The 111,584-nt window shown below is 68.8% G+C and carries 102 protein-coding genes; 49 read left to right on the top strand and 53 right to left on the bottom strand.

All coding sequences use genetic code 11. The features are described from left to right. Window positions 1-60 precede the first annotated feature (60 nt). Entirely contained in the window at window positions 61-1,131 is a 1,071-nt protein-coding gene (locus CEG14_RS02310; RefSeq protein ID WP_094824730.1) for a porin, read from the top strand. An 87-nt stretch (window positions 1,132-1,218) separates the two neighbouring features. Here the strand turns inward: CEG14_RS02310 and CEG14_RS02315 are convergent, their stop codons facing one another. Then, entirely contained in the window at window positions 1,219-2,088 is an 870-nt protein-coding gene (locus CEG14_RS02315; RefSeq protein WP_094824731.1) for a universal stress protein, read from the bottom strand. 166 nt (window positions 2,089-2,254) lie between these two features. On the opposite strand from CEG14_RS02315, the gene CEG14_RS02320 reads away from it, so the two are divergent. After that, window positions 2,255-2,893 (top strand): trimeric intracellular cation channel family protein, encoded by a 639-nt coding sequence (locus CEG14_RS02320; RefSeq protein ID WP_094824732.1) that lies wholly within the window; start codon window positions 2,255-2,257, stop codon window positions 2,891-2,893. Between the two features lie 40 nt (window positions 2,894-2,933). On the opposite strand, the gene gdhA is transcribed toward CEG14_RS02320, so the two are convergent. Together gdhA and CEG14_RS02330 are read right to left on the bottom strand one after the other, a co-directional pair. Further along, window positions 2,934-4,277: an NADP-specific glutamate dehydrogenase gene (gdhA, locus tag CEG14_RS02325; RefSeq protein ID WP_256985562.1), complete on the bottom strand. Its 1,344-nt coding sequence runs from the start codon at window positions 4,275-4,277 to the stop codon at window positions 2,934-2,936. A 387-nt stretch (window positions 4,278-4,664) separates the two neighbouring features. Continuing rightward, window positions 4,665-5,462 carry an exodeoxyribonuclease III gene (locus tag CEG14_RS02330; protein WP_094824734.1) on the bottom strand — a complete coding sequence of 266 codons (798 nt, stop codon included), beginning with the start codon at window positions 5,460-5,462 and terminating at the stop codon, window positions 4,665-4,667. Window positions 5,463-5,686: 224 nt separating this feature from the next. On the opposite strand from CEG14_RS02330, the gene pyrE reads away from it, so the two are divergent. Continuing rightward, window positions 5,687-6,361, top strand: coding sequence for an orotate phosphoribosyltransferase (pyrE, locus tag CEG14_RS02335; protein ID WP_094824735.1), 675 nt, complete (start codon window positions 5,687-5,689; stop codon window positions 6,359-6,361). A gap of 81 nt (window positions 6,362-6,442) precedes the next feature. Here the strand turns inward: pyrE and gatB are convergent, their stop codons facing one another. The 3 genes from gatB to gatC are packed head-to-tail and all read right to left on the bottom strand — an operon-like array spanning window position 6,443 to window position 9,750. Continuing rightward, complete coding sequence (gene gatB / locus CEG14_RS02340; protein WP_094824736.1) at window positions 6,443-7,900, bottom strand: Asp-tRNA(Asn)/Glu-tRNA(Gln) amidotransferase subunit GatB; 1,458 nt, start codon at window positions 7,898-7,900, stop codon at window positions 6,443-6,445. A 2-nt stretch (window positions 7,901-7,902) separates the two neighbouring features. Next, a complete protein-coding gene (gene gatA, locus CEG14_RS02345) occupies window positions 7,903-9,438 on the bottom strand; it encodes an Asp-tRNA(Asn)/Glu-tRNA(Gln) amidotransferase subunit GatA (RefSeq protein WP_094824737.1) in 1,536 nt (511 codons plus the stop codon). Between the two features lie 3 nt (window positions 9,439-9,441). After that, on the bottom strand, window positions 9,442-9,750 hold the full coding sequence (gene gatC, locus CEG14_RS02350; protein WP_094824738.1) for an Asp-tRNA(Asn)/Glu-tRNA(Gln) amidotransferase subunit GatC: 309 nt from the start codon (window positions 9,748-9,750) through the stop codon (window positions 9,442-9,444). 228 nt (window positions 9,751-9,978) lie between these two features. Here gatC and CEG14_RS02355 point away from each other — a divergent pair, with 228 nt between their 5' ends. From CEG14_RS02355 to rodA, 5 genes are all read left to right on the top strand, one after another. Continuing rightward, window positions 9,979-11,022, top strand: coding sequence for a rod shape-determining protein (locus tag CEG14_RS02355; protein WP_094798445.1), 1,044 nt, complete (start codon window positions 9,979-9,981; stop codon window positions 11,020-11,022). An 86-nt stretch (window positions 11,023-11,108) separates the two neighbouring features. Then, on the top strand, window positions 11,109-11,990 hold the full coding sequence (mreC, locus tag CEG14_RS02360; protein WP_094824739.1) for a rod shape-determining protein MreC: 882 nt from the start codon (window positions 11,109-11,111) through the stop codon (window positions 11,988-11,990). A 37-nt stretch (window positions 11,991-12,027) separates the two neighbouring features. Continuing rightward, the gene (gene mreD / locus CEG14_RS02365) at window positions 12,028-12,546 is read left to right on the top strand and encodes a rod shape-determining protein MreD (RefSeq protein WP_306437022.1); all 519 of its coding nucleotides are present in this window, start codon (window positions 12,028-12,030) and stop codon (window positions 12,544-12,546) included. Between the two features lie 10 nt (window positions 12,547-12,556). After that, the gene (gene mrdA / locus CEG14_RS02370) at window positions 12,557-14,461 is read left to right on the top strand and encodes a penicillin-binding protein 2 (RefSeq protein WP_094824741.1); all 1,905 of its coding nucleotides are present in this window, start codon (window positions 12,557-12,559) and stop codon (window positions 14,459-14,461) included. Next, the gene (gene rodA, locus CEG14_RS02375; RefSeq protein ID WP_094824742.1) at window positions 14,458-15,594 is read left to right on the top strand and encodes a rod shape-determining protein RodA; all 1,137 of its coding nucleotides are present in this window, start codon (window positions 14,458-14,460) and stop codon (window positions 15,592-15,594) included. Before mrdA ends, rodA begins: the two co-directional genes overlap by 4 nt. A gap of 85 nt (window positions 15,595-15,679) precedes the next feature. On the opposite strand, the gene CEG14_RS02380 is transcribed toward rodA, so the two are convergent. The 5 genes from CEG14_RS02380 to argB all read right to left on the bottom strand — a co-directional run bounded on the left by CEG14_RS02380 (window position 15,680) and on the right by argB (window position 20,796). After that, window positions 15,680-16,735 carry an Ldh family oxidoreductase gene (locus CEG14_RS02380; RefSeq protein ID WP_094824743.1) on the bottom strand — a complete coding sequence of 352 codons (1,056 nt, stop codon included), beginning with the start codon at window positions 16,733-16,735 and terminating at the stop codon, window positions 15,680-15,682. Between the two features lie 9 nt (window positions 16,736-16,744). Then, entirely contained in the window at window positions 16,745-18,235 is a 1,491-nt protein-coding gene (locus CEG14_RS02385) for a DASS family sodium-coupled anion symporter (RefSeq protein WP_094824744.1), read from the bottom strand. Window positions 18,236-18,507: 272 nt separating this feature from the next. Continuing rightward, complete coding sequence (slmA, locus tag CEG14_RS02390; protein ID WP_094824745.1) at window positions 18,508-19,080, bottom strand: nucleoid occlusion factor SlmA; 573 nt, start codon at window positions 19,078-19,080, stop codon at window positions 18,508-18,510. A gap of 37 nt (window positions 19,081-19,117) precedes the next feature. Then, a complete protein-coding gene (locus tag CEG14_RS02395) occupies window positions 19,118-19,894 on the bottom strand; it encodes a pyrimidine 5'-nucleotidase (protein ID WP_094824746.1) in 777 nt (258 codons plus the stop codon). Beyond that, window positions 19,894-20,796: an acetylglutamate kinase gene (gene argB, locus CEG14_RS02400; protein ID WP_094824747.1), complete on the bottom strand. Its 903-nt coding sequence runs from the start codon at window positions 20,794-20,796 to the stop codon at window positions 19,894-19,896. Before argB ends, CEG14_RS02395 begins: the two co-directional genes overlap by 1 nt. A gap of 260 nt (window positions 20,797-21,056) precedes the next feature. Here argB and CEG14_RS02405 point away from each other — a divergent pair, with 260 nt between their 5' ends. Next, the gene (locus tag CEG14_RS02405) at window positions 21,057-21,845 is read left to right on the top strand and encodes a MetQ/NlpA family ABC transporter substrate-binding protein (RefSeq protein ID WP_094824748.1); all 789 of its coding nucleotides are present in this window, start codon (window positions 21,057-21,059) and stop codon (window positions 21,843-21,845) included. 106 nt (window positions 21,846-21,951) lie between these two features. On the opposite strand, the gene CEG14_RS02410 is transcribed toward CEG14_RS02405, so the two are convergent. The 4 genes from CEG14_RS02410 to CEG14_RS02425 all read right to left on the bottom strand — a co-directional run bounded on the left by CEG14_RS02410 (window position 21,952) and on the right by CEG14_RS02425 (window position 24,381). Beyond that, a complete protein-coding gene (locus CEG14_RS02410; RefSeq protein WP_094824749.1) occupies window positions 21,952-22,446 on the bottom strand; it encodes a peroxiredoxin family protein in 495 nt (164 codons plus the stop codon). Beyond that, window positions 22,443-23,180, bottom strand: coding sequence for a BON domain-containing protein (locus CEG14_RS02415; protein ID WP_094825257.1), 738 nt, complete (start codon window positions 23,178-23,180; stop codon window positions 22,443-22,445). Before CEG14_RS02415 ends, CEG14_RS02410 begins: the two co-directional genes overlap by 4 nt. After that, entirely contained in the window at window positions 23,180-23,773 is a 594-nt protein-coding gene (locus CEG14_RS02420) for a phosphoheptose isomerase (RefSeq protein WP_176461352.1), read from the bottom strand. Before CEG14_RS02420 ends, CEG14_RS02415 begins: the two co-directional genes overlap by 1 nt. A gap of 134 nt (window positions 23,774-23,907) precedes the next feature. Continuing rightward, window positions 23,908-24,381 (bottom strand): YraN family protein, encoded by a 474-nt coding sequence (locus CEG14_RS02425; RefSeq protein WP_094824750.1) that lies wholly within the window; start codon window positions 24,379-24,381, stop codon window positions 23,908-23,910. Window positions 24,382-24,424: 43 nt separating this feature from the next. On the opposite strand from CEG14_RS02425, the gene rsmI reads away from it, so the two are divergent. Together rsmI and CEG14_RS02435 are read left to right on the top strand one after the other, a co-directional pair. Next, entirely contained in the window at window positions 24,425-25,360 is a 936-nt protein-coding gene (rsmI, locus tag CEG14_RS02430) for a 16S rRNA (cytidine(1402)-2'-O)-methyltransferase (protein WP_094824751.1), read from the top strand. After that, window positions 25,357-25,995, top strand: a complete 639-nt coding sequence (locus CEG14_RS02435) for a methylated-DNA--[protein]-cysteine S-methyltransferase (RefSeq protein ID WP_094824752.1) — start codon at window positions 25,357-25,359, stop codon at window positions 25,993-25,995. Before rsmI ends, CEG14_RS02435 begins: the two co-directional genes overlap by 4 nt. A gap of 130 nt (window positions 25,996-26,125) precedes the next feature. Here the strand turns inward: CEG14_RS02435 and CEG14_RS02440 are convergent, their stop codons facing one another. Both CEG14_RS02440 and rapZ read right to left on the bottom strand, forming a co-directional pair. Next, entirely contained in the window at window positions 26,126-27,070 is a 945-nt protein-coding gene (locus CEG14_RS02440; protein WP_094824753.1) for a septal ring lytic transglycosylase RlpA family protein, read from the bottom strand. A 10-nt stretch (window positions 27,071-27,080) separates the two neighbouring features. Further along, entirely contained in the window at window positions 27,081-27,953 is an 873-nt protein-coding gene (gene rapZ, locus CEG14_RS02445) for an RNase adapter RapZ (protein ID WP_094824754.1), read from the bottom strand. Window positions 27,954-28,118: 165 nt separating this feature from the next. On the opposite strand from rapZ, the gene CEG14_RS02450 reads away from it, so the two are divergent. Further along, the gene (locus CEG14_RS02450; protein WP_094825259.1) at window positions 28,119-28,862 is read left to right on the top strand and encodes a c-type cytochrome; all 744 of its coding nucleotides are present in this window, start codon (window positions 28,119-28,121) and stop codon (window positions 28,860-28,862) included. After that, window positions 28,859-30,136, top strand: a complete 1,278-nt coding sequence (locus CEG14_RS02455) for a cytochrome c (RefSeq protein ID WP_094824755.1) — start codon at window positions 28,859-28,861, stop codon at window positions 30,134-30,136. Before CEG14_RS02450 ends, CEG14_RS02455 begins: the two co-directional genes overlap by 4 nt. Window positions 30,137-30,296: 160 nt before the next feature. Here CEG14_RS02455 and hprK read toward each other — a convergent pair whose 3' ends face one another. From hprK to CEG14_RS02495, 8 genes are all read right to left on the bottom strand, one after another. Then, window positions 30,297-31,223, bottom strand: coding sequence for an HPr(Ser) kinase/phosphatase (hprK, locus tag CEG14_RS02460; protein ID WP_094824756.1), 927 nt, complete (start codon window positions 31,221-31,223; stop codon window positions 30,297-30,299). Between the two features lie 18 nt (window positions 31,224-31,241). Beyond that, window positions 31,242-31,697 (bottom strand): PTS sugar transporter subunit IIA, encoded by a 456-nt coding sequence (locus tag CEG14_RS02465; RefSeq protein WP_176461353.1) that lies wholly within the window; start codon window positions 31,695-31,697, stop codon window positions 31,242-31,244. A gap of 278 nt (window positions 31,698-31,975) precedes the next feature. Continuing rightward, the gene (hpf, locus tag CEG14_RS02470; protein ID WP_094824758.1) at window positions 31,976-32,308 is read right to left on the bottom strand and encodes a ribosome hibernation-promoting factor, HPF/YfiA family; all 333 of its coding nucleotides are present in this window, start codon (window positions 32,306-32,308) and stop codon (window positions 31,976-31,978) included. Window positions 32,309-32,709: 401 nt separating this feature from the next. After that, window positions 32,710-33,504 (bottom strand): LPS export ABC transporter ATP-binding protein, encoded by a 795-nt coding sequence (lptB, locus tag CEG14_RS02475; protein ID WP_094824759.1) that lies wholly within the window; start codon window positions 33,502-33,504, stop codon window positions 32,710-32,712. A 17-nt stretch (window positions 33,505-33,521) separates the two neighbouring features. Next, window positions 33,522-34,151 (bottom strand): lipopolysaccharide transport periplasmic protein LptA, encoded by a 630-nt coding sequence (gene lptA / locus CEG14_RS02480; RefSeq protein ID WP_094824760.1) that lies wholly within the window; start codon window positions 34,149-34,151, stop codon window positions 33,522-33,524. After that, window positions 34,148-34,777, bottom strand: coding sequence for an LPS export ABC transporter periplasmic protein LptC (lptC, locus tag CEG14_RS02485; protein ID WP_094824761.1), 630 nt, complete (start codon window positions 34,775-34,777; stop codon window positions 34,148-34,150). Before lptC ends, lptA begins: the two co-directional genes overlap by 4 nt. Before the next feature lie 33 nt (window positions 34,778-34,810). Then, on the bottom strand, window positions 34,811-35,419 hold the full coding sequence (locus CEG14_RS02490; protein WP_179280525.1) for a KdsC family phosphatase: 609 nt from the start codon (window positions 35,417-35,419) through the stop codon (window positions 34,811-34,813). Continuing rightward, window positions 35,416-36,402, bottom strand: a complete 987-nt coding sequence (locus CEG14_RS02495; protein ID WP_094824762.1) for a KpsF/GutQ family sugar-phosphate isomerase — start codon at window positions 36,400-36,402, stop codon at window positions 35,416-35,418. Before CEG14_RS02495 ends, CEG14_RS02490 begins: the two co-directional genes overlap by 4 nt. 185 nt (window positions 36,403-36,587) lie before the next feature. Here CEG14_RS02495 and purT point away from each other — a divergent pair, with 185 nt between their 5' ends. The 8 genes from purT (at window position 36,588) to CEG14_RS02535 (ending at window position 45,661) form a co-directional block, all read left to right on the top strand. Continuing rightward, a complete protein-coding gene (purT, locus tag CEG14_RS02500; RefSeq protein WP_094824763.1) occupies window positions 36,588-37,805 on the top strand; it encodes a formate-dependent phosphoribosylglycinamide formyltransferase in 1,218 nt (405 codons plus the stop codon). A 270-nt stretch (window positions 37,806-38,075) separates the two neighbouring features. Then, window positions 38,076-38,621 carry a GbsR/MarR family transcriptional regulator gene (locus tag CEG14_RS02505; RefSeq protein WP_094824764.1) on the top strand — a complete coding sequence of 182 codons (546 nt, stop codon included), beginning with the start codon at window positions 38,076-38,078 and terminating at the stop codon, window positions 38,619-38,621. A gap of 127 nt (window positions 38,622-38,748) precedes the next feature. Further along, a complete protein-coding gene (locus CEG14_RS02510; protein ID WP_094824765.1) occupies window positions 38,749-40,326 on the top strand; it encodes a cytochrome ubiquinol oxidase subunit I in 1,578 nt (525 codons plus the stop codon). Window positions 40,327-40,341: 15 nt separating this feature from the next. Beyond that, window positions 40,342-41,493, top strand: a complete 1,152-nt coding sequence (gene cydB / locus CEG14_RS02515; RefSeq protein ID WP_094824766.1) for a cytochrome d ubiquinol oxidase subunit II — start codon at window positions 40,342-40,344, stop codon at window positions 41,491-41,493. Window positions 41,494-41,508: 15 nt separating this feature from the next. After that, window positions 41,509-41,634, top strand: coding sequence for a cytochrome bd-I oxidase subunit CydX (gene cydX, locus CEG14_RS02520; RefSeq protein ID WP_094824767.1), 126 nt, complete (start codon window positions 41,509-41,511; stop codon window positions 41,632-41,634). Beyond that, window positions 41,631-43,370, top strand: coding sequence for a thiol reductant ABC exporter subunit CydD (cydD, locus tag CEG14_RS02525; RefSeq protein WP_094824768.1), 1,740 nt, complete (start codon window positions 41,631-41,633; stop codon window positions 43,368-43,370). Before cydX ends, cydD begins: the two co-directional genes overlap by 4 nt. After that, a complete protein-coding gene (cydC, locus tag CEG14_RS02530; RefSeq protein WP_094824769.1) occupies window positions 43,367-45,058 on the top strand; it encodes a thiol reductant ABC exporter subunit CydC in 1,692 nt (563 codons plus the stop codon). Before cydD ends, cydC begins: the two co-directional genes overlap by 4 nt. A gap of 54 nt (window positions 45,059-45,112) precedes the next feature. After that, window positions 45,113-45,661 (top strand): adenine phosphoribosyltransferase, encoded by a 549-nt coding sequence (locus CEG14_RS02535; RefSeq protein ID WP_094824770.1) that lies wholly within the window; start codon window positions 45,113-45,115, stop codon window positions 45,659-45,661. A 63-nt stretch (window positions 45,662-45,724) separates the two neighbouring features. On the opposite strand, the gene CEG14_RS02540 is transcribed toward CEG14_RS02535, so the two are convergent. Continuing rightward, the gene (locus tag CEG14_RS02540) at window positions 45,725-46,624 is read right to left on the bottom strand and encodes a LysR family transcriptional regulator (RefSeq protein ID WP_094824771.1); all 900 of its coding nucleotides are present in this window, start codon (window positions 46,622-46,624) and stop codon (window positions 45,725-45,727) included. A 383-nt stretch (window positions 46,625-47,007) separates the two neighbouring features. Here CEG14_RS02540 and CEG14_RS02545 point away from each other — a divergent pair, with 383 nt between their 5' ends. Then, window positions 47,008-47,364: a DUF4148 domain-containing protein gene (locus tag CEG14_RS02545; RefSeq protein ID WP_094824772.1), complete on the top strand. Its 357-nt coding sequence runs from the start codon at window positions 47,008-47,010 to the stop codon at window positions 47,362-47,364. 266 nt (window positions 47,365-47,630) lie between these two features. Then, window positions 47,631-48,740 (top strand): porin, encoded by a 1,110-nt coding sequence (locus tag CEG14_RS02550; RefSeq protein ID WP_094824773.1) that lies wholly within the window; start codon window positions 47,631-47,633, stop codon window positions 48,738-48,740. Between the two features lie 181 nt (window positions 48,741-48,921). On the opposite strand, the gene ilvA is transcribed toward CEG14_RS02550, so the two are convergent. Further along, window positions 48,922-50,430 (bottom strand): threonine ammonia-lyase, biosynthetic, encoded by a 1,509-nt coding sequence (gene ilvA / locus CEG14_RS02555; protein ID WP_094824774.1) that lies wholly within the window; start codon window positions 50,428-50,430, stop codon window positions 48,922-48,924. A gap of 97 nt (window positions 50,431-50,527) precedes the next feature. Between ilvA and CEG14_RS02560 the strand changes: the two genes are divergently transcribed. From CEG14_RS02560 to CEG14_RS02570, 3 genes are all read left to right on the top strand, one after another. Beyond that, the gene (locus CEG14_RS02560; RefSeq protein WP_094824775.1) at window positions 50,528-51,085 is read left to right on the top strand and encodes a YqaA family protein; all 558 of its coding nucleotides are present in this window, start codon (window positions 50,528-50,530) and stop codon (window positions 51,083-51,085) included. A 260-nt stretch (window positions 51,086-51,345) separates the two neighbouring features. Beyond that, the gene (locus CEG14_RS02565) at window positions 51,346-55,305 is read left to right on the top strand and encodes a DUF3683 domain-containing protein (protein WP_094824776.1); all 3,960 of its coding nucleotides are present in this window, start codon (window positions 51,346-51,348) and stop codon (window positions 55,303-55,305) included. 252 nt (window positions 55,306-55,557) lie between these two features. After that, window positions 55,558-56,262, top strand: coding sequence for a GntR family transcriptional regulator (locus CEG14_RS02570; RefSeq protein WP_094824777.1), 705 nt, complete (start codon window positions 55,558-55,560; stop codon window positions 56,260-56,262). 156 nt (window positions 56,263-56,418) lie between these two features. On the opposite strand, the gene CEG14_RS02575 is transcribed toward CEG14_RS02570, so the two are convergent. The 4 genes from CEG14_RS02575 to CEG14_RS02590 are packed head-to-tail and all read right to left on the bottom strand — an operon-like array spanning window position 56,419 to window position 59,415. Next, window positions 56,419-57,201 carry a 5-oxoprolinase subunit PxpA gene (locus CEG14_RS02575; protein ID WP_094824778.1) on the bottom strand — a complete coding sequence of 261 codons (783 nt, stop codon included), beginning with the start codon at window positions 57,199-57,201 and terminating at the stop codon, window positions 56,419-56,421. Beyond that, window positions 57,198-58,223 (bottom strand): biotin-dependent carboxyltransferase family protein, encoded by a 1,026-nt coding sequence (locus CEG14_RS02580; RefSeq protein ID WP_094824779.1) that lies wholly within the window; start codon window positions 58,221-58,223, stop codon window positions 57,198-57,200. The genes CEG14_RS02575 and CEG14_RS02580 overlap by 4 nt, the downstream gene beginning before the upstream one ends. Next, window positions 58,220-58,960: a 5-oxoprolinase subunit PxpB gene (gene pxpB / locus CEG14_RS02585; RefSeq protein ID WP_094824780.1), complete on the bottom strand. Its 741-nt coding sequence runs from the start codon at window positions 58,958-58,960 to the stop codon at window positions 58,220-58,222. Before pxpB ends, CEG14_RS02580 begins: the two co-directional genes overlap by 4 nt. 23 nt (window positions 58,961-58,983) lie before the next feature. Further along, window positions 58,984-59,415, bottom strand: coding sequence for a VOC family protein (locus CEG14_RS02590; RefSeq protein ID WP_094824781.1), 432 nt, complete (start codon window positions 59,413-59,415; stop codon window positions 58,984-58,986). A gap of 124 nt (window positions 59,416-59,539) precedes the next feature. Between CEG14_RS02590 and CEG14_RS02595 the strand changes: the two genes are divergently transcribed. Continuing rightward, window positions 59,540-60,403 carry a LysR family transcriptional regulator gene (locus CEG14_RS02595; protein ID WP_094824782.1) on the top strand — a complete coding sequence of 288 codons (864 nt, stop codon included), beginning with the start codon at window positions 59,540-59,542 and terminating at the stop codon, window positions 60,401-60,403. A gap of 21 nt (window positions 60,404-60,424) precedes the next feature. Here the strand turns inward: CEG14_RS02595 and serA are convergent, their stop codons facing one another. The 8 genes from serA to phoB all read right to left on the bottom strand — a co-directional run bounded on the left by serA (window position 60,425) and on the right by phoB (window position 69,492). Next, window positions 60,425-61,624, bottom strand: coding sequence for a phosphoglycerate dehydrogenase (serA, locus tag CEG14_RS02600; protein ID WP_094824783.1), 1,200 nt, complete (start codon window positions 61,622-61,624; stop codon window positions 60,425-60,427). Window positions 61,625-61,831: 207 nt separating this feature from the next. Further along, a complete protein-coding gene (locus tag CEG14_RS02605; protein WP_094824784.1) occupies window positions 61,832-62,347 on the bottom strand; it encodes a DUF411 domain-containing protein in 516 nt (171 codons plus the stop codon). A gap of 32 nt (window positions 62,348-62,379) precedes the next feature. Continuing rightward, window positions 62,380-63,315: a copper resistance protein B gene (locus tag CEG14_RS02610; RefSeq protein WP_256985563.1), complete on the bottom strand. Its 936-nt coding sequence runs from the start codon at window positions 63,313-63,315 to the stop codon at window positions 62,380-62,382. Between the two features lie 4 nt (window positions 63,316-63,319). Next, a complete protein-coding gene (locus tag CEG14_RS02615) occupies window positions 63,320-65,209 on the bottom strand; it encodes a copper resistance system multicopper oxidase (protein WP_094824785.1) in 1,890 nt (629 codons plus the stop codon). A 134-nt stretch (window positions 65,210-65,343) separates the two neighbouring features. Beyond that, the gene (locus CEG14_RS02620; protein ID WP_094824786.1) at window positions 65,344-66,723 is read right to left on the bottom strand and encodes a heavy metal sensor histidine kinase; all 1,380 of its coding nucleotides are present in this window, start codon (window positions 66,721-66,723) and stop codon (window positions 65,344-65,346) included. Continuing rightward, on the bottom strand, window positions 66,720-67,394 hold the full coding sequence (locus tag CEG14_RS02625; RefSeq protein WP_094824787.1) for a heavy metal response regulator transcription factor: 675 nt from the start codon (window positions 67,392-67,394) through the stop codon (window positions 66,720-66,722). The genes CEG14_RS02620 and CEG14_RS02625 overlap by 4 nt, the downstream gene beginning before the upstream one ends. A gap of 76 nt (window positions 67,395-67,470) precedes the next feature. Continuing rightward, window positions 67,471-68,781 carry a phosphate regulon sensor histidine kinase PhoR gene (gene phoR, locus CEG14_RS02630; RefSeq protein ID WP_094824788.1) on the bottom strand — a complete coding sequence of 437 codons (1,311 nt, stop codon included), beginning with the start codon at window positions 68,779-68,781 and terminating at the stop codon, window positions 67,471-67,473. A gap of 12 nt (window positions 68,782-68,793) precedes the next feature. After that, entirely contained in the window at window positions 68,794-69,492 is a 699-nt protein-coding gene (gene phoB / locus CEG14_RS02635) for a phosphate regulon transcriptional regulator PhoB (RefSeq protein ID WP_094824789.1), read from the bottom strand. A gap of 221 nt (window positions 69,493-69,713) precedes the next feature. Between phoB and ubiE the strand changes: the two genes are divergently transcribed. The 6 genes from ubiE (at window position 69,714) to rfaE2 (ending at window position 75,737) form a co-directional block, all read left to right on the top strand. Beyond that, window positions 69,714-70,487 carry a bifunctional demethylmenaquinone methyltransferase/2-methoxy-6-polyprenyl-1,4-benzoquinol methylase UbiE gene (gene ubiE / locus CEG14_RS02640; RefSeq protein WP_094824790.1) on the top strand — a complete coding sequence of 258 codons (774 nt, stop codon included), beginning with the start codon at window positions 69,714-69,716 and terminating at the stop codon, window positions 70,485-70,487. Window positions 70,488-70,715: 228 nt separating this feature from the next. After that, window positions 70,716-71,756: a Tim44 domain-containing protein gene (locus CEG14_RS02645; protein WP_094824791.1), complete on the top strand. Its 1,041-nt coding sequence runs from the start codon at window positions 70,716-70,718 to the stop codon at window positions 71,754-71,756. Between the two features lie 191 nt (window positions 71,757-71,947). Further along, window positions 71,948-72,601, top strand: coding sequence for a ubiquinone biosynthesis accessory factor UbiJ (locus CEG14_RS02650; protein WP_094824792.1), 654 nt, complete (start codon window positions 71,948-71,950; stop codon window positions 72,599-72,601). Then, the gene (gene ubiB / locus CEG14_RS02655; protein ID WP_094824793.1) at window positions 72,598-74,151 is read left to right on the top strand and encodes a ubiquinone biosynthesis regulatory protein kinase UbiB; all 1,554 of its coding nucleotides are present in this window, start codon (window positions 72,598-72,600) and stop codon (window positions 74,149-74,151) included. Before CEG14_RS02650 ends, ubiB begins: the two co-directional genes overlap by 4 nt. Before the next feature lie 166 nt (window positions 74,152-74,317). Beyond that, entirely contained in the window at window positions 74,318-75,199 is an 882-nt protein-coding gene (locus CEG14_RS02660) for a ferritin (RefSeq protein WP_094824794.1), read from the top strand. Window positions 75,200-75,248: 49 nt separating this feature from the next. Further along, window positions 75,249-75,737 (top strand): D-glycero-beta-D-manno-heptose 1-phosphate adenylyltransferase, encoded by a 489-nt coding sequence (rfaE2, locus tag CEG14_RS02665; protein WP_094824795.1) that lies wholly within the window; start codon window positions 75,249-75,251, stop codon window positions 75,735-75,737. Window positions 75,738-75,743: 6 nt separating this feature from the next. On the opposite strand, the gene CEG14_RS02670 is transcribed toward rfaE2, so the two are convergent. From CEG14_RS02670 to CEG14_RS02695, 6 genes are all read right to left on the bottom strand, one after another. Then, the gene (locus CEG14_RS02670) at window positions 75,744-77,072 is read right to left on the bottom strand and encodes a TolC family outer membrane protein (protein WP_094824796.1); all 1,329 of its coding nucleotides are present in this window, start codon (window positions 77,070-77,072) and stop codon (window positions 75,744-75,746) included. Between the two features lie 4 nt (window positions 77,073-77,076). Beyond that, on the bottom strand, window positions 77,077-77,757 hold the full coding sequence (locus tag CEG14_RS02675) for a protein-L-isoaspartate O-methyltransferase family protein (protein ID WP_094824797.1): 681 nt from the start codon (window positions 77,755-77,757) through the stop codon (window positions 77,077-77,079). A gap of 107 nt (window positions 77,758-77,864) precedes the next feature. Beyond that, complete coding sequence (thiD, locus tag CEG14_RS02680; protein WP_094824798.1) at window positions 77,865-78,689, bottom strand: bifunctional hydroxymethylpyrimidine kinase/phosphomethylpyrimidine kinase; 825 nt, start codon at window positions 78,687-78,689, stop codon at window positions 77,865-77,867. Beyond that, window positions 78,686-79,483: a thiazole synthase gene (locus CEG14_RS02685; RefSeq protein WP_094824799.1), complete on the bottom strand. Its 798-nt coding sequence runs from the start codon at window positions 79,481-79,483 to the stop codon at window positions 78,686-78,688. The genes thiD and CEG14_RS02685 overlap by 4 nt, the downstream gene beginning before the upstream one ends. 136 nt (window positions 79,484-79,619) lie before the next feature. Next, window positions 79,620-80,522, bottom strand: a complete 903-nt coding sequence (locus CEG14_RS02690) for a cobalamin-binding protein (RefSeq protein ID WP_094824800.1) — start codon at window positions 80,520-80,522, stop codon at window positions 79,620-79,622. A gap of 64 nt (window positions 80,523-80,586) precedes the next feature. Next, window positions 80,587-82,635: a TonB-dependent receptor gene (locus tag CEG14_RS02695; RefSeq protein WP_094824801.1), complete on the bottom strand. Its 2,049-nt coding sequence runs from the start codon at window positions 82,633-82,635 to the stop codon at window positions 80,587-80,589. 399 nt (window positions 82,636-83,034) lie between these two features. Between CEG14_RS02695 and metH the strand changes: the two genes are divergently transcribed. Next, a complete protein-coding gene (metH, locus tag CEG14_RS02700) occupies window positions 83,035-86,808 on the top strand; it encodes a methionine synthase (RefSeq protein WP_094824802.1) in 3,774 nt (1,257 codons plus the stop codon). Between the two features lie 63 nt (window positions 86,809-86,871). Here metH and CEG14_RS02705 read toward each other — a convergent pair whose 3' ends face one another. Beyond that, window positions 86,872-87,642 carry a class I SAM-dependent methyltransferase gene (locus CEG14_RS02705; protein ID WP_094824803.1) on the bottom strand — a complete coding sequence of 257 codons (771 nt, stop codon included), beginning with the start codon at window positions 87,640-87,642 and terminating at the stop codon, window positions 86,872-86,874. Between the two features lie 92 nt (window positions 87,643-87,734). On the opposite strand from CEG14_RS02705, the gene CEG14_RS02710 reads away from it, so the two are divergent. Then, complete coding sequence (locus CEG14_RS02710) at window positions 87,735-88,562, top strand: helix-turn-helix transcriptional regulator (RefSeq protein WP_094824804.1); 828 nt, start codon at window positions 87,735-87,737, stop codon at window positions 88,560-88,562. A gap of 22 nt (window positions 88,563-88,584) precedes the next feature. Here the strand turns inward: CEG14_RS02710 and mutY are convergent, their stop codons facing one another. Next, window positions 88,585-89,664 (bottom strand): A/G-specific adenine glycosylase, encoded by a 1,080-nt coding sequence (mutY, locus tag CEG14_RS02715; RefSeq protein ID WP_373454165.1) that lies wholly within the window; start codon window positions 89,662-89,664, stop codon window positions 88,585-88,587. Between the two features lie 159 nt (window positions 89,665-89,823). On the opposite strand from mutY, the gene CEG14_RS02720 reads away from it, so the two are divergent. After that, window positions 89,824-93,435 (top strand): indolepyruvate ferredoxin oxidoreductase family protein, encoded by a 3,612-nt coding sequence (locus CEG14_RS02720; RefSeq protein ID WP_094824806.1) that lies wholly within the window; start codon window positions 89,824-89,826, stop codon window positions 93,433-93,435. 65 nt (window positions 93,436-93,500) lie between these two features. Here CEG14_RS02720 and cheD read toward each other — a convergent pair whose 3' ends face one another. The 3 genes from cheD to CEG14_RS02735 form a co-directional block, all read right to left on the bottom strand. Continuing rightward, window positions 93,501-94,184: a chemoreceptor glutamine deamidase CheD gene (gene cheD, locus CEG14_RS02725; RefSeq protein ID WP_094824807.1), complete on the bottom strand. Its 684-nt coding sequence runs from the start codon at window positions 94,182-94,184 to the stop codon at window positions 93,501-93,503. 298 nt (window positions 94,185-94,482) lie between these two features. Further along, window positions 94,483-95,391 (bottom strand): cell division protein FtsX, encoded by a 909-nt coding sequence (locus CEG14_RS02730; protein ID WP_094824808.1) that lies wholly within the window; start codon window positions 95,389-95,391, stop codon window positions 94,483-94,485. Further along, the gene (locus tag CEG14_RS02735; protein WP_094824809.1) at window positions 95,388-96,068 is read right to left on the bottom strand and encodes a cell division ATP-binding protein FtsE; all 681 of its coding nucleotides are present in this window, start codon (window positions 96,066-96,068) and stop codon (window positions 95,388-95,390) included. The genes CEG14_RS02730 and CEG14_RS02735 overlap by 4 nt, the downstream gene beginning before the upstream one ends. A 283-nt stretch (window positions 96,069-96,351) precedes the next feature. Here CEG14_RS02735 and CEG14_RS02740 point away from each other — a divergent pair, with 283 nt between their 5' ends. The 6 genes from CEG14_RS02740 to CEG14_RS02765 all read left to right on the top strand — a co-directional run bounded on the left by CEG14_RS02740 (window position 96,352) and on the right by CEG14_RS02765 (window position 102,368). Beyond that, window positions 96,352-97,368 (top strand): amino acid ABC transporter substrate-binding protein, encoded by a 1,017-nt coding sequence (locus CEG14_RS02740; RefSeq protein ID WP_094824810.1) that lies wholly within the window; start codon window positions 96,352-96,354, stop codon window positions 97,366-97,368. A gap of 124 nt (window positions 97,369-97,492) precedes the next feature. Beyond that, the gene (locus CEG14_RS02745; protein WP_094824811.1) at window positions 97,493-98,683 is read left to right on the top strand and encodes an amino acid ABC transporter permease; all 1,191 of its coding nucleotides are present in this window, start codon (window positions 97,493-97,495) and stop codon (window positions 98,681-98,683) included. 1 nt (window position 98,684) lies between these two features. Then, the gene (locus CEG14_RS02750; RefSeq protein WP_094824812.1) at window positions 98,685-99,788 is read left to right on the top strand and encodes an amino acid ABC transporter permease; all 1,104 of its coding nucleotides are present in this window, start codon (window positions 98,685-98,687) and stop codon (window positions 99,786-99,788) included. Window positions 99,789-99,847: 59 nt separating this feature from the next. Next, window positions 99,848-100,588: an amino acid ABC transporter ATP-binding protein gene (locus CEG14_RS02755; protein WP_094824813.1), complete on the top strand. Its 741-nt coding sequence runs from the start codon at window positions 99,848-99,850 to the stop codon at window positions 100,586-100,588. A gap of 258 nt (window positions 100,589-100,846) precedes the next feature. Next, window positions 100,847-101,863, top strand: a complete 1,017-nt coding sequence (locus CEG14_RS02760; protein ID WP_094824814.1) for a Bug family tripartite tricarboxylate transporter substrate binding protein — start codon at window positions 100,847-100,849, stop codon at window positions 101,861-101,863. Between the two features lie 64 nt (window positions 101,864-101,927). Then, window positions 101,928-102,368: a CopD family protein gene (locus tag CEG14_RS02765; protein ID WP_094824815.1), complete on the top strand. Its 441-nt coding sequence runs from the start codon at window positions 101,928-101,930 to the stop codon at window positions 102,366-102,368. Window positions 102,369-102,375: 7 nt separating this feature from the next. Here the strand turns inward: CEG14_RS02765 and glpK are convergent, their stop codons facing one another. Both glpK and CEG14_RS02775 read right to left on the bottom strand, forming a co-directional pair. Further along, window positions 102,376-103,896, bottom strand: a complete 1,521-nt coding sequence (gene glpK / locus CEG14_RS02770) for a glycerol kinase GlpK (protein ID WP_094824816.1) — start codon at window positions 103,894-103,896, stop codon at window positions 102,376-102,378. After that, on the bottom strand, window positions 103,886-105,343 hold the full coding sequence (locus CEG14_RS02775) for a DHA2 family efflux MFS transporter permease subunit (RefSeq protein WP_094824817.1): 1,458 nt from the start codon (window positions 105,341-105,343) through the stop codon (window positions 103,886-103,888). The genes glpK and CEG14_RS02775 overlap by 11 nt, the downstream gene beginning before the upstream one ends. Before the next feature lie 161 nt (window positions 105,344-105,504). On the opposite strand from CEG14_RS02775, the gene CEG14_RS02780 reads away from it, so the two are divergent. The 4 genes from CEG14_RS02780 (at window position 105,505) to CEG14_RS26740 (ending at window position 108,207) form a co-directional block, all read left to right on the top strand. Beyond that, the gene (locus CEG14_RS02780; protein ID WP_094824818.1) at window positions 105,505-105,693 is read left to right on the top strand and encodes a DUF3460 family protein; all 189 of its coding nucleotides are present in this window, start codon (window positions 105,505-105,507) and stop codon (window positions 105,691-105,693) included. A 31-nt stretch (window positions 105,694-105,724) separates the two neighbouring features. Beyond that, window positions 105,725-106,615: a segregation and condensation protein A gene (locus CEG14_RS02785; RefSeq protein WP_094824819.1), complete on the top strand. Its 891-nt coding sequence runs from the start codon at window positions 105,725-105,727 to the stop codon at window positions 106,613-106,615. Between the two features lie 55 nt (window positions 106,616-106,670). Beyond that, window positions 106,671-107,513, top strand: a complete 843-nt coding sequence (panC, locus tag CEG14_RS02790; protein ID WP_094824820.1) for a pantoate--beta-alanine ligase — start codon at window positions 106,671-106,673, stop codon at window positions 107,511-107,513. Between the two features lie 154 nt (window positions 107,514-107,667). Beyond that, window positions 107,668-108,207, top strand: coding sequence for a response regulator transcription factor (locus CEG14_RS26740; protein WP_094824821.1), 540 nt, complete (start codon window positions 107,668-107,670; stop codon window positions 108,205-108,207). A 38-nt stretch (window positions 108,208-108,245) separates the two neighbouring features. Here the strand turns inward: CEG14_RS26740 and CEG14_RS02800 are convergent, their stop codons facing one another. Next, the gene (locus CEG14_RS02800; RefSeq protein ID WP_094824822.1) at window positions 108,246-108,995 is read right to left on the bottom strand and encodes a copper resistance protein NlpE N-terminal domain-containing protein; all 750 of its coding nucleotides are present in this window, start codon (window positions 108,993-108,995) and stop codon (window positions 108,246-108,248) included. Window positions 108,996-109,213: 218 nt separating this feature from the next. Between CEG14_RS02800 and CEG14_RS02805 the strand changes: the two genes are divergently transcribed. From CEG14_RS02805 to zapD, 3 genes are all read left to right on the top strand, one after another. Next, window positions 109,214-110,032: a prepilin peptidase gene (locus CEG14_RS02805; protein ID WP_176461355.1), complete on the top strand. Its 819-nt coding sequence runs from the start codon at window positions 109,214-109,216 to the stop codon at window positions 110,030-110,032. 25 nt (window positions 110,033-110,057) lie between these two features. After that, window positions 110,058-110,681 (top strand): dephospho-CoA kinase, encoded by a 624-nt coding sequence (gene coaE, locus CEG14_RS02810; RefSeq protein ID WP_094824823.1) that lies wholly within the window; start codon window positions 110,058-110,060, stop codon window positions 110,679-110,681. Between the two features lie 113 nt (window positions 110,682-110,794). Then, complete coding sequence (gene zapD, locus CEG14_RS02815) at window positions 110,795-111,547, top strand: cell division protein ZapD (RefSeq protein ID WP_094824824.1); 753 nt, start codon at window positions 110,795-110,797, stop codon at window positions 111,545-111,547. Window positions 111,548-111,584: the final 37 nt, after the last annotated feature.

The raw sequence follows: 111,584 nt of genomic DNA on the forward strand, positions 1-111,584 counted from the left end.
GGGCCGGTATAACGACACAGCGCGCGCCATCCATGCGCGCGCACCGAGGAGAAGAATCACATGAAGCGACTCGCATCCGCGTTCGCCCTGGCAGGCCTGTGCGCCGCCACGGGAGCCCAGGCGGCCGAATCCAGCGTCACCCTCTACGGCATCGCCGACATCAGCCTGCGCTATCTCAGCACCGGCAACGGCCCCAACAACGACAACAGCCGCGTCAGCCTCGAAAACGGTGCGATCTCGAACAGCCGTTTCGGCCTGCGCGGTGTCGAAGACCTCGGCAACGGCTACTCCACGTTCTTCCGCCTCGAGGGCGGCTTCAACGTGCAGAACGGCCAGCGCTCGGATCCCGATTCGTTCTTCAACCGCCACGCCTACGTCGGTATCGACGGCAAGCAGTGGGGTGCGATCTCGCTGGGCCGCCAGGACACGCCGATGTTCACGATCCTGGCCGATCAATACGATCCGCTCACGGTCGGCAACTACGTGCAGAACTCCTGGCTGCCGGTGGCCATGTCGCGCGCGCGCAGCTCCAACTCGGTGCGCTACCGCAACAACCAGCTGGCCGGCTTCGACGTGATCCTGTCGTACGCCTTCTCCGACAGCTTCGAAGACCACAAGCTCGGCCGCCAGTACGGCGGCACGCTGTCGTACACCACCGGCCCGTTCTCGATCGGCGGCGGCTACCAGCTCACCAACTCCGCCGCGGACTCCGACCTGGAGCAACGCGTCTGGAACGTGAACGCCAGCTACAACTTCGATCCGGTCAAGGTGTTCGCCGGCTACTTCAACGGCCGCGACGAAACCGGCTGGGTCAACGCCGTGATGGGCAGCGAGCTGCCCACCAACGGCCTGCAGCGCAAGGACAACGGCTATTTCCTGGGCGCGACCTGGCAGGCCACGCCGCGCTGGGCCATCACCGGCGCCGGTTACTACGACCGCTCGGAAAACGTCCAGGAAGACGGCGACAAGGGCAAGCGCTACGCCTTCGTCGTGGTCGCCGAATACGCGCTGTCCAAGCGCACGCAGCTGTACGGCACCGTCGACTACAACAAGGTCAAGGACGCCGCCAGCGAAGAGATCTCGCGCGGCAGCCAGGTCGGCGCCGGCGTGGGCATCCGCCACATCTTCTGATGCGGGGCGCGCGGCCTTGCGCCGCGCACAGCAAAACGGCCGTGCTGTCCGCAGCACGGCCGTTTTTTCATGGGGCGCAGGCCGCTGTCAGGCGCGCGCCGCGCCGTGCTGGCGCACGATCAGCACGTCGCAGGGCAGGGCCTCCAGCAGCTTCTCGGCCACGCTGCCGATGGCGGTGCGCAGGATGCCGGTCAGGCCGTGCGTGCCGGTCACGACCAGGTCGCAGCGGCGCTCGAACACGAAGGGCGAGAGCAGGGTCTCGGGCTGGCCGGCCTGGATCACGATCTCCGGGCGCGCGTGCCCGGCCAGCTCGGGCGTGTCGCGGACGAACGACTCGGCCTTCAGCAGCGCGTCCCTGCGCAGGTGTTCGGCGATGACTTCGGCCGGCAGCGCATCGGCCTCGGGCGGCACGGCATAGGCGTGGAACAGCGTCAGGCGGGCGCCCGGCGCCACCGCCAGCGCCGCGCGCAGCGCCTGGCGCGAGCCTTCCGAGAAGTCGGTGGCGATGACCACGTCCTGGTAGGGCTTGCGCGGGCGCGCCTTCACCACCAGCACCGGCTGGCGCGCGACGCGGGCCAGCCGCTCCACCGTGGTGCCCAGCAGCAGCCGGCCGAGCGTGGTTTCGCGCGCGATGCCGGTCACGATGAGGCTGGCGGATTCGCGCGTGGCGGTATCGAGGATCGCATCGACCGGATGGCCCCTGACCACCAGGGCCTGCGTGGGCACGCCGGCCTCGGCCAGGTCGTCGGCCAGGCGCTGTTCGGCCAGCGCCTTGTGATCGGGCGTGAGGCGCTTCCAGGCGGGCGTGGTGAGCGCGGTGGCCGGGGGCGGCTCCATCACGTGGAGCGCGACCAGCCGGGTCTGGTGCTGGCGGGCCAGCAGGAGCGCGCGGTCGAGCGCGCGGTCGCTGCGCGCGCTCAGGTCGGTGGCAAGCAAGAGGGTCCCGAGATGGTTCATCTGTTTCTCCTTTTTGGGGCGCCGCGGCATCCTGACGGACGTGGCGCGATGATTCCATTCTGGGCCGGCGCGACGCGGCGTGCCTTGACCGGCGTCAACGCCGGCGCACGCACCCGGCGGCTCACCTAGAATACGGACTTCTCATGCCGTCCCGGTGCCGTTTGCCATGCCCGTCGAAGCCTCCACCCTGCTGCTGCACGCGCTCTATCTGGTGGCCATCGTGGCCGAAGCCATGACGGCCGCGCTCGCCGCGGGGCGGCGCGACATGGATTGGTTCGGGGTTTGCGTGATCGCCTGCGTCACCGCGCTGGGCGGCGGCTCGCTGCGCGACGTGCTGCTGGGCCACTATCCGCTGACCTGGGTGGCGCACCCCGAGTACCTCGGCATGACCGCGGGCGCGGCGCTGCTGACCGCGCTGTGCGCCCGGGCGCTGCGGCATCTGCGCAGCCTGTTCCTGCTGCTCGACGCGCTCGGCCTGGTGGCGTTCACGGTGATCGGCTGCAAGGTGGCGCAGTCGATGGACCTGCCGCTGACGATCGTGCTGGTGAGCGGGATGATCACCGGCTGCGCCGGCGGGGTGCTGCGCGACGTGCTGTGCAACGACATCCCGCTGCTGTTCCGCAGCGAGCTGTATGCCAGCGTGTCGCTCCTGACCGGGGTTCTGTACCTGGTGCTGGACCAGTATCTTGGCCTGGTGTCCCTGGCCGTGCCGGTGGCCCTGGTGGTGGGCCTCGCGTTCCGCCTGCTGGCGTTGCGCTTCAACTGGCAGATGCCGAAGTTCGTCTATCGCGACGACTGGCATTGAAGGGCGGGCGGCCGCGCGGCCGCACCGCCTTCGGGGCAGATCAGTACAGGCCCTGATGACGCATGGCGTCGGCCACCTTGACGAAGCCGGCGATGTTGGCGCCGTCCACGTAGTTGACGTAGCCCTCGGCCGCATGGCCGTGGCGCACGCAGTTTTCGTGGATGTCGCGCATGATCGCGTGTAGACGGGTGTCCACTTCCTCGCGGGTCCACGACAGGCGCGCCGCGTTCTGGCTCATTTCCAGGCCCGACACGGCCACGCCGCCGGCGTTGCTGGCCTTGCCCGGCGCGTACAGCACGCGCGCGTCGATGAAGGCGCGGGCCGCGGCCAGCGTGGCGGGCATGTTGGCGCCCTCGGCCACGCACTTCACGCCGTTCTTGATCAGCACGCGCGCGTCCTCGATGTCGAGCTCGTTCTGGGTGGCGCAGGGCAGGGCCACGTCCACCGGCACGTGCCAGGGGTTCTTGCCGGGCGCGAAGCTCAGGCCGAACTTGCGGGCGTAGTCTTCGATGCGACCGCGCTGCTCGTTCTTCACCTGCATCAGCGCGGCCAGCTTTTCCTTGGTGAAGCCGGCCTCGTCGACCACGGTGCCGCTCGAATCCGAGGCGGTCACGACGCGCGCGCCCAGCGCCATGGCCTTCTCGATGGCGTACTGGGCCACGTTGCCCGAGCCCGAGACCGACACGCGCAGGCCGTCGAACGAGGTGCTGATACGGCGCAGCATCTCCTCGGCGAAGTACACGGTGCCGTAGCCGGTGGCTTCGGGGCGGATCAGGCTGCCGCCGAAGGCCAGGCCCTTGCCGGTGAACACGCTGGCCGCCGAGTTCGACAGCTTCTTCATCATGCCGGCCATGAAGCCCACTTCACGGGCGCCCACGCCCATGTCGCCGGCCGGCACGTCGGTGTCGGGGCCGAGGTGGCGATAGAGTTCGATCATCAGGGCCTGGCAGAAGCGCATCACTTCGGCGTCGGACTTGCCCTTGGGGTCGAAGTCGGAGCCGCCCTTGCCGCCGCCCATGGGCAGCGTGGTCAGGGCATTCTTGAAGGTCTGCTCGAAGCCCAGGAACTTCAGCACCGACAGGTTCACGGTGGGGTGAAAGCGCATGCCGCCCTTGAACGGGCCGATGGCCGAGCTGTGCTGCACGCGGAAGGCGCGGTTGACGCGGGCGCGGCCCTGGTCATCGGTCCAGCAGACGCGGAACTGGATCACGCGTTCCGGCTCGACCAGGCGTTCGAGGATCGCCTGTTCGGCGTACTGCGGGTGCTTTTCGAGGAACGGCCAGAGGCTGATCATCACCTCCTCGACCGCCTGCATGAACTCGGGTTGATGGGGGTCGCGGGCGGCCACGCCCTTCAAGAAGTCATCCAGGCCCTGCAGTTTCACGGTGTTCTCCGATGCCGCAAAAGCGTGCGGCAATGTTCCTGATTGGTGCATAAACAGAACCAAGTCGGTGCGCGTGTGTCTGATCGCACTGCTTTGGTGCGCGGCGATTGTGGAGGAAATCCGAGGCCGCTGCAAAGCCCGCGCCCGCGCGAAAGACGGGGGCGGATGGGCCAGAAATATAGGGGACGCATTGAAAAGCCGACGCGACGATATCGCGTTGGCCGCGGCTCGGAAAGGCCGCTATTTCAGAGACAAATATCTATATGTCCCTAAATTATTAGGGACCGGACCGGGTGGCACTTCCGAGGGTTCATACAGGGAAAAGCCGCGCCCACGGACCGCAGGGAGAGCGGCGAAAAAATATTTTCGCCGTAATATGTCCCCGTATTATTCGGGCTTCAGTTTGAAGTCGTAGTCGATGGTCAGCGGGGCGTGATCCGAGAAGCGCTCGTCCTTGTAGATCGCGGCCGATTTTGCCCGGGCGGCGATGCCGGGCGTGGCGATCTGGTAGTCGATGCGCCACCCGACGTTCTTGGCCCAGGCCTGGCCGCGATTGCTCCACCAGGTGTACTGGTCGGCCCGGTCATCGACCTGGCGGAACACGTCGACGAAGCCGCGCTGGTCGAACACCTCGGTCAGCCAGGCACGCTCTTCCGGCAGGAAGCCCGAGTTCTTCAGGTTGCCCTTCCAGTTCTTCAGGTCGATTTCCTTGTGGGCGATGTTCCAGTCGCCGCAGATCACGAATTCGCGGCCGGTCTTGCGGTGCTCGTCCATCAGGCCGTCGAGCCAGGGCGCGAAGGCGGCCAGGAAGCGGTACTTCGCCAGCTGGCGCTCGTCGCCGCTCGAGCCCGAGGGCAGGTAGGCACTGATCACGCTCAGGTCTTTCCAGTCGGCGCGGATGATGCGGCCTTCCAGGTCGAATTCCTCGCATTCGAAGCCGCTCACCACGCGCTCGGCCGGGTTGCGCAGGTAGATGCCCACGCCGCTGTAGCCCTTCTTCTCGGCATGGTGGAAGTGGCCGGTGTAGCCGGGCGGATGACGCAGCTCGTCGGTCAGGTCGCCGTCGGCGATCTTGATCTCCTGCAGGCAGAGGATGTCGGCGGCGTGGGTTTCCATCCACGGTTGCAGGCCCTTGCGGAAGGCCGAGCGGATGCCGTTGAGGTTGAGCGAGGTGATGCGCAGCAAAACATGACTCCTGAATTCGGGGGCGGGCCCTTTGGCCGGCGGGCGTCGGACGGATACGCGTCGACGCGGTCAGGCCTGAACTTTAACCGACCCGGGGGACGGCGGGCGGCGGCCCGCGCGGCCGGGCCCGCTCGCCGGGGCGCGGCGCGTGCGACCAGGCAGAAAACAGCCGGATCGCGGATAATGGCGGGGTTTGTCAACCTTTACGCCTGGGAACGATCCGCATGTCCGCCGCCGCCTCCACCGCCCTTCAGTTCGTCCGTTTCGCACTCGATGAGAGCGTGCTGCGCTTCGGCAGCTTCAAGGTCAAGTCGGGCCGCACCAGCCCGTATTTCTTCAACGCCGGCCTGTTCAACAGCGGCCGTTCGGTGGGCAAGCTGGCCCAGTTCTACGCCCAGGCGCTGCTGGATTCGGGCGTCGAATTCGACATGCTGTTCGGCCCCGCCTACAAGGGCATCCCGCTCGCCACCGCCACGTCGGTGGCGCTGGCCGGCCACGCCCAGGCGCAGGGCCGCGACTTTCCGTTCGCCTACAACCGCAAGGAAGCCAAGGACCACGGCGAGGGCGGCACGCTGGTCGGCGCGCCGCTGGCCGGCCGCGTGGTCATCATCGACGACGTGATCACGGCCGGCACCTCGGTGCGCGAATCGGTCGAGATCATCCGCGCCGCGGGCGCCACGCCGGCCGCCGTGCTGATCGCCATGGACCGCATGGAGCGCGCCGGCGCCGACGATGCGCTGTCGCCCCATTCGGCCGTGCAGGACGTGGCCCGCACCTACGGCATCCCGGTGGTCAGCATCGCGTCGCTGGCCGACATCATGGCGCTGCTGCAGGACGACGCCCAGTTCGCCGAGCACCGCGACGCCGTCCAGGCCTACCGCAGCAAATACGGCGTATAAGCCGCCGCGCCCCGCGCGCATGAAAAAAGCCGCCGCCCGGTGACAACCCCGGGCGGCGGCTTTTTCGTGGGCGCTTCGGGCTCAGGCGTCGAGCTTTTCCTTGAGCAGGTCGTTGACCTGCTGCGGGTTGGCCTTGCCGCGGGCGGCCTTCATGATCTGGCCCACCAGCGAGTTGAACGCCTTCTGCTTGCCGGCGCGGTACTCGGCCACGATGGCCGGGTTGGCCGCCAGCACCTCGTCGATCATGGCGCCGATGGCGCCCGTGTCGCTGATCTGCTTCCAGCCGTTGGCCGCGATGATCGCGTCGGCGTCGCCGCCTTCCTCGCCCGCCCACATCTTGGCGAACACGTCGCGCGCGATCTTGTTGGAGATCGTGCCGTCGATGATGCGGTTGATGAGCTGGGCCAGCGCGGGCGCCTGCACCGGGGCGTCGGCGACGTCCTTCTCTTCGCGGTTGAGGGTGGCCGAGAGCTCGCCCATGACCCAGTTGGCCGCCAGCTTGGCCTGGCCGGCCGGCAGGGCGGCCGCCACCGCTTCGAAGTAGGCCGCGAGGCCGCGGCTGGTGGTGAGCTGGGCGGCGTCGTAGGGCGTGAGGCCGAAGTCGGCCTCGAAGCGCGCGCGCAGCGCGGCCGGCAGCTCGGGCATGGTCGCGCGGACCTGCTCGATCCAGTCGGCGCCGATCACCAGCGGCGGCAGGTCGGGGTCGGGGAAGTAGCGGTAGTCGTGCGCGTCTTCCTTGCTGCGCATGCTGCGGGTCTCGTCGGCATCGGCGTCGTACAGGCGGGTTTCCTGGACCACCTTGCCGCCGTCCTCGATCAGCTCGATCTGGCGCCGCGCCTCGAACAGGATGGCGCGTTCCAGGAAGCGGAACGAGTTGACGTTCTTGATCTCCGTGCGGGTGCCGAACTCGGCCTGGCCGACCGGGCGCACCGACACGTTGGCGTCGCAGCGGAACGAGCCTTCCTGCATGTTGCCGTCGCAGATGCCGAGCCACACCACCAGGCTGTGCAGCGCACGGGCGTAGGCCACGGCCTCGGCGGCCGAGCGCATCACGGGTTCGGTCACGATCTCGAGCAGCGGCGTGCCGGCGCGGTTGAGGTCGATGCCGCTGGCCGGGCGGCCGTTGGGCAGGTTGAACTCATCGTGCAGCGACTTGCCGGCGTCTTCCTCGAGGTGGGCACGGGTGAGCTGCACCGTGTGCTCCTGCTCGCCGACGAAGAACGAGATCGAGCCGCCCACGACCACCGGCAGCTCGTACTGGCTGATCTGGTAGCCCTTGGGCAGGTCGGGGTAGAAGTAGTTTTTGCGGGCGAACACCGAGCGCGGCGCGATCTCCGCGCCCACCGCCAGGCCGAAGCGGATCGCGCGTTCGGCGGCGCCGCGGTTCATCACGGGCAGGCTGCCGGGCAGGGCCAGGTCGACCACGTTGGCCTGGGTGTTGGGCGCAGCGCCGAAGCGGGTGCTGCTGCCGGAGAAGATCTTGGAGTCGGTGGAAAGCTGCGTGTGCGTTTCCAGGCCGATGACGATTTCCCAGTTCATGGTCAGGCGTCCTGCGTAGCCGGCGTGCGTTGATGCCAGTCGGTTTCTTGTTGATAGCGGTCGGCGAGGGCGAGCAAGCGGCCTTCGTCGAAGTAGTTGCCGATGATCTGCAGGCCCACCGGACGGCGGCCGTCGGCGCCGAAGCCGCACGGCACCGACATGGCGGGCAGGCCGGCCAGGCTCACGCCCAGCGTGTAGATGTCGGCCAGCCAGTCGGCGGTCGGGTCGTCGCGGTTGTCGCCGATGTTCTTGGCCACGGTCGGGGTGACCGGGCCCATGATCACGTCGCACTTGCCCGCGAAGGCGGCCTGGAAGTCCTGCGCGATCATGCGGCGCAGGCGCTGGGCCTGGAGGTAGTAGGCGTCGTAGTAGCCATGCGACAGCACGTAGGCGCCGATCAGGATGCGGCGCTTGACCTCGGCGCCGAAGCCTTCGGCGCGCGAGCGGCTGATCATCTCTTCGAGACCGTCGTAGTTGGCGGTGCGGTGGCCGTAGCGCACGCCGTCGTAGCGCGACAGGTTGCTCGAGGCCTCGGCCGGGGCGATCACGTAATAGGCCGGGATGGCCAGCTCGGTGCGGGGCAGCGAGATCGCGACGCGCTCGGCGCCGAGCTGCTCGAACTGCTTGAGCGCGGCCTCGACCGCGGCGGCCACGTCGGGCGCGAGGCCCGCGCCGAAGTATTCGGCCGGCACGCCGATGCGCAGGCCCTTGAGGGGCTGGCTGCCGGCGGCCTGGTAGCCCTGGGCGGCGGCGTCGAAGGCGGCGCGCACGCGGCCCGGTGCGTTGGTCACGCCGTCGCAGGTCTCGAGGCTGGTGGCGTCGAGCGGATCGAAGCCGCTCATCGGATCGAGCAGTTCGACGAGGTCGCGCGCGCTGGGGGCGAGCGGGCCGGCCTGGTCGAGGCTGGAGCCGAACGCGACCATGCCGTAGCGCGACACGGTGCCGTAGGTGGGCTTGATGCCGCTCACGCCGCACAGGGCGGCGGGCTGGCGCACCGAGCCGCCGGTGTCGGTGCCGGTGGAGGCCGCGATCAGGCGAGCGGCCACCGCGGCGGCCGAGCCGCCCGAGGAGCCGCCGGGCACGGCCTGGGTGTCCCAGGGGTTGCGGACCGCGCCGTAGGCGGAGTTTTCGTTGCCCGAGCCCATGGCGAATTCGTCGCAATTCAGCTTGCCGAGCGACACGGCGCCGGCCGCCTGCAGGCGCTCGACCACGGTGGCGTCGAACGGGCTGACGTAGCCTTCGAGCATGCGGCTGCCGGCGGTGGTGCGCCAGTCGCGCGTGACGAACGCATCCTTGTGCGCGATCGGGACGCCGGCCAGCGGGCCGGCATTGCCCTGCGCCAGGGCGGCGTCGGCCGCGCGGGCCTGGGCCAGCGTCAGGTCGGCGTCGACGTGCAGGAAGGCGTTGAGCGGGGCGGCCGACTCGATCGCCGCCAGGGCGCTCTGGGCCAGCTCGACGGCGCTCACCTTGCGCGCGGCCAGGGCGGCGCGCAACGCGGCGATGTCGCCGATTTCGGTATGCAGTGCGGGTTTAGCCATGACTTACTCGATAACCTTGGGAACCAGGAACAGACCTTCGGCCTGGGCCGGGGCATTGGCCAGCAATTCGGCGCGGCGTTCCGGGGTCGACGGCTCGATGGGTTTGTCGTCGCGCAGGCGCAGCACCACGTCTTCGTGGGCCGACAAGGGGTGGGCCAGCGGCTCCACGCCCGTGGTGTCGACGGCCTGCAGCTTTTCGATCAGGTCCAGGATGCCGTTCAGTTCGGTCTGAGCGGTATCCTGCTGTTCGGGGGTCAGTTCGATGCGGGCCAGCCGGGCAATGCGGGCCACGTCTTGTGCGGTGAGCGCCATGGAAAGAAGACCAAAGGATGGGGAGGCGTAGCGGGGGGTGTAGGACCGGCAGTATGCACAGCCCGAACCCGTTACAAAGCTTGAATAGCCTGCATTTAAGCGCTATTTCCGGTGAAATTATAAGTTATGATTCACGGTTTAATCGCTGCAGTCAGGCGGAGCCGGTGTCGTAGCCCGGGCCGCCGCGTCTCGCGTCACCCCCTAATTCCTGAATCTAGCTGAGCTCCCATGTTCGGATTCCTCCGCAGTTACTTTTCCAGCGATATGGCGATCGACCTCGGTACCGCCAATACGCTGATCTACGTCCGGGGCAAGGGCATCGTGCTGGACGAACCGTCGGTGGTCGCCATTCGTCACGAAGGCGGCCCCAACGGCAAGAAAATCATCCAGGCCGTCGGCCAGGAAGCCAAGCAGATGCTGGGCCGCGTGCCCGGCAACATCGAAGCCATCCGCCCCATGAAAGACGGCGTCATCGCCGACTTCACCGTGACGGAGCAGATGCTCAAGCAGTTCATCCGCATGGTGCACCCCCGCAACATGCTGGCCCCGAGCCCGCGCATCATCGTGTGCGTGCCCTGCGGCTCGACCCAGGTCGAGCGCCGTGCCATCCGTGAATCGGCCCTGGGCGCCGGCGCCTCCCACGTCTACCTGATCGAAGAGCCGATGGCTGCCGCGATCGGCGCAGGCCTGGCGGTGTCCGATGCCAGCGGCTCGATGGTGGTCGACATCGGCGGCGGCACCACCGAGGTGGCCGTGATCTCGCTGGGCGGCATGGTCTACAAGGGCTCCGTGCGGGTCGGCGGCGACAAGTTCGACGAAGCCATCGTCAACTACATCCGCCGCAACTACGGCATGCTGATCGGCGAGCCCACCGCCGAACTCATCAAGAAGGAAATCGGCTCGGCGTTCCCGGGTTCCGAGGTCCGCGAGATCGAGGTCAAGGGCCGCAACCTGGCCGAAGGCGTGCCGCGCAGCTTCACGGTGTCGTCCAACGAGATCCTCGAATCGCTGACCGACCCGCTCAACCAGATCGTGTCGGCGGTGAAGATCGCCCTCGAACAGACCCCGCCCGAACTCGGTGCCGACATCACCGACAAGGGCATCGCCCTGACCGGCGGTGGCGCGCTGCTGCGCGACCTGGATCGCCTGCTCCAGGAAGAAACCGGCCTGCCGGTGGTGGTCGCCGACGACCCCCTGACCTGCGTGGTGCGTGGTTGCGGCGAAGCGCTCGAACACCTTGAAAAGCTCGGCGCGATTTTCATCAACGACTAAGCCCGTGCGGCTGACCGGCGTCCGCCCCATGCGAGGCGCCGGCTGGCAAGGCAGCACCGGGTTGCAACGCCCGGGCTGAGTAATTAATGCAACGACAAGGGACCCCACCGCTATTTCGCCGCGGCCCGCCGGCCGAGGTGCGTCTGGTCGTCCTGGTTTTGCTGGCCCTCATTCTCATGGGGGTCGATTCGCAGTTGCGCATCCTCGAGCCGGTGCGGCGCACCGTCTCGATGGCCCTGTATCCGTTCCAGCGCGCCGTGATGGCGCCGCGCGATCTCGTGCAGCAGATCGACGAGTGGGTCAACGCGGCCAACATGATCCGCAGCGAAAACGAAGCCCTGCAGCGCCAGCGCATCGAGCTGGCCCAGGTCGCCACGCACGCGGCCCAGCTCGCCGCCGAAAACGCCCAGTTGCGGCGCCTGCTCGGCGTGACCGACACCGTGGCCCAGTCGGCCGTGGTGGTCGAGGTGCTCTACGAGCCGCCCAACGCCTTCCATCAACGCCTGGTCTTCAACAAGGGCAGCCGCGCCGGCCTGGAGCCGGGCATGCCCGTGATCGACGAAGGCGGCGTGGTCGGCCAGATCGTGCGCACCACCCCCATGACCGCCGAGGCCGCGCTGGTCACCGACGAGCGCGTCTCGATCCCGGTGCAGGTGCTGCGCAACGGCCTGCGCCTGATCGCGTTCGGCAGCAACACGCCGGGCGTGATCGAGGTACGCTATCTGGCGGCCAACGCCGACATCAAGGCCGGCGATACCATGGTCACCAGCGGCGTGGGCGGCCTGTTCCCCGCCGGCCTGCCGGTGGCCAAGGTCGTATCGGTCGAACGCGACACCGCGTCGGGCTTCGCCCGCGCGCTGTGCGAACCGCTGGCCCATCCCGAGCGCTATCGCCACTTCCTGGTCCTCCAGGTCGACGTGGCCCGCGCCGAATCCAACCGCCAGGAGGCCGATGGTGCCGGCAAATAATCAAGGCGACGGCCTGCGACGCAATCGCAAGCTCGGCATGCCCAGCAACGTCGAACCGGAACGCCTCGCGCATCCGGCGCACGGCGCGTTCGTCTGGGGCACGCTGCTGCTGGTCTGGCTGCTCTCGCTGCTGCCGTGGCGCCAGTGGCCCGGCGCGCCCGACGTGCTCGCGCTGGTCATCGCCTTCTGGTGCGCCCACGAGCCGCGCCGCGTCGGCATGGTGGCCGCCTTCGTGTTCGGGCTGCTGCTCGACGTGCACGACGCCGGCCTGCTCGGCGGCCACGCGCTCACCTACACGCTGGTCGCCTACGGCGCGCTGGCCCTGCACCGCCGGCTCCAGCGCTTCGACCTCTGGAGCCAGGCCATGCACATGCTGCCCGTCTTCTTCGTCGCCCAGCTGGTGAGCCAGCTCATCATGGCGTGGCTGGCCGGCGCCTGGCCGGGCTGGCAGTGGGCGCTGGGCGCGTTGCTGACGGCGGCCATCTGGCCGCTGGGCGGCTGGGTCCTGCACCTGCCGCAACGACGTTACGACGACGTCGAATCGTCGGCCGTCTGAGGCGCACCGGATGTTCGAGTTCAAGAAGACCGGCCAGCAGCAGAAGCAACGCTTCAAGCTGCGTGCCTGGGTGGGCGGGCTGTTTGCCCTGGCCTGCTTCGGCATCCTGACCGCGCGCTTCTGGTTCCTGCAGGTCGAGCGCTTCGAGGGCTATTCCGAGCGCGCCGACCGCAACCGCATCGCGGTGCAGCCGATCCCGCCGCGCCGCGGCGAGATCCTCGACCGCAACGGCGTCGTGCTGGCGCGCAATTACCGCACCTACACCATCGAGGTCGTGCCGGCCAACACCGGCGGCACCATCGACGATCTGTTCGAGCGCCTCACCCCGGTGCTGTACGTGTCGCCCGCCGACCAGCGCCGCTTCAAGCGCCGCGTGCAGGAGTCGAGCCGCTACGCCAGCCTGGTCCTGCGCAACAACCTCAACGAAACCGAGGCCGCCTGGTTCTCGGCCCACGCCTTCGAGTTTCCGGGCGTGGAGCTGCGGGCGCGCTGGGTGCGCGAGTATCCGCAGGGCGAGGCCGCCGGCCACGTGGTGGGCTACATCGGCCGCATCTCCGAGGGCGACCAGGACGAGCTCGAGAAGGCCGGCCGCTCCGGCAACTATCGCGGCACCGAGGTCATCGGCAAGAAGGGCATCGAAAAGACCTGGGAAGAAACGCTGCACGGCCGCACCGGCCTCGAAGAGGTCGAGGTGACGGCGGGCGGGCGCCCGGTGCGCACCCTGCGCCGCATCGATCCGGTGCCCGGCTCCGACATCATGCTGTCGATCGACCTGAACCTGCAGCGCATCGCCGAGAAGGCCTTCGACGGCCGCCGCGGCGCGCTGGTGGCGATCGATCCCGACACGGGCGAGGTGCTGGCCTTCGTGTCGCAGCCTTCGTTCGATCCCAATCTGTTCGTCGACGGCATCGACGTGGAAAACTGGCGCCGCCTGAACGAGTCGCCCGACCATCCGCTGATCAACCGGCCGCTCTACGGCACCTATCCGATCGGCTCGACCTACAAGCCCTTCGTCGCGCTGGCCGCGCTCGAGCTGGGCAAGCGCCGCGCCACCGACCGCTTCCCCGATCCGGGCTATTTCGAATTCGGCGGCCAGAAGTTCCGCAATGCCGCGGGCGCCGTGTTCGGCATGACCGACATGCACAAGGCCATCGTGGTGTCCTCCGACACCTACTTCTATTCGCTCGGCCCCGAGATCGGCGTGAACGCGCTGCACGATTTCTCCAAGCAGTTCGGCTTCGGCCAGATCACCGGCATCGACCTCGAAGGCGAGAAGGCCGGCGTGCTGCCGTCCACCGACTGGAAGCGCCGCGCCTACAAGGATCGCGAGCGCCAGCGCTGGTATGCCGGCGAAACCATCTCGGTGGCGGTGGGGCAGGGCTACAACTCGTTCACGCTGCTGCAGCTGGCGCAGGCCACCTCGACCCTGGCCAACAACGGCCTGTATCGCCGCCCGCACCTGGTGCACGCCGTGCGCGACCCGCGCTCGCTGATGATCACCGCCACGCCGTCCACACCCGACTATCGCATCCCGCTCAAGCAGGCCAATATCGACGTGATCAAGTCGGCCATGGCCGACGTGATCCGCGCCGGCACCGCGCGCCGCGCCTTCGCCAACGCGCCCTACCAGGCGGCCGGCAAGACCGGCACGGCGCAGGTGTTCAGCCTGCGCGGCGGCCAGTACCGCGCCAACGCCATCGACGAACGCCTGCGCGATCACGCGCTGTTCATGGGCTTCGCGCCGGTCGACCACCCGCGCATCGCGGTGGCGCTGATCGTCGAGAACGCGGGCTGGGGCGCGAGCAACGCCGCGCCGGTGGCGCGCTCGGTGATGGACTACTGGCTCAACAACCAGCGTGAAGACAGGATCGAGCGCGGCGTGAAGGCCGCGGCGGTGGCGGAGCCCGCCGAATGAAGCGCCTGGGTCTCATCCTGCTGCGCGTATTCACCGCGTTCGACTGGCCGCTGCTGTTCGTGCTGGTGCTGTTCGCGGCGCTGGGGCTGACCGTGATGCATTCGGCGGTGGGCGGCACCGACTGGCGCTTCGCCGAGCAGTCGCGCAACTTCATGATCGCCTTCGTCGCGATGTGGGCCATGGCGCTGGTGCCGCCGCAGACGCTGATGAAGCTGGCGCTGCCGTTCTACGTGGTCGGCGTGGTGCTGCTGCTCGGCGTGGAGTTCGCCGGCGAGACCAGCAAGGGCGCCACGCGCTGGCTCAACCTGGGCGTGACGCGGATCCAGCCGTCGGAGATGATGAAGATCGCCGTGCCGATGATGCTGGCCTGGTACTTCCAGCGCCACGAGGGGCAGGTGCGCATCCGCGACTTCTTCGTGGCCGCCGCCATGCTGGTGGTGCCGTTCGGCCTGATCGTGCTGCAGCCCGACCTGGGCACGGCGCTGCTGGTGTTCGGCGCGGGTTTCTTCGTGATCTATTTCGCGGGCCTGTCGTTCAAGCTGCTGGTGCCCGTGCTGCTGGCCGGGATCATCGGCCTGGGCACGCTGGTGTACTACGAAGACCAGCTCTGCGAGCCCGACGTCGACTGGGTCGTGCTGCACGACTACCAGAAGCATCGCGTCTGCACCCTGCTCAATCCCAGCTCCGATCCGCTCGGCAAGGGCTTCCACACCATCCAGTCGATGATCGCGGTGGGCTCGGGCGGGCTCTACGGCAAGGGCTACATGCAGGGCACGCAGACCCACCTGGACTTCATCCCCGAACGCACCACCGACTTCATCTTCGCGGTCTACGCCGAGGAGTTCGGGCTCTACGGCGGCGTTGCGCTGCTGGTGCTCTACGGGCTGCTGATGGCGCGCGGGCTGGCGATCGCATCGCGCAGCGCCACGCAGTTCGGCCGATTGTTGGCCGGCTCGGTCACGATGATGATGTTCATCTATGTGTTCGTGAACGTCGGCATGGTCACCGGCATCCTGCCGGTGGTGGGCGTGCCGCTGCCGTTCATGAGTTATGGCGGCACCGCGCTGCTCACGATGGGCATCGCCTGCGGCATCCTGATGAGCATCAGCCGGCATCGGGCGCGCAAGGCCTGATCCGGCCGCCGGCACAATAAAGAATGGCGTCCCGCGGGACGCCATTCTTGCGTCCCGGAGGACGCCGTTGCGCTGGCCGTGCCGCTCAGTCGGCCACGGGCGGCGCGGCCACGCCGAGCGTTTCGCCCAGCTTCGCCAGGCCTTCCCAGATCGCCGGCGCGAAGGTGAGGGCGTCGCGGTTGAGCTCGCGGTTGCGCGCCTCGTACTCGCCCGGATACTGCACGCCGTCCACGCCGGGCTGCGGCGGGCAGGCATGCAGGTAGTCGATGAAGGCACCGACTTCCTGGGTGCGCCAGTCGGCGTCGAAGTCCACCTGCGGATCGAGCAGGATCGCGAACATGTTGTTGGTCGCGACGCCGTTGCGCGGGTGTTCGGGCTGGATCGTGCCGCCGCCCGACAGCACGCCGGCCAGCAGCTCGGCCACCAGGCCCAGCGCATAGCCCTTGTGGCCGCCGAAGGGCAGCAGGGCGCCCGGCGGATCGGTGAACAGCGCGCCCGGGTCCGTGGTCGGATTGCCCTGCGCGTCGATCAGCGAACCGGCCGGGGCTTCCTGGCCGTTGGTGGCCAGCACGCGCGCCTTGTTGACGGCGATCGAGCTGGTGGCCATGTCGACCAGGATGGGCGGGCGGCCGCCCGGCAGCGGGCCCGCGAAGCACAGCGGATTGGTCGTGAGGCAGGCGCGGGCGCCGCCGAACGGCGCGACGGTGGGCGCGCGATTGATGACGTTGGTGAAGGCCAGCAGGATCTGGCCCGCCGCCGCCACCATCTCGCCGTAGTAGCCCATGCGGCCGAGGTGGTGCGAATTGCGCAGCGTCAGGATGCACTGGCCGTGTTCGGCGGTGCGCTCGATGGCCTGGCGCATCGCCACCTTGCCCACGTGCTGGCCGAAGCCGCTGTGGCCTTCGAAGGCCAGCAGCGTGCCGCGGTCGTTGACCAGTTCGGCGCGCCCGTCGGCCCGCACGAACCCTTCGCGCAGCACCCGTTCGTAGTTGGGCAGGATGGACAGGCCGTGGCTGGTGTAGCCCACGCGGTCGGACTCGACCAGGTGTTCGGCCACGTCGTGGGCGATGTCGGTCGGCACGCCCTGGGCCGCGAGCAGGCGCTCCCCGTATGCAATGGCCTCGTTGATGCTGATTTTCATGATGACTCCTTACAGCCAGCCCAGCCAGCGCCAGTAGGTGGCACCGAACAGCACCATCAGCAGGTAGCCGACGATGGTGATGACGATCCCGACGCGGGCGAACTGCTTGGCGGTGAAGGTCTCCGTGCCCAGGCACACCATGTTCTGCGGCGCGTTGATGGGCAGGATGAAGCCGTAGCTCACCACGAAGCCCAGCAGCATGGTCATGCCGAGGCGGTTGAACTCGCCGGGCAGGGTGGCCAGCACCGAGATCAGGATGGGCAGCATGGCGGACGTCAGTGCGGTGGCGCTGGCGAAGCCGAGGTGGATCACGATCAGGAAGGCGGCCAGGATCGAGAAGATCGCGAGCGGGCCGAGGTGGTCCAGACCGGTGTGGGTCACGACCTGGTTGCCGAGCCATTGGCCGGCCTGGGTGGTGAGCAGCGCGGTACCGAGGCTGATGCCGACCCCGAACACGATCACGGTGCCCCACGGAATGCGGCTCTGCACGTCCTTCCAAGTCATCACGCCGAAGCGCGGCAGAAGCAGCAGGACCAGGCCGAAGTAGGTGGTGGAGGTGGTGTCGAAGTTGTGCAGCGACTTCTCGGTGGCCCACAGCAACAGCAGCATGATGGACACGCCCAGCAGGCGCTTCTGCGGACCCGTCATGGGGCCGAGCGCGTCGAGTTCGGCCTGCACCGCTTCCTTGCCGCCGGCAATGTTGTCGGCTTCGGGCGGCAGCATCTTCAGCACGATGAAGACCAGCACCACGGACATGATGATCGACCACGGCGCGCCGGCGATCAGCCACTCGGCCCACGACACGCGGTCGCCGAGCATCTTTTCCATGAAGCCCTTGGTCAGCAGGTTCTGGGCGGCGGCGGTCTGGATGCCGACGTTCCAGATGCTGGTGGCCTGCGCCACGATGATCATGATGCCGGCCGCGATGTTGGAGCGCTTGTCCACGCCGAAGGCGGCGATCACACCCATCATGATGGGCACGACCGCGGCGCTGCGCGCGGTGGCGCTGGGCACCACCAGGCTGAGCACGATGGTCACGGCGATCGCGCCGATCATGATGCGTGTGGTGCTGGTGCCGATGCGCGACAGCGTGATCAGCGCGATGCGTCGGTCCAGTCCCGTGAAGGTCATCGCCGCGGCGATGAACAGCGCGCCGGTCACCAAAGCCAGCGCCGAGTTCGAGAACCCGGTCAGCGCCATGCTGATGGCGGCCGAGGTGCCGTACAGCACCTCGGGATTCTTGATGGTGGGCGCGGTGCCCAGCAGGAAGGCCATCAAGGTGGTGATCATGATGGCGCTGGCTTCATACGAAACCGCTTCCGTGATCCACACCACGACCGCGAACACCAGGATGGCGATCATGCGGTGGCCGGCGGGCGGCAGGTCGGCGGGCATGGGAAGCATCAGCACCACGATGAGCGCCAGAATGCCGGCCACAAGGCCTAAGGGGATTTTTTTCTTGGGGGCTTGCGGGGCAGGGACAGCGGCTTGCGCAGTCATATCCATCTCCGATCTAGGTCAAACGACGTCAGAACACGGGACAAGCATGGCAGTACTGTGGAAAACCCGCATTGATACGGGTCAAGGGGAACTAAGTCCGATATTGAGGGGTCGGATCAGGGCGATTATGCTGGCCCGTTTGCCCGCAGGGCAAGCCCATTGTGCGCATCGGGCCGCAATGGCCCGCGCGCGGTCCACACACCGTCAACAGGGAAACGCGCGAAACGCCAAGCATGGCAGGCGCGCGTGACAGGGGCGGGACGGCATGCCGCTCAGCCCAGCGCCAGGCGCAGTTGATCGTCGAGCATCGCGGTGGGCGTGACGCGCCAGCCGCTCTGGGCGTAGCGCAGCCAGCGGCCGAGCACCAGGTGCGTCAGCAGGCTGGCCTGGGCCGCCACGTTGGCGTCGTCGGGCAGGCCGCCGTCGTTGACCGCGTTGCGCAGACACTGCTTGAACGTGGCCTCGATCCGATCGTTGATGTGGTTGATGCGGTCTTGCAGCCGGTTGTCTTCGGTGACCAGGGCGTCGCCGGTCAGCACGCGCGTCATGCCGCGGTTGCGCTCGGAGAAGGCCAGCAGCATGGCGACCGTCTTGCGCGCCTGGCCCAGCCCTTGCGGCTCGGCGGCGGCGATCTGGTTCACCAGCGTGAACAGCGTGGTCTCGATGAACTCGATCAGCCCTTCGAACATCTGCGCCTTGCTGGCGAAGTGGCGGTAGAGCGCGGCCTCGGAAACCTGCATGCGGGCGGCGAGCGCCGCGGTGGTGATGCGGGCAGCATGGGGCTGCTCCAGCATTTCCGCCAGCGTCTGCAGGATCTGAGTCTTTCTCTCGCCAGGTTTCGCCATGGGGACGTGTGAGGCTGTCGGGGTCGGGCGGCGCGGTTCAGCCGCGCAGCGGCCGACGCCGCAGCAGCAGGTCGGTAACCGAGTTTACCCGTAAGTCGACATAGGCAGGGCGCGACTTGTGCCCGCGGGCGAACGGCGTGCCCGGATGATAGACGTGCACCGTGCGCAGCCCGATGCGGCGCGCACTGCGCAGGTTGTCGAGCGTGTCCTCGATCAGCACCGCCTGGCGCGGCTGCACGCCTTCGCGCGCCAGCACGTAGCGCAGCAGCGCGGGCGAGGGCTTGGGCCGGAACTGGCCATGCAGCCGCATCTGCTCGATGCCCCACAGGCTGTGGAAACACCCCAGCAGGCCGAGGTGGCGCAGCACGGCGCGCGCGTAGTCGAGCGGCGCGTTGGTGAGCAGCACCTTGCGGCCGGGCAGGGCGCGCAGCTTGGCGGGCAGGCCCTTTTCGGCCCGCACCAGCGGCGCGATGTCGAAATCGTGGCTGTCGTGCAGGAACTGGTGCGCATCGACGCCATGGTGGCGCACCAGCCCGATCACGGTGGCGCCGTAGCGCTGCCAATAGAGCTTGCGCAGCCGGTTGGCCTCGTCGACGTCGACGCCCAGCGCATTGACCACCGCCTGCGTCATGCCCGCGTCGATCAGCGGGAAGATGGCATGCGAGGTGTCGTGCAGCGTGTTGTCGAGGTCGAACAGCCAGACCCGGCCGGAAGCACCGAGGCCGGCGCTGCCGGCCTCGACCACACGACGGCCGCGGCGCACGCGCGCCGCGGGCCGTTGCAGCAGGCGGCGCGCCGGCGCGGCGGGTGCCATCAGTGCGAGCTGATCATCGTGCCGACGCCCTGGTCGGTGAGGATCTCCAGCAGCAGGCAGTGCGGCACGCGGCCGTCGACGATGTGGACCGAGTTGACGCCGTTCTTGGCGGCGTCGAGGGCCGACGAGATCTTGGGCAGCATGCCGCCCGAGATGGTGCCGTCGGCGAACAGCTCGTCGATGGTCTGGGCCGACAGGCTGCGCAGCAGCTTGCCGCTCTTGTCGAGCACGCCCGGGGTGTTGGTCATCATGAGCAGCTTCTCGGCGCCCAGCACCTCGGCCATCTTGCCGGCGACCACGTCGGCGTTGATGTTGTAGGCGGTGCCGTCCTCGCCGTAACCGATCGGCGAGATGACGGGGATGAACTGGTCGTCCTGGAGGGCCTTCACCACCGCGGGCTCGACGCGGGTGATGTCGCCCACGAAGCCGATGTCGATCGGTTCGGCGGGATTGTCCTTGTTGTCCATCAGCTTCTTGCGGGCCTGGATCAGCATGCCGTCCTTGCCGGTGAGGCCCACGGCCTTGCCGCCGACCTCATTGATCATCATGACGATGTCCTGCTGGACCTGGCCGCCCAGCACCCACTCGACCACTTCCATGGTCTCGGCATCGGTGACGCGCATGCCCTGGATGAAGGTGCCCTGCTTGCCGATGCGGCGCAGCGCATCGTCGATCTGCGGACCGCCGCCGTGCACCACGACCGGATTCAGACCCACCAGCTTCAGCAGCACGACGTCGTGCGCGAAGCTGCGCTGCAATCGTTCTTCCGTCATGGCATTGCCACCGTATTTCACCAGGATCGTCTTGCCATGAAATCGTCGGATATAGGGCAAGGCTTCCGAAAGCACGGCGGCTTTGACAGCGGGAGACATTACGGCGGCAGGGTCGGGGGTGTCGGTCATGGCAGTGATAGTTGCGAGCCAAAAAAAGGTGGAAAAAATGCCTGCGCCCATGTCGGTTCAGGCATGGCGGCAAGCATAAGGCAAATTGTAGTCCCCCCGGGCGTCATATGCCCCAATCCCATGTCTATATGGCCGACAAATGCAAGCCAATCAGGTAAATTGGGGTCGTTTTTGCAACGAACGGCCGGAGAGCGGACGTTTCCGTCGCACCCCCGCCGGGGCCGCCCCGGTGATCCCACATCAATACAACGAGGCAAATCATGCGTTTCACCTTCCTGCGGTCGGCCCTGGTGGCGTCGGCCCTCGTCCTGGCCTCGGGTGCTGCCCAGGCTGAAAAGCTCACCATCGGCGCCACCCAGGTGCCGCACGCCGAGATCCTCGAAGTGGTCAAGCCGGTGCTGGCCAAAGAAGGCGTGGAGCTCGACATCAAGGTCTTCACCGACTACGTGCAGCCCAACCTGCAGCTGGCCGACAAGCAGCTCGACGCCAACTTCTTCCAGCACCAGCCCTACCTCGACACCTTCAACAAGGACCGCAAGACCAACCTCGTGTCGGTCGGTCTGGTGCACGTCGAGCCCTTCGGCGCCTACTCCAAGAAGATCAAGGCCATCGGCGAGCTCAAGGAAGGCGCCACCATCGCGCTGCCCAACGATCCGTCGAACAGCGGCCGCGCGCTGCTGCTGCTTCAGAAGCAGGGCCTGCTCAAGCTGAAGGACCCGGCCAACATCGTCGCCACCCCGATCGACGTGGTCGAGAATCCCAAGAAGCTGAAGTTCCGCGAACTCGAGGCAGCCATGCTGCCGCGCTCGCTCGACGACGTCGACGTGGCGCTGATCAACACCAACTACGCGCTCGAGGCCGGCCTGGTCCCCACCAAGGACGCGCTGTTCATCGAGGGCGCCGATTCGCCCTACGCGAACATCGTGGCCACCCGCCAGGACAACAAGGACGCGCCCAAGATCAAGAAGCTGGTCGACGCGCTGCACTCCGAAGCGGTGAAGAAGTTCATCCAGGAAAAGTACAAGGGCGCCGTGGTGCCGGCGTTCTGATCCTGCCTCGCGCTGCGGCGCCCGCGGCGCCGCAGCGCCCCGCGAAAAACAAAGCCCCCGGTGTCTGCACACCGGGGGCTTTGTTTCGTGACGGGTTCGGCGCGGTTCAGCCGGCGGCCAGGGCCCGCTCGACGGTGGCGTGGAATTCGGCCACGTCGTATTCGCCCAGGTAGCGCTTGATGATGCGGCCGTTCTTGTCGATCAGGAAGGCCGTGGGCGTGAGGCGGATGTCGCCGAAGGCGCGCGCGATCTCGCCCTTGGAATCGATCGCCACCGGGAACGGCAGCTTGCGGCTCTGGACGAAGTTCAGCACGTAGTTGGGCGGGTCGTATTGCATGGCCACGCCGATGGCCTCGTAACCCTTGGGCGCGTACTCGTTGTAGGCCGAGATGGTCTCCGGCATCTGCTTCACGCAGGTGACGCAGCTGGTGGCCCAGAACTTGACCAGCACCACCTTGCCGCGCAGGTCCTGCATGGAGACCTGCTTGCCTTCGAGGGTGGTGAAGACGACGTCGGGCGCCGGCGCGGCCGGGCGCCAGACGAACCAGGCGCCGATGCCGGCCGCCACCACGACGGCCAGCGCGAGTACGACTTTTTTCATTTGATGGGCATCACTTGAACGCCGGAATCACCGGCCGGAGCCGCGTTTTCCGTGGGGGCCGCCGTGCCGCCCGTCGATTCGATCGGCGCCTTCCCGTCTTTCGACGAGCCGGAGCCGGACAGACGGATGGCCTCTTCGCGGCTGATGATCTCGAACAGTTTTACCACTTTCAGCACGCCGCCGACATCGGCGGCCGCGTTGGCGGCGTAGTCGCTCTCGGCCTGCGTGACCTTGCCCATCAGGTAGACCACGCCCTTGTCGGTGGTGGTGGTGATGGTGCCGGAGGGCACGAACTTGGTATTGAGCAGCGCGGTCTTGACCTTGGAGGTGATCCAGGTGTCGTTCGAGCGCGTGGTGAACGAGGCGGCCGGGCCGACCGTGAGCTGGTTGCTCACGCTGCGGACCTTCTGCACGCCCTGGGCGATGGTGCCCGCCTCGGCCTTGGCCGCTTCGGAGGGCACGTCGCCGGTCAGCAGCATCTGGCCGTTGTAGACCATGGCGTTGACGCGGGCGCTGTCGCCCAGCTTCTTCGCGATGTCGGTCTCGGCGCGGAAGGTGGCGTTCTGGTCGTCGAGCTGGGTGCCCGACGAGCGGCGGTCGGTGACGACCACGGCGGTCGTGGCGGCGGCGCCGCCCACGATGATCGGGGCGCAGGCCGACAGGCCGGCGACGGCGGCGGCCAGCACGGCGGCCGCGAGCAGGGGGCGCACGGCGGTTCGGGAGGAAGGCATCATCATTCGGTGTCTCCTAAGAGAAGGGCGTCGATTCCGTCGCACAGCGCGTGCAGCAGCAAGATATGGACTTCCTGGATGCGCATGGTTCTGTCGTGCGGCACACAGAGATGGACGTCGTGCGGCGTGATGAGTTCCCCCATCGTGCCGCCGCCCTTGCCGGTGAGGGCGATCACGTGCATCTCGCGGTCGCGCGCGGCTTCCATGGCGCGCACCACGTTGGGCGAGTTGCCGCTGGTGGAGATCGCCACCAGCACGTCGCCCGGCTGGCCCAGCGCGCTGACCTGGCGCTCGAAGATCTCGTCGAAACCGTAGTCGTTGCCGACGGCGGTGAGGATCGCGGTGTCGGTGTTGAGCGCGATGCCGGCCAGCGGCAGGCGGTCGCGCTCGAAGCGGCCGACCAGCTCTGCGATGAAATGCTGGGCGTCGGACGCCGAGCCGCCGTTGCCGCAGGCCAGGATGCGGCCGTTGTTCGCCAGGGCAGCGAAGAGCAGGTCCACCGCGGTGGCCAGCGTGGGGGCCAGGGTCTCCATGCTCTGCTGGTGCAGGGCGATCGCATCGCGGAAGTGCGATGTCATGCGCGAAATCATATCCATGGCGCGGATTATCTCACGCGGTAAGGATCTGTTTCTGTCGACCCGTAACCGGAGTGGCAACAGGCGTAAAGTCTGTGAGCAGCCGTGCAAGTGTCTGAGACTCAAGGTCTTTTCAGGCCTGCGTCAGACCCGCATCAGTCCCAGCCGTCGGGCAGGCGCAGGTCGCGCAGCCATTCGATGCCGCCGTCATCGAACAGCACCGCGTCGACGCGCACGGGCGGGTCCTGGCCCGGCCAGTGGCGCGCCCGCCAGCGCGGCAGCCAGTATTGCGCGCTGCGCCGCAGCCGCGCGAGCTTGACCGGATCGAGGCTGGCGGCCGCGCTGCCGGGCGGCCCGCTGCGTGCCCGCACCTCCACCACGACGACCGTGGGCCCGTCGCACATGAGCAGGTCGATCTCGCCATGCCGGCAGCGCACGTTGCGCTCGAGCAGCGCCAGGCCGCGCGCCTGCAGCCAGGCCAGCGCGCGGTCTTCCATGGCCTGGCCGGCGCGGTGCGCCACGCGCGCGGCCGGACGCGCGCGATGGCGGCGCGGGGCCCGGGCGCGCTCGCGGATGCGTTGCGCCAGGGCGAACGGAGAATCGTCGGGCGGATCGTGGGCCGGGCTCATGGCGGCTACACTGGCAGGGTTTCCCATTGCCGTCGATGCCTTCATGAATCCGGATGTCTCACCCGCCGCCAGCGATGCCTGGGCCCGCGTCGCCGAACGCGTGGCCGCGCAGCACTGGCCGGCCGGCACGCTCTACGTGGTCGCCACGCCCATCGGCAATCTCGGCGACCTGGGCCTGCGTGCCTGGCAGGCGCTCGCACGCGCCGACGTGATCGCGGCCGAGGACACGCGGGCCAGCCGCACGCTGCTCGATGCCTGGGGCATCGGCACGCCGCTGATGGCGGCACACCGGCACAACGAGGCGCAGGCGGCCCAGGCCATCTGCGAGCGGCTGGCGCAGGGCCAGCGCGTGGCGCTGGTCTCCGACGCCGGCGCGCCGGCCGTCAGCGATCCGGGCGCGCGCGTCGTGCGCACCGTGCGCGCCGCCGGCCATCCGGTGGTGCCGGTGCCCGGCCCGAGCGCGGTCATCACCGCGCTGATGGGCAGCGGCGTGACCACCGACGAGAACCCCGCCTTCGCCTTCGCCGGCTTCGCGCCGCCCAAGGCGGCCGCGCGCCAGCGCTGGCTGCGGCAGTGGTGCGCGTTGCCCGCGCCGGTGCTGATGTTCGAGTCGCCGCACCGCCTGGCCGCCACGCTGTCCGACCTGCTCGAGGTCTGCGGCCCCGACCGCGAGATCACGGTGGCGCGCGAGCTCACCAAGCGCTTCGAAGAAATCGCCACGTTGCCGCTGGGCGAGGCCGAGGCCTGGCTTGCCGGCGACGCGCACCGCAGCCAGGGCGAGTTCGTGCTGATCGTGCACGCGCTGCCCCAGACCGACACCGAAGACGCGCTGTCCGATCCGGCCACCGACATCCTGCTCGATGCGCTGCTCGAGACCGTGTCGGTGCGCGACGCCGCCCGCGTGGCCGCGCGCGTCACCGGCCTGCCGCGCGATGCGCTCTACCAGCGCGCCCTGGCGCGCAAGGAAGCTTCCGAATGACCGCTCCATTGCATCTGCTGCGCGCCGAAGATCCGGCCGCGCAACCCGCCACCCTCACGTTCGCCTCGCCGCTCGGCGAGATGCGCCTGGCCGCCTTCGACGACGGCCTGTGCGGCGCCTGGTTCGTCGACCAGTCGGACGTGATCGCCGAGGGCCGCCAGCAGCATCACGAGGCCGAGGCGCGCATCCTCGCCCAGGCGCGCCTGCAGCTCGAGCAATGGTATGCGGGCGAGCGCGAGACCTTCGACCTGCCGCTCGCGCCGCGCGGCACGCCGTTCCAGCGCCAGGTCTGGGACGGCCTGCTCACGCTGCCCTTCGGCACCACCACCACCTATGGCGACCTGGCGCACCGCATCGGCCGCCCGCGCTCGGTGCGGCCGCTGGCCCTGGCGCTGTCGCGCAATCCGATCTCGATCATCATTCCGTGCCATCGCGTGATCGGCTTCGACACCGCGCTCACCGGTTTCGGCGGCGGCCTGAAGCGCAAGCGCGCCTTGCTGATCCACGAGGGCAACCGCTATCCGGGCCACGCCGCGCGCACGCGCCGTGTGTGCGACGGCCAGGCCGAGCTCGCGCTCGAGGCCTCGGCCGACAGCCTCGCCTGGGCCACCTACCGCCAGGCCATCGCGCAGTAGACACGGCGGCGGTGCCGCCGCAGGCTCGCATGGCCCCGCTCCGGCGGGGCCTTTCGTTTGGGCCGCGCAAAAGCAAAGGCCCTCGGGCGGCAAGCGCGAGGGCCATCGCGGGACGGGGCGGAGCGGGCGATCAGGGCGTGGCGACGCTCGGCATGATGCCGGTGCGGTCGGACACCTGCTGCGCCGCCGACAGCGCGGCCTCGCGGCTGGCGTAGGGGCCGAGGCGCACGCGATAGAGATTGTTGGTCTGTTCGACGGTGGCGGAAGGGCCGCCGGCGAGCTGGCCGTTCACGCGGTCGACCAGCGAGTGCGCGTTGGCCGATTGCGAGAAGGCGCCGAGCTGCAGGTAGACGCCGCCCGCGCCCGTGGCGGACGAGGTGCGCGTGGGCGCGGCGGGGGCGAGCGGCTCGGCCGACAGCGGCGTGGCCGCCAGCGCGCTGTTGCCGCCCAGGCTGACCGGCGTGGAGACGATGGTGCCGCTGGCCGTGTCGGGCTGCGCGGGCGCGCCGCCGCCGGCCGTCATGGTGCGGATCTCGTCGGGCAGGATGCGCTCGACCGTGACCGCGCCGCTGCCCGGCCCGATGATGCCGAGCTTGTAGGCCGCCACGTAGGAGAGGTCCATGATGCGGTCGGAGTGGAACGGGCCGCGGTCGTTCACGCGCACGATGACGGTGCGGCCATTGAGCTTGCTGGTGACGCGCGCATAGCTCGGCAGCGGCATGGTCGGATGCGCGGCCGTCATGGAATACATGTCGTAGGACTCGCCGATCGAGGTCGAGTTGCCGTGGAATTTCTTGCCGTACCACGACGCCACGCCCTGCTGGCGGAACGGCTTGTCGGTGGTGTCGGGCACGTAGCGCTTGCCGAACACCACATAGGGCCGATTGGCGCCGCTGGCGAGCGGCTCGATGCGCGGCGTGGCGTCGGGAATGGCGTCGAGGTTGGAGGGCGGATTGGCGTCCGGGCCGTCGTCTTTGTAGTAGCCGCCGCCCTTCTTGCCGGAGGTGGAACAGCCTGCCAGCGCGAGCGCGAGCAGAAACATCGAAAGCAGGGCGAGCGGGCGGGGCAGCGTCATGCGGGAGCGTTCAGGCGGATTCGTCGGGCAGTTGGGTGCGATGCCGCACCAACAGGGGTTTGTGATCGGAGAAGCGTTCGGCGAGCTGTTCGACCACGTACACCGAACGGTGCTGGCCGCCCGTGCAGCCGATCGCGACGGTGAGGTAGTTGCGCGTGTCGGCGGTGTACTGCGGCAGCCAGCGGCGGATGAAGGCGGTGATGTCGTCGATCATCGCGCCGACGATGTCGAAGCCGGCGAGCCAGTCGGCCACCGGCTGGTCGCGGCCCGTGAGGGGGCGCAGGTTGCGGTCGTAATAGGGGTTGGGCAGGCAGCGCACGTCGAACACCAGGTCGGCGTCGCTCGGCACGCCGCGCTTGTAGGCGAACGACTCGAACGTGACCACCAGCGGCGGCCGGTCGGCCTGGATCAGGTCGCGGATCCAGGTGCGCAGCTGGCCGGGCGTGAGATCGGAGGTGTCGATCACGTGTTCCTGGTCGCGCAGCGGCGCGAGCAGCTCGCGCTCGGCCGAGATGCACTCGGTCAGCGACGGCGTCTTGCCGTTGCGCGTGAGGCGGTCGGTGAGCGGGTGGCGGCGGCGCGACTCGGAGTAGCGCTGGACCAGGGTGTCGGTGCTGGCATCCAGAAACACCACCGAGAGGTTGGTGCCCATGGCGCGCAGCGCGGTGATGACGTCGGGCAGCTCGGCGAGCTCGCCGGGCGAGCGCACGTCGCTGGCGACGGCCACGCGTTCCATGCCGTCGTCGCGCGCATTGGCCACGAACTCGGTGAGGAAACGGACGGGCAGGTTGTCGACGCAGGTGAATCCGCCATCTTCGAGCATGCGGAGCGCGACGGATTTGCCAGATCCGGAAATGCCGGTGATAAGGACGACTCTCAACATGGCAGTGATTGTGGCATGGTTTGGACCATCCCGCCCGGGGGACGGATAAAGGCTTACACTGCCGCATGGGCCTGTCGTGGACAGGCTTTTGCAGCAGACCGACGTCGCTTCATTCCGCCCGCGCGAACCGCGCAGAAGCGTCCAGACCCGATGTCCGCCCTCGAGATGTTAGCCGTCAAATTGATCCGCCGTATTGCAGCCACCCTGTTGCTGGCCAGCTGTGGCGCCGGCGCCGCGCTGGCACAGAACCCGGCCACCACGCTGGAGCCCAACACCATGGGCGCGCGCCTTGCCGCCTGTACCGCCTGTCATGGCGCACAGGGGCGGGCGGGGCCCGATGGCTATTACCCGCGCATCGCCGGCAAGCCGGCCGAGTATCTGTTCAATCAGCTGCTGGGCTTTCGCGACGGCCGTCGCCAGTACGCGCCCATGACGCACCTGCTCACCGGCCTGCCCGACGCCTATCTGCGCGACATGGCCGAATACTTCGCCTCGCGCCACGTGCCCTATCCACCACCCGCGGCCGCCAAGGGCGACGCCGCCATGCTCGAGCGCGGCCGCGCCCTGGTGTTCCAGGGCGACCGCGCGCGCCAGCTGCCGGCCTGTGCGGCCTGCCACGGCGAGGACCTCTCCGGCCTGGCGCCCGCGATCCCGGGCCTGCTCGGCCTGCCGCGCGACTACCTCGTGTCGCAGATCGGCGGCTGGCAGAACCAGCTGCGCCGGGCCGCCGAGCCCGACTGCATGGCCGACGTGGCGCGCAAGCTCACGCCCGATGACGTGGCCGCCGTGTCGGCCTGGCTCGCCGCGCAGCCGGTGCCGCATTTCTACGTGGCCCAGCCTTCCGGCACGCTGCGCCTGCCCACGCAATGCGGCAGCCAGACCGCCTCGCACGCGGAGGGCGCGCGATGAAGTGGTTGTTGAAGTGGGTCGGCAACGTGGTGTTCGGCGTGGGCGCGCTGTGCGTCCTGGTCGGGCTGGCGCTGTTTTTCTTCGGCACGCGCGAGGATGCCGGCCCGCCGCCGGTGGCCATGAGCGATCCGCAGGCCCAGATCGAGCGGGGCCGCGACCTCGCGCGTCTGGGCAACTGCGCGGCCTGCCACACGGTGCGCGGCGGCGCCACCTATGCCGGCGGCACGCCGGTGCCCACGCCGTTCGGCACGCTGTACGGGCCCAACATCACGCCCGACGAGCAGACCGGCATCGGCCGCTGGAGCAGCGACGATTTCTGGCGCGCGCTGCACAACGGCAAGGGCCGCGACGGCGAGCTGCTCTATCCGGCCTTTCCGTATCCGCAGTACACCCGCATGTCGCGCGCCGACGCCGATGCACTCTACGCCTATCTGCGCAGCGTGCCGGCCGTGCGCCAGGAGAGCCGCGCGCACGAGCTCGAATGGCCCTACAACCGCCGCGCGCTGCTGGAGTTCTGGCGCCTCCTGTATTTCCGGCCGGGCGTGCACGAGAACGAGGCCGACCAGAGCGCGCAGTGGAATCGCGGCCGTTATCTGGTGGAGGGGCCGGGCCATTGCGCCGCCTGCCACGCGCCGCGCAACAGCTTGGGCGCGAGCGTGGACGCGCGCGGCCTGCCGGGTGGCATGATCGATGGCCTGGGCTGGTATGCGCCGCCGCTCAATGCCAACGCGGACATCGGCCTGGGCCGCTGGAGCGCCGAGGACGTGGCGGCGCTGCTGCGTTCGGGCCGCACGCCGCACGCGGTGGCCAACGGGCCGATGGCGGAGGTGGTGTCGGGCAGCACGCAGTACCTGAGCGATGCCGACGCCCTGGCCATCGGCGTCTACCTCAAGTCCCTGCCGGCCACCGACACGCCGCGCGCGGGCTCGGCGGCCAGCAACGCGGCCATGACGCAGGGCGGACGGCTGTACACGCAGCACTGCGCCCAGTGCCACCAGGCCGACGGCCGCGGCCGCGATGCGGCCTGGCCGGCGCTGGCCGGCAACGCCACCGTGACCGCGCCCAGCGCCGTCAACGCCATCCGCGTGGTGCTCGATGGCGGCTTCGGCCCGGCCACGCAGCTCGAGCCGCGGCCGCACGGCATGCCGCCGTTCGGCCAGATGCTGGGCGACAACGACATCGCCGCCGTGCTTTCGTATGTGCGGGGCAGCTGGGGCAACAAGGCCAGCGCGGTGACCGCGCAGGAAGTGCAGCGCGCACGCGCCTCGCGCTGAGGCGGGGGGCGGCCGCGCGCGCTGCGCGCCGCTGCGCGTGCATCGCTGCAAGCCCGTCGCCACGCACGCCTGTGCATACGCCGTTGCACCCCCACCCGCGGCCCAAAACAAAACGCGCGCCACCGTGAGGTGAGCGCGCGTCGTCGTTGCGGCCGCGGGCTTACTTGCTGCTCTGGAGGATCGCCATCGCCTGGCGCTCCATGAACTCGCCCAGCGTGTCGATGCCGCGCAGCTTGAGAATGGTGTTGCGCACGGCGGCTTCCACCAGCACGGCCAGGTTGCGGCCGGCCGCCACCTGCAGCATGACCTTGCGCACCGGCAGGCCCAGCATGTCCTGCGTGATGTCCTGCAGCGGCAGCCGCTCGAACTTGTCCTGCGCGGTCGCGCGCACCAGGTGCACGATGAGCTTGAGCCGCATCTTGCGGCGCACCGAGGTCTCGCCGAAGATGGTGCGGATGTCGAGCAGGCCCAGGCCGCGCACTTCGAGCAGGTTCTGCAGCAGTTGCGGGCAATGGCCCTCGATCATGTTGGGCGCGGTGCGCGAGAACTCCACCGCATCGTCGGCCACGAGGCCGTGGCCGCGCGAGATCAGTTCGAGGGCGAGCTCGCTCTTGCCCAGCCCCGACTCGCCGGTGATCAGCACGCCCAGCCCCAGCACGTCGAGAAACACGCCGTGCACGGTGGTGGTGGGCGCCAGCTTCTTGCCGAGATAGATGCGCAGCAGGTCGATCAGCTGCGCCGCGGCCACGGGCGTGGACAGCAGCGGCACCTGGTGCTGGTCGCACTGGTCGATGAGATCCTGCGGCGCGCTCAGGCCGTCGGCCAGCAGAATGGCCGGCACCCCGCCGATCAGCAGCTCGTCCATGTGGTGCATGCGACGGCGCAGATCGAAGCGCGTGTAGTAGGCCAGCTCTTCCTGGCCGAACACCTGGATGCGCGAGGGATGGATGAGGTTCAGGTGGCCGACGAGGTCGGCGGCCGCCATGCCGTCATCGGGAATGGCGCGGTCGGCCGCGCCATGACCCGCAACCCAGCTGAAGGGGATTTTGTCGGCGTTGTCGTCGACCAGTTCCTGCACGGTAAGCATGGCAGCGCTCCGCGTCGCTCAGAGTTGACCGGTCGTGAGCATGCGGTGCACGGCCGCCGGGTCGGTTTCGGTGGCCAGGGCCTCACGCAGCGCCTTGTTCGACATCAGCTGCGCCAGTTCGGCGAGGATGTCCAGGTGCTGTTGGGTGGCGGCCTCGGGCACCAGCAGACAGAGCAGCATCGAAACGGGCTGCCCATCGGGAGCATCGAAGGGAATGGGTTGTGCCAGCCGGACAAAGGCGGCCAGGGCCTGTTCGAGACCCTTGACCCGGCCGTGCGGCACGGCGACGCCCTGGCCCAATGCCGTGGAGCCCAGCCGTTCGCGCGCGAACAGACTGTCGAACACGACAGAGCGGGCAAGCCCGTGGTGGTTCTCGAAAAGCAGACCGGCCTGTTCGAACGCCCGTTTTTTGCTGGTGGCCAGCATATCGAGCACGACATTGCCGGCGGGCAAAATGCGCGACAAGTGATTCATGCGGATCATTATAGGGGTTTATGACGCAGTGCAAAAAAACGTGCCGGTTTGCCTGCAGGGACGCAAAGCATAGACCGAGTGCGCGGGTTTGGGGAAGTCACGGCCGTCCAACGGACAGGGACAGGCAGCGGGAGTGTTGGGGACGGAGCGGGAGGGAAGGGCCGATGCCCGGCAAGAAGCGGGTCCTGGGGGGCATCGGTGTCCAGTGTGACCTTCAGGAGGTCAGGTTGACGAAGGGGAGATGCTCGCGAGCATTGATAAAGCGCGGGACTGCGGGATTACTGCGCGCTGAGCGCAGCGACTTGTCGCTTTACCGACTCGGTGGCATGACTTTGCACCTTGTCTTTGTGCTTGAGGACTTGACGGTCGATCTTGTCGGCCAGAAGGTCGATTGCCGCGTAGAGGTTTTCATCGATGGCTTCGCAGTGGATGTCCTTGCCGCGCAGACGCATCGTGATTTCGGCCTTGTGCCGCAGGGGCTCAACCGAGAGCATGACCTGGGTGTCGATAACATGATCGAAATGCCGCAGCACTCGCGCCAGTTTGTTCATGACATATTCCCGGATGGCCGGGGTGACGTCGAGGTGACGACCGCAGATGCTCAGGTTCATAGTGTGCTCTCCTTCTGTAAGAGACTTGGGGGAAAAAGCGCAACAGGGTGCGCGATGTGGACGTTAGGCGTATCTCCGGCGAGTGAATGGTTGGGTGTCTTCGTTAGTACTAGTGTATAGACTCCGTGCCCGAAAACAAGTTGATCAAACGCATAAACATGTCGCTTTTGTGAATGAGGCCTAAGGGTCTTCCCGGGGTGCGCCCAGGGGCCGAAAAGCGCTTGAAACAAGGGGTTTTCAAGCGTCCCTGGATATTGGGAGCCGTGCGGCCGGGCTGAGGTTCCCCGCGATTGCGCAACCAGGCGTTTCGCGTTTTTGCCGTTACACGTTGCGCCGCATCATGGTCGCCGCGAGGCAAAAAAACCGCGCCGGAGCGCGGTTTTTTCATGCGGCGATGTGCCTCACATGCGGAAGTGTTCGCCGAGGTAGACGCGCCGCACGGCGGGGTCGCCCACGATCTCGTCGGGGTGGCCGTCGGTGAGCACCTTGCCTTCGCTGATGATGTAGGCGCGGTCGCAGATGCCCAGCGTTTCGCGCACGTTGTGATCGGTGATGAGCACGCCGATGCCGCGGCTCTTGAGAAAGCGCACGATGCGCTGGATCTCGATCACCGCGATCGGGTCCACGCCGGCAAACGGCTCGTCGAGCAGGATGAAGCGCGGGCTGGTGGCCAGCGCGCGCGCGATCTCCACGCGGCGGCGTTCGCCGCCCGACAGCGAGATCGCGGTGTTGCTGCGGATGTGGCCGATCTGCAGCTCTTCGAGCAGCGACTCCAGGCCTTCCTTGATCGCGGCCTGCGAGAGGGCGCGGCCGCTCGCATCCACCTGCAATTCCAGCACCGCGCGGATGTTCTGCTCGACCGTGAGGCGGCGGAACACCGAGGCGTCCTGGGGCAGGTACGACAGGCCCATGCGCGCGCGCTTGTGGATCGGCATCGCGGTGATCACGCTGCCGTCGATCTCGATGCGGCCGGCGTCGGCCGGCACCAGGCCCACGATCATGTAGAAGCTGGTGGTCTTGCCGGCCCCGTTGGGACCGAGCAGACCCACCACCTCGCCGCTCTTGACCGACAGCGACACGTCCTGCACGACCGTGCGGCCGTTGTAGGTTTTGCGCAGGCCGGTGGCGGTGAGATTGCCGGCGGGCGGAAGGGGAGACTTGCCCGAGGCGGCAGTCGACGAGGAAGTGGTGGTCATCAGCGGATCGCGGAGGGTCAGCGGTTGGTCTTGGCGGCCGGCTTGCCCTTCTGGGCACGGCATTCGGCGATGGCGGCATCGCTCTTGGCGCGCGACGGCGCGAACGAACGCACGCGGCCGCCGGGCGCCGAGGAGTTGGGGCCGCCCATGGCCTGGTAGGTGCCGGTCTTGTCGTTATAGCGCACGCGCTCGCCACGGATGGTGTCGAACGGCTTGCCACAGATGAAGCGGGTGACGACGGCCTGGCCGATCAGGTCGAACTCGCTGGTACTGCTGTTGTATTCGGCGCGCAGGCCCTCGCCCTCGAGCACCTCGAAGTTTTCCGGGCGTTCCTGGCGGATGGTGACCATCTTGCCCTTGTTGGCCGTGGCCGTGCCGAACTGCGTGCCCTTGGCATCCTCGCGCACCTCGAGCTTGTCGGCGTTGAGCGTCATGAGGCCGCGCGTGAGCGCCACGTTGCCGGTGAAGATGCTCTGGCGCTTGATGTCGTCGTAGTGCAGCGTGTCGGAGAGGATCAGCGTGTCGGGATCCTCGGGCGCGGCGGCGTCGGCCTGCTGCGCGGCGGCCGGCGCACACGCCGCCGCGGCCAGCAGCAGACTGGCGATCAGGCGCGAAGGCTGGAGAGAGCGGATCCGGAGGTCGGTCATGGTGTCGTCGATTTGGAGTTTGCGGGCGTGTCGCCGGATTGGCGCGTACGGCCTTCAGTGCCGGAGATCTGGACATCGGTCGAGGCCGATACCTGGAGCTGCCGGGTCTTGTTGTTGTAGTGCATGCCGGTGCCGTTCATGCGCGACGAACCCTTGACCACCTTGGCAGGCAGGTCCGTGTATACCACGTCGTCGTCGGGCACGAGGATGAGCTGCTGGCTGCGTACGTCGAGCGCATCGTTGTTGGCGTCGGGCAGGCGCTGCACGTGGGCATCGCCGTTCATGATGATGCGCTTGCCGCCGGCTTCCATGATGGCGGTCTTGGAGGTGCCGATCGTGACCGGGTTGCCGACCTGCTGGCCGACCGCGCGCGGCGACGTCACGTGATAGGAGTCGTCGTCGGGGAAGTGTTCGAGGTAGGTGCCCTCGAGGCGGTTCACCGGACGGCCTTCGGCGTCGGTGCGCAGCATGACGAAGTTGTTCGCCCACGAGTCTTTCTCGTGGGTGATGCGGCGCGGCGGGTCGATCGGGATGGCCCGCTGGGCGTAGTCGGCCGCCCACCAGGTGCCGCCGACCAGCGTCAGGAGCAGGAACAGCGCGATCAGGGACGGGAAACGTTCTTTCATGGCTCGCGGGCGCGGCAGGGCCGCGCGCTGTCTTTATTGGATGGCGCCGGGCCCGAGCAGGGTGGTGCCGGCCAGGAAATGGCCGAGGCGGCCCTGGGAGGCCAGCAGCAGGTCGCAGCATTCGCGCACGGCGCCGCTGCCGCCCGGCTGGGTCGAGATCCAATGCGCGGCCTGCGACACGTAGCCGGGCGCGCCCGGCACGCTGGCCGCGAAGCCGGCGCGCTGCATGGCGGGCAGGTCGATGACATCATCGCCCATATAGCCCGTCTGATTCAGTTGGACGCCGTGGCGCTGCGCAAGTTCAGCCAGGGCGCTGGCCTTGTCGCGCACGCCCTGCTGCACGTCGGCGATGCCCAGCTCGGCCGCGCGGCGGTCCACGATCGGGCCCGAGCGGCCGGTGATGAGCGCGACCTTGAGACCGCCTTCCATCAGCAGGCGCAGCCCGTGGCCGTCGAGCGCGTGGAAACGCTTGAACATCTCGCCATGCTCGCCGTAGTAGAGGCTGCCATCGGTCAGCACGCCATCGACGTCGAACACCATCAACCGGACGGCGGCAGCGCGTTCGCGCACCCCGGGGGTGATGCGGGCCAGGACCAGGGCTTCGGCGGGGTGGGCAATGCTGGGAGGAGGCGTCATGTTCATACCACTTTGGCTGCCATCAGATCATGCATGTGCAGGGCGCCGACCAGGCGGCCTTCGTTGTCGAGGACCAGCATCTGGTTGAGCCGGCGTTCGTCCATCAGCTGGGCCGCTTGCACGGCCAGCGCGTCGGGGGAGATGGTGCGGGGATGGCGCGTCATGCCCTGCGCCACGGTCAGGCCGCGGATATCGCCCTCGCGTTCGATCAGGCGGCGCAGGTCGCCGTCGGTGAAGATGCCCAGCGGCCGGCCGTCGGCGTCGAGCACGGCGGTCATGCCCATGCCCTTGGCCGAGATCTCCTCGAGCGCGCGGAACAGCGGCGCGTCGGCCGGCACGGTGGGCAGGGCGGGGCCGCTGCGCATCACGTCGCGCACGTGGGTGAGCAGGCGGCGGCCGAGCGCGCCGCCCGGGTGCGAGCGGGCGAAGTCTTCGGGACCGAAGCCGCGCGCCTCGAGGCAGGCCACGGCCAGCGCATCGCCCAGGGCCAGCGCCGCCGTGGTGCTGGCGGTGGGGGCGAGGTTGAGCGGGCAGGCTTCCTGGGCCACGCTGGTGTCCAGGTGCACGTCGGCGAGCCGGGCCAGTTCGGATTCGGGATTGCCGGTGATGGCGACCAGGCCCGCGCCCATGCGGCGCACCACGGGCAGGATGGTCAGCAGCTCTTCGCCGGTGCCCGAATAGGAGATCGCGATCAGGACGTCGTCGTGGGTGATCATGCCCAGGTCGCCGTGCACGGCCTCGGTGGCGTGCATGAAGAAGGCCGGCGTGCCGGTGGAGGCCAGCGTGGCGGCGATCTTGCGCCCGATATGGCCAGTCTTGCCGATGCCGCTCACGACCACCCGGCCCCGGCAGGCGAGCAGCATGTCGACCACGCGCGTGAACGAATCGTCGAGTCGCGCGGAGAGGTCGAGGATGGCTTGCGCCTCGGTATGGAGGGTCCGGTGCGCGGAATCGAGCGCGCCGGCGGAAGTGGGGACATGATCGGTCATGGCAGGATTTTAGCCGCAGAGCCGCCCGGGGGCCTCACCGGCCGCGCCGGAGGTTGCCGCTGGCCGGACCGTATGGCATTCTGGCGGCGCTTTCATGGCCGGATCCCGGCCTTTTTTGCCCATTTTCGATTTCTGCATCCGGCCCCGCGGTTCCGCGGCCGGGCCATTCCGTCCAGGCTCCTTCCATGTCTACCTTCCCCGCGCCGGTGCTCGGCACCCCCCTGTCTCCCTCCGCCACCCGCGTCATGCTGCTGGGCTCCGGCGAACTGGGCAAGGAGGTCATCATCGCCCTGCAGCGCCTGGGCGTCGAGGTGATCGCGGTCGACCGTTACGCCGACGCGCCGGGCCACCAGGTGGCGCACCGCGCCCACGTGGTCTCCATGACCGATGCGCAGGCGCTGCGCAAGGTGATCGAGGAGGAGCAGCCGCATGTGATCGTGCCGGAGATCGAGGCCATCGCCACCGATCTGCTGGTCGAGCTCGAGGCCGCCGGCGCCGTGCGCTGCACGCCCACCGCGCGCGCCGCCCAGCTCACCATGAACCGCGAAGGCATCCGCCGACTGGCCGCCGAGAAGCTCGGCCTGCCGACCTCGCCCTACCGGTTCGTCGACACCGAGGCCGAGCTGCGCGCGGCCATCGACGGCGGCATCGGCTATCCCTGCGTGATCAAGCCGGTCATGTCGTCGTCGGGCAAGGGCCAGTCGGTGATCCGCGACGCGGCCGGCGTGGCCCAGGCCTGGCGCTACGCCCAGGAAGGCGGCCGGGTCGGCGGCGGCCGCGCCATCGTCGAAGGCTTCATCAAGTTCGATTACGAGATCACGCTGCTGACCGTGCGCGCCCGTGGCGCCGACGGCACCATCGAAACGCGCTTCTGCGAGCCCATCGGCCACAAGCAGGTCGACGGCGACTACGTCGAAAGCTGGCAGCCGCATCCGATGTCGGCCAAGGCGCTGGAACGCTCGCGCGAGATCGCGCTGGCCGTGACCGGCGACCTCGGCGGCCTCGGCATCTTCGGCGTGGAGCTGTTCGTGGCCGGCGACCAGGTGTGGTTCTCCGAAGTCAGCCCGCGTCCGCACGACACCGGCATGGTCACCATGATCACGCAGGCGCAGAACGAATTCGAGCTGCACGCCCGCGCGCTGCTGGGCCTGCCGGTCGACACCGGCCTGCGCCAGCCCGGCGCCAGCAGCGTGATCTACGGCGGCCTCGACGGCCGCGGCGTCACGTTCCACGGCGTGGCCGAAGCGCTGGCCGAGCCGGGCACCGACGTGCGCCTGTTCGGCAAGCCCGAAGCCTTCACCAAGCGCCGCATGGGCGTGGGCCTGGCCACCGCCGAGACCGTCGACGAGGCGCGCGCCAAGGCGCTGCGCGTGTCGGGCGCGATCAGCGTGAAGGGCGCCTGAATGGCGTGATTCGCCTTTTTCGGGGCATCCGCGTCATCGGACTGATGCGCTGGTGTAACGAACGTACGGCCGTTAACGGGCCGGCTTGTTCCAGATCAAAGGAGCGGGCCGGCCCGTCGTCTTTTTGACGCAGGTCACGGCGACAATTTCGACCAGAGCATTGGGTGCGCGCCGCGCACGTGGCAAAAAACGACAGCCTGTTGTTGCCTTTTATTCCAGTAGCTTCGATAATTTCAGAAATTACTGAAGTCAACGTAACAAGAAGCTGCCGTGCCGCTCTCCCCCCAGATTGAACGCTTTGTCCTGCATTTCGGCGAAATGGGTAGCCGATGGGGCGTGAACCGCACCGTCGGTCAGATCTACGCCCTGTTGTTCCTGTCGCCCGACCCCCTGCACGCCGATCACATCGCCGAGACCCTCGGCTTCTCGCGCTCCAACGTCAGCATGGGGCTCAAGGAGCTGCAGTCGTGGCGGCTGGTGAAACTGGTGCACCAGGTGGGCGACCGGCGCGACTACTTCGAAACGCCGAAGGACGTCTGGGAGATCTTCCGCATCCTCATGGAAGAGAAGCGCAAGCGGGAAATCGATCCCACGATGACCCTGCTGCGCGACACCCTGCTGGCGCCGCCCGCCGACGCCAACGAAGCCTATGCGCAGCAGCGCATGGACGAAATGCTCGAACTCATCGAACTCTCGACCGGCTGGTTCGATGAGGTACACCGACTGCCCCCGCAAACCCTGCAGAACCTGATGAAGCTGGGTTCGCGGGTGCAGCGCGTGCTCGACTTCGCCGGGAAGCTGCGCGGCAAAGACTGAACTCATTCACCGCGCATATTCGGGAACATTGCTATGAAGTTGCATCAACCGACCGTATCATGGCCGACGAGCGAGCCGGGGGGCCATGTCGGTCGCTCCGCGCCCTCAACCGTCCGGGAGCGTACCCATGATTGACCTCGATGTCGTCAACCTGTCGCGGTTCCAGTTTGCCGCCACGGCCCTGTACCACTTCCTGTTCGTCCCCCTCACGCTCGGCCTGTCGTTCATGCTGGCCATCATGGAGAGCGTGTATGTCATGACCGGTCGCGCCATCTGGAAAAAGATGACGATGTTCTGGGGCACGCTGTTCGGCATCAACTTCGCCCTGGGCGTGGCCACCGGCGTGGTGATGGAGTTCCAGTTCGGCATGAACTGGTCGTACTACAGCCACTACGTGGGCGACATCTTCGGCGCGCCGCTCGCGCTCGAAGGCCTGATGGCGTTCTTCCTCGAAGCCACCTTCGTGGGCCTGTTCTTCTTCGGCTGGAACCGCATGTCGAAGATCAGCCACCTGGTGGTGACCTGGCTGGTGGCCCTGGGCACCAACCTCTCCGCCCTGTGGATCCTGATCGCCAACGGCTGGATGCAGAACCCGGTCGGCGCCATCTTCAACCCCGACACAATGCGCATGGAGATGACCGACTTCGCGGCCGTCATCCTGAACCCGGTCGCCCAAGCCAAGTTCGTGCACACCGTGAGCGCGGGCTACACCACCGGCGCCATGTTCGTGATGGCCATCAGCGCCTGGTACCTGCTGCGCGGCCGCCACATCGACCTGGCCAAGCGCTCGATGGCCGTGGCCGCGAGCTTCGGCCTGGCCGGCGCGCTGTCGGTCGTGGTGCTCGGCGACGAGAGCGGCTACCTCACCACCGAACACCAGAAGATGAAGATCGCGGCCATGGAAGCCATGTGGCACACCGAGCCCGCGCCCGCCAGCTTCAACCTGTTCGCGATTCCCAACCAGGCCGAGCGCAAGAACGACTTCGCCATCGAGATCCCGTACGTGATGGGCCTGATCGGCACGCGTTCGCTCACCACGCCGATGCTGGGCATCGACGACCTGGTGCGGCGCGCCGAGCAGCGCATCCGCGAGGGCATCACGGCCGACGCCGCGCTGCAACGCATCCGCGCCAATCCCAAGGACGCCGAGGCACGGCTGCTGTTCGAGAAGACCTGGCAGGACCTGGGCTACGCGCTGCTGGTCAAGCGCTACTCGCCTGACCTGTCCAAGGCCACGGAAGAAGACATCAAGCGCGCGGCGATCGACACGATCCCGACCGTGGCGCCGCTGTTCTGGACCTTCCGCATCATGGTCGCCGTGGGCATCTACCTGATCGCGTTCTTCGCGGTGGCGTTCTACCTGTCGTCGCGCGGCAAGCTGGCCTCGTGTCCGCGCTTCCTCAAGATTGCGGTGTGGAGCCTGCCGCTGCCGTGGATCGCGATCGAGTGCGGCTGGTTCGTGGCCGAATATGGCCGCCAGCCGTGGGTGATCGAAGGCGTGCTGCCGACCTACTACGCCGCATCGGGCCTGACCCTGGTCGACCTGGCGGTGAGCCTGGGCATCTTCCTGGTGCTGTACACGGTGCTGCTCATCATCGGCGTCAAGGTGATGCTGCATGCGATCAAGGCGGGTCCCAAATCCGACAGCCCGCTGACGCCGACCAACCCCCGTGCCGACGCGGTGCATGCCGTCGACGCGGCCTGAGCCGGGAGACTATAGATGGATACCTTGATTCCCCTCGACCTCGAAACCCTGCGCGTGATCTGGTGGGTGCTGCTCGGCGCCCTGCTGGTCGGCTTCGCCGTGATGGACGGCTTCGACCTCGGCGTGGCCGCGCTGCTGCCGGTGGTCGCCAAGACCGACGCGGAACGCCGCGTCGTCATCAACGTGGTCGGCCCGGTGTGGGAAGGCAACCAGGTCTGGCTCATCACCGCCGGCGGCGCGATCTTCGCCGCCTGGCCGCTGCTCTACGCCGCCTCGTTCTCGGGCTTCTACCTGGCGATGATGCTGGTGCTGGTGGCGCTCATCCTGCGTCCGGTCGCGTTCAAGTACCGCAGCAAGATGGAGTCGACGCGCTGGCGCAGCAACTGGGACTACGTGCTGTGCTTCTGCGGCGTGGTGGCCTCGCTGGTGTTCGGCGTCGCCATGGGCAACATCATCCTCGGCGTGCCGCACGGCTTCGATCCCGAATCGCTGCGGCCGATGTACAGCGGCCACTTCTTCCAGCTCTTCATGCCGTTCGCGCTGCTGGCCGGCGTGCTCAGCGTGGTGATGCTGGCGATGCACGGCGCCGTGCTGCTGGCCTGGCGCACCGGCGATCCGGTGTCGGGCCGCGCCCGCAAGTGGGGCCAGGTGGCCGCGCTGCTGACCGCCGCGTTGTTCACGGCGGGCGGCTTCTGGGTCGCGCACCTGAATGGCCACGTCATCACCGGCGGCGCCGTCACCAACGCCCTGGTCAGCCCGCTGGCCAAGACGGTGGAACTGCGCGAAGGCGGCTGGCTGCTCAACTTCGCCCGCTGGCCGCTGATGTGGATCGCGCCGGTGCTGGGCGTGGGCGGCGCGCTGCTGACCTTCGTGCTGCTGGCAATGCGCGCCAACGTGCTGTCGTTCCTGGCCTCGTCGGCGAGCATCGCCGGCGTGATCCTCACGGTGGGCTTCGCGCTGTTCCCGTTCATCATGCCTTCGTCGAGCAACCCCTCGGCCGGCCTGACCATCTGGGACGCCTCGTCGAGCCTGCTGACCCTGTGGATCATGCTGCTCGCCACCGCGATCTTCCTGCCCATCGTCACGCTCTACACCGCCTGGGTGTATCGCGTGATGCGCGGCAAGGTGACCACCGACAGCGTCACCGGCACGCCCAACTCGTACTGATCAAGGAGCCCGGTCATGTGGTATTTCTCGTGGATTCTCGGCCTGGGCCTGGCCTGCGCCTTCGCCATTCTCAATGCAATGTGGTTCGAGCTGCGCGAAGGGCATGAGCACGACCCGTTCAAGACGCCGGCCGAAGAGTGAGCAGTCCTTCCGGCGTCGAGCATGATCCGGCCGCCACGCTGCTGAAGCTTCCGCGCGAGCAATCGCGCTGGATGATGACGCGGGCGCGGCTGGCCCGGGTGCCGCTGGGCCTGGCGGCCGCCGCGCCGCTGGTGTCCGGCGTGTTGCTGGTGTGGCAGGCCTGGCTGCTGGCCGGCGTGCTGGACCGCGCCATCGTGGGCGGCGCCGCGCGCGCCGACCTGGCGCCCGCCATCATCGGCATCGTGCTGCTGGTGCTGGCGCGCGCCTGCCTGGCCTGGCTGGGCGAGCGCGCCGGCGCGCTCGCCGCCGAACGCATCAAGCATCAGTTGCGCCTGCAACTGTTTGGTCACCTGCTGGCGCAGGGCCCGCAATGGTCGCGTACGCGGCCCTCGGGCGAGCTCGCGAGCGCCGTGGTCGACCAGGTCGAAGCCTTCGACGGCTTCTTCGCCAAGTATCTTCCCGCCATGGGCGCGGCCGCCGTGCTGCCCGTGGCGTTCGCCGTGGTGGTGCTGCCGTCGGACGTGGTGTCCGGCCTGCTGCTGCTCGTCACGGCGCCGCTGATTCCGGTGTTCATGGCGCTGGTGGGCTGGGGCGCGGAAGCCGCCAGCCGCCGTCACATGCAGGCGCTGGCGCGCCTGTCCGGTTTCTTTGCCGACCGCCTGCGCGGGCTGGCCACGCTCAAGCTGTTCGGCCGGGCGCAGGCCGAGGCCGACAGCGTGGTGGCGGCCAGCGAGGGCGTGCGGCGTCGCACGCTCTCGGTGCTGCGCATCGCGTTCCTGTCCTCGGCGGTGCTGGAATTCTTCGCCGCGCTCGGCGTGGCCGGCGTGGCCGTGTACATCGGCCTCACCTATCTCGGCTATCTCGACGTGCGCAGCGTGCCGCTGACACTGTCGGCCGGCTTCTTCTGTCTGCTGATGGCGCCGGAGGTCTACGCGCCGCTGCGCCAGTTCGCCGCGCACTATCACGACCGCGGCGCCGCGCGCGCCGCGGTGGCGCAGCTGGCGCAGGTGTTCGACGGCCTGCCGCCGGACGACGCGGCGCCGGCCCACGCCACGCGCGAGCCGCCCGCCGGTGCGCTGTCGCTGCGGTTGCGCCAGCTCGAGGTGTTGGCGCCCGGACGCCGTGCGCCGGTGCTGGCCGGACTCGATCTCGACCTGCGCGCGGGCGCGCAGGTGGCGTTGATGGGCGAGAGCGGCGCGGGCAAGACCACGCTGCTCGAGGCCATCGCGGGGCTGCGCAGCGCCGGCGGCGACGTGCTGCTGGGCGGCGTGCCGCTCGCGCAATGGGACGCGCGCCGCCTGCACGAGCGCGTGGCCGTGATCGGGCAGAAGCCCTACCTCATGGCCGGCACGCTGGCCGACAACATCCGGCTGGCGCGCCCCGAGGCCGCCGACGCCGAGGTGGCCGAGGCCGCCCGCCTTGCCGGGGTGATGGACTTTGCCGAGGCGCTGCCGCGCGGCCTGGACACGCCGCTCGACAGCCGCGGCCATGGCCTGTCCGGCGGACAGGCGCAACGGCTGGCGCTGGCGCGGCTGTTCCTGCGCGACCCGGACCTGATCCTGCTCGACGAGCCCACCGCGCATCTCGACGCCGCGACGCAGGCGCGCGTGCTCGATGCGGTGCTGGCATTCGCAGCGGGCCGCACGCTGATTCTCTCGACCCACGCCGAGGCGGTGGCGCAGCGCCTGCCCGCCGTCTGGCGGCTGCGCGACGGCCGCATGGAGGTCTCGTCATGAAGCGCTCGCTGCTGTGGCGCGTGTATGGCCGGCGCAAGGGCGGGCTCGCGCTGGCGCTGTTCCTGTCCTTGCTCACCTTGGCCGCCGGCGTGGCGCTGCTGGGCGTGTCGGGCTGGTTCCTCACCGGCGCCGCCCTGGCGGGCGCGGGCGCCATGTTCAATCTGTTCGTGCCCTCGTCGCTGGTGCGCGGCCTGTCGTTCATCCGCATCTGCTCGCGCTACGCCGAGCGGCTCGCCGGCCATGCCACGACGCTGCGCCTGCTGGCCGACCTGCGCGGCACGGTGTTCAACGCCCTGGTGCGGCTCACGCCGCGCCAGCTGGCACGCTATCGCGCGGGCGACCTGGTCGCGCGCCTGACCGGCGACGTCGACGCGCTCGACACGGTGTTCCTGTTCGTGCTGGCGCCGGTGGCGACGGCCGTGCTGGGCGGCGCCATCCTGTGCACCGTGCTGGGCTACTGGATTCCCGCGGCGGGCCTGGCGCTCGGCGCGGCCCTGCTGGTGGCATGCCTGCTGGTGCCGTGGGCCCTGGCGCGCGCCGCGCGCCGCGCCGGCAGCCAGGCGCAGACCGAGGCGGCGGCGCTGCGCAGCGCCGTGATCGACGCGGTCGAGGGCCATGGCGACATCACCGCGCACAACGCGCAGGCGCGCGTCTGCGCCCAGTTCGACACGGCGTGCGCGGGCCTGGCCCAGGCGCGCGGCGTGCAGGCGCGGGTGGCCGCGCGCGGGCTCTGGCTGGTGCAGGCCTGCGCCGGCCTCGCGATGGTCGCGGTGCTGTGGTTCGGCATCCCCGCCGTGGCGGCGGGGACCTTGTCGGGGCCGCTGATGGCGGGCCTGGTGCTGGCCACGCTCGGCGTGTTCGAGATCGCCGGCCCGATCATGCGCGGCGCGGCGCGGCTGGGCGGTGCGCGCGCGGCGGCCGGCCGCATCGCCGCCATCGTCGAGCGCGAGCCCGACCTGCGCGATCCGCTCGAGCCACAGGCCCTGCCCGAATCCGGCCTGCTGGTGGCGCGCGACGTGGCCTTCGCCTATCCCGCGCGCGAGGGCGACACGCAGCAGGCGCGGCTGCTCCATGACGTGTCATTGACGATCGAGCCGGGCGCGCGCGTGGCGATCGCCGGGCCGAGCGGCTCGGGCAAGTCGACCCTGCTGGCGCTGCTGCTGCGCATGGAGGATCCGCAGCGCGGCAGCATCACGTATGGCGGCGTCGCCCTGCGCGATTGCGCCCAGGCCGACGTGCATCGCCGCATCGCGCTGCTGTCGCAGGATGCGCCGGTGTTCATCGGCACGCTGCGCACCAACCTGCTGATCGGCGCGCCGGATGCGAGCGACGAGCGCCTGATGGCGATGCTGGACCGGGCGCGGCTGGGCGACTTCGTGCGCGGTCTGCCGCAAGGGCTCGACACCTGGGTGGGCGAGGGCGGCGCCGGTCTGTCGGTGGGCCAGGCGCGGCGTCTGTGCCTGGCGCGCGCGCTGCTGTCGCCGGCGCAGGTGCTGCTGCTGGACGAGCCCACGGCCGGGCTCGACGGCCCCACCGAAGCCGCGTTCCTGGCCGACCTGGCACGCGCCACCGAGGGGCGTACCGTTGTGCTCGCAACCCATGCCGCCCTGCCGGCGGGCGCGGTCGATCGCGTGTATCGCATGCAGGCGGGCGCGCCGCGTCTCGCGGTGGACTCGGCGCTGGCTTAAGCGGGTGAGCCCGGTTATAGTGCGCCTTGCTCGATTTCTTGCGGGACGGACCCAATGCAGAACGAATCCGCCGAATTCATCCGGCGCACCATCCGCAGCGTCCCCGACTGGCCCACCGCCGGCGTGACTTTCCGCGACATCACCCCGGTGCTCCAGGATCCCCGCACGTTCCGCGTGCTCATCGATCTCTTCGTTTATCGCTACATGCGCCAGCGCCTCGATCTCGTGGCGGGCGTGGACGCGCGCGGCTTCATCCTGGGCAGCGTGCTGGCCTACGAGCTCAACCTCGGTTTCGTGCCGGTGCGCAAGAAGGGCAAGCTGCCGTTCCGCACCGTGGCCGAGGAGTATTCGCTGGAGTACGGCAATGCCACGGTCGAGATGCACACCGACGCGGTGCGCACCGGCCAGCGCGTGCTGCTGATCGACGACCTCGTCGCCACCGGCGGCACCATGGTCGCCGCGATCAAGCTGTTGCAGCGCCTGGGCGCCAACGTGGTCGAGGCGGCCGCGGTGATCGACCTGCCGCATCTGGGCGGCTCGGCCCAGATCAAGTCGACCGGCACGCCGCTCTTCACGGTCTGCGGCTTCGACGCCACCGAATAGGCGCGCGCGGCGCCCATGCAAAAGGACGGCCGAGGCCGTCCTTTTTGTTTGCGGCATCCGCGCTCACGCGGCTTCGGCTTCGTTCAGGCGCGGCTGGATGAAGTCGAGGAACGCGCGCGTCTTGGCCGGGATGCGGCGCGAGGGCAGCAGCGCGAACAGCGGCATCGGCGTGAGGCTCCATTCGGGCAGCACCCGCACCAGGCCGCTTTGCGCGATCGCGCGCTCCATCGCATCGAACACCAGCAGCGGCGTGATGCCCATGCCATGGCTGGCGAGGCGGCCCAGCATGCCGACGTTGTTGGCGGCCAGGCGGCCGGTGACCTGCACGCGCTCCACCTTTTCGCCCGAGTGCAGCACCCAGTAGGAGAAAGCCTCGCTCATGGCCGGGCGCAGGCACTCGTGGTGACCCAGGTCGGCCGGCGTGCGCGGCGCGCCGTGCAGCTCCAGGTATTGCGGCGAGGCGTAGAGCTGCTGCGTCATCAGCACGATCTGCTTGGCCACCAGGCTGGAATCGGGCTGCTGGCCGAAGCGCAGCACCAGGTCGAAGGGATTGCTGATCGGGTCGATGGGCCGCAGGCTCAGGTCGAAATCGCATTCGATGTCCGGATACTGCTGGCGGAATTCGCGGATCACGATGGGCAGGAAGAGCTGCGCCAGGCTGGTCGGCATCGAGATGCGCAGCCGGCCCTTGGGCTGGGCCGCCATGTCCTGCAGCTGCTCGTGGGCGACGCGCGCTTCCTCCACGATGTGACGGCAGCGCTCGAAGTACACCGCGCCCGCCTCGGTCAGGTCGATGCGGCGCGTGCTGCGATTGAGCAGCTTCATGCCGATGTTGCGCTCGAGCTCGCTGACGCGGCGCGACAGCGTGGAGGTGGGGATGTTCAGCGCATCGGCGGCGTGGCTGAAGTTCTTGCGCTTGGCCACCTCGACGAACAGCGCAATGTCATTGAGCTGGATATCCATGATTTTTCTCTGGTCTTGCTGCGAGCCGGCCCGGCGCGTCGCGATGCGCGCGAGGGCGGGCCGGTCGTCGTCTGGGGCGCAGGGCGCCCGCGCTCGTTCCGGCGCACCGGTCGCGCGGCGCCCGCGGGCCGCCCATGATAAGGGCGGAAACCCCGGCCCGTGCGGCCAAACCGTGCGGGCCGGCAGGCCCGGACCTGGCCATGTGGCGTCGCCTATATGATATTTGGCGGGAACTGACAGTATTCTGATTTATTGTTCCACTGGTGGAAGAGATATAACCATATTCAGGGTTTTTACTAGGTCGCGCTGGCGGGATACTCACCGCACGCCGCGAACCCGAGGCGCCGAGGGGCGCCGGGCGCGGTCGAAGAGGGAGAAGATCAATGAAACCGTACCTAGCCGCCGCACTCGCCGCCCTGACCGTTGCCGGCATGTCCGCCGCCCACGCCGAAGGCAAGACCCGCGAACAGGTCCAGGCCGAACTGCGCGATGCCAAGGCCGCCGGTCGCGTCACCTTTGGCGAGCTCGACTATCCGCCCGCCGCGCCGCTCACCACCGACTCGACCCGCGCCGCCGCCACGCCGGCCGCCGCTGCGCCCGCCGCTGCCCCGGCTGCTGCGCCCGCCGCGGCGCCCGCCGCCGGCAAGACGCGCGAGCAGGTCCGTGCGGAATTACAACAGGCGAAGGCCGCCGGCCAGGTCACGTTCGGCGAGCTGGACTACCCGCCCGCGGGCAACTGAAGCCCTGTCGTATCGGCCCCTGCGCCGGGGCGTTTTCCCTATGAAAACACTGTATTTGGCGCCATTCCAACTGAGCAATGAAAGTGGAATGTTTTGAATCATCTTTCCATCGATGGAAAGGTGTTATCAAAATTCAGGGTTACTCCGGGTCCGGCCTGCGCAGACACTTCGATCTGTGTGTGCCGGAGCCGATGCGGCGGCCCAGGCGCTGGAAACGGCGCGACGCGCACAAGCCTGTTCAGTCATCCGCATTGGGAAAACGAAACATGAAAAAGACGCTATTGGCCATGGCGCTGCTTGCTGGCTTCGCCGGCGCGGCACAGGCAGCCGACTCGGTCACGCTGTACGGCCTGATCGACGCCGGTATCGGTTACGAGCAAGTCAAATTCAAGGGCGACAAGCAGAGCCGCGTCGGCGCCGTCCAGGGCGTGAGCAGCGGTTCGCGCTTCGGCATGCGCGGTTCGGAAGACCTGGGCGACGGCCTGCGCGCCGTCTTCACGCTGGAAGCCGGCTTCGGCCCGCTCAACGGCAACTCGCTGCAAGGCGGCCGCCTGTTCGGTCGTCAAGCCACCGTCGGTCTGGACAGCGACAGCTGGGGCCGCCTGGAATTCGGTCGTCAGACCAACATGGCCAGCAAGTTCATGGGCCAGATCGATCCGTTCTCGATCAGCTACAACACCGCCAACATCGGCACCACGTTCAGCGCCGCCAACACGATGCGCCTGGACAACATGGTCCTGTATCAAACCCCGAACCTGAGCGGCTTCAAGTTCGGCGTGGGCTACTCGTTCAGCGCTGACGACACGCTGCAGGACGGCAACACCGGCTTCCAGACCAACGACAACAACCGCGAAATCACCGCTGGCCTGCAATACGCCAACGGCCCGGTCAATGTCGCGCTGATGTACGACCGCCTGAACCCCAGCAACGGCCGCGCCGACGCCAACGAAACCACCAGCATCCAGTCGTACGCCCTGGGCGGCACCTATGACTTCGAAGTGGTGAAGCTCGCTGCCGCCTTCGGTCAGACCCGCGACGGCTGGTTCATCGGCCAGAACATGGGCACCACGCCCGATGGCATGCAGAAGCTCGGCACCTTCAAGACCGCCGACGGCTTCCGCGCCAACTCGTACATGATCGGCGCCACCGTGCCGCTCGGCCGTCACGCCGTGTTCGGTTCGTGGCAGCGTGCCACGCCCAACAACGACAAGCTGACGGGCGACGACGCCACGTTCAACGTGTACAGCCTGGGCTACACCTACGATCTGTCCAAGCGTACCAACCTGTACGCCTACGCCTCCTACGGCGACAACTACGCGTTCCAGCACGATGCTCGGGACACGGCTGTCGCAGTCGGCCTGCGTCACCGGTTCTAAGCAACGATCGCGCCTGGTTTAACCCTGGATTCGCGGGCTATCTCCGTAGACCGCTTTGAGTGACATCGAACCCCCCCAGTTTTGCCCCAGGCGCGATTGAAGCGTGGAAAGAGCAGGGCCTCCGCAAGGAGGCCCTCTCATTTTGTGCGGCCGGTCTTTGCGGGCCGCCATGCCGTGGGGGTCAGAGGAACAGGCGATAGGCCGGGTTGTCGGTCTCGTTCCAGTGGGGGTAGCCCAGCTCCGCGATGAACTGCTTGAACAGCTTCTTGTCGGAGGCCGGCACCTGGATGCCGATCAGGATGCGGCCGTAGTCGGCGCCCTGGTTGCGGTAATGGAACAGGCTGATGTTCCATTCCGGATTCATGGCATTCAGAAAGCGCATCAGCGCGCCCGGGCGCTCGGGGAATTCGAAGCGGTACAGCAGCTCGGCGCCCGCCAGCGACGAACGCCCGCCCACCATGTGGCGCAGGTGCGTCTTGGCCATTTCATCGTGGGTCAGGTCGAGCGTGTCGAAGCCGGCGCGGCGGAAGTGCGCGGCGATGCGCGCGGGCTCGGTCGGCGCGCTCACCTGCAGGCCCACGAACACGTGCGCGCGGTCGGCATCCGAGATGCGGTAGTTGAACTCGGTGACGCTGCGATCGCCCACCAGCTCGCAGAACTTCCGGAAGCTGCCGCGCTGCTCGGGCATGGTCACGGCGAACACGGCCTCGCGCATCTCGCCCACTTCGGCGCGCTCGGACACGAAGCGCAGCCGGTCGAAATTCATGTTGGCGCCGCAGGCCACCGCGATCAGGTTCTTGCCCTTGAGCTTGTGTTCGGCCGCGTATTGCTTGGCGCCGGCCACGGCCAGCGCGCCCGCGGGCTCGAGCACGCTGCGGGTTTCCTGGAACACATCCTTGATTGCCGCGCAGATCGCGTCGGTGTTCACGATCACGAAGTCGTCCACGTACTGGCGCGTGAGCTTGAAGGTCTCGGCGCCCACCAGCTTCACGGCGGTGCCGTCGGAGAACAGGCCCACGTCGTTGAGCTGCACACGGCGGCCGGCGCGCACGCTGCGCGCCATCGCGTCGGAATCCTCGGTCTGCACGCCGATGATCTTGATCTCGGGGCGCAGCTGCTTCACGTAGGCCGCCACGCCGGCGATCAGGCCGCCGCCGCCCACCGCCACGAAGATGGCGTCGATCGGGCCCGGGTGCTGGCGCAGGATCTCCATGCCGATCGTGCCCTGGCCGGCGATCACGTCGGGATCGTCGAACGGGTGCACGAAGGTGAGCTTCTCTTTCTTTTCGAGCGTCTGCGCATGCTGGAAGGCGTCGGTGAAGCTCTCGCCCGCCAGCACCACTTCGCCGCCGAGGCGGCGCACCGCATCGATCTTCACCTGCGGGCTGGTGGTGGGCATCACGATCACCGCGCGGCAGCCGAGACGCGCGGCCGACAGCGCCACGCCCTGGGCGTGGTTGCCGGCCGAGGCCGCGATCACGCCGCGGTCGCGTGCGGCCGCGGGCAGGTTCGCCATCTTGTTGTAGGCGCCCCGCAGCTTGAAGCTGAACACCGCCTGCGTGTCCTCGCGCTTGAACCACACCGCGTTGCCGATGCGCTGCGACAGCTGCGGAGCGGCCTCCAGCGGTGACTCGACCGCGACGTCGTAAACCTTGGACGTGAGGATGCGCTTGAGATAGTCGGTGGACATGGCGGGCAGTGCGTAAAAATTGAGCGTTGGGCAGGTTAACACAGGGCCCGCGAGCCAGGCGTGGCGCGGCCCGGCGGCAGGTACACTGCCTCGCACGATGGAAGAAACTCTGATGAATGCCGTGCACGGCATGCTGGGATGGCTGGCCCTGCCCAAGGTGGGGCTGGGCGCGGTATTCCTGGTCTGCCTGGTGTCGGCCACGCTGCTGCCGCTCGGCTCCGAGGCCGTGGTGTTCGGCTACCTGAAGCTGCAGCCCGAGATGTTCTGGCCCACCCTCGCCGTGGCCACGCTGGGCAACACGCTGGGCGGCGTGATCAGCTATGGCATGGGCTGGTGGGCGCATCGCGCGGTGGCGCGCTGGCGCGAAAAACATCCGCACGGCGCCGTGCCGGACGGCGAGGGCGCCGCGCCCGGCCCGGCCCCGGACGCGCGTTTCGGTGCGCGCGGCGGCCGCTGGAATGCACGCGCGCACGCCTGGCTGCACCGGCTCGGCCCGCCCGCGCTGCTGCTCTCGTGGCTGCCGGCGGTGGGTGATCCGCTGTGCGCGGTGGCGGGCTGGCTCAAGCTGCCGTTCTGGCCCAGCGTCTTCTACATCGCGGTCGGCAAATTCCTGCGCTACCTGATCCTGACCGCCGGGCTGCTGTGGGTGCTGTGAGCGGCCGGCGCGGCCGATCCGGTATGTTGCGGCGCAACAACCGGACTTGCCGCCGCGCTCGCAGCCGGGCCTGCAGCCGCACTCGCAGCCGCACTTGCCGCCGCACTTGCAGCCGCCGCTTTCCCCATCCGGCCCTTCCTCCGGCCCCGATTCTTGCAGCCAGCTTAAAGCCCTTGCCCGCGCCGTCCTTTGCGAGTTTTTGGCGAGTCGCTGCTGCGATGCCGTAAAATGGTTTTTTAAGGGCCCACACCGCTGCTCCCATGAATGCCCCCCTGGCCAGCCAAATCCTGACTGCGGCGCTGCCCGCACCCGGCGCGCGCCTGCGCGAAATTCCCTACAACTACACGTCGTTTTCCGATCGCGAGATCGTGGCGCGGCTGCTGGGCGACGACGCCTGGCAACTGCTGTCCGACCTGCGCGGCGAACGGCGCACGGGGCGTTCCGCGCGGATGCTCTATGAAGTGTTGGGCGACATCTGGGTGGTGCGCCGCAACCCCTATCTGCAGGACGACCTGCTCGACAACCCCAAGCGCCGCAAGCTGCTGATCGACGCCCTGCATCACCGCCTGGGCGAGATCGACAAGCGGCGCGAGCCGGGCGCGGCCGCCGACGACGGCCACGATCCGCTGCGCGACACCAAGGTGGTCGAGCTGCTGGCGCGCGCCCGCGGCGCGATCGCCAAGTTCGAGAGCGAGTTCGACCAGACCGAGCAGATGCGCAAGCAGGCGCAGCGCGTGCTGGGCCGCATCACGGCGAAAGACAACATCAAGTTCGACGGCCTGTCGCGCGTCTCGCACGTGACCGACGCGACCGACTGGCGCGTCGAGTATCCGTTCGTGGTGCTCACCCCCGACACCGAGCTCGAGATCGCCGCGCTGGTGCGCGCCTGTATCGAGCTGGGCCTGACCATCGTCCCGCGCGGGGGCGGCACCGGCTACACCGGCGGCGCCATTCCGCTCACGTGGAAGTCGGCCGTCATCAACACCGAGAAGTTCGACACGCTCGGCAAGGTGGAGTCCTGTACGCTGCCCGGCCTCACGGAACCGGTCGCGGTGATCAGCGCCGGCGCCGGCGTGGTGACCAAGCGCGTCTCCGAAGCGGCCGAACAGGCGGGCTTCGTGTTCGCCGTCGATCCCACGTCCGCCGAAGCCTCCTGTGTGGGCGGCAACATCGCCATGAACGCCGGCGGCAAGAAGGCCGTGTTGTGGGGCACCGCGCTCGACAACCTGGCCTGGTGGCGCATGGTCGATCCCGATGGCAACTGGCTCGAGGTCACGCGCCTGGATCACAACATGGGCAAGATCCATGACGTCGAGACCGCGCGCTTCGAGGTGCAGTGGTTCGACGGTCACGGCAAGCCGGGCGAGCGCCTGATCAAGAGCGAGACGCTCGAGATCGCGGGCCGCGTGTTCCGCAAGGAAGGCCTGGGCAAGGACGTGACCGACAAGTTCCTGGCGGGCCTGCCCGGCGTGCAGAAGGAAGGTTGCGACGGCCTCATCACCTCGGCGCGCTGGGTGCTGCATCGCATGCCCAAGCACACCCGCACGGTCTGTATGGAGTTCTTCGGCCAGGCGCGCGACGCGATTCCGTCGATCGTCGAGGTGAAAGACTACCTCGATGGCGAAGGCCGTCAGCTGGGCGCGATCCTGGCCGGCCTGGAGCACCTCGACGAACGCTATCTGCGCGCCGTGGGCTACGCCACCAAGAGCAAGCGCGGCGTGCTGCCCAAGATGGTGCTGATCGGCGACATCGTGGGCGACGACGAGAACGCGGTGGCCGTGGCCGCCAGCGAAGTGGTGCGCCTGGCCAACACCCGCCACGGCGAGGGCTTCGTGGCCGTGAGCGCCGAGGCGCGCAAGAAATTCTGGCTCGACCGCTCGCGCACCGCCGCGATCGCGCGCCACACCAACGCCTTCAAGATCAACGAAGACGTGGTGATTCCGCTCAACCGCATGGGCGAATACACCGACCACATCGAACGCATCAACATCGAGCTGTCCACGCGCAACAAGCTGCGCCTGCTGGACGCCCTCGACCAATACCTGGCGGGTCCGCTGCCGGTGGGCAAGGCCGAGGACGCCGAAGACGCCGAGATCACGCGCGCCGAGGTGCTGGCCGACCGCAAGCGCCAGGCGCTCGAGCTGCTGGCCGCCACGCGCAAGCGCTGGCAATGGCTGCTCGACAACCTCGACCTGCCGCTGTCGGCGGCGCTGGGCGAGCTGCAGTCGCTGGGTCTCACGCAACACTACGTGGTGCTGGCCGAGCGCCTGCAGCGCCAGCCCGCCGCGCGCGTGTTCGACGTGGTCCAGGACCGCACGATCCGCGTGTCCTGGAAGGCCGAGGTGCTGCCCGGCCTGACCGGCCTGTTCTCGGGCGCGGCCGGCAAGCAGATCATGGACGAGGCGCGCGAGACGCACACCCGCGTGCTCAAGAGCCGCGTGTTCGTGGCGCTGCACATGCACGCCGGCGACGGCAACGTGCACACCAACATCCCGGTCAACTCCGACGACTACGGCATGCTGCGCGAGGCGCACCAGGCGGTCGAGCGCATCATGCAGATCGCGCGCGACCTCGACGGCGTGATCTCGGGCGAGCACGGCATCGGCCTGACCAAGTACGAGTTCCTGACCGACGCCGAACTGGCGCCGTTCCAGGACTACAAGCGCCGCGTCGATCCGAACAACCACTTCAACGCCGGCAAGCTGATGCCGGGCGCGGACCTGCGCCACGCCTGGACGCCCAGCTTCAACCTGATGGGCCACGAGTCGCTCATCATGCAGCAGAGCGACATCGGCGCGATCTCCGAGTCGGTCAAGAACTGCCTGCGTTGCGGCAAGTGCAAGCCGGTCTGCGCGACCCACGTGCCGCGCGCCAACCTGCTGTACTCGCCGCGCAACAAGATCCTCGCCACCTCGCTGCTGGTCGAGGCGTTCCTCTACGAAGAGCAGACGCGCCGCGGCGTGAGCCTGAAGCACTGGGAAGAATTCGAAGACGTGGCCGACCACTGCACGGTCTGCCACAAGTGCTACACGCCCTGTCCGGTCGACATCGACTTCGGCGACGTGTCGATGAACATGCGCGCGCTCTTGCGCAGCATGGGACGCAAGTCGTTCAATCCGGGCACCACGGCCGCGATGTTCTTCCTCAACGCCAAGGATCCCACCACCATCAACGCCACCCGCAAGGCGATGGTCGGCGTGGGCTACAAGGTGCAGCGCGCCGCGCACGACCTGCTGTCGGGCCTGGCGCGCAAGCAGACCGCCAAGCCGCCGGCCACGGTCGGCCGCGCGCCGCTGCGCGAACAGGTGGTGCACTTCATCAACAAGAAGATGCCGGGCGGGCTGCCCAAGCAGACCGCGCGCAAGCTGCTCGACATCGAAGACGCCAACTACGTGCCGATCATCCGCGATCCCAAGGCCACTTCGGCCGACACGGAGGCGGTGTTCTATTTCCCGGGTTGCGGCTCCGAGCGCCTGTTCTCGCAGGTGGGCCTGGCCACGCAGGCGATGCTCTGGCACGCCGGCGTCCAGACCGTGCTGCCGCCGGGCTATCTGTGCTGCGGCTATCCCCAGCGCGGCAACGGCATGACCGACAAGGCCGAGCAGATCATCACCGACAACCGCGTGCTGTTCCACCGGGTCGCCAACACGCTCAACTACCTCGACATCAAGACGGTGGTGGTGAGCTGCGGCACCTGCTACGACCAGCTCTCGGGCTACGAGTTCGAGAAGATCTTCCCGGGCTGCCGCCTGATCGACATCCACGAGTACCTGCTCGAGAAGGGCATCAAGCTCGATGGCGTCACGGGCACGCGCTACATGTATCACGACCCCTGCCACACGCCGATGAAGCTGCAGGATCCGATGAAGACGGTGCGTTCGCTGGTGGGCGACGGCGCCATCAAGAGCGATCGCTGCTGCGGCGAGTCGGGCACACTGGCCGTGTCCCGCCCCGACGTGTCGACCCAGGTGCGCTTCCGCAAGCAGGAAGAGCTGCTCAAGGGCCAGGACGCGCTGCGCGCCGACGGTTTCAGCGGCGACGTGAAGGTGCTGACGTCCTGCCCGTCGTGCCTGCAGGGCCTGTCGCGCTATGAAGGCGACACGGCCATGGACGCCGACTACATCGTGGTCGAGATGGCCAAGCATGTGCTGGGCGAGAGCTGGATGGAAGACTACGTGCGCCGCGCCAACGCGGGCGGCATCGAGCGCGTGCTGGTCTGATCGCGGCACGCGCCGCAGGCACGCAACGGGACGGCTTCGGCCGTCCCGTTGCGTTTGGGGCCAGGGTGCCGGACGCGCCGATGTTGGTAACTTGCCGCGAATCTTTACTGTTGCAATTGGCGCAATGCCCTGGGGCGACGAAGAATTCCTACTGTTGCACTTTAAGTCCGCTACCTCCCTTTGTGTTTCAATGTTTATCTAGTATCTTCTTAATATTTAGAAGATCCGACGCGGTCTGGACAAGGAAATACTTTGGACGTCAAAGCGCCGGCCACGATTCCCTACTTTCTCAAAGAGCAGATTCGTGAGCTGATAGTCGACGGTACGTTTCGGCCCGGCCAGCCCCTGCGCGAGCAGGAGTTGGAGCAGCGTTTCGGCACCAGCCGCAGCCCGATCCGCGAGGCCCTGCGCCTGCTCGAGCTGAGCGGCCTGGTGGTGCACCTGCAGCGCAAGGGTTTCCGCATCCGCCGCTACACCGAAGACGAGATCCGCGACATCTTCCTGCTGCGCGCCGAGCTGGCTTCCTACAGCATCAATCAACTCGTGGGCCAACCCGACCTGGTGCGCCTGCTGCGCGCCTTCAAGGAACACGATGCCGCGCTGGCCCGCGCCCACGCCGCGCGCGACGTGAGCGCCTACGTGAACGCCCTGCGCGAGTACTACCTCGCCTGTGCGCGCTACACCGACAACGTGCCGCTGGTCGATACGCTCGACCGCCTCACCGAGCAGGTCGAGCCGCTGCGCTACAACCTGCTGCGCCACCAGCTGGCCGACATCGCCTACGACGCCTATCACGCCGGCGTGGCCGAAGCACTCGGGCAGGGCGAATTCAGCCGTGCCGCGCAGCTCGCGCGCGACCACGTGCTCAACATGTTGAGCCAGGTCGTGCATGCCTATGCACAGGTGGTGGTGGACGTGAGCGACGACGAGGGCGAGGAGCGCCTGCGGGCCTACTGAGCCCGCCGCGCAGCGCCGTCCGCCTGCGCGGATGGCCCCGCCGCCGCCCCCGGGGCGCGGTCGACAAGGGCACGGTGGCGTGCCCGGTTTTTTTCCCGCATCGATGAGAGCCGCGTGCCGAGAGGCAGGCGGCATGGCCGCGTTCGCGCCGGCCGCTCAGCGCGCCGGACGGCGTGGCTTGCCGGGCGCGGCGATGGCGATGCCGGCCGCCTCGAGCGCCTGGCGGATCGCGCTGGCGAAGGCCAGCGCGTCGGGCTGGTCGCCGTGCAGGCAGAGCGTGTCGGGCGCGAGCGCCACGGACTTGCCGCTCTGCGCCGTGACCGCGCGCTCGCGCACCATCTGCAGCACCTGCGCCACGGCGAGGTCCACGTCGGTGATCATCGCGCCCGGCTGGGTGCGCGGCGTGAGCGAGCCATCGTCCTGGTAGGAGCGGTCGCCAAACACTTCCTGCGCGAGCTGCAGCCCGGCGCCCTGCGCCGCGGCCACCCACTGACTGCCCGCCAGGCCGTACAGCACGAGATCGGCGTCGACGTCGCGCACGGCGGTACAGATGGCGCGTGCGAGCGCGCCGTCTTTCGCCGCCATGTTGTAGAGCGCGCCGTGCGCCTTCACGTGATGCAGCCGCGTGCCCTGCGAGGCGGCCACGCCGGCCAGCGCGCCGACCTGGTACACCACCAGGTCGTAGGCTTCCTGCGGCGAGATCGCCATGTTGCGGCGGCCGAAGCCGGCGAGGTCGGGCAGGCTCGGATGCGCGCCGATCGCCACGCCGTGTTCGAGCGCGGCCGCGACGGTGCGGCGCATGGTGCCGGGGTCGCCGCCGTGAAAACCGCAGGCGATGTTGGCCGAGGACACGAACGGCAGGATGGCCGTGTCGTTGCCCATCTGCCAGGCGCCGTAGCTTTCGCCCATGTCGCAGTTCAGGTCGAGGGTGATGCTCATGCGGAATCCTTTTCGGCGGCCAGCACGTGCCCGGCCAGTTGCGCGCGCAACGGCGCCAGTGCGGCCTCGAGCGCGGCGAAGGCCTGCGCCCGCGCGGCGTCGAGCTGCTGCGCCTCGTCGAGCGCGATGGGAGCGAAGCGCAGGGTCTGGCCCGGCGCGAACTGGGCCAGCACCGGCAGGTCGACCGCGGCGATCTGCGCCAGCTTGGGATAGCCGCCGGTGGTCTGGCGGTCGGCCATCAGCACGATGGGCTGGCCGCCGGCCGGTACCTGCACCGTGCCGAAGCTCGTGGCCTCGGAGAGGATCTGGCGCGGCGCGGTCATGGCCAGCGTCGGGCCGTCCAGGCGGTATCCCATGCGGTCGGATTGCGCGCTGATACGGTATTCGCCTTCGGCGAAGGCGTGGCGCGAGGCCTGGTTGAATTCGTCCCAGTGCAGGCCGGGCAGGAAGCGCACCGTGGGCCGCTGCAGTGCGCGCAGCGTGGCCGGCAGGTAGATGCGCAGGTCCCAGAGCTCGCGCGCCAGCGCGTCGAGCCGCGCCGGCTCGTCGGTGAGCGCGTGCCTGAAGCCGACCCGGTCGCCCCGCGCCAGCGCGCGGCCCTGGAAACCGCCGAAGCCGCTGCGCAGATAGGTGCTGAAGCTGCCCATCACCGGGTCCAGCGCGAAGCCGCCATGCACGGCGAGGTAGGCGCGCGTGCCGGTCCGGGGCGCGCCGAAGGCCAGCACCGCGCCCGCGCGCACGACGAGCGGACGCAGCAGCGGCAGCGGCTCGCCATCGAGCGTGGCGCCGAGGTCGGCGCCGGCAAGCGCGATACAGGCGGGCGCCTCGAAGCGCAGCATCGGGCCCATCAGCGTGATTTCGAGCGTGGCCTCGTCGGCCGTATTGCCGGCCAGCACGTTGGCGAGCCGGTGCGCGCGCGCATCCATGGCGCCCGCGGCCGGAATGCCCTGGTGCTGGAAGCCCGCGCGGCCTTCGTCCTGGAAGGTCGAGAGCAGGCCGGGTTTCTGGACGGTGAGGCTCATCGCGCCTCCTGCGCGGCGCGCAGCCGGTCGAATTCGGCCTGGTCGATCGGCACGAACCGGATGCGGTCGCCCGGCTGCAGCAGGGCGGCGGGCTCGCGCGTCGCGTCGAACAGGGTGAGGGGCGTGGCGCCGATGATGTTCCAGCCGCCCGGCAGGCGGTTCGGGTAGATCACCGACTGGCGGTTGGCGACCGCCACCGAGCCGGTGGGAACGACCGAGCGCGGCGTGTCGCGCCGGCCGATGCCCAGGCGTTCGTCGTGCACGCCGATGTAGGCGTGGCCCGGCGCGAAGCCCAGCATGTAGACCATGGCGCCCGGCTGGGTGTGCAACGCGATCACCGCCTCCGGCGTGATGCCGGCGGCGCGTGCGACGTCGGCGAGGTCGGGGCCATGCTCGCCGCCGTAGCAGACGGGAATGTAGACCTCGCGGCCGCCCTGTTCGGCCACGTCGATGCCGGCCGCGAGCCGGGCCTCGATGCGTGCGCGCAGGGCGTCGTAGGTGGGGCCGCTGCCGTCGGGCAGCGGCCGGTAATGCACGGCGACCTTGGTGAAGGAGGGCACGACGTCGGTGACGCCGGGCCAGGCCGCATCGCGCAGGGCCTGGGCCAGGCCCAGGCAGCGTTGGCCGGTGGCCTCGCTGATCGCATCGCCCAGCTGGATCACCAGGCAGCGGTCACCCTGCGGCAGGATCTGCCACGCGGTCTCGGCCGAAGAGGGGGGTTGGGAAGACTCGGTCAACGGCGCAAACCTGCGTGCGAGGGTTATTTGGCAAACAGCGATTCTATGTTCTTGAAGGCCTTGAATTCCAGCGCATTGCCGGATTGGTCGAGGAAGAACATGGTGGCCTGTTCGCCGACTTCGCCCTTGAAGCGGACATAGGGCTCGATCACGAACTCGGTGCCGGCGTCGGTCAGCTTCTTGGCCATCGCTTCCCACTGGTCCATCGAGAGCACCACGCCGAAGTGGCGCACGGGCACATTGTGCGAGTCTACGGCATTGGTGCCGTTGCTGCCGCATTCCGACGGGGCCAGGTGGGCGACGATCTGGTGGCCGTAGAAATTGAAGTCGATCCACTCGGGGCTGCTGCGCCCCTCGCTACAGCCGAGCAGTTCGCCGTAGAACTGGCGGGCTTCTGCCAGGTCGCGAACCGGGAAGGCGAGGTGGAACGGGGGAATGGCGGTCTGGGCGGTCATGCGTACGACTCCGAGCGAAAGAAGCAGTGTGCACTGCAAAACCCGATAGTTTATCGATTGATTTTTTGATTGAAAAACGATTATTTTCTGGTCTGACAATCGATTTTATTGATGCTCCAGACCCGTGATCCGCGAACTCCGCACCTTCCTGGCCGTTGCCCGCGACGGCACCTTCACCGGCGCCGGGCGCCAGCTCGGCCTCACGCAGTCGGCCGTGAGCGCGCAGATGCGCCGGCTCGAAGACCAGCTCGGCGTGGCCCTGTTCGAGCGCACCGGCAAGTCGGCCGTGCTCAACACCCATGGGCGCGAGATGATTCCGCAGGCGGAAGAGATGCTGGCGCTCGCCGAGCGCATGGCGAGCGATGCCGGCGCCGCGCGGGTCAGCGGCCTGCTGCGCATCGGCGCGATTGCTTCGGTGCAGCAGGATCTGCTGGTGCGCGCGCTGGCGGCCTTCCGCGCCCACTATCCCGAGGTGCGGGTGCGGCTGGTGCCGGGCGTGTCGCTGAATCTGCTCGGGCAGGTCGACGCGGGCGAGGTGGACCTGGCGGTGCTGATCCGGCCGCCCTTCACGCTGCCGCCCGAGCTGGGCTGGCGCAGCCTGCTGCGCGAGCCGGTGGTGCTGGCGGTGCCGGAGGACTGCCGCGCGGCGGGCTGGCGCGAGCTGCTCACGCAGGAGCCGTTCATCCGCTACGACCGCGGTTCGTTCGGCGGCCGGCAGGTGGATATGTTCCTGCGGCGCCACCGCGTGGCGGTGCGCGATGCCATCGAGCTCGACGAGATCGACGCGATCGGCCATCTGGTGCGGGCCGGGCTGGGCGTGGCCCTGCTGCCGCGCACGCGTCAGCTGGACCCGCGCGGGCTGCGGCTGCTGCCCTTGGGCGACGCGGCCTTCGATCGGGAAATCGGGGTGGTGGGGCGGCAGCCGTTCGAGCGCTCGCCGCTCACGGCGAAGCTGGTGGCATGCCTGGAGGCGGCCGCCGACGCGTGAACGCCGGCGGCCCGCGCCGCATCAGATGCGGTCGCAGCGGACCGTGATGGGGTGGCTGCGCAGGGCGTGCAGCACGGCGTCTTCGACCTTGCCGTCGACGTCGGTGATCACGTAGCCGATCTGGCCGCGCGTCTGCAGCGTCTGGCTGAGGATGTTGAGCCCCTGCTCGGCCAGCAGGTTGTCGAGCGTGCCGAGCGCGCCGGGCGCATTGCGGTGCACGTGCAGGATGCGGGTGGAACCGGCCGGCTCCAGGTACGGCAGCTCGGGGAAGTTGACCGCGGTCTTGGTGGTGCCGGCCTGGATGTAGCGCACCAGCTTCTCGGCCACTTCGCGGCCGATGTTTTCCTGGGATTCCTGCGTGCTGCCGCCGATGTGCGGCGTGAGGATCACGTTGGGCAGGCCGATCAGCGGGCTGTCGAGCGGCTCGCTCGCGCCCTTGGGCTCGGTCGGGAACACGTCGAGCGCCGCGCCGGCCAGGTGGCCGCTGGTGAGCGCCTTGTGCAGCTCGGCGATGTCGACCACCGTGCCGCGCGAGGCGTTGATCAGGATGGCGCCCTTCTTCATCAGCGCCAGCGTTTCGGCGTTGATGATGTTTTCGGTGGACTTGCCGCCCGGCACGTGCAGCGTGACCACGTCGGATTGCTCCAGCAGCTCGGCCAGCGAGGTGGCGGCGCGGGCATTGCCCAGCGGCAGCTTGGCCTCCACGTCGTGATAGACCACGCGCATGCCGATGGCTTCGGCCAGCGTGCTGATCTGCGAGCCGATGTTGCCGTAGCCCACGATGCCGAGGGTCTTGCCGCGCGCCTCGAAGGCGCCGGCGGCGGTCTTGTCCCAGTGGCCCAGGTGCACGCGCGCGTTCTTTTCCGGAATGCGGCGCAGCAGCAGGATGGCCTCGCCCAGCACCAGCTCGGCCACCGAGCGGGTGTTGGAGAAGGGGGCGTTGAAGACCGGCACGCCGCGCTTCATGGCGGCATCGACGTCGACCTGGTTGGTGCCGATGCAGAAGCAGCCGACCACGCGCAGGTTGGGGTTGGCCTCGAACAGCTCGGCGTCCAGGTGGGTGCGAGAACGGATCCCGACCACGTCGGCGCCGGCCAGGGCGGCGCGCAGCTCCGCGGCAGGCAGGGCGGAGCCGTAGGTGGCGATGTCGGTGTAGCCGGCGGCTTCGAAGACCGCGCGGGCGCTGGGATGGATGTTCTCGAACAGGACGATACGGGCCATGGAGTTACTCGAGTTCGGCGGGGGCGTGCCCCGGGTTGCGAAAGGCCGGAGTGCGGGTCGGGAAAACCCGGGTCCGACGTTCATTGTGACTCAGAGTTGGCCCGCTGGGGGGATATGCCCACGCCGGCGGTGTGGAGAATGGTTCTCGATACGGTTGGTTGCGTTTCGGCCCGGCGTCGGGGGCCGGGCGGCGGGTGGCGGCCGGCCTCAGGCGCCGCCGCGCACGGCACGCCAGACGCGGGCGCTGCCGTCGCGCTGCACCAGCAGCACGTCGTAGTCGTCGCGCCGACCGCCGTAGACCTCGCCGTCCATCCCGGGCGCGCCCACCGGCATGCCGGGCACGGCCAGCCCCGCGCCGGCCGGGCTCTGGGCCAGCAGGGCGAGGATGTCCTGGGCGGGCACGTGGCCCTCGAGGGCGTAGCCGCCCACCAGGCCGGTGTGGCAGGAGCCGTATTGGGGCGCGACGCCCAGGCGCGCGCGCACGGGCCCGGTGTCGGCCACGTCGCGCACGGTGACGCGGAAGCCCGCCTCTTCGAGATGGGCCACCCAGTCGCCGCAGCAGCCGCAGCTGGGCGTCTTCCAGACCTCGACCCGCCGGTTGACCGCCTGCTGGGCGAACGCGCGCGCGGGCAGCATGGCCGCCAGCGGTGCGAACAGCGCAAGGCCGCCTGCGTGGCGCAGGAGTTGGCGGCGGGTGAGGGCGGGGCGGGTCGGTTGCGTCATCTGAAGCGGGCTCCAATGCGAGGTGTGCGGGTTCAGAACCAGAAGCGTACGCCGGCCAGCCACAGCAGCTGGCTGCGCGACTCGCCTTCGTCGTTGGCCAGCCTGGCGGTCTGGCCGAACTTGCGTTCGAAGGATACCCCGACGTAGGGCGAGAACTGCCGCGTGATGTCGTAGCTCAGGCGCAGGGCGAGGCTGGCGTCGGACAGGCCCGAGCCGATGCCGCGCCCGGGATCGCTCTTGCCGTAGAGATTGGCTTCGAGCTCGGGCGTGAGGACGAGGTTCTGGGTGAACGACAGCTCGTATTCTGCCTTCAATTTGAACGCGGTGCGGCCCGATTCGCCGACATAGGCGGTGGCTTCGGTTTCGATGTTGTAGGGCGCGGTGCCATACAGGCCGAACGCCGCCCAATCGCGCTTGGGGCCGGTCCCCATGTCGCGGCGCCAGCCGAGCTGGGTGTTCCAGAAGGGCGCGTAGGCGTGCCGCCACAGCACGTGGAGCTGCGCATCGGTGGCGCCCTCGCTGTGCTCCCCTTCGCTCTGCACCACCAGCTTGTCGATGTCGGTGCCAATGGCGAAGCTCGCGTCCCAGGCGCTCACCGTGGTGCCGTGGTTGTCGCGGCCCCATTCGAGCTGGTCGGCATTGAATTGCCAGAACACCGCGTGGTCCATCAGGTGCAGGCCGATGCCATGGTCGGCATAGCGCGAGCCGTTGCCGCCGTCCGACGAGGGCAGGCTGCCGACCGGCACGACGTCGTCGGCCGGCGCGGGCGCGGCGGGCGCCGCATGTGGCGCGGCCATCGGCATCGCCATGCCGGGCATCTCCATGCCGGGCATCTTCATGCCAGGCATGTTCATGCCCGGCATGCTGGCGGGCGCCGGGGCATGGCCGGCGTGGCCGGACTGCGCCAGCGCGGCGGCCGGCAGGGCCGCGACCAGCGCGGCGGACAGGAGGGTCGGGATCGTTCGCATGATGTCAGGCCACCACGACGGCGCGGAACATGCCGGCGTCCATGTGATAAAGCAGATGGCAGTGATAGGCCCAGTTGCCGCGCGCATCTGCGTGGACGCGGTAGGTGATGCGTTGGGCGGGGTGCAGGCTCACGGTGTGCTTGCGCACCTGGAAGCGGCCGTCGGGCGATTCGACGTCGCTCCACATGCCGTGCAGGTGGATGGGGTGGCTCATCATGGTGTCGTTGACCAGCACGAATCGCACCCGCTCGCCGTAATGCAGCACGATCGGGTCGGCGTCGCCGAAGGTCTTGCCGTTGAACGACCACATGAAGCGGTCCATGTTGCCGGTCAGGTGCAGCTCGATCTCGCGCGTGGGCGGCAGGTTGTCGGCCGGGATGACGAGCGAGCGCAGGTCGGCATAGGTGAGGACGCGCCTGCCGTTGCCGCGCAGGCCCGCGCCGGGATCGTCGAGCCGGGTCGAGACCTGCGCCGGAATCATGTCCTGGGCCACGCCGTATTCGGCCGGATCGTGATGCTTGACCACCACCATGCCGCCCGCCGCCGCGCCCTGCGGCCGGCCGTCCATCGCCATGGGCGCGCCGTGGCCCATCGCGCCATGATCCATGCCGGGCATCGGCATGTTCATCGGCATCGGCATGTTCATCGGCATCGGCATGCCGGCATGGCCGGACGGCGCGGCCTTGCCGTCCATCTTCATGCCGGCCATGTCCTTGCCACCCATGTCCATGTCGGCCATATCCATGCCGGCCATGTCCATCTGGCTCATGTCCATGCCCATGTCCTGCATGGTCAGCCGCTGCACCGGGTCGACCGCGGGCACCGCGGCCTGCATGCCGGCGCGCGGCGCGAGCGTGGCGCGGGCATAGCCCGAGCGGTCCATCGACTGGGCGAACAGCGTGTAGGCGCGGTCGTCGGGATGCACGATGACGTCGTAGGTCTCGGCCACGCCGATGCGCAGCTCGTCGACCTCGACCGGATGGACCTCCTGGCCATCGGCACTGACCACGGTCATCTTGAGGCCGGGCAGGCGCACGTCGAAGTAGGTCATGGCCGAGCCGTTGATGAGGCGCAGCCGCACCTGTTCGCCGGGCGTGAACAGGCCGGTCCAGTTGCCGGCCGGCGTCTTGCCGTTCACCAGGAAGGTGTAGGTGAGCGCCGAGACGTCGGCCAGGTCGCCGGCGTTCATGCGCATCTTGTCCCACATCAGGCGTTCGGACAGCGCCGCGCCCCAGCCGTCGCGCCCGGCCTGGTCGGCGAGGGCCGCGACCGTGGGCATGTTGGTGTTGTAGACGTGCGAGACCGCCTTGAGCTTGCGGAACACGGTCTCGGGATCCTCGTCGGTCCAGTCGGACAGCATCACGGTGTAGTCGCGGCCCTGGGCGGGCGGGGCGTCGCGCGGCGAGATGACCAGCGGGGCATACACGCCGGTCTGCTCCTGGAAGCCCGAGTGGCTGTGATACCAGAACGTGCCGTGCTGCTTGACCTTGAAGCGGTAGGTAAAGGTCTGGCCGGGGGCGATGCCGTCGAAGGTCATGCCCGGCACGCCGTCCATTTCGTGCGGCACCAGGATGCCGTGCCAATGGATGGACGTGTCTTCGGCGAGCCGGTTGGTGACGTGCATGGTCACCGTGTCGCCTTCGCGCCAGTGCAGCACCGGACCGGGGATCAGGCCATTGATGGTGGTGCCGATGCGCGGCGCACCGGTGAAGTTCACCGGCGTATTGCCGATCTCGAGATGGAATTCGGTGCCGCTCAGCACCGCCTGCCGGTCGGGGGCGGCGGCGAGCGCGGGGCGGGCGCGCCAGGCGCCGAGCGTGGCGAGCACGCCGCCGGCGGCGATGCCACAGACGAAGCGGCGGCGCGAAAGCTGCAAGGGGAGGGACCGGTCCATGGCATCAGCGTCCGGACGGGCGGGCGCCGGCACGGCGCGGCGGCGGGAAAAGGGAGTGGAACATGGCGTATCACCGAGGCGTGGACAGGCTCCCACTGTAGGAGCCGGGCCGTGACCCCGACCTGACGCCAGGATTACTTTTCCGTAATGTGGGGCGCGCCCGGCAGCAACAGGCCGATCTCGGTGCCGCCGCGGTCGCTGCGCGCCTGCACCTCGCCGCCATGCATGCGGGCGATGGCGCGCACGATGGCCAGGCCCAGCCCGTGGCCTTCGCCGCGCGGCGTGTGGCTGGCGCTGCCGCGGAAGAAGCGGTCGAAGATGCGCGGCAGGTCGGCCGCCGGGATCGGTGCGCCGGGGTTGCGCACCGACAGCCGCACGCGCCCATCGGGCGCCGGCGCGCAGGCGATCACCAGCTCGCCGCCGCGCGGGGTCGCCCGCATCGCGTTGGCCACCAGGTTCGCCAGCGCCCGCCGCAGCAGGTTGGCGTTGGCGCTGACCGTGGCCGCGCCCTCGATGCGCAGGTGCACGCCCTCGTCTTCGAGCGCGGCCTCGTAGAACTCCGCGACGCGGCGCGCCTCCTGGTCGAGCCGCACCGGCGCCAGGTCGGCGGCGCGTTCGCCGCCATCGGCGCGCGCCAGGAACAGCATGTCGTTCACGAGCGACTTCAGGCTCTCCAGCTCTTCGAGGTTGGAGGCCAGCGTCTCGCGCAGCTCGTGCGCCGGCCGGTCGGAGGCCAGGATCACCTCGGTGCCGTTGATCAGCGTGGCGAGCGGCGTGCGCAGCTCGTGCGCCACGTCGGCGTTGAAGCCTTCCATCTGCTGGTAGGCGGCCTGCACGCGCTCGAGCGTGCGATTGAAGGCGGCCACCAGCCCGGCCAGCTCGCGGTCGATGCCGGCCACGGGCAGGCGCTCGTCGAGATGCTCGGGCCGGATGGCGGCGGCGATGCCGGACAGGCGCCGCATCGGGGCCAGCGTGCGCCGCACGGCCCAGGCCGCCAGCAGCACCGTGGCGCCCACCCACAGCGCGCAGATCAACGCGACCACCGAGCCGTAGGCCACCAGGAACTGCCCGCTCGCGCGCGTGCTGACCGCGACGGTGAGACGCGGCCCCGCGGGGTCGTCCGCCTGCAGCGGCACCTGCACGCCGCGCAGGGTCTGGCCGTCGGCGGTCTCGGCCTGCACGCGGTCCTCGCCCAGCGGGCTCAGGCGCGGCAGCGGGCCGCCGTACAGCGATTCGCCGCCGGCGCTGATCCAGATCATCAGGTTGCCGTGGCCGGTGCGCATGCTGTCGAGCGTGGCGTCCAGGCTGTGCAGGTCGTGCGTGCCGGGTGCCATGCCGGCCAGGTGCACGATCAGCTCGGCCTTGCCGCGTGCCTCGGTGACCTCCTGGCGCTGCACCTCGCGGTCGAGCGCCCACAGCAGCGTGACGCCCGCGGCGGCCGCCAGCACCAGCGCGATCGCGCCCAGCAGCAGGATCAGGCGCGCCTGCATGGACGGCGCGCGCGGCGGCCTCATGCGCGCAGCTCCAGCACGTAGCCCATGCCGCGCACCGTGTGCAGCAGGCGCTGTGCAAAGGGATCGTCGAGCTTGCCGCGCAGGCGCCGCACCGCCACCTCGATCACGTTGGTGTCGCTGTCGAAGTTCATGTCCCAGACCTGTTCGGCCAGCGTGGCGCGCGACAGCACCTGCCCCTGGCGGCGCAGCAGCAGCGCGAGCAGCGCGAATTCCTTGGCGGTGAGATCGAGGCGCTGGCCGGCGCGCTGGGCCTTGCGGCTGATCAGGTCGAGCTCCAGGTCGGCCAGCCGCAGCACGGGCGCCTCCTGGTTGCGGCCGCGCCGCGCCAGCGCGTGGATGCGCGCCAGCAGCTCGGAGAAGGCGAAGGGCTTGACCAGGTAATCGTCGGCGCCGCCCTCGAGGCCGCGCACGCGGTCTTCGACCTTGTCGCGCGCGGTCAGCATCAGCACCGGCGTGTCGCCGCGGCGCGCCCGCAGCCCGGCCAGCACGCCGAAGCCGTCGATGCCGGGCAGGTTCACGTCGAGGACCACGAGGTCGTAGTCGCCCTCGATGGCGAGATGGCGACCGTCGACACCGTCGCGGGCCAGGTCGACGACGTGGCTCTGTTCGGTGAGGCCTTTGTGCAGGTATTCGGCGAGCTTGGGCTCGTCTTCGATCACGAGGATGCGCATGCGGCGAGGGAAGAGAGGGGCGGTTGCCGCATTATGCCGCCAGTGCGGCCCCACGCCATTGCGCCCCGCCGGGCGCTCAGTCCACCAGCTCCGCGCCCGCCACGCGGTCGGCGGGGAAGTGCAGCGAGAAGAGGCTGCCGCGGCCGGGCTCGCTTTCGATCAGCAGCTCGGCGTCGTGACGCATGGCGATGTGCTTGGTGATCGCCAGGCCCAGGCCGGTCCCGCCCACGGCGCGCGAACGGCCGCGGTCGACCCGGTAGAAGCGCTCGGTCAGGCGCGGGATGTGGCGCGCCGGGATGCCGATGCCGGTGTCCTGCACGCTGTAGCTGGCGCCGCCATCGGGCGTGGCGGCCCAGCGCACGGTGATGGTGCCGCCGTCGGGCGTGTAGCGCACGGCGTTGGTGAGCAGGTTGGAGAAGGCCGAGGCCAGCTCCGAGGCATTGCCGAGCACGTCGAGCGACTCGTCGATGTGCCAGTGAAAGGTGTGGCGGCCGCCCGAAAGCGCCTCGACCTGCTGGCGCGCGGTCTGCAGCAGCGAGGCCGAGCTGACCGCCACCGGATCGGAGCCGGGCGAGGACTCGAGCGTGGACAGGGTCAGCAGGTCTTCGACGATGGCCTGCATGCGCTGCGCCTGCTCCAGCATCATGCTCAGGTATTGCTCGCGCTGCTCGTCGCCGATCACTTCGGCCGGCATGTCCCGCAGCGTCTCGAGAAAGCCGGCCAGCACGGTCAGGGGCGTGCGCAGCTCGTGCGAGACGTTGGCCACGAAGTCGCGCCGGGTGGTCTCGAGCCGCTCGATCTGGGTCACGTCGCGCGAGATCAGCAGGCGCTGGTTGCTGGCGTAGCCGGCCAGCTGCATCATCATCACGCGCTCCTGGCCGTTGAGCGTGAGCCGCACCAGCAGCGGCTCGGGCCATTCGCCGCGATGGGCGTAGGCCACGAACTCGGGCGCGCGCAGCAGGTTCAGCAGATTGTGGCCGCGATCGGCCGGCAGGCGCAGGCCCAGATGGCGCCGCGCCATGCGGTTGCCCCAGTCGATCTGGAAATCCTCATTGAGCGTAACCACGCCATCGGGCAGGGCCTGCGCGGCGGCCAGCATGCTCTGCATGGTGTCGCGCATCTCCTGGATCTCGCGGCTGCGCCGGCGCGTGTAGCGGTAGAGCGGCGCGAGGATGTCGTCCCAGGGGCCGACCGAGGCGGGCGGCGCGCCGTCGGGATCGTGGGCCCACTGCGACACCTTCTGCAGGCGCCAGCTGCGCCACAGCAGCATGCAGAGCAGCGCCACGCTGAACACGACCCAGCCCGCGGGCGAGCCGATGGCCCAATGCGCGAGCAGGGCCACGATGGCCCAGAATGCGGCCAGTATGAGAGTGCGAAGCCAGATCATCGTGGCGGATTTTTACCGCGTGGCGACCTGTGCCGTAAACCGGTAGCCGCTGCCGCGCACGGTTTCGACGTGCGCGTCGTGGCCGCTGGGCTCCAGCGCCTTGCGCAGGCGGCGGATGTGCACGTCGACGGTTCGTTCTTCGACGAACACGTGGTCGCCCCAGACCTGGTCGAGCAGCTGCGAGCGCGAGAACACGCGCTCGGGATGCGTCATGAAGAAGTGCAGCAGGCGGAATTCGGTCGGGCCGATCTGCAGCTGCTGGGTGTTGCCCGCCAGGCGGTGCGTGACCGGATCCAGGCGCAGGCCGGCGACGTCGATGATGTCGTCGGTGAGCTGCGGCGCGCGGCGGCGCAGCACCGCCTTGATCCGCGCCATCAGCTCCTTCGGCGAGAAGGGCTTGGTGATGTAGTCGTCGGCGCCGGCCTCGAGGCCGTCGACCTTGTCCTGCTCCGCGCCCTTGGCGGTGAGCATGATGACGGGCACGCTGCGGGTGCGCTCTTCGTCGCGCAGCTTGCGCGCCAGCGAGAGGCCCGACATGCCCGGCAGCATCCAGTCCAGCAGGATGAGATCGGGCAGTTCGGCGCGGATCAGCGTCTGGGCCTGCTCGGCATCGAACGCGCGCAGGACCTTGTGGCCGGCGAACGAAAGATTGACGGCGATCAGTTCCTGGATGGCGGGTTCGTCTTCGACGACAAGTATGGTGCTGGACATGGTGTTACACATCAGTCAGGCGCAGGCGCTGCGCGAACATTGCGATAGTATGGCCGCAATATTTCAGGTATGTGACGAATGCTTCATGTCACGGACAGCCAGCGCCCGCGCGCGCCGCGGCGCAACGCCGACAGGCCCGCGCCCTGGTGGCCGGACGCAATCTCCGTGTCAGGAATCGGGCGCCGATCGGCTACCATTGGGCCATACCAAGAGATTCGACTATGCAAACCCCCAATTCCTCTCCCGAATCCGGCGCCGCCGGTCAGTCCACCCACTTCGGTTTCCAGTCCGTGCCGGAGGCTGACAAGGCACGCAAGGTGGCCGAAGTCTTCCATTCGGTGGCCGCCAAGTATGACGTCATGAACGACCTCATGTCGGCGGGCCTGCATCGCATCTGGAAGGCCTTCACCATCAGCCGCGCGGCGATCCGCCCCGGCATGAAGGTGCTCGACATCGCGGGCGGCACGGGCGACCTGGCGCGCGCGTTCGCCAAGCGCGCCGGCCCCACGGGCGAGGTCTGGCTCACCGACATCAACGATTCGATGCTGCGCGTGGGCCGCGACCGGCTCACCGACGGCGGCATGATCCTGCCCGTGTCGGTCTGCGATGCCGAGAAGCTGCCGTTCCCCGACGGCTACTTCGACCGCGTCAGCGTGGCCTTCGGCCTGCGCAACATGACCCACAAGGATCGCGCCCTGGCCGAGATGGCCCGCGTGCTGAAGCCGGGCGGCAAGCTCCTGGTCCTGGAATTCTCGCGCGTGGCCAAGCCGCTCGCGCCCGCCTACGACTGGTACTCCTTCAACGTGCTGCCCTGGCTGGGCAAGAAGGTCGCCAACGACGAGGCGAGCTACCGCTACCTGGCCGAATCGATCCGCATGCATCCCGACCAGGACACCCTGGCCGACATGATGCGGGTGGCCGGCCTGGATCGCGTCCAGTATTTCAACCTGACCGCCGGCGTCGCCGCCCTGCACGAAGGCGTCAAGCTGGGCTGAACCCCCTTTTGGGGAACTTGTGACGGACGGTCTTGTCCGTTATGCTTAGGTTGTTCAGTCTTCTGTAAGAAATAGTCAGGTTGCGGTGAAACCGGCGCGATCCGCGCGGCGACCCCTCAGTGCTGCTCATCCACTACAGAGTCACCCCTGTGTGATCCGGCCCCTGAGCCGGACGCGCCGCGCTCCTGCGGGGGAGCGCCCATGCTTGTATACGAGGAGCATATTGCGATGTCCCGAATCGGTTTTTCCCGGGGTCTTTCCCGAACCCTCGCCGCGGCCCTGATCGCCGTGTCGGGTGCGGTGCTGGTCACGGCGTCTTTCGACGCCGAAGCCCGCCGCGCCGGCGGCGGCAGCAGCGCTGGCCGCCAGTCGAGCAACGTCACCACCCAACGCCAGGCCACCACGCCGCCGGCCACGCCGGGCGCGGGCACCACCGCGGGCGGCACCGCCGCCACGGCCGGTACCGCCGCCGCGGGCACCGCCGCTGCAGGCGCGGCCGCCAAGAGCGGCGCTTCGCGCTGGCTCGGCCCCATCGCCGGCATCGCCGCCGGCCTGGGCATCGCCGCCCTGCTGTCGCACCTGGGTCTGTCGGGCGCCTTCGCCGAGTTCCTCGGCAGCGCGCTGCTGATCGCCCTGGTCGTGTTCGCGGTGCTGTTCATCGTGCGTCGTCTGCGTGGCGCCGCGCCGCGCCAGGCCATGCAGGGTGCCTACGGCAACAACGCCGGCAACGGCAATGGCAACAACGCCCAGCCCACGTGGCGCGAGTCGCTCAAGCCGGCCCAGCCGGCCGCGCAGGCGCCCATCGCCGCCACGGCTGCTGCCCCGGTTGCCGCTGCCGCCGCACCGGCCGCCGCGCTGCCGAAGGCCGGCGAGGATGGCAACTGGTTCATTCCGGGTGACTTCGACACGCCGCGCTTCCTGCAACAGGCCAAGGACCAGTTCGTCCGCATCCAGGCGATCTGGGACAGCGGCAACGTCGAAAGCCTGCGCGACCTCCTGACCGACGACCTGATCGCCGAACTGAAGCCGCAGCTCGAAGCCCGCAGCGGCACCAACAAGACCGACGTCGTGCTGCTCAACGCCGAGCTGCTGGGCATCGAAACCGTCTCCGACGGCCACCTGGCCAGCGTGCGCTTCTCGGGCATGCTGCGCGAGGAAGTCGGTGCCGAGGCCTTCCGCTTCGAAGAGGTCTGGAACCTGTTCAAGCCGGCCAATGGCGGCTGGCTGCTCGCCGGCATCCAGCAGATCCCGGTCGAATACGCGAGCTGATCGCGCAGACGGCGTCCGGCCCGTGGCCGGATGCCGTCGAAGCTTTACCCCTGAACCGGTCTTGTGGCTCACGCCCTGGGCCGGTTCGCTCATTGGCGGGAGGCGCGGCCAGCGCGCCGTATTAAACCGGTAAACTGCCAAGGTTCATACCGGATGCCTCCCAGGCCGCGCCCGCGGCCGCACACTCCCCGATGCTGCCTTTGCCCGCGCCTCTTTCCGTCCTGCCCCCGCCATCGCGACTCGTCGTGCGCCTGCTCAATGCGCTGCTCGCGCGCGAGCCCTGGGCGCGCGAACGCCTGCAGCGCCACGCCGGCAAGACCGTGCGTTTCGCGCTCGGCGGCTTCGCCCTGTCGCTCACGATCGCCAGCGACGGGCAGGTCGACGTGGCCGATGCGGCGGTCGTGGCCGACGTCACGCTCTCGGGCGTGCCCGAACGCATGAGCCTGGCGCGCCTGCTGCCGGGCGGCGCGAAGCCCGACTTCGCCGAGCTCACCCACATCTCGGGCGACGCGGCGCTGGCGCAGGTGGTGGCGGACCTGGCGCGCGACCTGCGCTGGGACGTCGAGGACGAACTGGCGCAACGCCTCGGCGACGTGCCCGCGGCGCGCCTGCTCGGCGGCACCCGTGCCGTCACCGGCTTCGCGCGCAACGCGGCGCTGCGCCTGGCACAGAACATCTCCGAATATCTGGCCGAAGAGCGCGGCGTGGTGGCCGGCCGGCCGGCCCTGGCGCAATGGCGCCTCGACATGGACCAGCTCGGCCAGGACACCGACGCGCTGGCGCGCCGCCTGAGCGCGCTCGACGCGCGCTTGGCCCGCCAGGGCAGCGCAAGGGGCGCACGATGATGACCTTCCTGCGACTGCTGCGCATCATCTTCGTCTCGCTGCGCTATGGCCTCGACGAGCTGGTGCTCTCGAGCCTGAACCACCCGCTGGCCACGCTGCTGCTGCGCGTGATCCGCCTGGGCACGCGGCCGCGCACGCCGCGCGGCGTGCGGCTGCGCCGCGCGCTCGAATCGCTCGGCCCCATCTTCGTGAAGTTCGGCCAGGTGCTCTCGACCCGGCGCGACCTGATCCCCGCCGACATCGCCAACGAGCTGGCGCTGCTGCAGGACCGCGTGCCGCCGTTCCCGTCGGCCCAGGCCGCCGCCTGCATCGAGGCCGCGCTGGGCGCGCCGCCGCAGCAGCTGTTCGCGCAGTTCGACACCGATCCGATCGCCTCCGCCTCGATCGCGCAGGTGCACTTCGCCGTGCTGCACGACGGCCGCGAGGTGGCGGTCAAGGTGCTGCGCCCGGGCATGCTGGCCGTGATCGAGCAGGACATGTCGCTGCTGCGCATCGTGGCGCGCATCATCGAGCGCCTGGGCGACGACGGCCGCCGCCTCAAGCCGCGCGAGGTCGTGGCGGAGTTCGACAAGTACCTGCACGACGAGCTCGACCTGGTGCGCGAGGCCTCCAACTGCAGCCAGCTGCGACGCAACTTCGGCCCGGAATCCAACCGCGGCGAGATCCTGATCGTGCCCGAGGTGATCTGGGAATACACCGCCAGCACGGTGTTCACCATGGAGCGCATGTACGGCATCCCGGTGGGCCAGATCGACCGCCTGCGCGCCGCCGGCATCGACATCCCGACGCTGGCGCGCAGCGGCGTCGAGATCTTCTTCACCCAGGTGTTCACCGACGGCTTCTTCCATGCCGACATGCACCCGGGCAACATCTATGTGTCCGACAATCCCGAGACGCTGGGCCGCTACATCGCGCTCGATTTCGGCATCGTCGGTTCGCTGTCGGAATTCGACAAAAACTACCTGGCGCAGAACTTCCTCGCCTTCTTCCACCGCGACTACCGCCGCGTGGCGCAGTTGCACATCGAGTCGGGCTGGGTGCCGCCCGACACGCGCGAGGAAGAGCTGGAGGGCGCCGTGCGCGCGGTGTGCGAGCCGTATTTCGACCGGCCACTGGCCGAGATCTCGCTGGGCCAGGTGCTGCTGCGCCTGTTCCAGACCTCGCGCCGCTTCAACGTCGAGATCCAGCCGCAGCTCGTGCTGCTGCAGAAGACCTTGCTCAACGTCGAGGGTCTGGGGCGGCAGCTCGACCCCAACCTCGATCTCTGGAAGACCGCCAAACCGTATCTCGAACGCTGGATGCGCCAGCGCATGGGATTCGACGGTCTGAAAAAGGCCATGTCCAAGGAAGCGGTGCAGTGGGCCCAGATGTTGCCCGCCATGCCGCGCCTCGTGCATGACTACCTCAGCCGCCCCGTGGTTGCGCCGCAACTGCTGGACGAACTGGGCAAATTGCGGCGCGCGCAGGAACACAGTAATCGCGTCCTGATCGCGCTCACCGCCGTCGTCGCGCTGGGCATCGTGGTGGCATTCTGGGCACTGACGCGCTGAGCGCCGGTGTCATGGGATCGTCACTGAAATGTCATCACAGCTTCTCGCGCAACGGCGATAAATCACTCCTATAAGGTGTACCGGCGCCCGGCCGCAAGGCCTGGCGCACGCAGCATCCCTTTCGACCCAAACAAGCCCCTCAAGCGGGAATATTCAAGGGCTAATCATGCTTTATCCTGAACTCTTCAAGACCATGGAAGCGGTACGCTGGAATATGGCGACCGACATTCCCTGGGGCGACTTCGACCGCAGCAAGCTGACGGAAGAACAAGCCCACACCATCAAGATGAACGCCATCACGGAGTGGGCCGCCTTGCCGGCCACCGAGATGTTCCTGCGCGACAATCGCGGCGACAGCGATTTCTGCGCGTTCATGTCGGTGTGGTTCTTCGAGGAGCAGAAGCACTCGCTCGTGCTGATGGAATACCTGCGCCGCTTCCGCCCCGACCTCATGCCCACCGAAGAAGAGCTGCACAAGGTGCGCTTCGAATTCGACCGCGCGCCCGAGCTCGAGACGCTGATGCTGCACTTCTGCGGCGAGATCCGCCTGAACCACTGGTATCGCTGCGCCGCCGACTGGCACACCGAGCCGGTCATCAAGGCCATCTACAAGACCGTGGCGCAAGACGAAGCACGCCATGCCGGTGCCTATCTGCAATACATGCGGCGCGCGCTGCACGACCGCGGCGACGCGGTCAGCGGCGATGCCCGCCATGCCTTCTCCAAGATCGGCGTGCTGATGGCCTCGGCCAGCCGCAGCGCGCAGGCCATGCACCCGACCAATCTGCACGTCAACAAGGACCTGTTCCCGAACGACACCGTGCAGTCGCGCCTGCCCGAGCCGGGCTGGCTCGAGCGCTGGCTCGACACCCAGATCCGCTTCGACGGCGTCTGGGAGCAGAAGGTCGCCACCCGCATCCTGCACATCCTGTCCAAGCTCCTCGACAGCAACTTCGCGTCGGTCAAGGATCTCAACCGCTACCGCAAGGAAGTCGCCGCGCGCCTGCGCCCGGCCACGCCCGAGGGATCGGTGCTGGTCGGCGTCTGAGGCCCGCGGGCCGCGCGAGCGGCGTCATGGCGCAGCGTACAATCGCGCCATGACGACCGCCCGCTTCGAATCCAAGATCCATTCCCGAGCCGACCTCGTGGCCGCCGTGGCCGAGGGCCGCCTGCCGCGTCCGCTGGTGTTCACCAACGGGGTGTTCGACATCCTGCATCGCGGCCACGTGACCTACCTCGACGCGGCCGCGCAACTGGGCGCCACGCTGGTGGTGGCCGTGAACACGGATGCGTCGGTGCGGCGGCTGGGCAAGGGCCCGGAGCGGCCGCTCAACGGCGAGGCCGATCGGGCCGCCATGCTGGCCGCGCTGGCCTGCGTCGGCGCCGTCACCACGTTCGACGAGGACACGCCGATCGAGCTGATCGCCGAACTGCGTCCGGACATCATCGTGAAGGGCGGCGACTACGACATGGAGAAGCTGCCCGAGACCGCGCTGGTCAAGACCTGGGGCGGCCGGGCCGAGGCGATTCCGTTCGAGTTCCAGCGCTCCACCACCACGCTGGTGCGCAAGATCCAGGCCGGCTGAGGCCGGTCAGCGCGGCAGCCGCAGCAGGCGGTTGACCGCTTCCAGGTCGTTTTCGGTGAGGATGCCGCTCACGGCCTTCAGGCGCAGCCCGTCGAGCAGCGTGTTGTAGCGTGCCAGCGCCAGGTCGCGCTGGGTCGCGTAGAGCTGCTGCTGCGCATTCAGCACGTCGAGATTGATGCGCACGCCGATCTCGTAGCCGGTCTGGTTGGCCTCCAGCGACGCCCGGCTGGAGCGCTCGCCGGCCTCCAGGGCGCGCACCCGCGCCAGCCCCGTCATCACCCCGTTGAAGTACTGCCGCGACGAGGCCACGGCCTGGCGCCGCGCCGCCTCGAAGTCGTGGCGTGCCTTTTGTTCGAGCTGGACGCGTTCGGTTACCTGGGAGGAGATACCGCCGCCGGCGTAAAGCGGGATGGACAGGGTCACGCCCACGGCGCTGTCGATCGGGCGGCCCGGGCCGGAGCGCTGCAGGGTGCCGTCGGTGGTGCTGCCGCTCGACGCGTAGAGGTTGAGCGAGGGATAGTGGCCGCTCTTGGCGATCTCGGTGTTGCGGGCCGCGAGGCGGCTCTGCAGTTGCGCGCGCAACACCTCGAGGCCGGCCGCTTCCGCCTGGGTCGACCAGTCGGACAGGCGTGCCGGCTGCGGCGCCGGCAGCGCCACGCCGTGCGGCAGCTCTGCCAGCGCGCCGGGCGGGCTGCCCATGATCTTGGTGAGGTCCTCGCGCAGCGTCATCACTTCGTTCTGCAGCCGCAGCTCTTCGGCGGTGAGCAGGTCGAAGCGCGCCTGCGCCTCGTAGGTGTCGGTGATGGTGGCGTTGCCGAGCTCGAAGCCGCGCTTGGCCGCGGCCAGTTGCTCGGCCACGGCGGCCTTCTCGGCCTCGGTGGCGGTGAGGGTCTCCTGGGCCGCGAGAATGCCGAAATAGGTGGCCGCGACCCGCAGGATCAGGTCCTGGAAGGCCTGCTGCAGGCGCACCTCGGCGTCGGCCACCACTAGCTTGGAGGCCTCGAAGCGCTGCCAGCGGTTCCAGTCGAACAAGGGTTGGGTGAGGACGAGGTCCCAGGTGCCGCGCCCGCCGCCATGGTCATACGACCAGTTGCGCGTGCTGCGGGTCTCGCGATAGGCGCCGCCGGTCTCGGCGGTGACGTAGGGCAGCAGGTCGGCCCGCGCCTGGGGGACTTTCTCGGCATCGGCGCGATATTCGGCGCGCGCCGCCGCGTAGAGCGGATCGCGCGACAGCGCGTCGCGCCAGACCTGCATCAGGTCTTGCGCATGGCCCGCCACGCCGGCCGTTGCGGCGCAGAACCCGAAAAGTACTGCTGCAACGTGCCGGGCGCGCATCGCGTCAGAACTTGAAGTGCGATACGGTGGCGCCGCGCAGCGGCTTGATCACGGTTTCGAACAGCTGGACGGTTTCGAAGCTCGCCGCCGTCGTGCGGGTGATGCGACAGGCGGTCATGACGGGGGCTTCGCCCACGATGACGACCAGGCGGCCGCCCACGCGCAGCTGGTACTTGAGCGCGTCGGGCACGGTGGGCACCGAGCCGGTGACCAGGATCGCGTCGTATTCGGTGGAGCCCCAGCCGTTGCGGCCGTCGCCGGTCTCTACCTTGACGTCGGTGACGTTGTTCAGCTGCAGATTGGTCTGCGCGAAGGCGACCAGGCGCGGATCGATCTCGACGGTGGTGACCTGCTGCGCCAGGTGCGCCAGCAGCGCGGCCTGGTAGCCCGAGCCGGTGCCGATCTCGAGCACGCAGTCGGTGGGCTGCAGCTGCAGCTCCTGGGCCAGGCGCGCCTCGAGCTTGGGCGTCAGCATGGTCTGGCGGGTGTCGACCGCGTTGATCTGCAGCGGGATCTCGAGATCGGAGAACGCCAGCGAGCGCAGGGCGGGCGGCACGAACGACTCGCGGCGCACGGTGAACAGCGCGTCGAGGACACGCGTATCCAGGACGTCCCAGGGGCGGATCTGCTGTTCCACCATATTGAAACGGGCTTGTTCTACGTCGGGCAGGGTCGAAGCGTTCATGACGGCAAAAGAGAAACGGTCTAAGGGAATTTGCGCCCCATTGTACCGGCTCCCACCTGTCATGGGCGGGGGCCGGCCGCGGGGCGGCCTGGTTTACCGGCGGGCCGCTACCACCAGGCGTGGAAATGGTGGACGGGGCCGTGGCCCTCGCCGACGTCCAGCCGCTCGGCGTGGCGGATGGCCTCGGTGAGATAGGCCTTGGCGCGGCGCGCCGCCTCGGGCACGTCGTCGAGCTGCGGCAGCAGCGCCGCCAGGGCCGCCGACAGCGTGCAGCCGGTGCCGTGGGTATTGGCGGTTTCGATGCGGCGGCCGGGCAGCTCGATCATGCGATCGCCGTCGTGCAGCAGGTCGATGGTCTCGTCGCCGGGCAGGTGGCCGCCCTTGACCATGACCCAGCGGTGGCCGGAGTAGGCCATCTTGTTGCGCAGGCGCTCGGCCACGCGCCGCATTTCCTTGAGGGTCTCGACGGGCCGCTCTTCGAGCAGCACGCCGGCCTCGGGCAGATTGGGCGTGAGCAGCGTGGCCTGCGGCAGCAGCGATTCGCGCATCGCGCCGACCGCGCTGCGTTCGAGCAGCAGGTCGCCGCTCTTGGCCACCATCACGGGGTCGAGCACGACGTGGGCGGGCGTCCAGCGCGCCAGCTTCTCGGCCACCACGCGGATCACGGGCTCCTGGCCCACCATGCCGATCTTCACGGCATCGATGCGCACGTCGGCGAACAGCGTGTCGATCTGCTCGCCCACGAAGGCCGGGGGCACCGGCGAGATGCCGGACACGCCGCGGGTGTTCTGTGCGGTGAGGGCCGCGATCACGGCGCAGCCATAGGCGCCGAGCGCGCTCATGGCCTTGACGTCGGCGAGGACGCCGGCGCCGCCGGAGGGATCGACGCCCGCGATGCTCAGGGCGTTGGGAATACGACGCGGGGCAGTCATTTCTTGGCGGCGATCATGCCTTCGGTGGGCGAGCTGGGCGCGCCGCTGTAGAGCTTGCGCGGCATGCGGCCGGCGCGGAACGCCTCGCGGCCCGATTCCACGGCCTTTTTCATGGCGCTGGCCATCAGCACCGGATCCTGGGCGCCCGCGATGGCGGTGTTCATCAGCACGGCGTCGCAGCCGAGCTCCATCGCGATGGTGGCGTCGGAGGCGGTGCCCACGCCGGCATCGACCACCACCGGCAGCTTGGTCTGGTCGATGATCAGGCGCAGGTTCCAGGGGTTGAGTATGCCCATGCCGGAGCCGATCAGGGAGGCCAGCGGCATGATGGCGACCACGCCCATGTCTTCGAGCATGCGGGCCTGGATCGGATCGTCGGTGCAATAGACCATGACCTTGAAGCCGTCGTCGATCAGGGTCTTGGCGGCCTTGAGCGTCTCGGGCATGTTGGGGAACAGCGTGTGCGGGTCGCCCAGCACCTCGAGCTTGACCAGGTCGTGGCCGTCGAGCAGCTCGCGCGCCAGGCGCAGCGTGCGCACCGCGTCGTCGGCGGTGTAGCAGCCGGCGGTGTTGGGCAGCAGCGTGAACTTCGACGGCGGCACGTAGTCGAGCAGGCTGGGCTCGCCCGGGTTCTGGCCGATGTTGGTGCGGCGGATCGCCACGGTGACGATCTCGCAGCCCGAGGCGTCGAGCGCGGCGCGGGTCTGTTCGAAATCCTGGTACTTGCCGGTGCCGACCAACAGGCGCGACGAATACTCGCGGCCGGCGATGGTGAGAGTGTCTTGAGTGCTCATGGCGATGCAGGTAGGGTCGGCGCGGGCGGGGCCCACGCGCGTGAATGAGGCTTGCAGGCCTCCATCATAAAGCACCGGGGGGCGCGAGGCCGGGGCCGACCGGGTTGCGGACAGGGGTTTGGGCGCCGTGGCGCCCTCAGGAACGGGCCCGGTCCAGCATCTCGCACAGCGCGGCGGTGGCGTCGACCAGGCGCGGCCCGGGGCGGTAGAGGGCGTCGGCGTCCAGGGCATAGACGTGGCCGGCCAGCGCCGCCGGCAGGCGCGATTCGCGCCAGCGCCGTTGCAGGGATTCGGCCTCGGCGGCCGACTGCACGCCCGCGATCACGGCGTCGGGCCGGGCCGCCAGCACGCTCTCGAGCGACACCTGCGGCGCCACGACGGGCGCCGGGCCGAACACGTTGACGCCGCCACACAGCTTCAGCGCATCGCTCACGATGCTGCTGTCGTTGAGCGTGTAGAGCGGATCGGTGCCGGCCTGCACGAAGACGCGCACCGGCGCCTTGCCGGCGTAGGCGCCGCGCAACGCGGCCAGGCGCGCGCGCAGGCGCCCCGCCTCGGCGTCGGCCTGCGCCGAGGTGCCGAACAGGCGGCCGTAGCGTTCGATCGCCAGCGGGATGTCGTCGAGGCGGACGGGGTCGGAATAGAACACCGCCGCACCCAGCTTGCCGGCCACCTGCGTCAGCCCGCCGGCCGTGGCCGGCTGCCACGCCAGGATCAGGTCGGGACGCAGCTGCGCCACGCGCTCGGGGTCGGGCTGCAGGGCGTCGCCGATGCTGGGCAGGGCGCGCGCCGCCGCGGGGTGGTCGCTCGCGCGCACCGTGCCGACCAGGTAGGGGCCGGCGCCGGCGGCGTAGGCCAGCTCGGTGGCGTGCGGGGTGAGGGTGATGGCGCGCCGGGCGGGGCCGGGCAGGTCGACCGTGCGGCCGAGGTCGTCCTGCACCCGGATGGGCGCGGGGGGCGGTTCGGCCGGGGCCAGTGCCGGCGCCAGGGCCAGCAGCAGCCCCAGCGCGGCGCGCCGGGTGGCGCGGGCGGGTTTCATCAGGATGCTCGAGTCTTGCCGATATCGTCGGCGTGCAGACGCCGACTATATCGGAAGCCGGGCATCAGTAGCGCAGCGTCAGCGTGGCGTAGAAGTTGCGGCCGGGCGCGGGGTAGAGGTTGTAGTTGGCCTCCGGGCCGAGCGGCACGAACGCCGGGTTCGAGCCGCGGATGCCGTAGGTGGCGTACTTGCGGTCGAAGATGTTGTTCATGCCCACCGCCGCCTCGATGTTGCGGGTGAACTTGTAGGCCACCTTGGTGTTGAACAGCCAGTAGGGCTGCAACTGCTTGTCGAACTCGTTGGCCTGGTCGTTGTCCATGCGCGACTTGCCCACGTACTGCGCCGTCACGTTCCACAGGAACGCGTCGGTGGGGCGCCAGGTCACGCCGGCGTTGGCCAGCCACTTGGGCGCCAGCGGCACGGTCTTGCCGGCCAGGTCCACGCCGAAGTACGTGCCCGAACGGAACTGGGCCTGCATCCAGGTCACGTTGGCGTCGAGCGACAGCGTGCTCGTGAGCGCGTGGTGGCCCTCGAGCTCCACGCCCTGGCGGCGCGTCGGATCGAGGTTGATGTTGGAACCCGAGCCCGGCCCGAAGGCGCCGTCGGCCAGCGGGTTGTACATGATCTCGTTGGTCAGGTCATAGCGGAAGTACGACAGGCGCGCGCTGCTGCGCTCGGCCTGCCAGGTCACGCCGATTTCCTTGTCGGTGGAGGTCTGCGGCGCCAGCGGGCTCTGCACCGACAGCAGTTCGTCGGCGTTGGCCAGGCGGAAGCTGCGGCCGACCTTGCCATACACGCCGAAGCCGGCGGGCAGGTCCTGGCGCACGCCCAGCTGCCAGGCGGTCAGGTGGTTGCCGCGGTCGGATTCGGTGCCGGGCGTGCCCTGCAGCACTTCCAGGTCGTCGGAAGCGTATTGGCGGCGCACGCCGAGCGTCACGGTGGTGCTGTCGGTGGCGCGCACCTGGCCTTCGGCGAAGACGCCGTATTGATGCTGGCGCGACTGCCACTTGTTGGGCTCGAAGGCCCAGTAGTCGTCCTGCGTCGCGGTGGTGCGGGCCTCGAGCGCGTCGGCGCCCACCACGATGCTGTGGCCGCCTTCGAAGGGCTGGCGGAAACGCACGCTGAAGCTGTTTTCCTGCAGCTTCTGGTCGCGCAGGGTGTCGCCGAAGCCGTCGTTCGACAGGCCGTCGAGCTTCTTCTCGCGGCTGGAGGCGTCGGCGTAGAGCGTGCCGCTGCCGATGTTCTGCTCGAGCTGGGCGCCAAACGTGGTCGATTGCGTCTTGACGTTGTCGATGTAATTCTTCGCGCCGCGGCGGTCGTCTTCGATCTGGTCCGTGCCGGTGGCCAGGTTGAACGCGCGCGGACCGGGCAGGTCGAGGCGTTGCGTGGTCGTGTTGGCGAACAGGCGGATCGAGCCGTTGTCGTGGCGGAAGGTGATGCCGGCGCCGCCGCCCTCGCGGCGCTCGCCGCTGTGGTCGCGGTAGCCGTCGGTGTGCAGCGACTGCATGTAGAAGTCGACGCCGACCTTCTCGTTGTTGAACGCGGCCGCCGCGTCGTATTGGTGCAGGCCATAGCTGCCGAGCGTGGCCGAGGCGCGCGCGGTGACGGGCTGCTTGCTGAAATCCTTGCGCGTGATGATGTTGATTACGCCGCCGGTGGCGCCGCCGCCGTACTGCACCGAGCCGCTGCCGCGCACGATTTCCACGCGCTCGACTTGGTCGAGCGGCACGACGCCGAGGTTGGGCGCCGACAGATCGTTGGGATTCTGCTTGATGCCGTCGATCATGATCAGCGTGTTGCTGGCGCCGGTGATGCCGAAGCCGCGCAGGTCCACGATCGCGTTGTCGTTCGAGCCGCTGGTGTTGAGCAGGTGGATGCCCGACTGGGTCGACAGCAGGTCCTGCATCGTGCGCGCGCTGCTGGCGGCGATGTCTGCGGCGGTGATCACCGAGATCGACACGGGCAGATTGCGGCCGTCGGTGGGCACGCGCTGCGCGGTGACCGTGACGGTGTCGAGTTCGGAGGCGGTGGAGCTGGCTTGCTGGGCGGCCGCAAGGGCGGGAGCGGAGCAGAGCAGGGCGCCGGCGTAGCGCCGGATGGAGCGGGATTTCATCTGCAGAACCTCGATGTGACCCGCGACCCCGCAGGCCAAGCACGATGGAAGAAGGCCGGCCCGCGGCGGGCGCGGGCGATGCGGCATTCTGGCGAGCGAACGGGCCGGTATCGGGCTGCCATGCGGCAAAGCGCATGGGGACCGTTGCGGGGGCAGCACAGGCTGGGCGCGGGGCGCGCGCGCCATCTCGTGGATGGGCGGCGGCCGGCAAGGCGCCTTCCTGTTTCCCGTTTACCTCTCGCGCGTGCGGCAAATCCTGCGGATTCGCCGATTGATACGCCGAAAGCACCTGTTCGGGGCCGAAACTGTATCACCGGCGGGCGGAAACGTAGCCGTTTTGTTACGATCGGGGCTTGATTTGAAGGGGATTTTCCCCTTTTTGCCACACTCAGGATCCGCATGTCTTATCCCAGCCTGCCTTATCCCCCCGAGGCCTATACCCATGGCGCCGAGTTCGCGCGCCAGCTGGGAAAACGCATCCTGATCCTGGACGGTGCCATGGGCACCATGATCCAGCGCTACAAGCTCACCGAATCGGACTTCCGCGGCGAGCGCTTCGCCGAGCACCACAAGGATCTGAAGGGCGACAACGAACTGCTGTCGCTGGTGCGCCCCGACGTCATCAGCGAGATCCATCGCCAGTATCTCGAGGCCGGCGCGGATGTGATCGAAACCAACACCTTCGGCGCGACCTCGGTCGCCCAGGGCGACTACGACCTGCCCGGGCTGGCCTACGAGCTGAACCTCGTCTCGGCCCGGCTGGCGCGCGAGGCCTGTGATCTGTACAGCACGCCCGAGCATCCGCGCTTCGTGGCCGGCGCGCTCGGCCCCCAGCCCAAGACCGCCTCGATCTCGCCCGACGTGAACGACCCCGGTGCGCGCAACGTCACGTTCGAAGAGCTGCGCCTGACCTACATCGAGCAGCTCAACGGCCTGCTCGACGGCGGCATCGACCTGGTGCTGATCGAGACCATCTTCGACACGCTCAACGCCAAGGCCGCGATCTTCGCGGTGGAGCAGGTGTTCGAAGAGCGCGGCGTGCGCCTGCCCGTGATGATCTCCGGCACCGTCACCGACGCGTCCGGCCGCATCCTGTCGGGCCAGACCGTCGAGGCCTTCTGGAACTCGGTGCGCCACGCGCGCCCGATCACGATCGGCCTGAACTGTGCGCTCGGCGCGGCGCTGATGCGCCCGTACGTGGCCGAGCTGGCCAAGATCTGCGACACCTACCTGTGCGTGTATCCCAACGCCGGCCTGCCCAACCCGATGGCCGAAACGGGCTTCGACGAAACCCCGGCCGACACCTCCGCGCTGCTCGAGGAATTCGCGCGCTCGGGCCTGGTGAACATGGCGGGCGGCTGCTGCGGCACCACGCCGGACCACATCCGCGCCATCGCCGAGCGGGTCGTGGCGCTCACGCCGCGCGAGGTGCCGGAGGTGCCGGTCAAGACGCGCCTGTCGGGCCTGGAGCCGCTCAACATCGATGAAACCACGCTCTATGTGAACGTGGGCGAGCGCACCAACGTCACCGGCAGCAAGATGTTCGCGCGCCTGATCCGCGAAGAGAAGTACGACGAGGCGCTCGCCGTGGCGCGCCAGCAGGTCGAGAACGGCGCGCAGATCATCGACATCAACATGGACGAGGCCATGCTGGATTCGGTGGCCTGCATGCACCGCTTCCTCAACCTGATCGCCTCCGAGCCCGACATCGCGCGCGTGCCGATCATGATCGACAGCTCGAAGTGGGAGGTGATCGAGGCCGGCCTGCGCTGCGTGCAGGGCAAGCCGGTGGTCAACTCGATCTCCATGAAGGAAGGCGAGGCGCCGTTCCGCGAACACGCCCGCCTGTGCCGCCGCTACGGCGCCGCCGTGGTGGTGATGGCCTTCGACGAGCAGGGCCAGGCCGACACGCTGGAGCGCCGCAAGGAAATCTGCGGCCGCGCCTATCGCATCCTGGTCGAGGAAGAAGGCTTCCCGCCCGAAGACATCATCTTCGACCCCAACGTGTTCGCGGTCGCCACCGGCATCGACGAGCACAACCACTACGCGGTCGACTTCATCGAAGGCACGCGCTGGATCCGCCAGAACCTCCCGCACGCCCGCATCTCGGGCGGCGTGTCGAACGTGAGCTTCTCGTTCCGCGGCAACGAGCCCATGCGCGAGGCCATCCACACCGTGTTCCTGTACTACGCGGTCAAGGAAGGCATGACGATGGGCATCGTCAACGCCGGCCAGCTCGGCGTCTACAACGACCTGGATCCGGTGCTGCGCGACCTGGTCGAAGACGTGGTGCTCGACCGCGCCGAGCCGGTGGGAAAGAAAGACGCCGACGACGAGCGCACGCCGACCGAGCGCCTGGTGCAGTTCGCCGACACGGTCAAGGGCAGCGGCGCCAAGAAGGAAGAAGACCTCGCCTGGCGCAACCAGGAGGTCGAGGCGCGCCTGTCGCATGCGCTGGTGCACGGCATCACCACCTTCATCGTCGAAGACACCGAAGAAGTGCGCCAGAAGATCGAGGCGCGCGGCGGTCGTCCGATCGAGGTGATCGAAGGCCCGCTGATGGACGGCATGAACGTGGTCGGGGACCTGTTCGGCGAGGGCAAGATGTTCCTGCCGCAGGTGGTGAAGTCGGCCCGCGTGATGAAGCAGGCCGTGGCCCACCTGATCCCCTTCATCGAAGAAGAGAAGCGCCAGATCGCCGCGGCCGGCGGCGACGTGCGCGCCAAGGGCAAGATCGTGATCGCCACGGTCAAGGGCGACGTGCACGACATCGGCAAGAACATCGTCTCGGTCGTGCTCCAGTGCAACAACTTCGAGGTGGTCAACATGGGCGTGATGGTGCCCTGCGCCCAGATCCTCGAGACCGCCAAGAAGGAAAACGCCGACATCATCGGGCTGTCCGGCCTCATCACGCCCAGCCTCGAAGAGATGGCCTACGTGGCCGCCGAGATGCAGCGCGACCCGTATTTCCGCGAGCGCCAGACGCCGCTCATGATCGGCGGCGCCACCACCAGCCGCGTGCACACGGCCGTCAAGATCGCGCCCAACTACGAGGGCCCGGTGATCTACGTGCCCGACGCCAGCCGGTCGGTGGGCGTGGCCACCAACCTGATGTCGGATCAGTCGGCCACCTACCTCCAGGAGCTGGCGCAGGAGTACGAAGACGTGCGCCGCCGCCACGCCAATCGCAAGGCCGTGCCGCTGATGTCGCTCGCCGATGCGCGCGCCGCGCGGCCGCAGATCGACTGGGACGCCTACACCCCGCCGCGCCCGAAGTTCATCGGCCGCCGCACCTTCAAGAGCTACGACCTGGCCGACATCGCGCGCTACGTCGACTGGGGCCCGTTCTTCCAGACCTGGAGCCTGTTCGGCCCGTTCCCCGCCATCCTCGACGACAAGGTCGTGGGCGAGCAGGCGCGCAAGGTCTACGCCGACGGCCAGGCCATGATGAAGCGCATCATCGAAGGCCGCTGGCTCACCGCCAACGGCGTAATTGGCTTCTACCCGGCCAACCGCGTCAACGACGAAGACATCGAGATCTACCGCGACGAGTCGCGCAGCGAAGTGCTGTTCACCTATCGCAACCTGCGCCAGCAGGGCGTCAAGCGCGAGGGCGTGACCAACAAGTGCCTGGCCGACTACATCGCCCCGAAGGAAAGCGGCAAGCTCGACTACATCGGCATGTTCGCCGTGACCGCCGGCCTGGGCATCGAGAAGAAGGAGGCCGAGTTCGAGAAGGCGCTCGACGACTACTCCAGCATCATGCTGAAGTCGCTCGCCGACCGCCTGGCCGAGGGCTTCGCCGAATGCCTGCACGCGCGCGTGCGCCGCGATCTGTGGGGCTACGTGCCCGACGAGGCGCTCGACAACGAGGCGCTGATCGCCGAGAAATACGTCGGCATCCGGCCCGCGCCGGGCTATCCGGCCTGCCCCGAACACGTGGTCAAGACCGACATGTTCGAGGTGCTCGAGGGCAACGAGATCGGCATGCAGCTCACCGACAGCTATGCCATGTATCCGGCCTCCAGCGTGTCGGGCTTCTACTTCAGCCATCCCGACTCGCAGTACTTCAACGTGGGCACGATCGGCGAAGACCAGCTGGCCGACTACGCCGCCCGCAGCGGCCGCACGCTCGAAGACCTGCGCCGCACGCTGGCGCCGAATCTCGGCTGAGGCTGCGCCGCCCAAATGAAAAACGGAGACCCGCGGGTCTCCGTTTTTCATTTGGGCGCGCGCTCAGGCGGGCTTGTGCGCCACCAGCGTGAGCGAATCGCTGCTGAAGGAGCCGTCGGCCTGGATCTGGAAGTGCTGCTTCACCGGCGCCGGCGCGATCGCCAGCATGTCGCGCAGGGCCTGCACCAGCGGCGCGGGCGTGCGCATGCGCGTGACCCAGGAGCTGAACTCCAGCGCCAGTTTGCGCGGCGTGAAGCCCTGCACCACGAAGCCGGCATCGGTCAGGAGGGCGAGCCATTCGGATTGCGAATAGTTGCGCACGTGCGAGGTGTCGCGCAGCACCTCGATGGTTTGCAGCCAGGTGTCGAGCAGCGCGCCGCCGGGCGAGGCGATGTCGGCGAACACGGCGGTGCCGCCCGGCTTGAGCACGCGGAAGGCTTCGCGCAAGCCCAGGCCCGGGTCTTCCCAGTGATGGGTGGAGTAGCGGCTCATCACGAGGTCGAACTCGCCGTCGGCGAACGGCAGGCGCTCCGCCTTGCCGCGACAGGTGGCGAGGTTGTCGAGCCCGCGCTTGGCGGCCTCGCCGGCCACCACGTCGAGCATCGACTGCGACAGGTCGTAGGCCGTCACGTGCGCCACGTGCGGCGCGACGTGGAAGCTCACGTGCCCGCCGCCACAGCCCATGTCGAGCACGCGTGCGCCGGGATGGGCCTGGGCGATCTCCGCCATCTGCAGCAGGTCCGCGCCCTGCGCATGCACCGCGCTGGTGAGATAGGCCTGGGCCTGCGGGCTGAACTGGCGTTCGACCGCGGCGTCGTGGGTCGGGTGGGTCATGACTGTCCTTGGTGGCTGCGCGGCGACGTGCCGGCTTGCGCAGTAAGATAGAAGCATCCCAGTACCCGTACAAGACCATTGCCCATCCTGGTATGAAGAGTGCCACCCATCCCGCCTCCGAAGGCTCCACGCTGCGCCGCCAGAACCTCGGCGAATTCGTGCGCAGCGCGCGCTCCCGCATCACGCCGCAGATGGCCGGCCTGCCCGCCGGCGCGCGCCGCCGCACGCCCGGTCTGCGCCGCGAAGAGGTGGCGCAGCTCTCGGGCATCAGCGTCACCTGGTACACCTGGATCGAACAGGGGCGCGAGGTCTCGGTCTCGCCCGCGGTGTGGGCGCGCATCGCCACCGTGCTGCAGCTGGGCCGCGCCGAGCGCGCCTACCTGTTCGAGCTGGCCGAGTCGGTGGACCCGCAGCATCCGCGCGATGCCTCGGGCGGGCCGGCGGGCCTGCCGCTGCAGCCCTGCGTCGACGTGATCGAGGCGCCGGCCTACGTGCTGGACCGCGCCTGGAACGTGCTGGCGTGCAACGAGGCGCTCTCCGAATTGTTCGATCACTGGCCGCGCCGCGATGGCGCGCCCAATCTGCTGCGCTACATCTTCCTCGATCCGCAGGCGCGCTCGCTGGTGGTGGACTGGGAGCAGCGCGCGCGGCGCGTGGTGGCGGAGTTCCGCGCCGATGCCGGGGCCCATCTGGACGAGCCCGACGTGCTGGCGCTGCTCGATGAGCTCAACCGCGTGAGCCCGGTGTTCCATCATTGGTGGACGCGCCATGCCGTGGTCGAGCGCGAGGGCGGCCTGCGCGAATTCGACCATCCGCGGCGCGGCCGCCTGCCGTTCCAGCAGATCACCTTCCGCCTCGCCACGCATCCCGAGCTCAAGCTGGTGATGCTGCTCGACGAGGCGCCGGCCGGGCCGGCCTGAACCGCGCCCGGCCGCGGCGCGCCTATTTCAGCGCGAACTCGGCCTGCGGCTCGGTCAGGCCCGCGGCCACCAGGCCGTCGAGCAGCTTGCGCACCGGCGCGGGCAGGGCCTGGGCCGCCAGGCCGGCGCTGTCCACCCAGGCCTGCGGCTGCGCGGCCTCCTGCAGCGTCCCGGCCTCGACCTCGATCAGCCATGGCCGCACGTGCAGCCGGAAGTGCGTGAAGGTGTGCGAGAACGCGGCCAGTTCGACCTGCGAGGTGGCGCGCAGGCCCAGCGCCGCCACGGCGGCGCGCGGGTCGCTGTCGGCGTCGCATTCCGGCAAGGTCCAGAGGCCGCCCCAGATCCCGCTCTGGGGGCGTTGCGTGAGCAGCACCCGGCCCTCGTGCAGCAGCACCAGCATGGCGGTAGTGCGCTCGGGCACGGTCTTGCGCGCCTTCGGCGTGGGCAGCTCCTGCTGCCTGCCTTCGGCACGCGCCGTACAGGTCTCGGCCACCGGACAGCGTCCGCAATCGGGCTTGCCGCGCGTGCACAGCGTGGCGCCCAGGTCCATCAATCCCTGTGTGTAGGCCTGCATGTCCAGCGCGGGCACCGCCTCGACCTGGGCATGCGCGAGCGCCCACAGCCGCTGCTCGACCTCGCGCCGGGTCGGATCGCCCTCGACGCCGAAGTGGCGTGCGAACACCCGCTTCACGTTGCCGTCCATGATGGGGGAGCGCTCGCCGTAGGCGAAGGCCGCGATCGCCGCCGCGGTGGAGGGCCCGATGCCGGGCAGGGTGGCGATGTGTTCGGCATCGGGCGGGAACGCCCCTTGCCACTGCGCCACGATCTCCTGCGCGCAACGGTGCAGGTTGCGGGCGCGGGCGTAGTAGCCCAGCCCGGCCCAGTACGGCATCACCTCTTCCTGGGTCGCGGCGGCCAGGGCCTGCACCGTCGGGAAACGCGCGAGGAAACGCTCGTAGTACGGGATCACGGTCGCCACCTGCGTCTGCTGCAGCATGATTTCCGAGAGCCAGATGCGATAGGGGGCGCGCGTGTTCTGCCACGGCAGGGCGTGGCGGCCATGGGCGGCCTGCCAGGTGGTGATGCGTAGGGCGAATTGCATGCCCCGGATTATCGCATTGCCCTATTGCGGGGACGGAGTGTGACAGGTAAAACAGGAGGCATAACAACAAGGCGGTGTAGGTCTGACCCCGGCGCCGGCGCCCCAAAAGGGCGACTCCGCGACGTCTGGGCTGGATAGTCTCTTACAACGGAGTAGACAATGAATGCCCCTATGACGCCCGCGCAGCGCGCGGCGCTTGAATCCGTCCACCTGGACGACAAATTCACCCTCGAATCCGGCCTGGCCTGGATGAGCGGCATCCACGCCCTCGTCAGGCTGCCCATGATGCAACGCGTGCGCGACGCGCGTGCCGGCCTCAACACCGCCGGCTTCATCTCGGGCTATCGCGGCTCGCCGCTGGGCGGGGTCGACCAGAACATGTGGAAGGCTGCGAAGTACCTCAAGCAGCACCACGTCGAGTTCCAGCCCGGCATCAACGAAGACCTCGCCGCCACCGCGGTGTGGGGCTCGCAGCAGGTCAACCTGTTCCCGGGCGCGAAGTACGACGGCGTGTTCGGCATGTGGTATGGCAAGGGCCCCGGCGTGGACCGCTGCGGCGACGTCTTCAAGCATGCCAATGCCGCGGGCACCTCGCGCCATGGCGGCGTGCTGGTGGTGGCCGGCGACGACCATCCCGCCAAGTCGTCCACGCTGCCGCACCAGAGCGACCACATCCTCAAGGCCTGCATGATCCCGGTGCTGTTCCCGTCGAGCGTGCAGGAGGTGCTCGACTACGGCATGCACGGCTGGGCCATGAGCCGCTACGCCGGCGTGTGGGTGGGCCTGAAGACCATCACCGACATCGTCGAGGTCTCGGCCTCGGTCGAGGTCGACGCCGACCGCGTGCAGATCCTGCTGCCCGAAGACTTCCAGCTGCCGCCCGACGGCCTGAACATCCGGCTGCCCGACACGCCGCTGGCCCAGGAGGCGCGGCTGCTCGACTACAAACTCTACGCCGCGCTCGCCTATGCGCGCGCCAACGGCCTGAACCGCGAGCTCTGGCAGGTGCCCAACGAGCGCGCGCGCTTCGGCATCATGACCTCCGGCAAGGCCTATCTCGACACGCGCCAGGCCCTGCTCGACCTCGGCCTGACCGAGTCCGTGTGCCAGCAGATCGGCCTGCGCCTGTTCAAGGTCGGCATGGTGTGGCCGCTCGAGGCCACCGGCACGACCCGTTTCGCCGAAGGGCTCGACGAGATCCTGGTGGTGGAAGAAAAGCGCCAGGTGCTGGAATACCAGCTCAAGGAAGAGCTGTTCAGCTGGATCGGCTCGGGCAAGAAGATTCCGCGCGTGGTCGGCAAGTTCGACGACAAGGACGGCGGCGAGTGGTCGGTGCCGCAGGGCAACTGGCTGCTGCCGGCGCATTACGAATTCTCCCCCGCCATGGTGGCCAAGGCCGTGGGCGCGCGGCTGCTGCGTTTCGAGCTGCCGGCCGACGTGCGCGCCGGCATCGAGGCGCGCCTGGCCTTTCTGGAGGCGCGCGAGCGCGCGCTGGCCAAGCCGCGCGTGGTGGTCGATCGCAAGCCCTGGTTCTGTTCGGGCTGTCCGCACAACACCTCCACGCGCCTGCCCGAGGGCTCGCGCGGCATGGCCGGCATCGGCTGCCATTACATGGTCACCTGGATGGGCCGCAACACCCAGGTCTTCACCCAGATGGGCGGCGAGGGCGTGCCCTGGATCGGCCAGGCGCCGTTCACCGAAGAGAAGCACGTGTTCGCCAATCTGGGCGACGGCACCTACTACCACTCGGGGCTGCTCGCGATCCGCGCGGCGGTCGCGGCCAAGGCGCCGATCACCTACAAGATCCTGTTCAACGACGCCGTCGCCATGACCGGCGGGCAGCCCGTCGACGGGCCCATCAGCGTGCCCATGATCACGCAGCAGGTGGCCTCCGAGGGCATCGACAAGATCGTCATCGTCACCGACGAGCCCGAGAAATACGAGCGCGTGCAGGGCCTGGCGCCGGGCGTGCCGGTCAAGCACCGCGACGAGCTCGACGAGGTGATGCGCGAGCTGCGCGCCTACCAGGGCGTGTCCGTGCTGATCTACGACCAGACCTGCGCCACCGAAAAGCGGCGCCGCCGCAAGCGCAACGCCTATCCCGATCCTGCGCGCCGCGTCGTGATCAACGAGCGCGTCTGCGAAGGCTGTGGCGATTGCTCGGAGAAGTCGCATTGCCTGTCGGTGGAGCCGCTCGAAACCGAGTTCGGCCGCAAGCGCACCATCAACCAATCGAGCTGCAACAAGGATTTCTCCTGCCTCAAGGGCTTCTGCCCGAGCTTCGTCACCGTCGAGGGCGGCAAGCTGCGCAAGCCGCGCGCGCTCGAACAGCAAACCGACATCGCGGCGGGCCTGCCCGAGCCGCAGGCCAAGCCGATCGCGGGCCACTACGGCGTGTTCATCGCCGGCGTGGGCGGGACCGGCGTGGTGACCATCGGCCAGCTGCTCGGCATGGCCGCCCACCTCGAAGGCAAGGGCGCCTCCGTGCTCGACATGGCCGGCCTGGCGCAGAAGGGCGGCGCCGTGTATTCGCACGTGGTGCTCGCGCCCACGCCGGGCGAGCTGCTCAACACCCGCGTGGCGATGGGCGAAGCCGATCTCGTGCTGGCGGGCGACCTGGTGGTGGGCACCAGCGCCGACGCCGTGGCGCGCATGCGCGCCGGCCGCACCCACATGCTGCTCAACAGCGACGTCGCGCCCACCGCCGCCTTCGTGCACAACCCCGACTGGAGCCTGCCCGGCTCCGACCTGAAGCGCGACCTGGTGCAGGCCTGCGGCGAGGGCAACGTGGCCACGCTCGACGCGGCCGCGCTGGCCGTGGGGCTGCTGGGCGATGCGATCTACGCCAATCCGCTGATGATGGGCTATGCCTACCAGAAGGGCTGGCTGCCGCTGGGCGAGGCCGCGCTGCTGCGCGCGATCGAGCTCAATGGCCAGCAGGTGCCGAACAACCTCGCCGCCTTTGCCTGGGGCCGCCGCGCCGCGCAGGACCTGGCCGGCGTGCAGGCGCTGCTGGGCCTGGCCGCCAAGCCAGCCGCGCTCGAGCCGCAGATCACCGAGGTCCGGCGTGGCGAGCGCCCGGCCGTGGTGGACTTCAAGCGGCCGGCCACCGAGCTCGACCAGCTCGTCGCCACGCGCCGCGATTTCCTGGCCGCCTACCAGAACGACGCCTACGCGCGGCAGTACACCGAGCTCGTCGAGCGGGTGCGCACGGCCGAGCACAACGCCACCGGCACCACCCGGCTGGCCGAGGCCGTGGCGCGCTATTACTTCAAGCTGATGGCCTACAAAGACGAGTACGAGGTCGCCCGGCTGTACACCGACGGCGAGTTCCTCAAGCGCGTGGCCGCGCAGTTCGAAGGCGACTGGAAGCTCAAGTTCCATCTGGCGCCGCCGCTCACCGCCAAGCGCGACGCCGAGGGCCACCTGAAGAAGCGCGCCTACGGGCCTGGCATGCTCAAGGTATTCGGCATCCTGGCGCGGCTGCGCGGCTTGCGCGGCACGCCGTTCGACGTGTTCGGCTACACCGCCGAGCGCCGCGCCGAACGCGCCCTGATCGCCGAGTATCGCGACCACCTCGGCGCCATCCTGAGCAAGCTCAATCGCGGCAATCTCGAGCAGGCGGTCGCGCTGGCCAGCCTGCCCGAGGAGATCCGCGGTTACGGCCACATCAAGGAGGCCGCCATGGCGCGCGCCGCGGTCAAGCGCGAGGCCCTGATGCGCGAATTCAGCGCATCGGTGGTGGGCATCGGCGGCGCCCGCGCGGCCTGACGCCGTCGTGCAAAGAAAATGGCCACCCCTGCGGGTGGCCATTTTCTTGTGTCGGGCGCACGGACTCAGGCGCTTTCGGTGGAACGCGGCCGGCGTGCGGGCCGGTCGAACATTTCGACCTTCATCTTGGGCCGTTCGAAGCGCTCGACGCGCGGCGCCGAGCGGCTTTCGGCCTGGATCTGCTGCGCGGCCTGCTGTTCGCGCCGGGCGATGACCTCTTCCGCCTTGGCGTGGTGCGGCGCCATCTTGCGCACCATCACGCGCCCGTCGCGGGGGAAATAATGGATGCGGCGGGCATGGATGTCGCCGAGGTCCTGCGCGCGCACCGGGATGCCTTCCGTCTTGAGGTAGCTCAGCACGAACTGGCCGTTGCGCTCGCCGATGTTCATCTGCTGCATCGCGCTCAACACCGCGCCGCCGCCGAACACCTTGGCCTCGAGCCGCTCGCGCGAGGCGCCGGCCTTGAGCAATTCGTTGATCAACACTTCCATGGCGAAGGCGCCGTAGCGCATCGTGGCGGAGGCGGGAGACGCCGCGTCGCCCTCGGGCAGCATGAAGTGATTCATCCCGCCGATGCCGTTGACCGGGTCGCGCACGCAGGCGGCCACACAGGATCCCAACACCGTCGAGATCATGATGTCTTCGCCGGACGTGACGTAATACTCGTTCGGCAGCACTTTCACTGCCGGACAATTGAACGCACTATCGAAATAGTGGCGCGTGGCACGCGCGTCGGTTCGCGAAGGCATACGTTCCTGAGCTCGTTCGCCACGGGGATGGCGAAGCAAGTCTTCTAAATTTCTTAAAAGATTTCAATTTGTGATTATTCATCGCAAAATTCGGTAATACAAGTGAATCTTGCGCTGTTGTCACCCGTCCACGCTAACGCAGGCCGGGAAACCCGTTTTTCTCGCGAGTCCCCAGATACAGCTACGCCCCGGTATTGTGCCTTGTCGACAACATTACCCGGGGCGTGCGCAGACCGTTCGGTCGATTAACGCACCGAAAGGTGCGTACTGCCCGGCAATGAGGGCCGGGCGGCGGGCGCTAGAAGCGGGTGCTGCGGGTCACCGACCAGCGCGCCGACAGGGCGCCCAGCACGCCGGCGCACAGGATCGCGACGACCAGCACGGGCACGCCCGGCAGGTGCAGCGCAAACTCGGCGCCGTAGCTGGCCGCCAGGCCGAGCACCGCGTGGTTCAGCGGCACCAGCGCCGCGGCCGCCGCACCCACGGCGACCAGCGCCGACAGGGCGCCGGTGAGCGCGCCCTGGTAGAGGAAGGGCCGGCGCACGAACGATTCGGTGGCGCCCACCAGCCGCGCCACCGCGATTTCCTCGCGCTGGGTCAGGGCCTGCATGCGCACCGTGTTGAACACCGTGGCCAGCACCACCACCGCCACGCAAACGGCCAGGAAGCCCAGGCCGATGCGCGCGAAGCGCAGGATGGCTTCCAGGCGCTGCACCCAGGCGCTGTCGAGCTGGACCTGGTCGACCGCCTCCCACTTGCGCCATTGCGAGGCGAGCCGGTCGGCGCGCGCGGCGAGGTCCTCGCCCGGCGCCAGCGTCACGACCACGGCGTCCGGCAGCGGATTGTTGGGCAGCACGGCCAGCGCCTGTTCCCAGGCGGGGTTCTGGCGCAGGTTGGCCAGCGCCTGGTCGCGCGGCACCACCCGCACGGCGCCCACGTCGTTGCCGAACTCGGCCTTGACGCGGCCCGCCAGCGTGTCGGCCGTGCCGGCCGGGGCGCCCTGCTGCAGGTAGATCGTGAGTTCGGGCGTGACCGAGATCTGGCGCGCCACCGGCTGCACCGACACGAGGATGGCGCTGCCCAGCAGCGGCAGCGCCAGCGCAAGCGCCATCACCAGCACGTTGGCCAGGGTCGAGAAGGGCTGCTTGCCGAGACGGCGCAGCGTGATCGAGAGAGCGTAGCGATGCTGACGCAGCCAGGACTTCATTCGGCCGCTCCCGTGGGATGGTGCGAGTCGGTGAACTTGCCGTGATCGATGCGCAGCATGCGATTGGCATAGCGCGACATGAGCTGCTGGTCGTGCGAGGCGATCAGCGTGGTGACGCCGACGCGGTTGAAGTCGCGGAACACGTTCATGATGCGCTGGGCGTTGTCGTCGTCGAGATTGGCGGTGGGCTCGTCGGCGATCAGGATGGCGGGCCGGTTCACGATGGCGCGCGCGATCGCCAGGCGCTGCTGCTCGCCGCCCGACAGTTCGATGGGATTCAGGTCTTCCTTGCCTGCCAGCCCGACCTTGTCGAGCGCGGCCCGGGCGCGCGCGGCCGCGGCGTCGGGCGCCTGCCCCAGCACCGCGAGCGGCAGCATCACGTTCGAGAGCGCGCTGCGGTCGTAGAGCAGGTGGGTGTCCTGGAGGATCACGCCCACCGCGCGGCGCAGATAGGGCCGCGCCCGCGCCGGCAGGCGGTCGAGCCGCTGCCCGTGCACCTGGATCGACCCGCGCGAGGGCGCCTCGAGGCCGCCGATCAGCTTGAGCAGCGTGGACTTGCCCGCGCCGGAAGGGCCGGAGACGAAAATGAATTCGCCGGGCTGCACCTGGAAGTTGATGTCGGCCAGGATGTTGCGGCCGCGTCCGTAGGATTTGAAAACGTGCTGGAATTCAATCATGGCGACGTGGGAGTTGAAGCTGCAATAGTAACGCCCGCCGTTGCTTTTCCGCACTGCATCATGTTTCGGACCTGTTCGTGGTAGGCAAACGCGAGTTTGCGGCAATTGCCGAATGATCGGGGCGCGTTGACGAGTGATCGAGACAATTCGTCCCTATATTCGGGAAAGACGTGGGAAGGGATAGCCCCAATGTCCCCTAATTTCACGAGTCGCTACGATGCGCCCAAGCACGTCATCCATACCTAGGTTGCGCGTCCTTGTGGTCCTAAACAGGAGATCAACAATGAAAGTTCTGAAGCTCGCGGCCGTCGGTGCCGCATTGTTCGCCGCGTCGACGGCGGCACATGCCGGTGCCACCTTCGACAACGTCAAGAAAAAGGGCTTCGTCCAGTGCGGCGTCTCGACCGGTATCGCCGGTTTCTCGATCGCCGACAGCAAAGGCGAATGGCAGGGTATCGACGTTGAAATGTGCCGCGCCATCGCCGCGACCATGTTCGGCGATGCCAAGAAGATCAAGGTCACCCCGCTGAACACCCAGCAACGCTTCACCGCGCTGCAATCGGGCGAAGTCGACGTGCTGACGCGCAACACCACGGTCACCCTGACCCGCGACACGACCCTGGGCCTGATCGGCGCCGGCGTGAACTACTACGACAGCCAGGGCGTGATGGTCTCCAAGGATCTCGGCGTGAAGAGCGCCAAGGAACTCGGCGGCGCCACGATCTGCGTGCAGCCCGGCACCACCACCGAGCTCAACCTGGCCGACTGGTTCCGTGCCAACAAGATCGACTTCAAGCCGGTCGTGATCGACAAGTTCGACGAAATCGTCCGTGCCTTCTCGGCCGGCCGCTGTGATGCCTTCACGACCGACAAGTCGCAACTGGCATCGGTGCGCACGACGCTCGAGAATCCCGACAAGTACGTGATCCTGCCGGAAGACTTCTCCAAGGAACCGCTGGGCCCGATGGTCCGCCAGGGCGATGAACAATGGTTCAACGTCGTGCGCTGGAGCCTGAACGCCATGCTGGAAGCCGAGGAATACGGCATCACCTCGAAGAACGTCGACGAGATGACCAAGAGCTCCAACCCCAACATCCAGCGCATCCTGGGCGTGACCCCGGGCATGGGCAAGAACCTGGGCGTGGACGACAAGTGGGCCTACAACATCATCAAGCAGATCGGTAACTACGGCGAAAGCTTCGAACGCACGCTCGGCAAGGGCGGCCCGATGAAGCTGGAGCGTGGTCTGAACGCCTCCTACAAGCAAGGCGGCATCCAGTACGGTTGGCCGGTGCGCTGAGTCGGCTTCTTGAGCTGGCGCCGCGAGGCGCCGGCCCCGCCCCGGCCCTGTCAGGCCGGGGGCGCGGGAAGCAGTGGCGGCGGGCTTGCCCGCCGTTTGTAGTCTGACATCGGTAGATTCATTCATGACGACACAACAGAAAAACGCCCCGCTGCAGGCACCGCGACGTCGTCTATCCTGGAATGATCCCGGCGTGCGCGCCGTGGTCTATCAGGTCGTCGCCCTGCTGGCCGTGGCCTGGGTCGCGTGGTTCCTGGTATCGAACACCCTGCACAACCTGGCGGTGCGCAATATCGCCACCGGGTTCGGGTTCCTGGACCGCGAGGCCGGCTTTGCGATCGGCGAAACCGCCGTCGCCTATTCCCCCTCCGATACTTATGGCCGCGCCATCTGGGTGGGCCTGCTCAACACGCTGCGCGTGGCGGTGATCGGCATCGTGCTCGCCACGATCCTCGGCACCCTCATCGGCATCGGCCGCCTCTCGAAGAATTGGCTGGTCGCGCGCCTGACCTCGATGTACGTCGAAGTCATGCGCAACGTGCCGCTGCTGCTGCAGCTGTTCTTCTGGTACGCCCTGATCACGGAAAACATGCCCGGCCCGCGCCAGGCGCACAATCCGTTGCCCGGCGTGTTCATCTCCAATCGCGGCCTGAAAGTGCCCGGCCTGGAAGGCAATTCGCTCGACTGGATGCTGGGCGGCCTCGCGCTGGCCTTCGTGGCGCTGATCGTGCTGGCCCACTGGGCCCGCAAGAACCAGGAGCGCACCGGCCGCATGTTCCCGCTCGGCCGCGCCGCGCTGGGTCTGTTCATCGGCCTGCCGATCGTGGGCTGGCTGGTGAGCGGCGCCTCGCTCACGCTCGACATGCCCGAGCTCAAGGGCTTCAACTTCCAGGGCGGTCTCACGCTGTCGCCGGAATTCGCCGCGTTGCTGGCGGGCCTGGTGATCTACACCTCGGCGTTCGTCGCCGAAGTGGTGCGCTCGGGCATCCAGGCGGTCAACCAGGGCCAATGGGAAGCGGCCGAGTCGCTCGGCCTGCGCCGCGGGCTCATGCTGCGCCTCGTGGTGCTGCCGCAGGCGCTGCGCGTCATCATCCCCCCGATGACCAGCCAGTACCTGAACCTCACGAAGAACAGTTCACTGGCCGTGGCCATCGGCTATCCGGACATCGTGTCGGTGGTCAACACCACGCTGAACCAGACCGGCCAGGCCATCGAAGGGATCCTGATCATCATGGCGGCCTACCTCACGGTGAGCCTGTCGATCTCGATCTTCATGAACTGGTACAACAAGCGCATCGCGCTGGTGGAGCGTTGATATGAGCAGCACTACGCAAACCACGCCCAGCGCCGGCCTGCCGCCGCCGTCCAACCAGGTCGGCGCGTGGGCCTGGGTCAAGACCCGCCTGTTCTCCTCGCCCATGTCGATCCTGGCCACGGTGCTGCTCGCCTGGCTGGTGCTCATGGCCGTGCCGGCGATCGTGGAGTGGGCCTTCATCAAGGCCAACTTCACCGCCACCTCGGCGCAGGAATGCCGTGCCTCCGGGGGCGCCTGCTGGGCGTTCATCCGCGAAAAGCACCGGCTGATCCTGTTCGGCACCTATCCCTACGACGAGCAATGGCGGCCGCTGATCGCGACCTTCATCCTCATCGCCGTGATCATCATGAGCGGCATGCGCCGCTTCTGGAACCTGTCCCTGGCCGTGATCTGGGTGGTGGGCCTGACGCTCGTGGCGGTCCTGATGTGGGGCGGCGTCCTCGGCCTGACCTACGTCGAGAACGCCCGCTGGGGCGGCCTGCCGCTCACGCTGATCCTGGCCACCTTCGGCATCGCCTTCGCCTTCCCGTTCGGTGTGCTGCTGGCCCTGGGCCGGCGCTCGCGCATGCCGGCGATCAAGGCGCTGTGCGTCGTCTACATCGAGCTGATCCGCGGCGTGCCGCTCATCAGCCTGCTGTTCATGTCGTCGGTGATGCTGCCGCTGTTCCTGCCCGAGGGCTTCTCGATCGACAAGCTCCTGCGGGCGCAGATCGCCATCATCCTGTTCGCGGCGGCCTATATCGCCGAGACGGTGCGTGGCGGGCTGCAGGCCATCCCCAAGGGCCAGTACGAAGGCGCCGATTCGCTCGGCCTCTCCTACTGGCAGCAGATGCGCAAGGTGATCCTGCCGCAGGCGCTGAAGATCGTGATCCCGCCGCTGGTGAGCATCTTCATCGCCCTGTTCAAGGACACCTCGCTGGTGGTCATCATTGGCATCTTCGACCTGACGCTCGCGGCCAAGGCCGCGTTGTCCGACGCCGCATGGCGGGGCTTCGGGGTAGAGGCGTACATCTTCATCGCGCTCATCTACTTCGTGTTCTGCTACTCGATGTCGAAATACAGCCAGCGGCTCGAAAAGCGGCTGGCCACAGGTCATAAACGATAGAACCCAGTCCGCGGCCCCCCTTTGCATCGGGCTCGCGGGCATTTTTCGGGAGTAAAGGCGTGACGGATGCCATTATTCGCTTGCAGGGCGTGAACAAGTGGTACGGCCAGTTCCACGTGCTGCGCAACATCAATCTGGACGTGGCGCCGGGTGAACGTATCGTGGTTTGCGGGCCTTCGGGCTCGGGCAAGTCCACCATGATCCGCTGCATCAACCGGCTCGAAGAACATCAGCAAGGTCAGATCATCGTCGACGGCACCGAGCTCACCAACGACCTCAAGCAGATCGAGACGATCCGCAAGGACGTGGGCATGGTGTTCCAGCACTTCAATCTGTTCCCGCACCTGACCGTGCTGGAAAACCTGACGCTGGGCCCGACCTGGGTGCTGAAAAAGCCCAAGGCCGAAGCCGAGGCCACGGCCATGAAGTACCTGGAGCGCGTGCGCATTCCCGACCAGGCCAACAAGTACCCCGGCCAGCTGTCGGGCGGCCAGCAGCAGCGCGTGGCGATCGCCCGCTCGCTGTGCATGCACCCCAAGATCATGCTGTTCGATGAGCCGACCTCGGCGCTCGACCCGGAAATGGTCAAGGAAGTGCTGGACGTGATGGTGACGCTGGCCCAGGAAAGCGGCATGACCATGCTGTGCGTGACCCACGAAATGGGCTTCGCGCGCAAGGTGGCCAACCGCGTGATCTTCATGGACCGCGGCGAGATCATCGAACAGAACACGCCCGATGCGTTCTTCGACAATCCGCAGAACGAGCGCACCAAGCTGTTCCTGAGCCAGATCCTGCACTGATCGGCGCAGGATCCGCGCCCCGGCCTGATCGGGGCGAAGGCGGCGTGGGGGCCGGCGCGAGCCGGCCGCCACGCCGCCTTTTTCTTTGCCCGGCATCCGGCGGCGCGGCGCGCGCGGATGTGGCGCGCCTGCCACGCGGCGGCGGCCAAACCGGCGATGAGCGGCCCTGGGAAGCGGGTTTTTGCCGGTTGGCGGCGGGGGGCGTGGAGTATGCTACGACCCGCACAGAAGCATCAGACCCCCCGGAGACTCCATAAAATGAAGCCCTTTACCGCCGTTTCCGCCACGCGCCGCGCGCTCGTCGGCGGCGCGCTGGCCCTGGCCGCGCTCGTGTCCGTGTCCGCCCCGGCCCATGCCGCCGACGACTATCCGAACAAGCCGCTGCGCTTCGTCGTGCCGTATCCCCCCGGCGGTCCGCTCGACACCATGGCCCGTCTGCTGGCCGAGAAGGTGCGCGCTTCGCTGGGCCAGCCCGTGATCGTGGAAAACCGCGGCGGCGCCGGCGGCAATATCGGCGCCGACCTGGCCGCCAAGGCCCAGCCGGACGGCTACACGCTGGTGATGGGCGCGGTCGCGACCCATGCCATCAACCCGTTCCTGTTCGCCAACCTGCCGTACGATCCGATCAAGGACTTCGCGCCGGTCACCATCGTGGCCTCGGTGCCGAACGTGCTGGTGATGAACAACGACTTCGCCACCAAGAACAAGATCGGTTCGGTCGCCGACCTGATCCAGTACGCCAAGGCCAACCCGGGCAAGCTCAACTACGGCTCGGGCGGCAACGGCAGCGCCGGCCACCTGGCGGGCGAGCTGCTCAAGGCCCGCGCCGGCATCGCCGTCGAACACATTCCGTACCAGGGCGCGGCACCGGCCCAGCTGGCCCTGCTGTCGGGCCAGTCGGACTTCATGTTCGACAATCTGGCCGCCTCCGCGCCGCTCATCAAGGACGGCAAGGTGAAGGCCCTGGCCGTGACCACCGCCAAGCGCTCGTCGCTGCTGGCCGACGTGCCGACCCTCGATGAGGCCGGCGTCAAGGGCTTCGACCTGGGCACCTGGTTCGGCGTGTTCACCACCGGCGGCACGCCCGCACCGGTGGTCGAGAAGCTGAACAAGGCCTATGCCGACGCGCTGCGCCAGCCCGACGTGCGCCAGCGCCTGCTGACCATGGGTTCGGAGGCCGAGCCGATGACCTCGGCCGAGTTCGCCGCCTTCGTCAAGGCGGAGAAGGACAAGTACCAGGAGATCGTGAAGATTTCCGGCGCCAGCCTGAACTGATCCCGCTCGCGGAAGGGGCGCCACGGCGGGCCGCGCGGCCTGGCGCGGCGCCCTTTTTCACATCATGGATGACTATCTTCTGATCAAGATGGCCCACGGCGCCGCGCTGGCCGTGTGGCTGGGCGGGCTGCTGGTGCTGGCCGCCGTGCTGTCGTTTCCGCCGGCCCGCGATGACGCGGACACCGCGCCCGCCGCGCCGAGCCCGTTCCTGCGCGGGCTGGCACGCTGGAACCAGCGCGTGACCCTGCCCGCCATGGTGCTGACGTGGGCGCTCGGCGTCACGCTCGCGCTGAGGGTGGGCTGGTTCGGCCATCGCTGGCTCGACGTGAAGCTGGTGATCGTGGCGTTGCTGACGCTGTTGCAGCTGTGCGAGACCCGCTGGGTGCTGCGCCTGCTGCGCCAGCCGCCGGTGGCGCCGCCCGGCTGGGCGGCGTTGGGCGCGGTGACGGTGTTTGTGGGCGCGGCCGCCGCCATCATGCTGGCGCTGGCCAAGCCCTTCTACTGAGCCCCGTTCAGGGCTTGGGCGCGTCGGCGGCCCAGCCCTTGGACAGCGCCACCGCCTGGCGCCAGCGCCGCATGCGCGCCTCGCGCAGCTCGGCGGGCCAGCGCGGCTCGAACGTGCGTTCGGCCTCCCACTGGCCGGCGAATTCGTCCATCGAACGCCAGAAACCCACGGCCAGGCCCGCCAGGCCCGCCGCGCCGCGCGCGGTCGACTCGGCCACGCGCGGCCGCACCACCGGCACGCCGAGCAGGTCGGCCTGCATCTGCATCAGCAGGTCGTTGCGCGAGGCGCCGCCGTCGACCCGCAGCTCCGACAGCGGGATGCCGCTGTCGGCGTTCATGCAGGTCAGCAGCTCGGCGCTCTGCAACGCGATCGATTCGAGCGTGGCGCGCGCGATGTGGGCGCGCGTGGTGCCGCGCGTGACGCCGATCAGCGTGCCGCGCGCATAGGGATCCCAGTGCGGCGCGCCGAGGCCGGCGAAGGCGGGCACCATGAACACATCGTCGGTGTCCGCCACGCTGGCCGCCAGCGGCTCCACGTCTTCGGAATGCTGGATGATGCCCAGCCCGTCGCGCAGCCACTGCACCGCCGCGCCGGCCATGAACACGCCGCCTTCGAGCATGTAGGTGGAACGCCAGCCGTCCTGCGCCGGCAGGCCCCAGCCCACCGTCGAGAGCAGCTTGTTGTCGGACTGCACCGGCGCGTCGCCCACGTTCATCAGCATGAAGCAGCCGGTGCCGTAGGTGTTCTTGGCCATGCCGGGCTGGAAGCAGGCCTGGCCGAAGGTGGCGGCCTGCTGGTCGCCCGCCACGCCCGCGATCGGGATTGCGCCGCCCAGCAGCTCGGGCAGGGCGCGCCCGACCTCGGCGCTGCTCGGCGCGATCGCCGGCAGGATGCCGCGCGGGATGTTCAGCAGCGCCAGGATCTCGTCGCTCCAGTCCTGGCGGTGGATGTCGTAGAGCATCGTGCGCGAGGCATTGCTCGGGTCGGTGCTGTGCACCGCGCCGCCGGTGAGCTGCCAGATCAGCCAGGTGTCGATGGTGCCGAACACCAGCTCGCCGCGCTCGGCCTGCTGGCGCGCGCCCGGCACGTGGTCGAGCAGCCAGGCGAGCTTGGTGCCGGAGAAGTAGGCGTCGACCACCAGGCCGGTGCGTTGCTGCAGGAAGTCGCCGTGGCCGTCGGCCAGCAGCTGCTCGCACAAGGGGGCGGTGCGGCGGTCCTGCCAGACGATGGCGCGCGCCAGCGGCCGGCCGGTGGCGCGCTCCCAGATCAGCGTGGTCTCGCGCTGGTTGGTGATGCCGATGGCGGCGATGTCGGCGGCCGTGGCGCCGGCGTTGCGCAGGGCCTCGCGGGCCACCTCGAGCTGGCTGTGCCAGATCTCCATCGCGTCGTGTTCGACCCAGCCCGGACGCGGATAGTGTTGGCGGAACTCGCGTTGCCCGACGCCGCGCACGGCGCCGGCGCGGTCGAACACGATGGCGCGGGAGCTGGTGGTGCCCTGGTCGAGGGCCAGCACGAATTCAGTCGTCATCTCGTTGAGCCTTGGGGGAGTTGAGTTGGGCCCCTGCGCCGGGCGCCAGGCGGCGGAACGACAGCGTCGAGGCCATGCACAGGATGCCGATCACGATGAAGGACACGACCACGTCGCCGATCGCCAGCGTGCTGGCGCCGCGCACCGACATGCTGAGGTTCAGCGTGACGGCGGCCACGCCCACGCCCAGGCTGATGCCCAGCTGCTGGGCCATGGCGGCGAAGCTGCTCGCACGGCTCATCTTCTCGGGCGGGATGTCGGCATAGGTTAGCGCATTTACCGCGGTGAACTGGAGCGAGCGGAAGAAGCCCCCGACCAGCAGCACGGCGATCATCAGCCACACCGGCGTGGTGGGCGTGAAGGCCCCGTTGAACATGATGAACAGGCCGGTCAGCACGGCGTTGATCGTGAGCACCCGGCGAAAGCCGAAGCGCGTCACGATGCGGGCGGCCACGAACTTCATCAGCAGCGCGCCGGCCGCGCTGGCGAAGGTGATCATGCCGGCCGAGAACGGCGACAGCCCGAAGCCCACCTGCAGCAGCATGGCCAGCAGGAACGGCACCGCGCCCACGGCGAAGCGGCACAGATTGCCGCCCATCGTCGAGATCGCGAAGGTGGGGACGCGCAGCAGCGCCAGGTCGATGATGGGATGCGGCGCGCGGCGCGCGTGCCAGACATACAGCAGGCCGCAGACCAGGCCGCCGCCCAGCAGCGCCGCGACCGTGAGCGGCGAGACCAGGCCGTGCCCGAGCGCCTCGAAGCCGCTCACCAGCGTGGCCAGCGCCACGCCGCTCAACAGGAACCCGACCAGGTCCAGGCGCGGCGCATCGGCCTCGCGCAACTCCTGCACATAGCGCAGCACCAGCGCGATGCCCAGGACGCCGATCGGGATGTTGATGAGGAAGATCCAGTGCCACGACATATAGGTGACCATGAAGCCGCCCAGCGGCGGCCCGATGACCGGGCCGAGCAGGGCCGGGATCGACAGGAACGACATCGCGCGCAGCAGGTCTTCCTTGGGCACGGTGCGCAGCAGGATCACCCGCCCGACCGGCACCATCATCGCGCCGGCCATGCCCTGCACGATGCGCGCCACCACCAGTTGCGACAGGTCGCGCGAGAGCGCGCAGGCGATCGAGCTCAGGGTGAACAGCGCGATCGCCGCGATGAAGACGCGGCGTGCGCCGAAGCGGTCGGCGGCCCAGCCGCTGATCGGCACGAACACGGCGACCGCGAGCAGATAGGACGTGATGGCCACGTTGAGCCGCACCGGCGTGGAGCCGAGCGCGGCCGCCATCGCGGGCAGGGCGGTCGCCACCACGGTGGAGTCCAGCATCTGCATGAAGAGCGCACAGCCGACGATGAACGGGATCATCCGCGCCGCCCGGACGGCGTCCGGATCACGGAGGCGGGGGGAGGCGGCGGCTGAGGCGGAGTCTGGGGGCATGGGCGGGGGCGCGGCAGGAGAGGGCGGGCGCGGCCGCCTGTAGGACTAGCCTGAAGATTGTAACGCCGGGTGCCTGACGGGAAGGCGTCTGGCTGGCCCTGCCACCTACAGTAAACTATGATGCATTCCCTCACCCCTTTCTTGCTCAGTGCTGCTGCATCATGGCGAAGAACTACGAATCCGAAATCACCCAGTTCCTGAAGAGCTACAAGACCGCTCACCCTGACACCGAAAAGCGTCAGCGCGAAGGCCGTGGCCTGCTCTGGGACAAATCGCAAGACTCCGAACTGCTCGAAGGCTTCCGTGCCGGCCGCGTGCCGCAGAAGCCTTACGTCTACCAGGCCGACTGAGCCGCGGCGCCGGTAACGAGAGCTCGGCTCCATGTCCAACCGCAACGGCTCCCTATCCGGCGACGATCTGGCAGCTTTGGTGCAACCGCAAGTCGACACGACCCCCGACACCATCGACAGTGTCGCGTTCGCGCGCCTCTACGGCGAGCCGTTGTTCCAGCTGCCCAATGACCTGTACATCCCGCCGGATGCGCTCGAGGTGTTCCTCGAGGCCTTCGAGGGGCCGCTGGACCTGCTGCTCTACCTGATCCGCAAACAGAACTTCAACGTGCTCGACATCCCGATGGCGGACGTCACGCGTCAGTATCTGTCGTACGTGGACCAGATCCGGGTGCACAACCTGGAGCTCGCCGCCGAGTACCTGCTCATGGCGGCCATGCTGATCGAGATCAAGTCGCGCATGCTGCTGCCGGTGCGCAAGTCGGATACCGGCGAAGAGGCCGAGGATCCGCGCGCCGAGCTGGTGCGCCGCCTGCTCGAGTACGAGCAGATGAAGCTGGCCGCGCAGCGCCTCGATGCCCTGCCGCAGATCGGCCGCGACTTCCACGGCACCCAGGCCGTGGCCGAGATCTCGGTCGAGCGCGCGATGCCGGAAGTGAATGTCGACGACCTGCGCGCCGCGTGGGCCGACATCATGAAGCGCGCCAAGCTCAACCAACACCATCACATCACGCGCGAGCAGCTGTCGGTGCGTGACCACATGACCCACATCCTGCGCCGCCTCAACGACGTGCGCTTCATGGAGTTCGGCGAGCTCTTCCTGGAACGCATCCGGGAGGGCGCGCCGGCCGCCGTGGTCGTGGTCCATTTCATCGCCATGCTCGAACTGGCCCGTGAATCCCTGCTGGAAATCACGCAGGCCGAACCGTACGCGCCGATCTACGTGCGCCTGGCCTACACCAGCGTGGCGGCCGCCGCCTGAGGCGGCCCGCGCCGGCCGTCGTGCCTCCAGACGCCCAGCAACCGGGGAGTTTTTCTTGAAAGTCGTACACACCATCCAGGACCTGCGCGATCACCTGCGCGGACAGAACCGCGTTGCCTTCGTGCCCACCATGGGCAACCTGCACGAAGGCCATCTGGCGCTCATGAAGCTGGCGCGCCAGCACGGCGATCCCGTGGTCACCAGCATCTTCGTCAATCGCCTGCAGTTCGGCCCCAACGAGGATTTCGACCGCTACCCGCGCACGCTCCAGGCCGACGTCGAGAAGATGGACCGCGAGCGCGACGTCTACATGGTGTTCGCGCCCGACGAGCGCGAGATGTACCCCGAGCCGCAGAGCTACCGCGTGCAGCCGCCCGATGACCTCGGCGACATCCTCGAGGGCGAGTTCCGCCCCGGCTTCTTCGCCGGCGTCTGCACCGTGGTGCTGAAGCTGTTTTCCTGCGTGCAGCCGCGCGTGGCCGTGTTCGGCAAGAAGGATTACCAGCAGCTGATGATCGTGCGCAGCATGGTGCGCCAGTTCCAGCTGCCGATGGAAATCATCGCCCACGAGACGGTGCGCGCGCCCGACGGGCTGGCGCTGTCGTCGCGCAATCGCTACCTCACGGCGCAGGAGCGCAGCGAGGCGCCCGAGCTCTACGCCACGCTGTCGCACGTGAGCCAGCAGGTCAAGGCGGGTGCGCGCGACGTGGCCGCGCTCGAGTCGGCGGCGCGCGAGCGCCTGGCCGCCCGCGGCTGGCAGGTCGACTACGTGGCGCTGCGCCGCCAGCGCGACCTGAAGGCGCCCGAGGTGGCCGAGATCGACGCCGGCGAACCGCTGGTCGTGCTGGCCGCGGCCAAGCTCGGCGCCACGCGCCTGATCGACAACCTCGAACTCTGAGCGCCCCGTCCGCGCCCGAAACCCGGCCCTCGCGCCGGGTTTTTTTGCGTCCGCGCGGCCCCGGGCAACGCGCGCACACCTGTCAGTAATCTCAGTTATCCGGCGGCGAAACCTTGCGCACACTCTCCGCAATCGTCCATTACGGAGCGTGGCCATGTGGCACTTGCCGAATCCCGTGCCCGCAGGCGCGGACAGCACCATCGTCCATGTGTCGCTCTCGCCCCGCCTGCACGCCACGGCGCCTGGCGCGCCGTCCGGCGGCAGCCCGTGGGGTGGCGAACCGTCGGGCGGGGGCTTGCCCGGCGGATATTCGGGCGGCGCTGCGCCGGGCGGCGGGGCGCTGGCCCGGCTCACGCCGCGCGAGCGCGAGGTGATGGCCTACCTGTGCGCCGGCCAGCCCAACAAGGTGATCGCCATCGACCTCGGCATCTCGATGCGCACGGCCGAGGCGCACCGGGCGCGCATCTTCCGCAAGCTCGGCGTGCGCAATGTGCAGCAGCTGGTGTGTCTCACCTGCCCGTACCGGCTGTGCGCCCTCGGCGGCCTGAGCGGCGTGGCCGAGCCCGGGCCGGCGTCCATGCAGCCGCCCGTGCCGGCGCCCATGCCGGCGCCCTTGCAGGCGCACTTGCCGGCGCCCACGGCGGGTGACGGCGGCGCAAAAGCAGCGGGCCCCGCAGCGGGGGCCCGTCGCTGACCGGCCCAGGCGGGCCGGCGGGAGTGCGGATGGGGGGCTTACTGGCCGCAGCGCGGCTCGGGCTGCTTGAGCTCGGCGATCGGGTCGAGATCGGGCTGGCGGGTGAGGGTGTAGTTCAGGTTGGGCGTGTGGCCGTTGACCGAACGCACGCGCAGCGTGTTGTAGAGCGGCATGCTCAGGTCGGCGCGCAGGTTGCCGGCGCCGTCGAGCAGCAGCACGCGCGGCGGGCGTTCCTGGGTGGCGTCCCAGCAGCCCTGCTCGAGCGTGGGCGGCGTGTTGGCCGACTTCGCGTCGAGGTAGGCCAGGCGGGCGCGCCAGCGGCCGTTGGGCGCCAGCGTGAGCGTCACGCGCTGGGCCTCGCAGTTGAGCGCGGTGGCGAAGCAGGGCAGCGTGCCCTGGAAGGTCTGGGCCTGCGGGATCAGCTCGGCGGCGGCGGTGCGCGGCGTGCCGACCGGCACGCCTGCGTCGGCGTTGCTGGGCTCGTTGGCCGGCGCCGGCTGGCCGTCTTCGGCGGTCGGGCCGCCGGCCTGGGCCTGCTGTTTTTGCTGGGCGTTGGGCTGGCGCGGCTTGAGCTCGATCTGCACCTGCGACGGGGCATGGACCACGCTGCGATAGCCCGCGGCCTGCGCCTGCGACTGGGCGTCGGTGATGGTGCTTTCCGCCGGCGGGTTGTAGTAGCCCTCGGTGCGCTGTTGGGCGCACCCGGCCAGCACGGCGACGGCAGCCACGGCGGCGGTCAGGGCCAGGGGGCGGCCGAGGGAGCGTACGGGAGTGGGCTGGGCGGGCATGGACGGGTCCGGATGGTTCTTGGTCTGTCGCTAATTCTACGCATTTATGCGCATATCCGATACGCTGCACAGAGGGCGCGGGGCGCCCGGTGCGCCGCACGCCGCGGGTCTGCGGGTTGCGCGCAACACTGGGCCGCGTTTGATGATTTTTGCGCGTAACGGAATAATGCCCCCGTCCGCTGGCCGGTTGCGGCGCGGACGCCTGACGGGATCGATCGATGATATGGCATGAGTGGCACTGGAGTCCGGCCTGGGCGCTGGCGCTGGCCGCGCTGGCCGGCCTGGCCGTGGGCGGTTGCCTCACCTGGGTGGTGTACCGCCTGCCGGTGGCGTTGCGGCGCGGCTGGCGCGGCGGGCCGCCGATGACGCCGCCGCGGCCGCTGCGCGGCGAGCGCGTGCGCGCGGTGCCGCTGGCCGGCTGGTGGCTCGCACGCGGCGGACGCATCGGGCTGCGCGCCCGCGCGCGGCGCCAGGGCTTCGGACCGGGCTGGGCACTGCCGCTGGCCGAGCTGGCCTGCGCCGTGTTGTTCGCGCTGTGCGTGTGGCGCTTCGGCGTCACGCTGGCCGCGCTCGCGGCCATGGTGTTGTGCGCCGCCCTGCTCACGCTGGCCTGGATCGATCTGCGCCTGGGCCTGCTGCCCGACGTGCTGACCCTGCCGCTGGCCTGGGCGGGGCTGCTGGTCAATCTGGGCACCGGCTTTGCCACCCTGCCGCAGGCGGTGCTGGGCGCGGTGGCGGGCTATCTGTTCCTGTGGCTGGTCTTTCATCTGTTCCGCCTGTGCACCGGCCGCGATGGCATGGGCTACGGCGACTTCAAGCTGAGCGCCGCGCTGGGCGCCTGGCTGGGGCTGGCCGACCTGCCGACCATTCTGCTGCTGGCCTCGCTCGGCGGCGTGCTGGCCGGCTGGGGGCTGCGCCTGGCGGGCCGCGTCGGCCGCGGCGAGCCGCTGCCCTTCGCGCCCTTCCTGGCGAGCGCGGGGCTGGCGGCGCTGTTCCTGCAGGAGCACGGCGCGGCCGCGCCCGGCCTGCTTCACTGATCTTCGACTTTCCTGGAATGACCTTATGTTCAGAATCGGTTTGACGGGGGGCATCGGCTCCGGCAAGACGCGCGTGGCCGACCTGCTCGCGGAATGGGGCGCCGCCGTCATCGATACCGACGCGATCTCGCACGCCCTGACCGCCGCCGGCGGCGGCGCCATGGCGGCCATCCTCGCCGAGTTCGGGCCGCAGGCGGCCGATCCGGCCGGCGCGCTCGACCGCGCCTGGATGCGCGAGCTGGTGTTCCGCGACCCGCAGGCGCGCACGCGCCTCGAAGCCATCCTGCATCCGCGCATCACGGCCGCCACCAACGCGGCCGCCGAGGCCGCCGCGGGGGCGCCGTATCAGGTGTTCGTGGTGCCGCTGCTGATCGAGTCGGGCCGCTGGCGCGAGCGCGTCGATCGCATCTGCGTGGTCGATTGCGATCCCGCCACGCAGGTCGATCGCGTGCAGCGGCGCAGCGGGCTGACGCCGGAGGCCATCCGTCGTATCATGGCGGTGCAAGTGACGCGCGAGCAACGCCTGGAGGCCGCCGACGACGTGATCGTCAACGATGGCGCCACCACCCCGTACCAACTCATGACGCGCGCACGAGCGCTGCACGACCGCTGGCTCGAGCTGGCAGCCGCAAAGGACCGGACCGCGTGAGGCATGTGAGTCGAGGCTTGCATCCTCGGCGCGGCGCCGCGACCCCTGAGCAACCTGGCCCTTCCGGGTCATCCGCAAGGACTCATCGTTAGCGTCAACAGGCCCAGATCAGCGTGATTCTTTTTGAATACCCCTTCAACGAGCGCGTGCGCGCTTATCTGCGGCTGGAATATCTGTTCGACAGACTGAATTTCTTCGCTCGGGAAGGGGATGCGCGCCAGCATCAGATCGCCGTCGCCACCCTGTTCGACATCCTCGAGGCCGGCGAGCGCACCGACATGAAAAGCGCGGTGCTGCAGGACCTCGAACGCCAGCGCGCCACCCTCATCGCACTGCGCGACCATCCCGGCGTGGCCCAGGATGCGCTCGAAATCATGCTCAAGGACATGGAGCGCGTGGTGGTTGCCCTGCAATCGCAGGGCAAGACCGGCCAATCGCTGCGCGAAAACGAATGGCTGGTGAGCCTGCGCGGCCGCCTGGCCGTGCCCGGCGGCGCCACCCAGGTCGACATGCCTTCCTACCATGCCTGGCAGCACAAGCCCGAGTCGGTGCGCTGCGCCGATCTGCAGGCCTGGATCGCGCCGCTGATGCCGCTGGCCGAAGGCCTGGCCATGGCGCTGCGGCTGCTGCGCGAATCGGGCCGGCGCGGCGACATCGTCGCCGAAGAGGGCGCCTACCAGCAGATGCTGGCCGGCAAGACCTTCCAGCTGCTGCGCGTTTGGGTCGATCCCGAACACGGCGTGTTCCCCGAGATCAGCGCCAACAAATACATGGTCTGGATCCGCTTCTCCATCCAGGACGGCGGGGTCAAGCCCCAGCAGGTGGGCCGGGCCGTGCCATTCCAGATGTCTCTGTGCGCCGCCTGAGCCGGTGCACCCGTCCCGTGACGCTGCCCCTCCGCCC

Source organism: Bordetella genomosp. 1 (assembly GCF_002261335.1).
Taxonomy (GTDB): domain Bacteria; phylum Pseudomonadota; class Gammaproteobacteria; order Burkholderiales; family Burkholderiaceae_B; genus Bordetella.

Bases quoted from the DNA above. Each gene is read 5' to 3' on its own strand.
- CEG14_RS02440 (WP_094824753.1), bottom strand. From the start codon at position 27,070: ATGACGCTGCCCCGCCCGCTCGCCCTGCTTTCGATGTTTCTGCTCGCG.
- CEG14_RS02745 (WP_094824811.1), top strand. From the start codon at position 97,493: ATGACGACACAACAGAAAAACGCCCCGCTGCAGGCACCGCGACGTCGT.
- CEG14_RS02565 (WP_094824776.1), top strand. From the start codon at position 51,346: ATGAATGCCCCCCTGGCCAGCCAAATCCTGACTGCGGCGCTGCCCGCA.
- CEG14_RS02310 (WP_094824730.1), top strand. From the start codon at position 61: ATGAAGCGACTCGCATCCGCGTTCGCCCTGGCAGGCCTGTGCGCCGCC.
- gatA (WP_094824737.1), bottom strand. From the start codon at position 9,438: ATGGCTAAACCCGCACTGCATACCGAAATCGGCGACATCGCCGCGTTG.
- phoR (WP_094824788.1), bottom strand. From the start codon at position 68,781: ATGATCTGGCTTCGCACTCTCATACTGGCCGCATTCTGGGCCATCGTG.
- lptB (WP_094824759.1), bottom strand. From the start codon at position 33,504: ATGACCACCACTTCCTCGTCGACTGCCGCCTCGGGCAAGTCTCCCCTT.
- CEG14_RS02660 (WP_094824794.1), top strand. From the start codon at position 74,318: ATGCTTTATCCTGAACTCTTCAAGACCATGGAAGCGGTACGCTGGAAT.
- CEG14_RS02765 (WP_094824815.1), top strand. From the start codon at position 101,928: ATGGATGACTATCTTCTGATCAAGATGGCCCACGGCGCCGCGCTGGCC.
- CEG14_RS02750 (WP_094824812.1), top strand. From the start codon at position 98,685: ATGAGCAGCACTACGCAAACCACGCCCAGCGCCGGCCTGCCGCCGCCG.
- cydX (WP_094824767.1), top strand. From the start codon at position 41,509: ATGTGGTATTTCTCGTGGATTCTCGGCCTGGGCCTGGCCTGCGCCTTC.
- CEG14_RS02620 (WP_094824786.1), bottom strand. From the start codon at position 66,723: ATGAGGCCGCCGCGCGCGCCGTCCATGCAGGCGCGCCTGATCCTGCTG.
- CEG14_RS02615 (WP_094824785.1), bottom strand. From the start codon at position 65,209: ATGGACCGGTCCCTCCCCTTGCAGCTTTCGCGCCGCCGCTTCGTCTGT.
- CEG14_RS02605 (WP_094824784.1), bottom strand. From the start codon at position 62,347: ATGACGCAACCGACCCGCCCCGCCCTCACCCGCCGCCAACTCCTGCGC.
- CEG14_RS02735 (WP_094824809.1), bottom strand. From the start codon at position 96,068: ATGATTGAATTCCAGCACGTTTTCAAATCCTACGGACGCGGCCGCAAC.
- CEG14_RS02685 (WP_094824799.1), bottom strand. From the start codon at position 79,483: ATGAGCACTCAAGACACTCTCACCATCGCCGGCCGCGAGTATTCGTCG.
- CEG14_RS02710 (WP_094824804.1), top strand. From the start codon at position 87,735: ATGAAGAGTGCCACCCATCCCGCCTCCGAAGGCTCCACGCTGCGCCGC.
- CEG14_RS02355 (WP_094798445.1), top strand. From the start codon at position 9,979: ATGTTCGGATTCCTCCGCAGTTACTTTTCCAGCGATATGGCGATCGAC.
- CEG14_RS02490 (WP_179280525.1), bottom strand. From the start codon at position 35,419: ATGAACATGACGCCTCCTCCCAGCATTGCCCACCCCGCCGAAGCCCTG.
- hpf (WP_094824758.1), bottom strand. From the start codon at position 32,308: ATGAACCTGAGCATCTGCGGTCGTCACCTCGACGTCACCCCGGCCATC.
- CEG14_RS02435 (WP_094824752.1), top strand. From the start codon at position 25,357: ATGACCGCTCCATTGCATCTGCTGCGCGCCGAAGATCCGGCCGCGCAA.
- coaE (WP_094824823.1), top strand. From the start codon at position 110,058: ATGTTCAGAATCGGTTTGACGGGGGGCATCGGCTCCGGCAAGACGCGC.
- lptA (WP_094824760.1), bottom strand. From the start codon at position 34,151: ATGACCGACCTCCGGATCCGCTCTCTCCAGCCTTCGCGCCTGATCGCC.
- argB (WP_094824747.1), bottom strand. From the start codon at position 20,796: ATGACCGACACCCCCGACCCTGCCGCCGTAATGTCTCCCGCTGTCAAA.
- CEG14_RS02730 (WP_094824808.1), bottom strand. From the start codon at position 95,391: ATGAAGTCCTGGCTGCGTCAGCATCGCTACGCTCTCTCGATCACGCTG.
- rsmI (WP_094824751.1), top strand. From the start codon at position 24,425: ATGAATCCGGATGTCTCACCCGCCGCCAGCGATGCCTGGGCCCGCGTC.
- CEG14_RS02315 (WP_094824731.1), bottom strand. From the start codon at position 2,088: ATGAACCATCTCGGGACCCTCTTGCTTGCCACCGACCTGAGCGCGCGC.
- rodA (WP_094824742.1), top strand. From the start codon at position 14,458: ATGAAGCGCCTGGGTCTCATCCTGCTGCGCGTATTCACCGCGTTCGAC.
- CEG14_RS02420 (WP_176461352.1), bottom strand. From the start codon at position 23,773: ATGGATATGATTTCGCGCATGACATCGCACTTCCGCGATGCGATCGCC.
- CEG14_RS02415 (WP_094825257.1), bottom strand. From the start codon at position 23,180: ATGATGCCTTCCTCCCGAACCGCCGTGCGCCCCCTGCTCGCGGCCGCC.
- CEG14_RS02805 (WP_176461355.1), top strand. From the start codon at position 109,214: ATGATATGGCATGAGTGGCACTGGAGTCCGGCCTGGGCGCTGGCGCTG.
- CEG14_RS02540 (WP_094824771.1), bottom strand. From the start codon at position 46,624: ATGGATATCCAGCTCAATGACATTGCGCTGTTCGTCGAGGTGGCCAAG.
- cheD (WP_094824807.1), bottom strand. From the start codon at position 94,184: ATGCCTTCGCGAACCGACGCGCGTGCCACGCGCCACTATTTCGATAGT.
- CEG14_RS02720 (WP_094824806.1), top strand. From the start codon at position 89,824: ATGAATGCCCCTATGACGCCCGCGCAGCGCGCGGCGCTTGAATCCGTC.
- CEG14_RS02575 (WP_094824778.1), bottom strand. From the start codon at position 57,201: ATGAGCATCACCCTCGACCTGAACTGCGACATGGGCGAAAGCTACGGC.
- CEG14_RS02690 (WP_094824800.1), bottom strand. From the start codon at position 80,522: ATGAAACCCGCCCGCGCCACCCGGCGCGCCGCGCTGGGGCTGCTGCTG.
- mreC (WP_094824739.1), top strand. From the start codon at position 11,109: ATGCAACGACAAGGGACCCCACCGCTATTTCGCCGCGGCCCGCCGGCC.
- CEG14_RS02695 (WP_094824801.1), bottom strand. From the start codon at position 82,635: ATGAAATCCCGCTCCATCCGGCGCTACGCCGGCGCCCTGCTCTGCTCC.
- ubiB (WP_094824793.1), top strand. From the start codon at position 72,598: ATGATGACCTTCCTGCGACTGCTGCGCATCATCTTCGTCTCGCTGCGC.
- CEG14_RS02760 (WP_094824814.1), top strand. From the start codon at position 100,847: ATGAAGCCCTTTACCGCCGTTTCCGCCACGCGCCGCGCGCTCGTCGGC.
- purT (WP_094824763.1), top strand. From the start codon at position 36,588: ATGTCTACCTTCCCCGCGCCGGTGCTCGGCACCCCCCTGTCTCCCTCC.
- CEG14_RS02535 (WP_094824770.1), top strand. From the start codon at position 45,113: ATGCAGAACGAATCCGCCGAATTCATCCGGCGCACCATCCGCAGCGTC.
- CEG14_RS02780 (WP_094824818.1), top strand. From the start codon at position 105,505: ATGGCGAAGAACTACGAATCCGAAATCACCCAGTTCCTGAAGAGCTAC.
- CEG14_RS02740 (WP_094824810.1), top strand. From the start codon at position 96,352: ATGAAAGTTCTGAAGCTCGCGGCCGTCGGTGCCGCATTGTTCGCCGCG.
- CEG14_RS02320 (WP_094824732.1), top strand. From the start codon at position 2,255: ATGCCCGTCGAAGCCTCCACCCTGCTGCTGCACGCGCTCTATCTGGTG.
- CEG14_RS02455 (WP_094824755.1), top strand. From the start codon at position 28,859: ATGAAGTGGTTGTTGAAGTGGGTCGGCAACGTGGTGTTCGGCGTGGGC.
- CEG14_RS02675 (WP_094824797.1), bottom strand. From the start codon at position 77,757: ATGAACGCTTCGACCCTGCCCGACGTAGAACAAGCCCGTTTCAATATG.
- CEG14_RS02560 (WP_094824775.1), top strand. From the start codon at position 50,528: ATGGAAGAAACTCTGATGAATGCCGTGCACGGCATGCTGGGATGGCTG.
- CEG14_RS02785 (WP_094824819.1), top strand. From the start codon at position 105,725: ATGTCCAACCGCAACGGCTCCCTATCCGGCGACGATCTGGCAGCTTTG.
- CEG14_RS02405 (WP_094824748.1), top strand. From the start codon at position 21,057: ATGCGTTTCACCTTCCTGCGGTCGGCCCTGGTGGCGTCGGCCCTCGTC.
- cydC (WP_094824769.1), top strand. From the start codon at position 43,367: ATGAAGCGCTCGCTGCTGTGGCGCGTGTATGGCCGGCGCAAGGGCGGG.
- CEG14_RS02650 (WP_094824792.1), top strand. From the start codon at position 71,948: ATGCTGCCTTTGCCCGCGCCTCTTTCCGTCCTGCCCCCGCCATCGCGA.
- CEG14_RS02645 (WP_094824791.1), top strand. From the start codon at position 70,716: ATGTCCCGAATCGGTTTTTCCCGGGGTCTTTCCCGAACCCTCGCCGCG.
- CEG14_RS02510 (WP_094824765.1), top strand. From the start codon at position 38,749: ATGATTGACCTCGATGTCGTCAACCTGTCGCGGTTCCAGTTTGCCGCC.
- CEG14_RS02800 (WP_094824822.1), bottom strand. From the start codon at position 108,995: ATGCCCGCCCAGCCCACTCCCGTACGCTCCCTCGGCCGCCCCCTGGCC.
- mreD (WP_306437022.1), top strand. From the start codon at position 12,028: ATGCCCAGCAACGTCGAACCGGAACGCCTCGCGCATCCGGCGCACGGC.
- CEG14_RS02465 (WP_176461353.1), bottom strand. From the start codon at position 31,697: ATGAATCACTTGTCGCGCATTTTGCCCGCCGGCAATGTCGTGCTCGAT.
- mrdA (WP_094824741.1), top strand. From the start codon at position 12,557: ATGTTCGAGTTCAAGAAGACCGGCCAGCAGCAGAAGCAACGCTTCAAG.
- CEG14_RS02625 (WP_094824787.1), bottom strand. From the start codon at position 67,394: ATGCGCATCCTCGTGATCGAAGACGAGCCCAAGCTCGCCGAATACCTG.
- CEG14_RS02550 (WP_094824773.1), top strand. From the start codon at position 47,631: ATGAAAAAGACGCTATTGGCCATGGCGCTGCTTGCTGGCTTCGCCGGC.
- metH (WP_094824802.1), top strand. From the start codon at position 83,035: ATGTCTTATCCCAGCCTGCCTTATCCCCCCGAGGCCTATACCCATGGC.
- gatC (WP_094824738.1), bottom strand. From the start codon at position 9,750: ATGGCGCTCACCGCACAAGACGTGGCCCGCATTGCCCGGCTGGCCCGC.
- thiD (WP_094824798.1), bottom strand. From the start codon at position 78,689: ATGACTGCCCCGCGTCGTATTCCCAACGCCCTGAGCATCGCGGGCGTC.
- mutY (WP_373454165.1), bottom strand. From the start codon at position 89,664: ATGCAATTCGCCCTACGCATCACCACCTGGCAGGCCGCCCATGGCCGC.
- rfaE2 (WP_094824795.1), top strand. From the start codon at position 75,249: ATGACGACCGCCCGCTTCGAATCCAAGATCCATTCCCGAGCCGACCTC.
- serA (WP_094824783.1), bottom strand. From the start codon at position 61,624: ATGGCCCGTATCGTCCTGTTCGAGAACATCCATCCCAGCGCCCGCGCG.
- CEG14_RS02545 (WP_094824772.1), top strand. From the start codon at position 47,008: ATGAAACCGTACCTAGCCGCCGCACTCGCCGCCCTGACCGTTGCCGGC.
- CEG14_RS02580 (WP_094824779.1), bottom strand. From the start codon at position 58,223: ATGAGCCTCACCGTCCAGAAACCCGGCCTGCTCTCGACCTTCCAGGAC.
- CEG14_RS02705 (WP_094824803.1), bottom strand. From the start codon at position 87,642: ATGACCCACCCGACCCACGACGCCGCGGTCGAACGCCAGTTCAGCCCG.
- CEG14_RS02450 (WP_094825259.1), top strand. From the start codon at position 28,119: ATGTTAGCCGTCAAATTGATCCGCCGTATTGCAGCCACCCTGTTGCTG.
- CEG14_RS02670 (WP_094824796.1), bottom strand. From the start codon at position 77,072: ATGCGCGCCCGGCACGTTGCAGCAGTACTTTTCGGGTTCTGCGCCGCA.
- slmA (WP_094824745.1), bottom strand. From the start codon at position 19,080: ATGGCGAAACCTGGCGAGAGAAAGACTCAGATCCTGCAGACGCTGGCG.
- CEG14_RS02425 (WP_094824750.1), bottom strand. From the start codon at position 24,381: ATGAGCCCGGCCCACGATCCGCCCGACGATTCTCCGTTCGCCCTGGCG.
- glpK (WP_094824816.1), bottom strand. From the start codon at position 103,896: ATGACGACTGAATTCGTGCTGGCCCTCGACCAGGGCACCACCAGCTCC.
- CEG14_RS02395 (WP_094824746.1), bottom strand. From the start codon at position 19,894: ATGGCACCCGCCGCGCCGGCGCGCCGCCTGCTGCAACGGCCCGCGGCG.
- CEG14_RS02385 (WP_094824744.1), bottom strand. From the start codon at position 18,235: ATGACTGCGCAAGCCGCTGTCCCTGCCCCGCAAGCCCCCAAGAAAAAA.
- CEG14_RS02590 (WP_094824781.1), bottom strand. From the start codon at position 59,415: ATGACCGCCCAGACCGCCATTCCCCCGTTCCACCTCGCCTTCCCGGTT.
- CEG14_RS02610 (WP_256985563.1), bottom strand. From the start codon at position 63,315: ATGCGAACGATCCCGACCCTCCTGTCCGCCGCGCTGGTCGCGGCCCTG.
- CEG14_RS02775 (WP_094824817.1), bottom strand. From the start codon at position 105,343: ATGCCCCCAGACTCCGCCTCAGCCGCCGCCTCCCCCCGCCTCCGTGAT.
- ilvA (WP_094824774.1), bottom strand. From the start codon at position 50,430: ATGTCCACCGACTATCTCAAGCGCATCCTCACGTCCAAGGTTTACGAC.
- cydB (WP_094824766.1), top strand. From the start codon at position 40,342: ATGGATACCTTGATTCCCCTCGACCTCGAAACCCTGCGCGTGATCTGG.
- lptC (WP_094824761.1), bottom strand. From the start codon at position 34,777: ATGAAAGAACGTTTCCCGTCCCTGATCGCGCTGTTCCTGCTCCTGACG.
- hprK (WP_094824756.1), bottom strand. From the start codon at position 31,223: ATGCTTACCGTGCAGGAACTGGTCGACGACAACGCCGACAAAATCCCC.
- rapZ (WP_094824754.1), bottom strand. From the start codon at position 27,953: ATGTTGAGAGTCGTCCTTATCACCGGCATTTCCGGATCTGGCAAATCC.
- CEG14_RS26740 (WP_094824821.1), top strand. From the start codon at position 107,668: ATGTGGCACTTGCCGAATCCCGTGCCCGCAGGCGCGGACAGCACCATC.
- ubiE (WP_094824790.1), top strand. From the start codon at position 69,714: ATGCAAACCCCCAATTCCTCTCCCGAATCCGGCGCCGCCGGTCAGTCC.
- phoB (WP_094824789.1), bottom strand. From the start codon at position 69,492: ATGTCCAGCACCATACTTGTCGTCGAAGACGAACCCGCCATCCAGGAA.
- pyrE (WP_094824735.1), top strand. From the start codon at position 5,687: ATGTCCGCCGCCGCCTCCACCGCCCTTCAGTTCGTCCGTTTCGCACTC.
- CEG14_RS02410 (WP_094824749.1), bottom strand. From the start codon at position 22,446: ATGAAAAAAGTCGTACTCGCGCTGGCCGTCGTGGTGGCGGCCGGCATC.
- gatB (WP_094824736.1), bottom strand. From the start codon at position 7,900: ATGAACTGGGAAATCGTCATCGGCCTGGAAACGCACACGCAGCTTTCC.
- CEG14_RS02380 (WP_094824743.1), bottom strand. From the start codon at position 16,735: ATGAAAATCAGCATCAACGAGGCCATTGCATACGGGGAGCGCCTGCTC.
- CEG14_RS02495 (WP_094824762.1), bottom strand. From the start codon at position 36,402: ATGACCGATCATGTCCCCACTTCCGCCGGCGCGCTCGATTCCGCGCAC.